This is a genomic window from Halomicrobium sp. HArcel3 (assembly GCF_058933135.1).
The window spans coordinates 56840-170955 of sequence record NZ_JBZYDN010000003.1 but is presented as its reverse complement, the minus strand read 5'-3'; the positions used below and the strand labels follow the sequence as shown (position 1 = coordinate 170955).

General features: G+C 67.2%; 99 protein-coding genes and 1 pseudogene (2 of these 100 running past the window's edge). 59 read left to right on the top strand and 41 right to left on the bottom strand.

The features are described 5' to 3' along the window. The 4 genes from AC5FRV_RS10415 to AC5FRV_RS10400 all read left to right on the top strand — a co-directional run. Positions 1–1108 carry the 3' portion of an ABC transporter ATP-binding protein gene (locus tag AC5FRV_RS10415; protein WP_493561029.1) on the top strand. It extends 29 nt beyond the left edge of the window, so the window shows 1108 of its 1137 coding nt (coding positions 30–1137); its start codon lies off the left edge, out of view; it ends in the stop codon at positions 1106–1108. A 338-nt stretch (positions 1109–1446) separates the two neighbouring features. Next, positions 1447–3396 (top strand): glycoside hydrolase family 127 protein, encoded by a 1950-nt coding sequence (locus tag AC5FRV_RS10410; protein WP_493561028.1) that lies wholly within the window; start codon positions 1447–1449, stop codon positions 3394–3396. Between the two features lie 88 nt (positions 3397–3484). After that, entirely contained in the window at positions 3485–4036 is a 552-nt protein-coding gene (locus tag AC5FRV_RS10405) for a gluconate 2-dehydrogenase subunit 3 family protein (protein WP_493561027.1), read from the top strand. Further along, positions 4033–5661, top strand: coding sequence for a GMC family oxidoreductase (locus AC5FRV_RS10400; RefSeq protein ID WP_493561026.1), 1629 nt, complete (start codon positions 4033–4035; stop codon positions 5659–5661). The genes AC5FRV_RS10405 and AC5FRV_RS10400 overlap by 4 nt, the downstream gene beginning before the upstream one ends. 38 nt (positions 5662–5699) lie before the next feature. Here the strand turns inward: AC5FRV_RS10400 and AC5FRV_RS10395 are convergent, their stop codons facing one another. Beyond that, positions 5700–6473, bottom strand: coding sequence for an SDR family NAD(P)-dependent oxidoreductase (locus tag AC5FRV_RS10395; protein ID WP_493561025.1), 774 nt, complete (start codon positions 6471–6473; stop codon positions 5700–5702). 101 nt (positions 6474–6574) lie between these two features. On the opposite strand from AC5FRV_RS10395, the gene AC5FRV_RS10390 reads away from it, so the two are divergent. Together AC5FRV_RS10390 and gfo6 are read left to right on the top strand one after the other, a co-directional pair. Next, positions 6575–7618 (top strand): zinc-dependent alcohol dehydrogenase, encoded by a 1044-nt coding sequence (locus AC5FRV_RS10390; protein ID WP_493561024.1) that lies wholly within the window; start codon positions 6575–6577, stop codon positions 7616–7618. Between the two features lie 87 nt (positions 7619–7705). Then, positions 7706–8776, top strand: a complete 1071-nt coding sequence (gene gfo6, locus AC5FRV_RS10385) for a D-xylose 1-dehydrogenase Gfo6 (RefSeq protein ID WP_493561023.1) — start codon at positions 7706–7708, stop codon at positions 8774–8776. Positions 8777–8816: 40 nt separating this feature from the next. On the opposite strand, the gene AC5FRV_RS10380 is transcribed toward gfo6, so the two are convergent. The 4 genes and pseudogenes from AC5FRV_RS10380 to AC5FRV_RS10365 form a co-directional block, all read right to left on the bottom strand. Beyond that, positions 8817–9578, bottom strand: a complete 762-nt coding sequence (locus AC5FRV_RS10380) for an IclR family transcriptional regulator (protein WP_493561022.1) — start codon at positions 9576–9578, stop codon at positions 8817–8819. A 725-nt stretch (positions 9579–10303) separates the two neighbouring features. Next, a pseudogene (locus AC5FRV_RS10375) lies at positions 10304–10507 on the bottom strand (hypothetical protein); the annotation flags it as partial. 7 nt (positions 10508–10514) lie between these two features. Next, the gene (locus AC5FRV_RS10370) at positions 10515–11384 is read right to left on the bottom strand and encodes an amidohydrolase family protein (protein WP_493561271.1); all 870 of its coding nucleotides are present in this window, start codon (positions 11382–11384) and stop codon (positions 10515–10517) included. A gap of 76 nt (positions 11385–11460) precedes the next feature. Then, entirely contained in the window at positions 11461–12303 is an 843-nt protein-coding gene (locus AC5FRV_RS10365; RefSeq protein WP_493561021.1) for a fumarylacetoacetate hydrolase family protein, read from the bottom strand. Between the two features lie 106 nt (positions 12304–12409). On the opposite strand from AC5FRV_RS10365, the gene fba reads away from it, so the two are divergent. From fba to AC5FRV_RS10350, 3 genes are read left to right on the top strand one after another with little or no spacing between them, the layout of a single operon-like run. Beyond that, a complete protein-coding gene (fba, locus tag AC5FRV_RS10360) occupies positions 12410–13423 on the top strand; it encodes a class II fructose-bisphosphate aldolase (protein ID WP_493561020.1) in 1014 nt (337 codons plus the stop codon). Continuing rightward, positions 13420–14994: an FGGY-family carbohydrate kinase gene (locus AC5FRV_RS10355; RefSeq protein ID WP_493561019.1), complete on the top strand. Its 1575-nt coding sequence runs from the start codon at positions 13420–13422 to the stop codon at positions 14992–14994. Before fba ends, AC5FRV_RS10355 begins: the two co-directional genes overlap by 4 nt. Positions 14995–15018: 24 nt before the next feature. Further along, positions 15019–16065, top strand: coding sequence for an NAD(P)-dependent oxidoreductase (locus tag AC5FRV_RS10350; RefSeq protein ID WP_493561018.1), 1047 nt, complete (start codon positions 15019–15021; stop codon positions 16063–16065). 69 nt (positions 16066–16134) lie between these two features. On the opposite strand, the gene AC5FRV_RS10345 is transcribed toward AC5FRV_RS10350, so the two are convergent. The 5 genes from AC5FRV_RS10345 to AC5FRV_RS10325 all read right to left on the bottom strand — a co-directional run bounded on the left by AC5FRV_RS10345 (position 16135) and on the right by AC5FRV_RS10325 (position 24131). Next, positions 16135–16893, bottom strand: coding sequence for an IclR family transcriptional regulator (locus tag AC5FRV_RS10345; RefSeq protein WP_493561017.1), 759 nt, complete (start codon positions 16891–16893; stop codon positions 16135–16137). Positions 16894–16993: 100 nt separating this feature from the next. Then, entirely contained in the window at positions 16994–18031 is a 1038-nt protein-coding gene (locus AC5FRV_RS10340) for an LLM class flavin-dependent oxidoreductase (RefSeq protein ID WP_493561016.1), read from the bottom strand. Positions 18032–18033: 2 nt separating this feature from the next. Then, positions 18034–19239 (bottom strand): L-rhamnonate dehydratase, encoded by a 1206-nt coding sequence (rhcD, locus tag AC5FRV_RS10335; RefSeq protein ID WP_493561015.1) that lies wholly within the window; start codon positions 19237–19239, stop codon positions 18034–18036. Between the two features lie 107 nt (positions 19240–19346). Then, entirely contained in the window at positions 19347–20381 is a 1035-nt protein-coding gene (locus tag AC5FRV_RS10330) for a zinc-dependent alcohol dehydrogenase (RefSeq protein WP_493561014.1), read from the bottom strand. 480 nt (positions 20382–20861) lie between these two features. Then, positions 20862–24131 (bottom strand): family 78 glycoside hydrolase catalytic domain, encoded by a 3270-nt coding sequence (locus AC5FRV_RS10325; protein ID WP_493561013.1) that lies wholly within the window; start codon positions 24129–24131, stop codon positions 20862–20864. Positions 24132–24340: 209 nt separating this feature from the next. On the opposite strand from AC5FRV_RS10325, the gene AC5FRV_RS10320 reads away from it, so the two are divergent. Next, positions 24341–25759, top strand: coding sequence for a family 4 glycosyl hydrolase (locus tag AC5FRV_RS10320; RefSeq protein WP_493561012.1), 1419 nt, complete (start codon positions 24341–24343; stop codon positions 25757–25759). An 80-nt stretch (positions 25760–25839) separates the two neighbouring features. Continuing rightward, positions 25840–26613 carry an IclR family transcriptional regulator gene (locus tag AC5FRV_RS10315; protein ID WP_493561011.1) on the top strand — a complete coding sequence of 258 codons (774 nt, stop codon included), beginning with the start codon at positions 25840–25842 and terminating at the stop codon, positions 26611–26613. A gap of 91 nt (positions 26614–26704) precedes the next feature. On the opposite strand, the gene AC5FRV_RS10310 is transcribed toward AC5FRV_RS10315, so the two are convergent. Then, positions 26705–28522, bottom strand: coding sequence for an ABC transporter substrate-binding protein (locus AC5FRV_RS10310; protein ID WP_493561010.1), 1818 nt, complete (start codon positions 28520–28522; stop codon positions 26705–26707). Between the two features lie 583 nt (positions 28523–29105). Here AC5FRV_RS10310 and AC5FRV_RS10305 point away from each other — a divergent pair. Together AC5FRV_RS10305 and AC5FRV_RS10300 are read left to right on the top strand one after the other, a co-directional pair. Next, positions 29106–30887, top strand: a complete 1782-nt coding sequence (locus tag AC5FRV_RS10305; RefSeq protein ID WP_493561009.1) for an RICIN domain-containing protein — start codon at positions 29106–29108, stop codon at positions 30885–30887. Continuing rightward, a complete protein-coding gene (locus AC5FRV_RS10300; RefSeq protein ID WP_493561008.1) occupies positions 30888–32549 on the top strand; it encodes a family 43 glycosylhydrolase in 1662 nt (553 codons plus the stop codon). Between the two features lie 6 nt (positions 32550–32555). Here the strand turns inward: AC5FRV_RS10300 and AC5FRV_RS10295 are convergent, their stop codons facing one another. Beyond that, on the bottom strand, positions 32556–33494 hold the full coding sequence (locus tag AC5FRV_RS10295; RefSeq protein ID WP_493561007.1) for a dihydrodipicolinate synthase family protein: 939 nt from the start codon (positions 33492–33494) through the stop codon (positions 32556–32558). A 600-nt stretch (positions 33495–34094) separates the two neighbouring features. Between AC5FRV_RS10295 and AC5FRV_RS10290 the strand changes: the two genes are divergently transcribed. The 4 genes from AC5FRV_RS10290 to AC5FRV_RS10275 all read left to right on the top strand — a co-directional run bounded on the left by AC5FRV_RS10290 (position 34095) and on the right by AC5FRV_RS10275 (position 40169). Continuing rightward, positions 34095–35228 (top strand): mandelate racemase/muconate lactonizing enzyme family protein, encoded by a 1134-nt coding sequence (locus AC5FRV_RS10290; protein WP_493561006.1) that lies wholly within the window; start codon positions 34095–34097, stop codon positions 35226–35228. A gap of 93 nt (positions 35229–35321) precedes the next feature. Beyond that, positions 35322–36161, top strand: coding sequence for an NAD-dependent epimerase/dehydratase family protein (locus AC5FRV_RS10285; protein ID WP_493561005.1), 840 nt, complete (start codon positions 35322–35324; stop codon positions 36159–36161). Positions 36162–36306: 145 nt separating this feature from the next. After that, entirely contained in the window at positions 36307–38640 is a 2334-nt protein-coding gene (locus AC5FRV_RS10280; RefSeq protein WP_493561004.1) for a glycoside hydrolase family 3 N-terminal domain-containing protein, read from the top strand. 545 nt (positions 38641–39185) lie between these two features. After that, complete coding sequence (locus AC5FRV_RS10275) at positions 39186–40169, top strand: Gfo/Idh/MocA family protein (RefSeq protein WP_493561003.1); 984 nt, start codon at positions 39186–39188, stop codon at positions 40167–40169. 113 nt (positions 40170–40282) lie between these two features. Here the strand turns inward: AC5FRV_RS10275 and AC5FRV_RS10270 are convergent, their stop codons facing one another. Further along, positions 40283–41230: an alpha/beta fold hydrolase gene (locus AC5FRV_RS10270; RefSeq protein ID WP_493561002.1), complete on the bottom strand. Its 948-nt coding sequence runs from the start codon at positions 41228–41230 to the stop codon at positions 40283–40285. Positions 41231–41574: 344 nt separating this feature from the next. Here AC5FRV_RS10270 and AC5FRV_RS10265 point away from each other — a divergent pair, with 344 nt between their 5' ends. The 8 genes from AC5FRV_RS10265 to AC5FRV_RS10230 all read left to right on the top strand — a co-directional run bounded on the left by AC5FRV_RS10265 (position 41575) and on the right by AC5FRV_RS10230 (position 49829). Then, a complete protein-coding gene (locus tag AC5FRV_RS10265; protein WP_493561001.1) occupies positions 41575–43806 on the top strand; it encodes a type II/IV secretion system ATPase subunit in 2232 nt (743 codons plus the stop codon). After that, a complete protein-coding gene (locus AC5FRV_RS10260; RefSeq protein WP_493561000.1) occupies positions 43772–45688 on the top strand; it encodes a type II secretion system F family protein in 1917 nt (638 codons plus the stop codon). Before AC5FRV_RS10265 ends, AC5FRV_RS10260 begins: the two co-directional genes overlap by 35 nt. Next, on the top strand, positions 45685–46458 hold the full coding sequence (locus AC5FRV_RS10255) for a DUF7289 family protein (protein WP_493560999.1): 774 nt from the start codon (positions 45685–45687) through the stop codon (positions 46456–46458). Before AC5FRV_RS10260 ends, AC5FRV_RS10255 begins: the two co-directional genes overlap by 4 nt. After that, the gene (locus AC5FRV_RS10250; RefSeq protein WP_493560998.1) at positions 46451–46897 is read left to right on the top strand and encodes a DUF7266 family protein; all 447 of its coding nucleotides are present in this window, start codon (positions 46451–46453) and stop codon (positions 46895–46897) included. Before AC5FRV_RS10255 ends, AC5FRV_RS10250 begins: the two co-directional genes overlap by 8 nt. Further along, a complete protein-coding gene (locus tag AC5FRV_RS10245; RefSeq protein ID WP_493560997.1) occupies positions 46894–47568 on the top strand; it encodes a DUF7263 family protein in 675 nt (224 codons plus the stop codon). Before AC5FRV_RS10250 ends, AC5FRV_RS10245 begins: the two co-directional genes overlap by 4 nt. Then, positions 47561–47965 carry a DUF7262 family protein gene (locus AC5FRV_RS10240; protein WP_493560996.1) on the top strand — a complete coding sequence of 135 codons (405 nt, stop codon included), beginning with the start codon at positions 47561–47563 and terminating at the stop codon, positions 47963–47965. The genes AC5FRV_RS10245 and AC5FRV_RS10240 overlap by 8 nt, the downstream gene beginning before the upstream one ends. Beyond that, a complete protein-coding gene (locus AC5FRV_RS10235; protein ID WP_493560995.1) occupies positions 47962–48492 on the top strand; it encodes a DUF7261 family protein in 531 nt (176 codons plus the stop codon). The genes AC5FRV_RS10240 and AC5FRV_RS10235 overlap by 4 nt, the downstream gene beginning before the upstream one ends. A gap of 95 nt (positions 48493–48587) precedes the next feature. After that, entirely contained in the window at positions 48588–49829 is a 1242-nt protein-coding gene (locus AC5FRV_RS10230) for an OFA family MFS transporter (protein ID WP_493560994.1), read from the top strand. Positions 49830–49865: 36 nt separating this feature from the next. On the opposite strand, the gene AC5FRV_RS10225 is transcribed toward AC5FRV_RS10230, so the two are convergent. Genes AC5FRV_RS10225 through AC5FRV_RS10215 form a run of 3 tightly spaced genes read right to left on the bottom strand, consistent with a single transcriptional unit; the run spans position 49866 to position 54978 of the window. Then, positions 49866–50372 (bottom strand): hypothetical protein, encoded by a 507-nt coding sequence (locus AC5FRV_RS10225; RefSeq protein WP_493560993.1) that lies wholly within the window; start codon positions 50370–50372, stop codon positions 49866–49868. 44 nt (positions 50373–50416) lie between these two features. Then, on the bottom strand, positions 50417–50845 hold the full coding sequence (locus AC5FRV_RS10220) for a hypothetical protein (protein ID WP_493560992.1): 429 nt from the start codon (positions 50843–50845) through the stop codon (positions 50417–50419). Continuing rightward, positions 50842–54978, bottom strand: a complete 4137-nt coding sequence (locus AC5FRV_RS10215) for a hypothetical protein (RefSeq protein ID WP_493560991.1) — start codon at positions 54976–54978, stop codon at positions 50842–50844. The genes AC5FRV_RS10220 and AC5FRV_RS10215 overlap by 4 nt, the downstream gene beginning before the upstream one ends. 488 nt (positions 54979–55466) lie before the next feature. Here AC5FRV_RS10215 and AC5FRV_RS10210 point away from each other — a divergent pair, with 488 nt between their 5' ends. The 4 genes from AC5FRV_RS10210 to AC5FRV_RS10195 all read left to right on the top strand — a co-directional run bounded on the left by AC5FRV_RS10210 (position 55467) and on the right by AC5FRV_RS10195 (position 58591). Further along, positions 55467–55619: a hypothetical protein gene (locus AC5FRV_RS10210; RefSeq protein WP_493560990.1), complete on the top strand. Its 153-nt coding sequence runs from the start codon at positions 55467–55469 to the stop codon at positions 55617–55619. 460 nt (positions 55620–56079) lie between these two features. Further along, a complete protein-coding gene (locus tag AC5FRV_RS10205) occupies positions 56080–56457 on the top strand; it encodes an ArsR/SmtB family transcription factor (RefSeq protein WP_493560989.1) in 378 nt (125 codons plus the stop codon). Continuing rightward, positions 56450–57328 (top strand): arsenite methyltransferase, encoded by an 879-nt coding sequence (gene arsM / locus AC5FRV_RS10200; protein ID WP_493560988.1) that lies wholly within the window; start codon positions 56450–56452, stop codon positions 57326–57328. Before AC5FRV_RS10205 ends, arsM begins: the two co-directional genes overlap by 8 nt. A 12-nt stretch (positions 57329–57340) precedes the next feature. Further along, entirely contained in the window at positions 57341–58591 is a 1251-nt protein-coding gene (locus AC5FRV_RS10195; protein ID WP_493560987.1) for an MFS transporter, read from the top strand. Positions 58592–58719: 128 nt separating this feature from the next. On the opposite strand, the gene AC5FRV_RS10190 is transcribed toward AC5FRV_RS10195, so the two are convergent. Further along, positions 58720–59736, bottom strand: a complete 1017-nt coding sequence (locus AC5FRV_RS10190) for a PhoU domain-containing protein (protein ID WP_493560986.1) — start codon at positions 59734–59736, stop codon at positions 58720–58722. A gap of 194 nt (positions 59737–59930) precedes the next feature. On the opposite strand from AC5FRV_RS10190, the gene AC5FRV_RS10185 reads away from it, so the two are divergent. Further along, positions 59931–60845, top strand: coding sequence for a winged helix-turn-helix transcriptional regulator (locus AC5FRV_RS10185; RefSeq protein WP_493560985.1), 915 nt, complete (start codon positions 59931–59933; stop codon positions 60843–60845). Positions 60846–60912: 67 nt separating this feature from the next. Here the strand turns inward: AC5FRV_RS10185 and AC5FRV_RS10180 are convergent, their stop codons facing one another. Genes AC5FRV_RS10180 through AC5FRV_RS10165 form a run of 4 tightly spaced genes read right to left on the bottom strand, consistent with a single transcriptional unit; the run spans position 60913 to position 64465 of the window. Continuing rightward, the gene (locus AC5FRV_RS10180; protein WP_493560984.1) at positions 60913–61608 is read right to left on the bottom strand and encodes a DapH/DapD/GlmU-related protein; all 696 of its coding nucleotides are present in this window, start codon (positions 61606–61608) and stop codon (positions 60913–60915) included. Positions 61609–61612: 4 nt separating this feature from the next. Continuing rightward, a complete protein-coding gene (gene phnE / locus AC5FRV_RS10175; protein ID WP_493560983.1) occupies positions 61613–62608 on the bottom strand; it encodes a phosphonate ABC transporter, permease protein PhnE in 996 nt (331 codons plus the stop codon). Continuing rightward, on the bottom strand, positions 62605–63414 hold the full coding sequence (locus AC5FRV_RS10170) for a phosphonate ABC transporter ATP-binding protein (RefSeq protein ID WP_493560982.1): 810 nt from the start codon (positions 63412–63414) through the stop codon (positions 62605–62607). Before AC5FRV_RS10170 ends, phnE begins: the two co-directional genes overlap by 4 nt. Positions 63415–63442: 28 nt before the next feature. Beyond that, positions 63443–64465, bottom strand: a complete 1023-nt coding sequence (locus AC5FRV_RS10165; protein ID WP_493560981.1) for a PhnD/SsuA/transferrin family substrate-binding protein — start codon at positions 64463–64465, stop codon at positions 63443–63445. A gap of 226 nt (positions 64466–64691) precedes the next feature. Here AC5FRV_RS10165 and phnG point away from each other — a divergent pair, with 226 nt between their 5' ends. From phnG to AC5FRV_RS10120, 9 genes are all read left to right on the top strand, one after another. After that, positions 64692–65135 carry a phosphonate C-P lyase system protein PhnG gene (gene phnG / locus AC5FRV_RS10160; RefSeq protein WP_493560980.1) on the top strand — a complete coding sequence of 148 codons (444 nt, stop codon included), beginning with the start codon at positions 64692–64694 and terminating at the stop codon, positions 65133–65135. Further along, positions 65132–65683, top strand: a complete 552-nt coding sequence (gene phnH, locus AC5FRV_RS10155) for a phosphonate C-P lyase system protein PhnH (protein WP_493560979.1) — start codon at positions 65132–65134, stop codon at positions 65681–65683. The genes phnG and phnH overlap by 4 nt, the downstream gene beginning before the upstream one ends. Next, positions 65684–66829, top strand: coding sequence for a carbon-phosphorus lyase complex subunit PhnI (locus AC5FRV_RS10150; RefSeq protein ID WP_493560978.1), 1146 nt, complete (start codon positions 65684–65686; stop codon positions 66827–66829). Next, positions 66822–67904, top strand: a complete 1083-nt coding sequence (locus tag AC5FRV_RS10145) for an alpha-D-ribose 1-methylphosphonate 5-phosphate C-P-lyase PhnJ (protein ID WP_493560977.1) — start codon at positions 66822–66824, stop codon at positions 67902–67904. Before AC5FRV_RS10150 ends, AC5FRV_RS10145 begins: the two co-directional genes overlap by 8 nt. Further along, on the top strand, positions 67901–68731 hold the full coding sequence (locus AC5FRV_RS10140) for an ATP-binding cassette domain-containing protein (RefSeq protein ID WP_493560976.1): 831 nt from the start codon (positions 67901–67903) through the stop codon (positions 68729–68731). Before AC5FRV_RS10145 ends, AC5FRV_RS10140 begins: the two co-directional genes overlap by 4 nt. After that, the gene (locus AC5FRV_RS10135; RefSeq protein ID WP_493560975.1) at positions 68728–69471 is read left to right on the top strand and encodes a phosphonate C-P lyase system protein PhnL; all 744 of its coding nucleotides are present in this window, start codon (positions 68728–68730) and stop codon (positions 69469–69471) included. Before AC5FRV_RS10140 ends, AC5FRV_RS10135 begins: the two co-directional genes overlap by 4 nt. Beyond that, positions 69468–70649, top strand: coding sequence for an alpha-D-ribose 1-methylphosphonate 5-triphosphate diphosphatase (locus AC5FRV_RS10130; protein WP_493560974.1), 1182 nt, complete (start codon positions 69468–69470; stop codon positions 70647–70649). The genes AC5FRV_RS10135 and AC5FRV_RS10130 overlap by 4 nt, the downstream gene beginning before the upstream one ends. Then, a complete protein-coding gene (locus tag AC5FRV_RS10125; protein ID WP_493560973.1) occupies positions 70646–71449 on the top strand; it encodes a sugar phosphate isomerase/epimerase family protein in 804 nt (267 codons plus the stop codon). Before AC5FRV_RS10130 ends, AC5FRV_RS10125 begins: the two co-directional genes overlap by 4 nt. Positions 71450–71679: 230 nt before the next feature. Next, entirely contained in the window at positions 71680–72570 is an 891-nt protein-coding gene (locus AC5FRV_RS10120; protein WP_493560972.1) for a glycerophosphodiester phosphodiesterase, read from the top strand. Between the two features lie 36 nt (positions 72571–72606). On the opposite strand, the gene AC5FRV_RS10115 is transcribed toward AC5FRV_RS10120, so the two are convergent. Both AC5FRV_RS10115 and AC5FRV_RS10110 read right to left on the bottom strand, forming a co-directional pair. Next, entirely contained in the window at positions 72607–73389 is a 783-nt protein-coding gene (locus AC5FRV_RS10115; protein ID WP_493560971.1) for a DUF7260 family protein, read from the bottom strand. A 508-nt stretch (positions 73390–73897) separates the two neighbouring features. Then, positions 73898–74995: an outer membrane protein assembly factor BamB family protein gene (locus tag AC5FRV_RS10110; RefSeq protein WP_493560970.1), complete on the bottom strand. Its 1098-nt coding sequence runs from the start codon at positions 74993–74995 to the stop codon at positions 73898–73900. A 486-nt stretch (positions 74996–75481) separates the two neighbouring features. Here AC5FRV_RS10110 and AC5FRV_RS10105 point away from each other — a divergent pair, with 486 nt between their 5' ends. Together AC5FRV_RS10105 and AC5FRV_RS10100 are read left to right on the top strand one after the other, a co-directional pair. After that, positions 75482–76759: a DUF6498-containing protein gene (locus AC5FRV_RS10105; protein WP_493560969.1), complete on the top strand. Its 1278-nt coding sequence runs from the start codon at positions 75482–75484 to the stop codon at positions 76757–76759. A 179-nt stretch (positions 76760–76938) separates the two neighbouring features. After that, positions 76939–77715 carry a class I SAM-dependent methyltransferase gene (locus AC5FRV_RS10100; protein ID WP_493560968.1) on the top strand — a complete coding sequence of 259 codons (777 nt, stop codon included), beginning with the start codon at positions 76939–76941 and terminating at the stop codon, positions 77713–77715. Between the two features lie 331 nt (positions 77716–78046). Here AC5FRV_RS10100 and AC5FRV_RS10095 read toward each other — a convergent pair whose 3' ends face one another. Further along, entirely contained in the window at positions 78047–79087 is a 1041-nt protein-coding gene (locus AC5FRV_RS10095) for a zinc-dependent alcohol dehydrogenase family protein (RefSeq protein ID WP_493560967.1), read from the bottom strand. A 166-nt stretch (positions 79088–79253) separates the two neighbouring features. Between AC5FRV_RS10095 and AC5FRV_RS10090 the strand changes: the two genes are divergently transcribed. Then, positions 79254–80624, top strand: coding sequence for an MATE family efflux transporter (locus AC5FRV_RS10090; RefSeq protein WP_493560966.1), 1371 nt, complete (start codon positions 79254–79256; stop codon positions 80622–80624). Positions 80625–80700: 76 nt separating this feature from the next. Here the strand turns inward: AC5FRV_RS10090 and AC5FRV_RS10085 are convergent, their stop codons facing one another. Beyond that, complete coding sequence (locus tag AC5FRV_RS10085; protein ID WP_493560965.1) at positions 80701–80823, bottom strand: hypothetical protein; 123 nt, start codon at positions 80821–80823, stop codon at positions 80701–80703. Positions 80824–80857: 34 nt separating this feature from the next. Here AC5FRV_RS10085 and AC5FRV_RS10080 point away from each other — a divergent pair, with 34 nt between their 5' ends. Further along, positions 80858–82129 carry an outer membrane protein assembly factor BamB family protein gene (locus AC5FRV_RS10080; protein ID WP_493560964.1) on the top strand — a complete coding sequence of 424 codons (1272 nt, stop codon included), beginning with the start codon at positions 80858–80860 and terminating at the stop codon, positions 82127–82129. A gap of 12 nt (positions 82130–82141) precedes the next feature. Here the strand turns inward: AC5FRV_RS10080 and AC5FRV_RS10075 are convergent, their stop codons facing one another. Then, positions 82142–83266 carry a Gfo/Idh/MocA family protein gene (locus tag AC5FRV_RS10075; RefSeq protein ID WP_493560963.1) on the bottom strand — a complete coding sequence of 375 codons (1125 nt, stop codon included), beginning with the start codon at positions 83264–83266 and terminating at the stop codon, positions 82142–82144. Positions 83267–83433: 167 nt separating this feature from the next. On the opposite strand from AC5FRV_RS10075, the gene AC5FRV_RS10070 reads away from it, so the two are divergent. The 3 genes from AC5FRV_RS10070 (at position 83434) to AC5FRV_RS10060 (ending at position 88664) form a co-directional block, all read left to right on the top strand. Then, positions 83434–87078, top strand: coding sequence for a PAS domain-containing sensor histidine kinase (locus tag AC5FRV_RS10070; RefSeq protein ID WP_493560962.1), 3645 nt, complete (start codon positions 83434–83436; stop codon positions 87076–87078). Continuing rightward, a complete protein-coding gene (locus tag AC5FRV_RS10065) occupies positions 87071–87526 on the top strand; it encodes a response regulator (protein ID WP_493560961.1) in 456 nt (151 codons plus the stop codon). The genes AC5FRV_RS10070 and AC5FRV_RS10065 overlap by 8 nt, the downstream gene beginning before the upstream one ends. Before the next feature lie 112 nt (positions 87527–87638). Continuing rightward, positions 87639–88664, top strand: coding sequence for an LLM class flavin-dependent oxidoreductase (locus AC5FRV_RS10060; protein WP_493560960.1), 1026 nt, complete (start codon positions 87639–87641; stop codon positions 88662–88664). Between the two features lie 72 nt (positions 88665–88736). Here AC5FRV_RS10060 and AC5FRV_RS10055 read toward each other — a convergent pair whose 3' ends face one another. After that, complete coding sequence (locus AC5FRV_RS10055; protein WP_493560959.1) at positions 88737–89096, bottom strand: hypothetical protein; 360 nt, start codon at positions 89094–89096, stop codon at positions 88737–88739. A 437-nt stretch (positions 89097–89533) separates the two neighbouring features. On the opposite strand from AC5FRV_RS10055, the gene AC5FRV_RS10050 reads away from it, so the two are divergent. Both AC5FRV_RS10050 and AC5FRV_RS10045 read left to right on the top strand, forming a co-directional pair. Further along, positions 89534–90277, top strand: a complete 744-nt coding sequence (locus tag AC5FRV_RS10050) for an ABC transporter ATP-binding protein (protein ID WP_493560958.1) — start codon at positions 89534–89536, stop codon at positions 90275–90277. Then, entirely contained in the window at positions 90270–91718 is a 1449-nt protein-coding gene (locus tag AC5FRV_RS10045) for a hypothetical protein (RefSeq protein ID WP_493560957.1), read from the top strand. Before AC5FRV_RS10050 ends, AC5FRV_RS10045 begins: the two co-directional genes overlap by 8 nt. Positions 91719–91730: 12 nt before the next feature. Here AC5FRV_RS10045 and AC5FRV_RS10040 read toward each other — a convergent pair whose 3' ends face one another. Together AC5FRV_RS10040 and AC5FRV_RS10035 are read right to left on the bottom strand one after the other, a co-directional pair. Continuing rightward, a complete protein-coding gene (locus AC5FRV_RS10040; RefSeq protein WP_493560956.1) occupies positions 91731–92300 on the bottom strand; it encodes a YqaA family protein in 570 nt (189 codons plus the stop codon). A gap of 277 nt (positions 92301–92577) precedes the next feature. Then, positions 92578–93177, bottom strand: coding sequence for a TetR/AcrR family transcriptional regulator (locus tag AC5FRV_RS10035; RefSeq protein WP_493560955.1), 600 nt, complete (start codon positions 93175–93177; stop codon positions 92578–92580). 343 nt (positions 93178–93520) lie between these two features. Here AC5FRV_RS10035 and AC5FRV_RS10030 point away from each other — a divergent pair, with 343 nt between their 5' ends. From AC5FRV_RS10030 to AC5FRV_RS10020, 3 genes are all read left to right on the top strand, one after another. Then, positions 93521–94957 (top strand): MATE family efflux transporter, encoded by a 1437-nt coding sequence (locus AC5FRV_RS10030; protein WP_493560954.1) that lies wholly within the window; start codon positions 93521–93523, stop codon positions 94955–94957. 250 nt (positions 94958–95207) lie between these two features. Further along, positions 95208–96260, top strand: coding sequence for a phytoene/squalene synthase family protein (locus AC5FRV_RS10025; RefSeq protein ID WP_493560953.1), 1053 nt, complete (start codon positions 95208–95210; stop codon positions 96258–96260). A 62-nt stretch (positions 96261–96322) separates the two neighbouring features. Continuing rightward, on the top strand, positions 96323–97249 hold the full coding sequence (locus tag AC5FRV_RS10020; protein ID WP_493560952.1) for a DMT family transporter: 927 nt from the start codon (positions 96323–96325) through the stop codon (positions 97247–97249). Between the two features lie 39 nt (positions 97250–97288). Here the strand turns inward: AC5FRV_RS10020 and AC5FRV_RS10015 are convergent, their stop codons facing one another. Both AC5FRV_RS10015 and AC5FRV_RS10010 read right to left on the bottom strand, forming a co-directional pair. Beyond that, a complete protein-coding gene (locus AC5FRV_RS10015; protein WP_493560951.1) occupies positions 97289–97957 on the bottom strand; it encodes a YIP1 family protein in 669 nt (222 codons plus the stop codon). Between the two features lie 39 nt (positions 97958–97996). After that, positions 97997–98626, bottom strand: coding sequence for a YIP1 family protein (locus AC5FRV_RS10010; protein WP_493560950.1), 630 nt, complete (start codon positions 98624–98626; stop codon positions 97997–97999). A 270-nt stretch (positions 98627–98896) separates the two neighbouring features. Here AC5FRV_RS10010 and AC5FRV_RS10005 point away from each other — a divergent pair, with 270 nt between their 5' ends. Both AC5FRV_RS10005 and AC5FRV_RS10000 read left to right on the top strand, forming a co-directional pair. Then, on the top strand, positions 98897–99190 hold the full coding sequence (locus tag AC5FRV_RS10005; RefSeq protein ID WP_493560949.1) for a DUF433 domain-containing protein: 294 nt from the start codon (positions 98897–98899) through the stop codon (positions 99188–99190). Between the two features lies 1 nt (position 99191). Beyond that, complete coding sequence (locus AC5FRV_RS10000; RefSeq protein ID WP_493560948.1) at positions 99192–99536, top strand: DUF5615 family PIN-like protein; 345 nt, start codon at positions 99192–99194, stop codon at positions 99534–99536. Positions 99537–99640: 104 nt separating this feature from the next. On the opposite strand, the gene AC5FRV_RS09995 is transcribed toward AC5FRV_RS10000, so the two are convergent. The 3 genes from AC5FRV_RS09995 to AC5FRV_RS09985 are packed head-to-tail and all read right to left on the bottom strand — an operon-like array spanning position 99641 to position 102630. Continuing rightward, the gene (locus tag AC5FRV_RS09995) at positions 99641–100780 is read right to left on the bottom strand and encodes an ABC transporter permease (RefSeq protein WP_493560947.1); all 1140 of its coding nucleotides are present in this window, start codon (positions 100778–100780) and stop codon (positions 99641–99643) included. Next, positions 100777–101445 carry an ABC transporter ATP-binding protein gene (locus AC5FRV_RS09990; protein ID WP_493560946.1) on the bottom strand — a complete coding sequence of 223 codons (669 nt, stop codon included), beginning with the start codon at positions 101443–101445 and terminating at the stop codon, positions 100777–100779. Before AC5FRV_RS09990 ends, AC5FRV_RS09995 begins: the two co-directional genes overlap by 4 nt. A 9-nt stretch (positions 101446–101454) precedes the next feature. Then, positions 101455–102630, bottom strand: coding sequence for a COG1361 family protein (locus tag AC5FRV_RS09985; protein WP_493560945.1), 1176 nt, complete (start codon positions 102628–102630; stop codon positions 101455–101457). Positions 102631–102865: 235 nt separating this feature from the next. Here AC5FRV_RS09985 and AC5FRV_RS09980 point away from each other — a divergent pair, with 235 nt between their 5' ends. Genes AC5FRV_RS09980 through AC5FRV_RS09970 form a run of 3 tightly spaced genes read left to right on the top strand, consistent with a single transcriptional unit; the run spans position 102866 to position 103894 of the window. Next, the gene (locus AC5FRV_RS09980) at positions 102866–103213 is read left to right on the top strand and encodes an ArsR/SmtB family transcription factor (RefSeq protein WP_493560944.1); all 348 of its coding nucleotides are present in this window, start codon (positions 102866–102868) and stop codon (positions 103211–103213) included. Then, positions 103210–103530, top strand: coding sequence for a hypothetical protein (locus tag AC5FRV_RS09975; RefSeq protein ID WP_493560943.1), 321 nt, complete (start codon positions 103210–103212; stop codon positions 103528–103530). The genes AC5FRV_RS09980 and AC5FRV_RS09975 overlap by 4 nt, the downstream gene beginning before the upstream one ends. Before the next feature lie 55 nt (positions 103531–103585). Further along, positions 103586–103894 (top strand): DUF7521 family protein, encoded by a 309-nt coding sequence (locus tag AC5FRV_RS09970; RefSeq protein ID WP_493560942.1) that lies wholly within the window; start codon positions 103586–103588, stop codon positions 103892–103894. A 92-nt stretch (positions 103895–103986) separates the two neighbouring features. On the opposite strand, the gene AC5FRV_RS09965 is transcribed toward AC5FRV_RS09970, so the two are convergent. The 3 genes from AC5FRV_RS09965 to AC5FRV_RS09955 form a co-directional block, all read right to left on the bottom strand. Then, positions 103987–104913, bottom strand: a complete 927-nt coding sequence (locus tag AC5FRV_RS09965; protein WP_493560941.1) for a cation diffusion facilitator family transporter — start codon at positions 104911–104913, stop codon at positions 103987–103989. Between the two features lie 86 nt (positions 104914–104999). Continuing rightward, complete coding sequence (locus tag AC5FRV_RS09960) at positions 105000–105857, bottom strand: ubiquinol-cytochrome c reductase iron-sulfur subunit (protein ID WP_493560940.1); 858 nt, start codon at positions 105855–105857, stop codon at positions 105000–105002. 95 nt (positions 105858–105952) lie between these two features. Continuing rightward, the gene (locus AC5FRV_RS09955) at positions 105953–106492 is read right to left on the bottom strand and encodes an HIT family protein (RefSeq protein ID WP_493560939.1); all 540 of its coding nucleotides are present in this window, start codon (positions 106490–106492) and stop codon (positions 105953–105955) included. A gap of 243 nt (positions 106493–106735) precedes the next feature. Between AC5FRV_RS09955 and AC5FRV_RS09950 the strand changes: the two genes are divergently transcribed. Further along, on the top strand, positions 106736–106933 hold the full coding sequence (locus AC5FRV_RS09950) for a DUF7835 family putative zinc beta-ribbon protein (protein WP_493560938.1): 198 nt from the start codon (positions 106736–106738) through the stop codon (positions 106931–106933). Between the two features lie 263 nt (positions 106934–107196). Here the strand turns inward: AC5FRV_RS09950 and AC5FRV_RS09945 are convergent, their stop codons facing one another. Together AC5FRV_RS09945 and AC5FRV_RS09940 are read right to left on the bottom strand one after the other, a co-directional pair. Next, the gene (locus AC5FRV_RS09945; protein ID WP_493560937.1) at positions 107197–108273 is read right to left on the bottom strand and encodes an archaeosine biosynthesis radical SAM protein RaSEA; all 1077 of its coding nucleotides are present in this window, start codon (positions 108271–108273) and stop codon (positions 107197–107199) included. Between the two features lie 65 nt (positions 108274–108338). Next, positions 108339–109745, bottom strand: coding sequence for an outer membrane protein assembly factor BamB family protein (locus tag AC5FRV_RS09940; protein ID WP_493560936.1), 1407 nt, complete (start codon positions 109743–109745; stop codon positions 108339–108341). Between the two features lie 373 nt (positions 109746–110118). Here AC5FRV_RS09940 and AC5FRV_RS09935 point away from each other — a divergent pair, with 373 nt between their 5' ends. Next, positions 110119–111075, top strand: a complete 957-nt coding sequence (locus AC5FRV_RS09935) for a PKD domain-containing protein (protein ID WP_493560935.1) — start codon at positions 110119–110121, stop codon at positions 111073–111075. A gap of 104 nt (positions 111076–111179) precedes the next feature. On the opposite strand, the gene aglM is transcribed toward AC5FRV_RS09935, so the two are convergent. Next, a complete protein-coding gene (gene aglM, locus AC5FRV_RS09930; RefSeq protein ID WP_493560934.1) occupies positions 111180–112475 on the bottom strand; it encodes a UDP-glucose 6-dehydrogenase AglM in 1296 nt (431 codons plus the stop codon). Between the two features lie 147 nt (positions 112476–112622). On the opposite strand from aglM, the gene aglF reads away from it, so the two are divergent. After that, entirely contained in the window at positions 112623–113378 is a 756-nt protein-coding gene (aglF, locus tag AC5FRV_RS09925) for a UTP--glucose-1-phosphate uridylyltransferase AglF (protein ID WP_493560933.1), read from the top strand. A gap of 39 nt (positions 113379–113417) precedes the next feature. Here aglF and arcS read toward each other — a convergent pair whose 3' ends face one another. Next, on the bottom strand, positions 113418–114116 hold the end of the coding sequence (gene arcS / locus AC5FRV_RS09920) for an archaeosine synthase subunit alpha (protein ID WP_493560932.1). It continues 1062 nt past the right edge of the window; 699 of the gene's 1761 nt are visible here — the last part of the coding sequence; its start codon lies beyond the right edge, outside the window — the gene reads right to left on this strand; the stop codon is at positions 113418–113420.

Sequence of the window (114116 nt, the reverse complement as noted above, 5' to 3'; positions counted from 1 at the left end):
GAAGGTGTACGACGACGGCGGCAACGATATCCTCGCTGTCGACGACATCGACCTCGACATCAAGGACGGCGAGTTCATGACCATCGTCGGTCCTTCGGGGTCGGGGAAGTCGACCCTGTTGCGGATGATCGCTGGGCTAGAGAGTATCTCCGACGGGACGATCAGCATCGGCGACCGCGTGGTCAACGACGTCAGCCCACAGGACCGTGGGACGGCGATGGTGTTCCAGAACTACGCGCTGTACCCGCACATGACCGCGCGGAAGAACATGGCGTACGGACTGAAGCTGACGACGGACCTGGGCAAGGAGGAGATCAACGACCGCGTCGAGGAGGCCGCCGACATGATGGGTATCTCACAGCAGCTCGACAAGAAGCCCGGCAGCCTCTCCGGCGGCCAGCAACAGCGCGTCGCCACCGGGCGCGCCATCGTCCGGGACCCCGAAGTGTTCCTGATGGACGAGCCCCTCTCCAACCTCGACGCGAAGCTTCGCATGCACATGCGGACGGAGATCCAGCGCATCCACGAGGACCTGGGGACGACGATCATCTACGTCACTCACGACCAGGAGGAGGCGATGACCATGTCCGACCGCGTCGCCATCTTCGACATGGGCGAGATCCAGCAGGTCGGGACGCCCGACGAGATATACAACCACCCCGCCAACCTCTTCGTCGCGGACTTCATCGGCAGCCCGTCGATGAACACCTTCGACGTCACGTTCGACGGGTCGCGCCTCGTCGGCCCGGACTTCGAGTACGAACTCTCCGCCGAGACCGTCGACCACGTCACCCAGTACGCCGGCGAGGGCGACGAACTCGTCCTCGGCATCCGCCCAGAGGACATCTACCTCGCCGACGGCAGCGGTCGAAACGACGTCAGCGCGTACCTCGACGTCCTCGAACCCGTCGGCTCCGACAACTACCTCTACTTCCAGGTCGGCGACGACGAGTGCCGCGTCCGCGTCCCCGGCGACGTCAAGCCCGAGGAGAACAAGGAGGTGTTCATCGCCTTCGACGAGGAGAACGTCCACCTCTTCCACCCCGAGGACGGAACGAACATCCTCGCCGAGAGCCAGCGCACCGCCCAGCCGGTCGCCGACGACTGAGGACGACCTTCGACGACAGTTCTCATTCTTCCGCCGCCGGTTCCGATTCCGTGACCCGATCGAAAAAGAGCGAGTAGTCGTGGGTCACTCCGTCCGCGTCCAGACCTGCATCTGGCCGAGCTCGGGGTTTGTCCCAGGCGAAGGAGGGAACCATCGGCAGCCGTCCCAACGCCGTCCCGTCTCGCCGTCGGCCACTCCGACGGAATACTGCGGGCCGGTCATAGACGGTTCAGAACACGCTCGACAGCGTAACAAACCTCTGGAATGGGGCCGATTCAGGCGTCTCCAACGGCGTCACTGGGACAGCTATTAGTTGGTCGCCGACCTGGTTTCAGGGGATGCCAGCCGGACCAGAAGCGACTGCCGAGTCACTGCCGCTCGGCGACGTCGCCATCGACGACGCGTTCTGGAATCGCCGTCTCGAGACCAACCGGGACGTGACCATCGCACACCAGTACGACCAGCTCGCCGAGCACGGCTGCCTGGAGAACTTCCGCCGGGTCGCCGACGAGAAGGAAGGCGGCTTCCAGGGACCGATGTTCGTCGACTCGGACGCCTACAAATGGCTCGAGGCGGCGAGCTACGTCCTCGCGAGGAGCGACGACCCGGACCTGAAAGCCCGGGTCGACGAGGTCATCGACCTCCTCGCGGCCGCACAGGCCGACGACGGTTACCTGAACACGTACTTCATGCTCGAGGAGCCCGAGGCCCGGTGGGAGAACCTGGCCGTAATGCACGAACTGTACTGTGCCGGCCACCTCATCGAGGCCGCCGTCGCCCACTACCGGGCGACCGAGGACACCGCGTTACTCGACGTCGCGACGGCGTTCGCCGACCACGTCGACCGGCGATTCGGCCCCGAGGGCGACGACGGCGTGCCCGGCCACGAGGAGATCGAACTCGCCCTCGTCGAACTGTACCGGGTCACCGACGAGGAGCGCTACCTCGACCTGGCCCAGCACTTCGTCGACGTCCGGGGCCAGGATCCGTCGCCGCTGGCCGACGAACTCGCGAACATCGACGACATCGCCGGCGCCGAGTTCGTCCACCACGGCGAGCGCTCCGCCGACGTCGCGCGGGAGCACTTCCTGGTGGACGGCGAGTACGACGGGAGCTACGCGCAAGACCACCTGCCGATACGCGACCAGACCACGGTCGAAGGCCACTCGGTCCGGGCGATGTACTACTACACCGCCGCGACGTCACTGCTCCAGGAGCGCGAGGACGCGGACCTGTTCGACGCCGTCCAGCGGCTGTGGCGGAACATGACGGAGAAGCGGAGCTACGTCACCGGCGGCATCGGGTCCGAACACGAACACGAGGGGTTCACCGAAGACTACGACCTTCCGAACGACACCGCCTACGCGGAGACGTGTGCGGCCATCGGAAGCATCTTCTGGAACCGTCGGCTCCACGAGCTCACCGGTGACTCCACCTACGCCGACCTGATCGAACGCACGCTCTACAACGGCTTCCTCTCGGGCATCGGCGAGAGCGGCGACCGCTTTTTCTACGTCAATCCGCTGGAGAGCGACGGCGACCACCACCGGAAGGAGTGGTTCTACGTGGCCTGCTGTCCGCCCAACGCTGCACGACTGCTCGCCTCACTCGGCCGCTACCTCTACGCCCGGTCCGAGCGGGACCGCGCCATCTACGTGAACCAGTTCGTGGGCAGCGACGTGACGACGACGCTCGACGGCGACGACGTGTCGTTCACCCAGTCCACCGACTACCCCTGGGAGAGCGAGACGGCGGTCGAGTTCACCCACGACGAGCCCGTCGAGTTCGAACTGCGCGTCCGAGTGCCGGCCTGGGCGGAAGACGTCGAGGGCACGGTCGACGGCGAGACGGTCGCGTCGTCTGCCGAGGACGGCTACGTCGCCGTCGACCGCGAGTGGGCGGCCGGCGACCGGTTCGAACTCTCGTTCTCGCAACCGGTCGAGACGCTGTCCGCCCACCCGAAAGTCCGCGAGAACGCGGGTCGCGTCGCGCTCCGGCGCGGCCCGCTCGTCTACTGCCTCGAGGAAGCGGACCACGACGTCCCGGTGGAGGCCATCGCGCTGCCCGACGACGCCGACGTGACGGCCTCGTTCGACCCCGATCTGCTCGGCGGGGTCGTCGCGCTCGACGCGGCGGGCCTGGCCAGCGACGTTGAGGCCTGGGACGGGGCGCTCTATCGGCCAACCGACGACGTCGAGACCGAGGACGTGCCAGTCAGAGCGGTTCCCTACTACGCGTGGGACAATCGCGACCCCGGCGCGATGACGGTCTGGATCGAGTCGGCGTGACCGGTCGACAGGCTGCCCCGTTGCCACCTGGCCGCCGGGACCGCCCCAATGCGTACTTATTACTGTGACTCCGTCGAACGGCTCTGCTATGGAGCTGACACGGCGAGACGCCATCGCAGCGCTGGCTGCGGCGGGCGTGGCAGGTGGCGGCGCGGTCCTGGTCGCGAGTGACCGCGACCGGGGGTCAGAATCGAACGACGACGAGGGTGCAACGAACGACGCACACGAGGACATCGTCGAGACGGCGACCGCACTCGCCCCGGTACTGTACCCGTCCGAGGTGGACGACGCGGCCGAGTTCGTCCGGACGTACGTCACTGGCCGGATCGAGAACGACGACGACCATCGGACCGGGATGGCGGACGCCGTCGCCGTGCTGGACGACCACGCGAGCGAGGAGTTCGAGTCGAACTTCCGCGAGCTGTCGCCCGAGCAGGGCGACCGGCTGCTCACCGACGTCGGCCTGGACCGGGTCAGACCCGATCCAGCGGGGTCGGACCTGGAGCGGATCCGGTTCTACCTCGTCAACGAACTGCTGTACGCGCTGTTCAGTTCGCCGACGGGCGGGGAGCTCGTCGGCACCGAGAACCCGCCGGGCCACCCGGGCGGGCTCGAGTCGTACCAGGGGGCACAGCGATGAGCGCGACCGACCAGGGGTCCGAGACCAACGGGTCCGCAAACCGCGAGCCCTCGGACCTGGCCGACGTCTGCGTCGTCGGCGCCGGGCCCGCGGGCGGTATCGTCGCCCACTCGCTGGCCGAGCGTGGCCACGACGTCGTCGTCCTGGAGGCGGGCCCGCGCTTCTCCTTCGAGGAGCGGATCCGTCGAATGGAGCGCCACCAGCGACCGGCGTTCGACCAGTCGGACGTCTGGGAGATGGGCGGGGAGCGCGACGCCTTCCGCTCCAGCGGCGACCTGAACTACCCGCTCAACGACGTCCGGGTGAAGGGCGTCGGCGGGACGACGCTCCACTGGATCGGCTACACGCCGCGGTTCCACGAGAAGGACTTCGAGATGGACTCGCGGTACGGCCTCGCCGACGACTGGCCCATCGCCTACGAGGACGTCCGCCCCTACTACGCCGCGGCCGAGCGCGAGATGGGCGTCGCCGGGGGCGAGGACAACCCCTTCGCCCCGCCGCGGGAGGAGTCGTTCCCGATGACGGCGTTCCCGCCGAGCCACTCCGACACGATGCTGTCGGCGGCCTGCGAGGAACTGGGGATCGAGACCCACTCCATCCCGCAGGCCCGGAACAGCGAGGCCTACGACGACCGGAGCCAGTGCGTCGGCTACGGCACCTGCCACCCGGTCTGTCCGTCGGGGGCGAAGTACAGCGGCGACGTCCACGTCAGGAAGGCCGAGGAAGCGGGCGCCCGGGTTCTGGATCGGGTCCCCGTCCAGCGCCTCGAACACGACGACGCGGGCGAGCGCGTGGAGGTGGCCGTCTACGCGACGCCGGACGGGACCGAGCACCGCCAGGAAGCGCGCCAGTTCGTCCTCGCGGGGGGCGCCGTCGAGACGCCGCGGCTCCTGTTGCTCTCCGAGTCGGAGCAGCACCCCGACGGCCTGGCAAACAGCTCCGGCGCGGTCGGCCGGTACTTCATGGACCACCTGCTGCACATGACGATGGGCGTCGTCTCCGAGGAGACCCGACAGCACCAGGTCGGCTTCTCGACGGCGGCGACCCACCAGTTCTACGACCACGAAGAGTCGACGCCGGGCAGTTTCTTCGTCGCGTTCCTCAACTACGCCGGCCCCTCGCCCGTCGAACTGGCCCTCGAGAACGGCGCATGGGGCGACGAGGTCGTCGATGCCGTCTCGCGGGAGTACGGGACGCACGTCGGTACCGAGGCCCTCGTCGAACAGCTCCCAGACGCGGAGAGCCGCATCACCCTGGACACCTCGCGGACCGACGACCACGGGAACCCAGTGCCGGACGTCGCGTGGTCGATCGGCGACCACGGCGTCCGGACCGGCGAGCGAGCGCTCGAGGTCCAGCGGGATATCATGGACGAGGCCGGCGCCCGCATCACCTGGTCGACGAGCCCGCGACGGCCGCTGTCCGGCAGTCACCCGATGGGCACGACGCGGATGGGGGCCGACCCCGAGACGAGCGTCGTCGACGAACGCCTGCGGACCCACGACCTGGACAACCTCTCCATCGCCTCCAGCAGCGTGTTCACCACCGGCGGGGCGATGAACCCCACCCTCACGATCGCCGCGCTGTCGCTGAAAGCGGCCGACCACGTCGACGAGGACCTCTGAAAACCGTTCTCTCTCCGCCGAGCCGCGGCGTTCGAGGCTCAGAACGCGCTGTCGCCGAACCCGCCGTCGACGGTGAGCACCTCGCCCGTCACGTAGGAGGCGGCGTCGCTACCGAGGTAAATCGCCGCCCCGACGACCTCTTCGCGGTCAGCCACCCGGCCGAGCGGCGCGCGCTCGTCGATCTCGGCCCGTTTCTCGGTCCCCTCGGCGTAGGTGTCGGCGTTCTGCGGCGTGATGATGAAGCCGGGCGCGATGGCGTTGACCCTGATCTCGGGGGCCAGTTCTTTCGCCGACGCGCGGGTGAACGCTTCGACGCCGCCTTTCGCCGCGGAGTAGGCCGGCAGGTTCGCCATCGAGAGCCGCGCGGCCATCGAGGAGATGTTGACGATGGAGCCGCCCTCGTCCATCGCGGGCGCCATCGCCTGGGTCACCTTCCGGACGCCGTCCAGCGCCACGTCGGTGACGAAGTCCCACTCCTCGTCCTCGATGCCCAGCACCGAGGCCCGCGAGATGGCCCCCTGGGAGGCGACGACGACGTCGATGCCGCCGAAGGCGTCGACGGCCGTCTCACGGACCTCGTCCAGCGACGCCCGGTCGGTGACGTCGCAGGTGACGCGGGCCGTGTTCGCCCCGAGGTCCTCGATCGCGTCGGCGGTCTCCTCGACGGCGTCCTCGGTCCGACTGGTGGCGACGACGTCGGCGCCCTCCGAGGCGAATCCCAGTGCGATGGCCTGCCCGATACCGCTCGTTCCGCCGACGACGACGGCTCGTTTGCCCTCGACGGATACCGGCGTGTGCTCGTAGGCTACCATGCGTTCACGATGACAGCTTCGCCGTATTACGCTTCCGGATGCGGACGGCGGGCGGGGGATCGACCCAACACTTTATTACGAACCACACTCGAAATTCCGCTATGCGAGGGCTTGCGAAAACCAGCCGGAGCCGTGGTGGAATGGAACTCGTCGATCGGGACCGACCGAAACCCGGGCCGGACGAGGCGCTCGTCGAGGTCGACTACGCCGGGCTCTGCGGGAGCGACGCCGGAATCTACGAGTTCGAGTCCGCCTTCGAGCGGATGAACCTCCCGACCGTCATCGGCCACGAGTACTCCGGGCGCGTCGTCGAAGTCGGCGATGGCGTCACGAAGTTCGGCGTCGGCGACCGCGTCGTCGAGCGGCCGATCCGTGGCTGTGGCGACTGCTACCAGTGTGAGATCGGCGAATCGAACGTCTGCCAGAACGCCGTCATCACCGGCGTCGACCACGACGGCGCCTACGAGCCGTATCTCGTCGTCCCCGAGGACGCCCTCCACGCCATCCCCGACGGCGTCGAGCAGCAACACGCCGCCATGGTCGAGCCGACGAGTATCGGCGCCCGCGCCGTCATCGAGAACTCGCGGGTCCGCGCCGGCGACCGCGCTCTCGTCGAGGGCCCAGGTCCGATCGGCCTGCTCACCGCCCAAATCGCCCGGGCCCAGGGCGCCGAGGTCGTCGTCTCCGGCGTCGGCCAGGACGCCGACTACCGCCTCCCGCTCGCCGAGGAACTCGGCTTCGAGACGATCAACGTCGCCACGGACGACATGGAGGCCTACCGCGAGGACCTGACCGACGGCGTCGGCTACGACGTCGTCTTCGACACGACGGGCCACCCCTCCGGGCTCCCCTCGGCCGTCGAGGAGGTCCGGAAAGGGGGCCAGATCGTCCTCGTCGGCCAGACCGGCGAGACCACGATGGAGTACTCCCCGCTCGTCCGCGCCGAGATCGACCTCCAGTGTTCCTACGCGTCGATGTACCAGGACTTCGAGAACGCCCTCCGGCTGATCGACACCGGCGACGTCGACGCAGAGACGTTCATCGACGACCGGTTCTCGCTGCTCGACGCCGACGAGGCCTTCGAGACGTTCGTCGGCGGCGGGACCTGCAAGCCCGTCTTCGACGTCTCCGAACTGCGTTCCTGATCCGCCGAGCGGACCGACCACCCTTCTGACACGCGACGACCGCCGACACCCGAGGCTTTTACTCCCCGCTCGCAGTATCGTGAGTCAATGCTCGACTGGATCGACAGCTACGAGGAACGCGCGTGGCAGACGACGACCGACGGCACGGTCAGGTACGCCCTGCTCGGCCTGGGCTGGTGGACGGTGGACGTCGCCCTCCCGGCCATCGAATCGTCGGACCTGGGTGAAGTGACGACGTTCGTCAGCAGTTCGACGGAGAAGGCCGAACGCCTCGCCGACGAGAACGACGTGGCAAACGGCATCAGCTACGACGAGTTCCACGACGGCGAAGCGAGCGACGAGTTCGACGCCGTCTACGTGGGAACGCCCAACGCCTACCACCTGGAGTACGTGGAGACGGCCGCCGACCTCGACAAGGCAGTCATCTGCGAGAAGCCGATGGAGTCGACCGTCGATCGGGCCGAGCGGCTGGTCGAGGCCTGCGAGGACGCGGACGTCCCGCTGATGGTCGCCTACCGGATGCACACCGACCCCGCCGTCCAGCGGGCGAAGGAACTCATCGACGAGGGCTTCCTCGGCGACCCGGTGTCCGTCCACGGCAACAACAGCCAGCCGCTGCTGAAGATGATCCCCGACCCCGACCAGTGGCGCCTCGACCCCGACCTCTCGGGCTACGGCACCTCGGTAATGGATCTGGGCATCTACTCGATCAACACCGCTCGCTACCTGCTGGACCGGGACCCCGTCGCGGTACAGTCCCAGATGAGTTCCCACCACGAGGCGTTCCAGGACGTCCCGGACGAGCGGTCGGCCGCCATCCTCGTGCTGGAGGACGACGTGAAGATGGTGACGACGGACAGCCAGCACGCCCAGGAGGACACCGAACTGAAGATCACCGGCACGGAGGGCCAGATCGAGTTCCAGCCCGCCTTCCACGGCGAGGTGACGCTTCGGCTCTCCAGGGGCGACGTCACGGTCACGATCGACCACGACACCTTCGACGCCGAGCGCGAGATGGAAGAGGAGTTCGACTACTTCGCCGACCGCGTCCTCACCGGCGGGGAGATCCACGCGGACGGACGCCACGGACTACAGGACATGCGCGTCATCGAGGCGATCCACGAGTCGGCCGAGAGCGGCGACGTCGTCGAACTGTAACGGTCGGCGGGTCGGTTCCGGCAGTGCGGATTTCCGGGCGCTACGAATAGGTGAGGTTGACCTCGATGACGTTGGCGCTCCGGAGCACCATGTCCGGGAACTCGTCGGTGAAGGAGTCACCGAGCATGCGGCTCTTCGGACCGGAGACGCTCACGGCGGCGATGGCCCGGTCGTCGGCGTCGGTGATGGGCGCGGCGACACAGCGGATGCCGTCGACCCGCTCCTCGTCGTCGAAGGCGTAGCCGCGTTCGCGGACCTGGTCGAGGACGTCGAACAGCTCCGCCCTGTCGGTGATGGTGTTGTCAGTGACGTCGGGGAGGCCGTGCCGGTCGAGGATGGCCTCGACCTCCTCGCGCGGCCGGTGGGCGAGGATGGACTTCCCCATCGCCGTCGTCTGGAGCGGGACGCGCTTGCCCGCGTGGGTGTCGAGCTGGACGGCTTCGGACCCGCGGACCTTGTAGAGGAACACGCCGAGGCCGTGCTCTTCGATCATCATGTTGGCGTGCTCGCCGGTCTCCTCGGCGAGACTCTCGACCTCCGGCCGGGCGACCTTGAACACCTTCATCCGGTTGCGGGCCTGTTCACCCAGCTCCAGAAACCGGGCACCGACCCGGTAGGTCCCGTCGTCGTTGATGAGGTACTCCTCGTTCTCCAGGGTCCGCAGGTGGTCGTGGATGGTGCTGGTCGGCATGCCGAGCCGCTCGGCGAGCTCCGAGACGCCAGCCCCGTCGAGCTCGCGGAGCGTGTCGATTATCTCGAACGTCGTCTTCGCAGCCTGGACCGGAGAACCCGTAGTCGTCATGCTACGAGGGTACACGGTGCTCGGGAATAATCCTTCCGGTGTGTCCGGATCGGAGTCCGGTCTTAGGGCGTCCCTTCCACCAGAATCACGATTCGAATCGCCGATCGACCGCGAATTTTCCGGTGTTGCCGGACAGTCGGCGCGGGTTTGATAACAATATTAATACTGTTATTCTTATCGGGGCACGACCCGCCACAAGAGACGAATCGATCGGAGGGAGGTCCAGTCGCTCGTTAGATCCGGGTAACGAAGTGAAAGAAACCCTGAGAGAGGATAGATGACGTTCACCGGGGGAGTCGTATTCGTTTCCGGCATCACCGGAGATGTAGCCGGACGGACGAGTTAGGAGCATGTTACCAATCGTCACGCTTCGGCACTGGACGGACGTGGGTCACGAGCGCCGGGAAGCGGCCCGGAAGCAGGGACACTCCACGACAGCTACCCCATTGGAACACGAAGGCGCGACCACCAGACGTCGGAACGGCAGGTGGCCACACCGTCCGCTGAGACGGTGAACGAAGCGAAGAGTGGGATCACTGTCTGCAGGTCGGACGACTGGAGAGACGGGGCCGACGGGACCACCGTGACGCGGAGTACCGGTCGACGTCGAATGGCGAGTCCAGTCGACCGACCCTCCGCGACAGGTCACCCGAGTCCGGTTTCGCCCGTCCGACATCGTCGGTTCGGAGACGACGACGGTCGGTACGCCGCCGGGCCGACGGGGCCGAGAGCAACTGCACCGGATGCCTCGTGGGACGGTCGAGCAGGTCGTCCAGTTGCTCCAGACACGACGTCCCGCTCGCGACGACGGCCCTGTCGCGCGCGTTGTCCGCCCGAAACTGCTCACGCAGTTCGTCCCCGACGGCGACGCTCACGTCGTCGTACGTCTCCTTGTAGCCGAAGCCCCCGGCCATCCCGCAGCACTCGACTACCAGCTCAGTCGAGACCGACGTGCTCGCGGAAGGACCGCCCGGTGAGCCACTCGCGGTCCCGGGCGGACAGCCCGTCGACATGCCGGAGCCAGTTGCGCGAGGCGGCATAGTCGGTGACGTCGCTGACGTTCGGGTAGTCCGAGCCCCAGATCACTCGTTCGGGACCGAACGTCTCGACGAACCACCGGACGTGGTCGTGCACGTCCGCGTAGGGGAAGCCCCTCTCCGACAGATGGGCGATCTCGGAAACCTTGACCGCGACGCCGTCGTACGCCGCCAGGTCGGCGAACCGGGCGAACGTGCCCTCGTCGGTCGGCGTGTCCGGGCCAGCGTGGGCGAAGTGGTCGAACAGGGAGGTCAACTCGGGATACGTCTCCACGAGTTCCAGCGCCTGGTCGAGCTGCGAGTGGTCACAGAGAATCTGGACGGCGGCGTCCGTCTCGACGGCCGCCTCCCAGAACGCGGTCTCCTCGATGGCGTCACGGAGCCAGGTGACGCCGGGGTCGAACGTCTCCCACATCCGGTCGTACGGACAGGCGGCACCGAGCCGGACGCCCACCACGCCGTCGACGGCCATGCACTCCCGGAGGTGGTCGGCGGCGTCGTCGGCGAACGGGTCGACCATGACGATGCCGTAGAGCCGGTCGTACTCGGCGGCCACACGGCGCGTGTAGTGGTTGTCCGTCCACTCGCAGATGGGGTAGCCCACGACCACCGCCTCGTCGACGCCGGCCCGGTCCATGTCCGCCAGCAGCCGGTCGGCGGTGTAGACCGTGTGGACGTCGAACGCGTCGATTCGGTCGAGGAGCGGCCCGTTGACCCAGGGATGGTCCCGGCTCGCCGGCCCCCAGGCGTGCGTATGTGAATCGAGCACCATACGCACACACTCGGAAACGACCCGCGTAAATCTTTCCGAAGGGACGGGCCGCGCGCCGCGGGGCGAACGCGGCCTATTCGTCGACTTCCTCGACGGTGTTGACGAGCGTGCCGATCTCCTCGACCTCGACCTCGACGGTCTCGCCCGGGTGGAGCCGGATATCCTGGAACGCGCCGACGCCCTCCGGGGTCCCGGTCGCGACGACATCGCCGGGTTCGAGGCGGACGCGCGAGGAGACGAAGGCGACCAGTTCGGCGACCGAACGGATCATCATCCCGGTGTCGTCGTCCTGCATCGTCTCGCCGTCGACCCGCGAAGCGATGTGCAGATCCTGGGGGTCGTCGACCTCGTCGACGGCGACGTACGGACCGACCGGCGTCGTGCGCTGCATCGCCTTGCCGGAGAACCAGTCGATCAGGTCGTCGCCATCGACCTGCAGGCCGAGCTGGAGGTCCCGGGCGGACGTGTCGTTGATGAGTGTGTACCCCGCGACGTAGTCGAGGGCCTCGTCAGGGTCGACGTGCCGAGCGGGCTCGCCGACGACGGCGGCCAGTTCAGCCTCGTAGTCGATCTCCTCGGTCACGCGGGTGTGATACGAGATCGGTTCCCGGTGGCCGACGAGCGTCCGCGGCAGTTTCGTGAAGATCAGCGGCCACTCCGGGACCTCGATGTCTGACTCATCGGCGTGGGCCTCGTAGTTCAGCGCCGCACAGAAGACCGTGTTGCGCTCTGTGGTCGGCGGGAGGTGCGTGACCGCCTCGCGGTCGAACGTCTCGCCGTCGACGCCTTCGGCGTCGTGGGGTCGGGTCAGCGCGTCCCGGAAGTCCTCGAACTCGCTGGAGACGTCGTGGACGACGTCGTCTTCGAAGCGACCGATACGCGACTCTCCGTCCGCCTGGAACCGTCCAATTCGCATGTGCGAGAGGTACCCACACAGGGCCTTTACTGTTTCCACTGCGATTCCTGTCGCCAATCCTACGCTCGTCGCCAACCCTTTTGCCCCGTTAGGTGTACACAGAGGTATGACACACCATCGCGCGCGGACGCTCAGGGAGGTCTACGCCGACGCGAGACGGGAGGCCTACGGCTTCGTCGCGAGCAACATCACGACCCTCGACATCATGCAGGGACTGCTCGACGGCGCCGCGGCCGCCGACTCGGACGTGGTGCTCCAGATCAAGCGCGACACCGCGGCGTACCTCGGGAACGGCGACGTGTCAGCCGGGCTGTCGATCGTCGACGCCCACCTCGGAGCGCTGGCCGACGACCGCGGCGTGTCGGCCTTTCTCAACGTCGACCACGTCGACGCCGACGACGCGGAGATGCTCGACGCCGCGCTCGCGTCGGATGCGCCCGACTCGATCATGGTCGACGCCTCGGCGGCACCGTTCGAGGAGAACGTCGCGCGGACGGCCGACGTGGTCGACCGCGCGGCTGCCCTCGACCGTGACGTGCTGGTCGAGGCGGAGCTGGGCACGATCCGCGGGACGGAGAGCGGCGAGACGACCGAGGAGGCGTTCTACACCGACCCCGAGAAAGCCGTGGAGTTCGTCGACCGCACGGGCTGTGACCTGCTCGCGGTCTCGATAGGGACCGAACACGGCGTCTCGGCCGGCGTCGACCTCGACCTGCGCGTCGACCTGGCCGACGACATCGACGCGGCCCTGCGCGACCACGGCTTCGACGTGCCGCTGGTCGTCCACGGCTCCTCGGGATTGACGCCCGAGCAGGTGTCGGCGCTGATGGAGACCGGCGTCTGCAAACTCAACACGAACACGCGCTACCAGTACGAGGCCGCCCGCACCGCCTGCGAGTTCTACCTGGCGAACGCCGACGCCATCGTCCCGCCCGAGGGCGTCGCGGACGACCGGGCGACCTTCTTCGCCGACACCGACTGGTCGCCCGAGAAGTCGACGTTCGACCCGCGCGTCGTCGGCCAGGACGTGCGCGACCGCATCGCCGCGGTGTACGCCGAACTGGCGGACGTCGCCGGCAGCTCCGGACAGCGGGGCGGGGCGGCGGGGAGCGAGTCGTGACCCACCTGCTGCTCGGAGTCGACGCCGGCCTCACGACGACCACAGCGGTGGTGTTCGGGGCAGACGGTGAGACAGTCGCCACGGCGAGTCGAGCGACGCCGACCGACCGGCCCGAAACGGGTCACCGCGAGGTTGCGCTCGACGACCTCTGGGAGACCGTCGCCGACGCCATCGGCGCGGTGATGGCCGCCGACGGAGTGGACCCCGAACGCGTCGCGGCCGTCGGCCTCTCCGGGCACGGCCACGGGCTCTACCTGCTCGACGCCGACGGCCGGCAGGTCCGGCCGGCGATCAAGTCCACCGACAGCAGGGCGGCGGGACTCGTCGACGAGTGGGAAGCGGACGGCACGGCGGACCGAATGGGCGAGCGACTCGGGTACGCGCCCTTCGGCGCCGACCCGCTCAGTCTGCTGGGATGGCTCGACCGCCACGAACCCGACGCCCTCGACCGGACCGACACCGTGCTGTTCTGCAAGGACTACCTCGGCTACCGACTGACCGGGCGGCGCTGCACCGACGCGATGGAGGCCAGCGTCTTCTCCCGCGCCGGCGAGGACGAGTACGACCGCGACGTCTTCGACGCGCTCGGCCTGTCGGTCTCGCCGGACGTGCTCCCCGAAGTAGTCCCGAGCGGCGCGGCGCGCGGCCAGGTGACCGAGGCGGCCGCCGCCGAGACGGGACTGCCCGCCGGTACGCCGGTCGCCGGTGGCCTGCACGACGTCGGCGCGACCGCCCTGGGGACCGGCGCTCACGAGGCGGGACAAGCCGTCCTCATCGTCGGGACATGGGGCCAGAGCATCGTCGTCCTCGACGACCCCGGGATGGGGACGGGAGCGGGAGCAAGCGCGGGAGCGCGATCTGACGAAGGCGAAGACGACGCGCCGCCGGGTCTGACGCGGCGGTACCTCGACGGCTACCTCCGGTACAAGGGCCTCCGGTCGGCGGCCGTCTGTCTGGACTGGTTCACGAGCGAAGTCGGCGACGAGTGGCGACGCCGCGCCGCCGAGGAGGACTGCAGCGAGTACGACGTGTACGACCGCGTGGCCGACGACGTGCCGGCCGGCGCCGACGGCCTCCTCTTTCACCCCTACCTCGACGGGTCGACCGACGATCCGACCGACAGAGGCGGGTTCTACGGGCTGACGACCGACCACACGAAGGCCCACATGCTCCGGGCGGTCTACGAGGGGGTCGCGCTCTCACAGAGCGCGGCGCTGTCGGACCTGACCCCGGACGGCGCGGTCGGCGACGTGCGTCTGGGCGGGGGTGGCGCGCGCAGCGCAGTCTGGAGCGACGTGTTCGCGGCCGCCGTGGACGAACCCCTGCGCGTCCCGGCGGGCGAGGAAGCGGGCGCGCTCGGCGCGGCTATCTGCGGAGCACTCGCCGCGGGCGTCCACCCGGACGTCGCCAGCGCCGTCGACGCGATGGTCGCCATCGAGCGCCGCCACGACCCGGACCCCGACGCGGCCGCCCTGTACCGCGAGCGCCGCTCGACGTTCGAGGAGGCGCTCGCAGCGATCAGGCCGACGTGGGCGCGACTGGACGCGAGCAAGGAGACGAACGTTTATTGAGCGAGGGGACGGTTGTTCGGACGAATGACCGACTCAGACCGGCGCTGTCTGCTGTGTGGCGACCCCCAGCAACCGAGCGAGGCGATGGCCGAGTCCGCCAGCCGCCTCACCGACCACGGCGTCACGCTCGAACGGATGGACTGGCGGGGCGACGCCACCGGGGCCGAGTTCCGCGACGTCACGATGGACATGGAGTCGCGCGGTCCGAACGACTACGACGCGAGCGCCATCGCCGAGCGCCTCGACGGCGTCGAGTTCCTCGTCGTCCACAAGGCCCCGGTCTCCCGGGCGGTGTTCGAACGCGGCGACGACCTCGAGGTCGTCGCGGCCGCGCGGGGCGGCGTCGAGAACGTCGACCTCGAGGCCGCGCACGACCACGGCGTGACGGTGCTGCACGCGCCGGGGCGCAACGCCGACGCCGTCGCCGACTACGCCGTCGCGTTCGCGCTCGCGGCCCACCGGCGGATCCCCCACTTCGTCGAGACGACCGGACGAGGCGAGTGGGACCTCGCGTTCGACCCCGCCGGCCTCCCGCGGGACGTGACGAACCTCACCGTCGGCATCGTCGGCTTCGGTAACGTCGGGCGCAACGTCGGACGGCGCTGGGCCGGCTTCGACCCCGACCTGCTCGCCTACGACCCGTTCGTCGACGACGAGACGGTCCGGGACCACGGGTGCGAGCCGGCGACGCTCGAGGAGTTGCTCGCGAACGCCGACGTGGTCACCCTCCACGCTCGACTCAGCGAGGACACCCATCACCTGCTCGACGCCGACGCGTTCGACGCGATGGGCGAGGACGCACTCCTGGTCAACACCGCCCGCGGCGGCCTGGTCGACACCGACGCGCTGGTCGCGGCGCTGGAGGCAGATTCCATCGGCGGCGCGGCCCTGGACGTCTTCGAGGCGGAACCGATCCCCGACGGTCATCCCCTGCTGGCACTCGACGACGTGTTGCTCTCGCCGCACACGGCGGGGTCGACGCGCGACGCCGTCTACAACGGCGCCCGGATCGTCGCCGACGACCTCGTGGCGATCGTCGAGGGCCAGGACCCCGATCATCGGGTCGACTGACGACTGGTCCGAACCGTCTCCCTCGAACGGGCGATAGCGGAGAGCAGGTACGCGCGAGTCGAGTACGACCTACGCGTGCGTGAGGTTGACCTCGATGACGTTGGCGACCCGGAGGATCCGCTCCGGGAGGTCCTCCTCGAACTCTCCGCCCCGGAGCCGGCTCTTGGGTCCCGAGACGCTGACCGCCGCGACGGCCTGCTCCTGCTCGTTCAGGATGGGGGCGGCGACACAGCGCATCCCCCTGACGCGCTCCTCGTCGTCGAACGCGTAGCCGCGCTCGGCGATCTGGTCCAGTTCGTCGAACAGCTCCGACTCGTCGGTGATGGTGTGTTCGGTGATCTGGGGAAGGCCGTACCGGTCGATGATGGTCTCGACCTCGCTCCGGGGCATGTGTGCCAGGATCGTCTTGCCCATCGCCGTCGTCTGGAGCGGGACCCGCATGCCGTCGTAGGTGTCGAGCTGGACCGCCTCCGAGCCGCGCGTCTTGTAGAGGAAGATGCCCTTCCCGTGTTCCTCGATCATGAGGTTCGTGTGCTCGCCGGTCTGTTCGGCCAGTTTGTCGAGTTCCTGCCGGGCGATGGAGTACACCCGGTGCCGGGACCGGGCCTGCTCGCCGATACCGAGAAATCGCGTGCCGACGTAGTACTTTCCCTCTTTCTTGACGACGTAGGCCTCCTTCTCGAGGGTCCGCAGGTGGTCGTAAATCGTGCTCGTCGGTTTGTCGAGCCGCTCGGCGAGCGTCGAGACCCCGGCCCCCTCCAGTTCGCGGAGCGTGTTGATGATCCTGAAGGAGGTCTGTGCCGCCTTTATCGGGACGTCTTCCGCCATGGTCGTAACTCGTGGGGTGGACTATTATGCGTTGTGCCCGCACGGGTGACGGACGTTGACCGGACGACGGGTCGAAGATCGAGCGGCCCCGGCCGGTCTCTCACCGGAACTGCGGCATCACCTCGTCGGCGAACAGCTCCATCCCGCTCGTGTCCGGGAAGTCGATAAACCAGCCCTGGAACTTGGTGACGCCGGCCTCGATGCGTCGTTCGATGGCCTCGGCACACTCCTCGGGCGTCCCCATGACGAAGAACTCCCTCGCGTCTTCCTCCGTCTCGATGGGCGCCTGGTCCTGGTACTCCTCTTCGAACTGGATCGGCGTCATCAGGTCCAGGAGTCGGTCGAACTTTGCCTCGTCGCGCGTGCAGATGACGTGGCCGTCCCAGGAGTACTCGATCTCGTCGGGGTCGCGGCCGACGGTCTCGCAGTGGTCCTCGATGACGCCGATCTTGTGTTCCAGCGTCTCGACGTCGCCGTTGAACACGTCCGTGTTCCACACGTCGGCGTGTTTGGCGACGAGTTTGAGCGTCACCTCCTCGCCCTGGCCTCCCACGAGAATCGGCGGGTGCGGGTCCTGGACGGGACCGGGCTGGCAGTACGCGCCGTCGATCTGGTAGCGGTCGCCGTCGAAGCTCACGCCGTCACCCGTGCCGTCGTCGGCCCACATTTTCTTCATCAGTCGGATGGACTCGTCCAGCCGCATCAGGCGCTCGAAGCCGTCGCGGTACTCCCAGCCGTAGGCGTCGTACTCGGGCTCGTGCCAGCCGGCGCCGAGACCGAGTTCGAGCCGGCCGTCAGATATCACGTCCAGCGTCGCGGCCATCTTGGCGACCAGGGCCGGATTCCGGTAGTCGTTACAGAGGACGAGCGAGCCGAGGTTCATCTCGTCGGTGAACCCCGCCATCGCCGAGAGCAGCGTCCAGCACTCGTACTCCGCGTGGTCCCGGCCGAGCATCAGGTGGTCGGGCGCCCACGCCGCGTCGAAGCCGAGTTCCTCCGCTTTCATGATCCCCTCCTTCGTCGTCTCCCAGTCGAGCGCCTCGTACTGCGGTGTGTCCCGGTGGACCGGCTCGTCGTCGCCCTCGTCGGGCGCGCCGGCGAACACGGGCACGTTGTACTCGAAGCTGACGTCCGTCATGGTCACTCCACCGCGAAGTGCTCCAGGGACTCGCGGTTCAGCTGGGTGCTGACGCCGGGTTCGTCGGGCAGCGGGATCGACCCGTCCTCGGGCGAGGGCGGGTTCTCGAAGATGGCGTCGGCGTAGGTCGACTCCTGGGCCGCCTGGCGCTCCTCGAACCACTCGGGGGTCGGGAAGTACTCCGCCATCGGCATGTTCGTGTGACCCGCGATGGCGTGGAGCGTCGGGTTCGTGCCGGCGTGGGGGATCACTGGCACGTCGTGGACCTCGGCCACGTCCGCGACCTTCTGGAGCTCCGTGATACCGCCGACGCGACCCACGTCGGGCTGGAGGATGTCGACGGCGCCCGCCTCGAGGAGGTCCTCGTGGCCCCAGCGGGTGAACTCGTGTTCGCCGCCGGAGATGGGCATCGGCGCGGCCTCGCGGACCTCGGCGTAGCCGGAGATATCGTCGGCGATGACCGGCTCCTCGACCCACGCCATGTCGTACTTCGCGAGGCGCTGAGTCATCTTCTTGGCGTACTTCACCGACCAGCCCATGTAGGCGTCGCCAGCGACGTCGATGTCGTCACCGACGGCGTCGCGGACCGTCGCGACGATCTCCTCGTTCTTCTGCATGCCCGAGCGACCGTCCTCGGGGCCGTGGAGGAAGCGGAGCTTCATCGCGTCGAAGCCGGCCTCGGCGTACTGGATCGCCTCGCGCTCTAACTTCTCCATGTCGACGGGGTGGAGGTTCGAGGCGTACGCGGGGATCTCGTCTTTCGTGGGACCGCCGAGCAGTTCGTACACCGGCTTGCCGGCCTCCTTGCCGGCGATGTCCCACAGCGCCTGGTCGACCGCGCTGATCGCCATGACGGCGACGCCCTTCCGGCCGAAGGGGAGCGTCGCGCGGTACATCTGCTCCCAGAGCAGCTCGCGCCGGGTGGGGTCTTCTCCGGTCACGATCTTCGAGAGGGTCTCCTCGACGACGGTGGCAATGGCGCCAGTGCCCCAGTTGGCGACGCCGACGCCGGTGATGCCCGCGTCCGTCTCGACCTCGACGACGACGTCGCCCACCGGCCCCATCCACTTGCGGCGGGCCTGCGGGTTCTCGCCGTCGACGTTGCGGTACTCGTCGTACCGCGACATGATCGTGACGAGGGGGAACTCGACGAACTCGCCCCACGATTCGTTGCTGATCTTCGTCGCTGAAACGCCTGTGATTTCCATGGTAGTCTCTGGGTGTGGACCCGTATACGCTAACAGGCGGCGAACAGGGCCTTAAGTTTTTGTGAGTCGTCCTCGCGCGCTATCGGATAGAGAGACGATCACCGCTCTCACTCGTCTGCGAAGGTGAACACGGGCTTGCACGTCTCGGAGGCGAGGAAGGCCCGGAACGCGTCTTCGGGGTCGTCGACGTCGTAGGACCGGTCGACGATGGCGCCGATGTCCACCGCGCCCCGTTCCATCAACCGGAGGGCCTGCTCGAAGTTCCGCCACTTCGACCCGTACGAACTGTCGACGTCGATCTCCCCCCTGACGACCGGTGCCATGAACAGGTCGCTCGACTCGTTCGGGATACCGACCATGAGGACCTGGCCGCCCTTCCGGACGTGTTCGATGCCCTCCTCGACGCCGCTCCGGTGGCCCGTCGCGTCGAAGACGACGTCGAACCCGACGCCGTCGGTGACCGCGTCAGTGACGTCCGCCAGGTCACGGTCCTGGACGTTCACGGTGTCGATACCCTGGTCTTCGAGGAGCGGCAGGCGATAGGCCGTGTCCTTCTCGAGGCCGGAGACGACAACGTTGGCCCCCAGGGAGTCGGCGACGACGGCGGTGAGCACGCCGATGGGCCCCGGTCCCTCGACGAGGACGCTGTCGCCCGGCGTCGTGGTGGACCGGTCGAGCACGGCGCGCGCGGCGATGCTCGTCGGTTCCGTTATCGCGGCGTCCGTGAGCGGCACGTCCTCGGGGACGGCGTGGAGGTGGCGCTGGTCCACGATCGTGTAGTCGGTGTAGGCGCCGTCTTTGTGCATCCCGGTGATCGAGAAGTTCTGGCAGACGTTCTCCTGGCCGTTGTTGCACTGGAAACACTCCCCGCAGTGGTGGATCGGTTCCTCGACGACCTTCTGCCCGACGGCGTACTGGTCGACGCCGTCGCCGACCGCGACGACGCGCCCCGAGTACTCGTGGCCCATGATCCGGGGAAGCGGTATCCACTCGTACCCACCGTCGTACTTGTACGCGTGCGCGTCGCTACCACAGAGCCCGGCCGTGTGGACCTCCACGAGCACCTCGTTCTCCCCAGGGGTCGGTTGCTCCCGCTCCTGTACCTCGATTTCCTCGGGTCCCGTCTGGACTATTGCCTTCATCTCTAGCGAAGCCTCAAACTATCTGAGTCAGTGAATGCTTGTTTACATCCTCTCATAAGTCTTTGGCCGGATATCGGGAGAAGACGGGGTGATGGGGCCGCGGTCGCGGCGTCTGCGACGATGGCGGACAGTAGTTGGTATCGGCGTATCGGGGTCAACGACGCGAGAGGGGTCGGAGAGAGTGCCTCGGGGCGCTTCCAGCCGGAATAACAGGCATAGATCTGTTAGATCCAGTTTCCGACATCGTCGGATTTTCGGACCGAGTGGCGTCGGCGATGGCGGTTCCCCGTTGGAGCGGCGCCGGTCGCGACTGGGTCGACTTCGCCACCGCCGGGAGGACTGGCCCACGAGCGGCTTCACCAGGAAACGCGCCTCCGGGCTGGTCCCGATACCCGAGACAAACGCCAGGGTCAGCGCGGCGAAAAAAGGACGGAACAGGGGCGGAATCGGTGCGCCTCCTCGACTGCGAGACCGATCCGCCTATTCGACGGCGAAGCCGTATTCGCCGGACCCGACGTCGACGACGAGTTCGTCGCCGTCGCGTTCCACCGAGCGGACGCCGTCAGGGGCGCCCTCCGTCAGCGGAACGCCGCCCTCGGAGACCGACGCATCAGCGCCGGCCGGGAGTCGGACCGTCGCCCGACCGTTCCACGGGACCGTGACGGAGAGTTCGTACCCGCCGTCGCCCCCGCGCTCCCACTCGACGGCCAGTTCGCCGTTCCGGGTGTCGAGGGTCGCCGAGACCCACTCGAGGTCGTCGACGAGCGAGGGCGCGACCGTCACGTGGTCGGTCACCGGTCGGTTGCCGATGCGGATGCCGGCGAGCACCTCGTAGAAGAACTCGGAGACGTGAGTGAACGGCGAGTGGTTGAACGAGTTCATGCCGTCCCCGACGCGGCCGTCCGAATCCCAGCGTTCCCACATCGTCGTCGCGCCGTTGCGAACCATGTACACCCAGCCAGGCTGTTCCGGCTGGCTGACGACCTCGTAGGCCAGGTCGGCGTAGCCGTGGTCGGCAAGCGTGTGGATCAGGGGTCGCGTCCCGAGGAAGCCCGTCTTCAGCTTCCCGCCGTCGGCGCGGACCTTCTCGGCGAGGTTCGCGGCGACGTCGTCGACGTGCTCGTCGGGCACCAGCCCGAGGAACAGCGGGACGGAGTACGAGGACTGGGTCCCGGGACCGTAGGAGGCCTCCTCGGCGTCGAAGTAGCGCTCGTTGAACGCCTCAGCGACGTGCTCGGCGCGTTCGCGGTAGGCGGCCGCGTCCGTCTCGTTGTCGAGGACGCCCGCGATCTTCGCGAAGGTGTCGACGACCTGGTAGAGAAACGCGGTGTTGAACAGGTGGTGGGGCAGCCCGCGGCGCCCGTCCGCGTTCTCGAAGGTCAGCCAGTCACCGAACTTGCCGTAGTCGTCCGGGAGGATGCCGTCCTCGGCGTTCTCGTACCAGTAGTCGACGTACGCGCGCATCCCCTCGTACTGCTCGCGCAGGATCCCTTCGTCGCCGTCGTGGCGGTAGAGGTACCAGGGAACCACGACGCGCGTGATGGACCAGGTGGGGTCGGCGGGGTCCTCGGTGGCCTTGTTCGGGATGACGTCGGGGACGTACCCCATGTCCGAGGCGACGTCGTCGTGGTCCCGGGCCCACTTCTCGTCGAAGCGGACGCCGTCGTAGTTGAACAGCAGCGACCGGGTGGAGATGTGGCCGTCGCCGGTCCAGCCGAACCGTTCGTCGCGCTGCGGGCAGTCCTCGGGGATGGAGTGGGTGTTGCCGCGCAGCCCCCAGACGGCGTTGTGCTGGAGCTGGTTGAGCTCCTCGTTCGAGCAGGCGAACTCCCCGCGACGGTCCATCGCCGTGTGGACGGCCTTGGCCGTCACGTCCGCCGGGTCGAGCTGGCCGGGGTAGCCCGTGACCTGCGCGTATCGGAAGCCGTGGTAGGTGAAGCGCGGTTCGTACGTCTCGCTGTCCGCGCCGCGGGCGACGTAGGTGTCGGTGGCGTCGGCCGACCGGAGGTCGATGGTGGAGAGGTCACCGTCCTCGGTGAGCGCCTCGGCGTGGCGTATCGTCACCTCGTCGCCGGCGTCCGGGTCGTCTATCGTCAGTTCGACCCAGCCGGTGAGGTTCTGGCCGAAGTCGAGGATCGGTCCGTCCTGGCGGTCGTGGACTTCCTCGACGTCGAAGCTGTCGACGACGCGCATCGGTTCGATGCGCTCGGGCCGGAGGGCCCCGCCGGGGGCGTCGACGACGGTCGCGGTCGCCCACGAGGTGGCGTCGAAGCCCGGCGAACTCCAGCCGTCTGCCTCCCGCCGCGCGTCGTAGGTCTCGCCGTCGTAGATGTCGTTCTCGAGCAGCGGGCTCTCCGTCGCCTGCCAGTCGGCGTTGGTCGCGATGCGGCGCGTCGTCCCGTCCTCGAACTCCACGGTAAGCATCGCACGTGCCCGCGGAGAGCCGTCGCTCACCCAGTAGGAACTGCTCTTGGCGAACCAGCCGCGACCGAGCCACAGCCCCACGGCGTTTTCCCCCTCCTCGAGTCGGTCGGTGAGGTCGTGACTCGTGTAGAGGACGCGCTTCTCGTAGTCCGTCCACGCCGGGTCGAGCTTCCGGTCGCCGACCCGGTCGCCGTTCACGTACAGTTCGCCGTAGCCGACGGCGGCGACGTGGAGCCGCGCCGACCGGACGGGCGCTTCGAGGTCGAACTCGGTCCGGAGCAGCGGCGAACTGGAACCGGCCTGGGACTCGGCGTGGCCGTTTACGAGCTGTTCGCGCCCCCAGGTGTCCGTCTTGTAGGACGAGGACGAGTCGATGGCACCGTCGGTCGCGAGTTCGGCGCCGGCCGGGTCCTCGACGGAGAGGGCGGCGAGCGCGAAGCACTGCCACGCGCTGGCGCGTGCGACGCGCCTGTCGTCACGACGACCGTAGGACGTGTCCCACGTCGACGGCGTGACCTGGAACAGGTCGGTCGCCGTGACCCGGACGTACCGGCCGCGGACGGCGACGTCGTCGTGCGTCTGGACCGGGACGTCGTCGTCCGTTGGGACGCCGTCCTGGGTCTCGTCGTCGTCCGCCTCGAACTCGACGTCGGCGACGACCGTCGCGTTCCCGAAGTCGGGGTCCTCGGCCACCTCGACGCGATAGGCCGCTGGGAAGCCGAACCCCTCGAGGGGGTTCTCGTCCCAGGAGATGGTGACGACGCTGTCGTCCGGCGTCCGGACGACGTCGACCGGTTCGGCGCCGTGGAGCGTGACGGTCGAGACGTCCCGGGTCTCGCCCAGGTCCACCTGGACCCACTCCTCGGCGTCCTCTTCGGGCCGGCGCCACTGGCTCCGCCAGCCGTTCGTGTCCCCCTCGCCGGGCTGGTTGGCGATCCAGTCGCCCCGCCAGCTCTCGGGGTCCAGCGCCGTCGCGAACCGGGCCGGCGCCGCCCAGTCGGTCTCCTCGTCACCGTTCCAGACCTTCACCGACCAGTAGTAGGTCTCGTCGGCCCCCAGGGACGGCCCGTCGTAGTCGACGTTCGTCGAGCGGGTCGCGTCGACGCGACCGGAGTCCCACATGGTTCCGTCGCCGTCGGCGACCGCGTCCCGGTCGCGACCGACGACGAGTCGATAGGCGGTCTGTTCGGCCCCGCGCTCCCCGGCCTCGACACGCCAGGAGAACCGGGGCGACCCAGTCGGGTCGACGTTCTCGGGCGCGTCTTCGTACTCGACGCGGAGATCTGTCGGTCGGCGGTGGGGCTCCTCCCCGGATGATGCAGCCATGGATCCGAACTCAGCAGGCGGCGAAGTAAACCTTTGGTCGCCGAACGTGACCCGCCGCTCGGCCCGTCCCGGCCGATGGCGAACGCGCCTGCACACGCACGAGAGAACCTACCCGGTGGCAGCCACCAGGGGCTGCGCTCGACCGGGACGCTCGCTCCGGACGTCCGGATGGCGTAATTTTATAACAGGATTGTTCGTTAGGGGGACGTATGCACGATCTGACGGGAGCGACGGGTAGTACGGACGGCGTCGTCATCGGCTTCGTCGGGGGCGGGAGCCGCGACTGGGCCGAGAAGCTGATGCACGCACTGGCGCTCACCGACGAGTTCGCCGGCAGCGTTCGGCTGTACGACCTGGACGAGGAGAGCGCGCGAGCGAACGCCGAACTCGGCCGCGAGATACAGCGCCGGGACGCCGCCGTCGGCGACTGGACCTACGAGGCCGTCGAGTCGCTGGAAGCGGCCCTCGACGGGGCGGACTTCGTCGTCTGCTCGACCCAGGATCCCCCGGCCGAGACGTTCAAACACGACCTCGACATCCCGACGGAGTACGGCCTCTTCCAGACGGTCGGCGACACGGTCGGCCCCGGTGGAACCTTCCGCGCGCTCCGGGCGATCCCGCAGTACCGCGAGATCGCCGCCGCCGTCCGCGAGCACTGCCCCGACGCCTGGGTGTTCAACTTCACCAACCCGATGACCGTCTGCACCCGGACGCTGTACGAGGAGTTCCCCGACATCAACGCCGTCGGCATCTGCCACGAGGTGTACCACGTCCAGGCGTGGCTCGCCGAACTCGCCGCCGACCACCTGGGTATCGAGGACGCGACCTACGAGGAGGTCGACGTGACGGTGAAGGGGATCAACCACTTCACCTGGATCGACGAGGCGACGCTGCGCGGTGCGGACCTCTTCGAAGCGGTCGACGCCGAACTCGCCACGCGGGACCCGCCGTCGTTCGAACCCGGCGACCTCCCGGAGATGAGCGTCTACGGCAACCACCACGAGATTACGCTCGACCTCTACCGGCGGTACGGCATCCTCCCCGCCGCCGGCGACCGGCACCTCGCCGAGTTCGTCCCCTGGTACCTCGACCCCGTCGAGGCCCCCGAGGAGATCCATCGCTGGGGGATCAAACTCACGCCCAGCGAGCATCGGGTGGATTCGTGGCCCGAGGCCGAGCGGGAGCGCCAGGCGCAACTGGCCGGCGAGGAACCGATCGACGTCGCGGAACCCAACGAGGAGATGGTCGACCTGATGAGCGCGCTACTGGGCCACGGCGCGGTCAAAACGAACGTCAACGTACCCAATCGGGGACAGGTCCCCGACCTCCGCGAGGGCGCCGTCGTCGAGACGAACGCGCTGTTCACCCGTGACTCGGTGACGCCGCTCGTCGGCGGCGACCTTCCGGACCCCGTCGCGAGCCTCGTCGAGACGCACGTGACGAACCAGGAGACGCTGATCGAGGCCGGTTTCGCGGGCGACCTCGACCTGGCGTTCAGGGCCTTCCGGAACGAACCACTCGTGACGCTCGACCCCGCCGACGCCGAGTCGCTGTTCGCCGACATGGTCGACGCCGAGCGCGAGTACCTCACGGACTACGACCTCGCGGGCGCGGACGTGCTCTCCTGAGCCACGACGGGTCGTTCCGGGCACCGGCAGCGTTCCCCAGCGCCGAACGGTTTAAGGTCGCGCTCCTTCATTGCCCTCCCATGACAGACGGCGTGGTGGACGACCGCGGACGCACGATCCAGTCGGTAGAGATAGCGTTCGCCGTCATCGACGCGCTACAGGAGACCGGCAGCGCCGGCGTGACGGAGCTCGCTGAGTTACTCGACCACTCGAAGAGCACGGTCCACAGCCACCTGCGAACGCTCGAAGCCCAGCGGATCGTCGTCCGGGACGGCGACGGCTACCGGCTCAGCCTTCGCATCCTCGACATGGCGACCCACGTCAGAGACCAGGTGGGGAACTACGACGTGATCCGTGAGGAGGTGGACGCACTCGCCGCCGAGACCGGCGAAGTCGCCCAGTTCGGGATCGAAGAGCACGGGCAGCTGTCGTACCTCTACAAGCAGGCCGGCGAGCGCGCCGTCGAGACGGCCTCACGCGTGGGAACCCAGCAGCCGATGTACGCGACGGCGCTCGGGAAGACGATTCTCGCGTTCCTTCCCGACGACCGGGCCTGCGATATCCTCCAGTCCCAGCGTTACGAGGCCCAGACGCCGACGACGATAACGAGCGCCGAAGCACTCGCCGCCGAACTGGACACCATCCGTGAGCGGGGGTACGGCATCGACGACGAGGAGAACATCGAGGGGCTGCGGTGCGTCGCCGCGCCCGTCACGAGCGACGAGACGGTACTGGGCGCAGTCAGCGTCACCGGCCCGGCCAGTCGGGTCACCCACGACCGCATCCACGACGAACTCGCCGACGAGGCCAGGCGGGCGGCGAACGTCATCGAACTCAACACGATGTTCGCGTAGCTGGGCGGGAGCGGACGGAGAAAGTAGTGGATCGGCAGCCGCAGTTACCGCGCTTCCGCCGTGGTCGACGGCGGGAGGTGAGGTGTGGTTCCTACTCCTGGGCCTCCATCTTGCCTTCTCGGGGCAGCCAGAAGGGCGGCCACTTGATGCTGCGGTCGACGTCGCCTTCCTCGGCGAGGGTCCACTCGTCGTTCGTGACCCAGGACTGCTCGAACTTGGAGACCAGCGAGAGCATCGGCAGGTCGACGTTGTTGTGCCAGGCCGCTTCCTGGACGATCGGCATCGCCTCCTCGTTGGTCGGGACGGTCCCGATCTCGTCGACCTTGTCGAGCGGGACGAGCGTCGTCTCGCCGTCGCCGTTCATCGCGGGGATGGTCTGCTCTTCCTCGGCCGGGTAGTTGTGCCCGCCGCTGATGGCGTCGTTCACCAGCTGGTGGCGCAGCGGGTAGTACGGGAACGCAGACCGGGCCTGGCCCGGCAGCCAGTAGAACGTCCCGATTTTGAAGTTGCTGTCGATCAGCGAGCCCTGCCAGTCGCTCGTCGGCTGGCTCGCGACGGTCAGGTCGATACCGAAGTCGCTGAGCCGGTCGACGATGGTGTTGGTCATCGTCGTGAAGTCCGACCAGCCCGCAGGGGTGAGGTACTCGGCGCTGATGGCCTCGCCGTCGGGGGTCTGCCAGGTGCCGCCGGACTTCGAGTAGCCCGCGTCCTCGAGGACCTGCGTCGCCGACTCGGTGTCGCTCTCGCCGACGCCGTAGTCGTTGAAGTTGCTCTTCTGGTCACCGAGCCACTGGTCGATGTTCTTCGGCGCGATCCCACAGGGGACACTCGCCGGGAACTTCGTTCGCGGGCCCGCGTTGGAGACGAGTTCCTCGCGGTTGATGACGTAGGCGATTGCCTGTCGGACCGCGCGGTCGCCGAAGACCGGGTCGTCGTGGTTGAACACCATCCCGTAGCCCCACTTGGCGGGGATGGACCGCACCTCGACGACGTGGTCCTGGAACCCATCGACCGTCTCCGGCGGGGCGAACATGCTCCAGTTGCTGTCGAAGCGGCTTCCCGCAGTGAAGTCCTGCTGGGGGACGCTCGCTTCCTGGTAGGCGTCGAACTTGTAGTTCGAGAAGTTGATGTTGTCAGCCTTGCGGAACTCCTCGTTGCGCTCGAAGTTCCACTCCTGCTGGTTCCGGTCGACGTACTTCCAGCCCGCGCTCGTGAGGACGTCCTCGTCGCTGTCCTCCCAGAACCACGTCTGGACCTCGGAGGCGTCCTGGTCGAGGAACTGCTCGAACACGGCAGCGGGCGTGTCCACCCACATGTTCGCGAGCTGGTGTTTCACCATCACCGGGTTCGTCTCGCCGGCCAGGTTCAGCTGGTAGGTCAGGTCGTCGACGACCTCGGTGCTCTCGACGAACCCCCAGATCGCGTCGCCCGTCATCTTCCGTATCTTGAACTGGACGTCGATGTCGTCTGTCGTGACCTGACTCCCGTCGGACCAGGTGAGGTCGTCACGGAACGTCAGCGTGACCGTCTGGCCGTCGAAGTTCCACTCCTCGAGCGCAGACATGATGAACTCCTCTGACTCGAAGGAGTACGCCGCGTACCGGTCGAACACGAGCTGTGTTGCCGGTTCGGAGGCGTTCTGCGTGTGATGCGGGTTTACCGTTCGGTCGTTCGGGTTGGCCTGCAGTGCGCTGGCGTGCGTCTTGTCGATGACGCCACCGTCACCGCCGTCGCCACCGTCACCGGAGCCATCCGAACCGTCACCAGACCCGTCAGATCCGTCTGACCCGTCTGACCCGTCCCCATCACCACTGCAACCTGCGAGTGCGGCGACGCCAGACGCCCCCGTAACCGCGAGGAATTTCCGCCTGTCGACGACGTCCGCGTACCGCCTGTCGTGTTTGGACATACCATCCAGTGGTATATATGAAAAGATAATAAATATTCCGGTGTCATCGAACGAGAGACGAATCCTCGACCAGGACCGCGATCTGCCGTCGAGAGCGCTCGATGCAGCGTTTCGTCACTGAACAGTCGTCACCTGGTTGCGACTGGGATGGCCAGCCCGGAGTGCTCGGGTACGGTTCCCGCAGTCCGAACCGTTACAGTACTAGTTATGTGACGTTTTACCCCTGCGACACCATTATTCACCACGAACGATTCACTCGGTCGAAAATAATTCTTCGCGATTCGCGGGTTTACGGCCTCGAACAACCGACGTAGCTCCGTTCGGCAGGCGCGAACGCACTCGGCGATCGAAACGGACGGACGCTTCGAACTGACGACAGTGGATCAGCCAGTCGTTCGGTGGAATATCGGGATAGAGAAGCGATGTACCCGAGTGTTTTGATTTCAACGACTCGAGCACTGCCCAGTACTACGGCCACCGAACGTTCCCGCCTCGGGAACATTAGCCACTGTTTTCTCCGGTGATCGGGGACATACCACATACATAGTAATTGACACCACCGGTGTAGGATAGCCCGCAATCCATGTCGAACCAGCGTCACAGGAGCGACGGTGCCACGGGTGGAACCGACGAGAGAGCGAAGACGGACGAGCGGAGGCCGAGCGGTGACAGTACGCACCTCACCCGGCGACGGGCCATTGCCCTGGCCGGCGCAGGCCTGGCGACGAGTGCGATCGGGGCGGCCCAGGCGGACAGTCACGACGCTCTCGTCTCGAACAGCGGGGGACAGTTCGTCGCCGAGAACGGCGGCTCCGAGGTGTACGCCGGCGGGGACTTCGTCGACGCGATGCAGGCGGCAGTCGACAGCCTGACCCCTGGCCGCACGGCGAAGGAGACGGTCCGCGTCGAGGCGACCGGGTCGACGGGGAGCGCGGGCAGTCTGCGCGCCGTCGACCTGCCGAGTTACACCGTCTTCGACGTCCCGGGATCCATCGACGTGACCGACTCGGGCGAACCGTGGGTCGTCCCGGTCCGCGCCCAGAACGCCGAGGCCATCGAGATTCCGCGCCTGACCGTCACCGGGAATCCCCGGTACGGGATCCGGATCTCCCACTGCAGCGACGTGTTCATCGGCGACGTCACGATGGATCTCTCCGCCGGCCTGGGCATCCGCATCGACGGGCGCGACGGTCCGCGGACGCGGAACGTCACGCTCGACTCCGCGACCATCAGCGGTTCGAGCACCCACGCCGTCGAGACCTACGGCGTCGACAACATCGACGTCGGGACCGTGACGGCGACGGACGTCGACACCGGCTGCGGGCTGCTCCTCAACGACACGAGCGGCGCCACCGTCGACCACGTCGACGCGACACGGTGCGACGAGGGCGGAGGGTACGCGGGCTTTCGCTGTGCGAACGACGCCGGCCCGGACATCTCGGTCGGTCGGGTCGACGCCGTCGACTGCGGCCGCGGGGTGTTCACCGTCTCGGGCAGCCGCGGCATCACCATCGACGAGGTCTCCCTCGAGAGCTGCGGGTCGGGTGCGCTCGTACAGGACACCCGCGACACCGCCATCCGCGGCGGGTCGATCACCGGGAACGACGGAGAGGGCGTCCGCATCGACTCTCGGGACTCGAACGACCATCCCTACACGCGCAACGTCACGGTCGAGAACCTGACCATCCACGACAACGGCTCCTACGGCGTCTACGAGACCGGCCCGGACACGGAGGCGAACACCATCCGGAACAACGACTTCTGTGGCAACGGCAGCGGTGCCATCGAGACCTACGCTGGAAACACGACCGTCAGCGGCAACACCAACTGCGCAGGTGGGACCGGTGGCAGCGGTGGCGGCGACGGTGGTGGAAGCGACGGCGGGAGCGGCGACAGCGGTGGCGACGGCGGGAGTGGCGGCACGGGCGGTGCGCAGATCAGCGACGGCCGGTACCGGATCACGAGCGCCAACAGCGGGAAGTTCCTGGAGGTGGCCAGCGCCGACACGAGCGACGGCGCCAACGTCCAGCAGTGGGGCGACACCGGCCACGCCTGCCAGGAGTGGGACGTGACCGACAACGGCGACGGGACGTACACCCTCACCAACGCTCACAGCGGGAAACTGCTGGAAGTGGCGAACGCCGACACCAGCGACGGCGCCAACGTCCGCCAGTGGGCCGACACCGGCCACGCCTGCCAGCACTGGCGGTTCGTCGACAATGGTGACGGGACTTACCGGCTGGAGAACGCCCACAGCGGCAAGGTCGCTGACGTCGAGGGAGCTTCCACGGCGGACGGCGCAAACGTCCTCCAGTGGCCCTGGACGGGTGGCGACAACCAGCGCTGGACGTTCGAGGGGGTCTGAATGGGGGACGAACCCGGGCCGGACGCCAATCTGGGCCGGCGGAGCGTGCTGAAGTCTCTCGGGGCCGGGACGCTCGCGGCCGGCGCCCTCGGGCTGAGCGGCGCGGCGACGGCCGACCAGAGCCCCGACCACTACCACAATCCCGTCGGTCCGGTCGGCTTCGGCGACGTCACCGCCGTCCAGGCCGACGACGGGACCTACTACGTCTACGGGACGGAGACGCCCAACGACGTCGTCCCCATCGCCACGTCCGAGGACCTGGTGAACTGGTCCTACGTCGGCGCCGCGCTGCAGAGCCAGCCCGACTGGCGGAACGACCCCGACGCCGGCGTCTGGGCGCCCGACGTCACCTACTACGACGGCCAGTACCACCTCTACTACTCCTACTCGACGTGGGGGAGCCAGGACAATCCTGGCATCGGGCTGGCGACGTCGCCGACGCCGGAGGGCCCGTTCACGGACCAGGGGCCGGTGTTCCGGGCCGAAGACTTGGGGATGACCAACTGCATCGACTCGGAGTTCCGCGTCGTCGACGGGACGCCGTACATGGTGTGGGGGAGCTGGTACGGCATCCACGGCGTCGAACTCACGCCCGACGGCCGCGACTACGTCCCCGGCACCACGTTCCACCTCGCCGGCGACATGCGGGAAGGCGGGATGATCGTCGAAGAGAACGGCTACTACTACCTGTTCTACTCGACCGGCCACTGCTGCGAGGGCGCCGACAGCACCTACGGTGTCGAGGTCGGTCGGTCAGAGTCCTTCACCGGCCCGTACTACAACCAGAACGGGACCGATCTCAGAGAGCTGAACGAACACCACAGCGGCGTCTCGGTGCTCGAAGGGACCGACCGGTTCGTCGGCCCCGGTCACAACACCGCGATTCAGGACGACGCCGGTGACTGGTGGATGCTCTACCACGTCGAAGCGACCACCGACCTGGAGGAGCGCCAGCTGATGGTCGACCGGATCCAGTGGGACGCGAACGACTGGCCGGTGGTCGCCTGCGACGGCACCCCGAGCAGCCAGAGCCCGATGTCGGCGAGCGGCCAGTACCCGTGTAGCGTCGGGAGCGGGAGTGGTGGTACCGGTGGTAGTTCCGGCAGCGGTGGCGGTTCCGGAAGCGATGGTGACTCCGGAAGCGATGATGGCTCCGGCGGTGGTGGCGACTCCGGCAGCGACGGGAGCGGAGGCTCCGACGGAAGCACCGGCGACACGCCGACCGACGGACCGATCGAGGCCGGGACCTACCGCATCACCAACGGCAACAGCGGGAAACTGCTGGAAGTCGCCTTCGCCGGCACGGCCGACGGTGACAACGTCCGCCAGTACGGTGACACCGGCCACGCCTGTCAGCAGTGGGAGGTCACCGAGAACGGGGACGGGACGTACACCGTCGTGAACGACCACAGCGGGAAGCTACTGGAGGTCGCGAACGCCGACACCAGCGACGGCGCCAACGTTCGCCAGTGGGCCGACACGGGCCACGCCTGCCAGCGCTGGTCCATCGAGGCGACGGCCGACGGGCAGTACCGGTTCGTCAACGCCCACAGCGGGCAGGTCGCCGAAGTCGCGAGCGCCGGGACGGCCGACGGGGACGACGTCCAGCAGTGGCCCGACAACGGCGGCGACCACCAGCGCTGGACCCTCCAGTCCGTCTGAGCCGCGTCAGTCGACCAGCCGGTCGAGGTCGTCGTCGAGTTGGGCGTACAGTTCGCGGGCGCGCTCGCGCTGCTCGGGCGTGAGCGGCCGGATCGGTTCCCGGACCGCCCCGCCGTGGAGGCCGGCGAGTTCGAGGCCCTCCTTGACCGCTGGGACGCTCGCCGCACCAGGAATCGTGTTGTCCGCGCCGGTGTCGTCGCGGAAGCGCTGGTAGGGCAGGCAGGCGTTCCGAAGTTCGCGCGCCCGCTCCCACTCGTCCGCTTCGAGGGCGTCGAACAGCGCCAGGCCGACCTCGGGCCGGAAGTTGCTCACGCCGGCGGAGAACCCCTCTGCGCCCTCGGCCCAGAACGAGACGGCGTAGGGTTCGGCGAGGCCGTCGACCCAGACGACGTCGTCCGCACCGGCCGCTACCCCAGCGCCCAGTTTGACGGCGTCGGCCAGCGCGTACTTGATCCCGACGACGCCGTCGACACGGGTGAGGTCGGCGAGGTAGTCGACGGAGGGGTCGAACCCGCGGACGTAGGGGACGAGCGGGCGGTCCGTGGCGGCGTCGAGTTCGCGGTAGTAGTCGAGCAGTCCCTGCTCGTGGAGGTAGGTGTGGTCGGGCGGCATCACCATCATCGCGTCGACGCCGCAGCGCTCGTACGCGCCGACGAGGTCCGTCGCCGCGGCGGTGCTGCCGCCGACGCCGGCCAGGACGCACGCGTCCTCGGGGAGGACCTCGACGGCCGTCTCAGTGACGGCGATGCGTTCGTCGCGGGAGAGGGAGTGGTACTCGCTGATGTTCGCCGCGGCGAGGAAGGTCTGGATGCCCTCCTCCGAGAGGGCCCGCGCGTTGGCCTGGATCTTCTCGTGTTCGATGTCGCCCGCGTCGTCGAACGGCGTGAGGAGGCCGACCGCGACGCCCCGCAGGTGCTCGCGCACCCCATCGGCTGACAGAGGCATTGGCGAAAGCTCCGGGCCCGCTCGCATAAACCCATCGTCTACCTGGGTTCTGCGGTGGTTTCACCCACTCCGTTGAAATCGGCAGCAATCGATACATTCTGACCCAGTTGTGGGCAATACAGGTGTCTCGTTGAACGCTTCCGGGAGCTGTGTTGAGTACGTAGGTACCTGATTAGTCACTCGCATGTGTCTTGGTGACGCCCAAAAGGAGCGTTAGGATGGCTGCGATCATGGCGATAAAACCGCCATAGAAGGCGATTTGGCCGGACAAGCTTTTAATACCCGTTGTATAGGACAACGTGTCTGCGACCGTCATACCCGTAGCTCCGAGGAGAATCACACAGACCAATATCCAGCAACGGATTGACCGGAGGAGCGCATCAGACTCTGAACCCATACCTGTAATCCGCCAAGAGACTCGGATACTTCTGTCGATTCTACTGGTGGCGTCCTCGACAAACCATTGGTCAACTCACAGACGCACTGCCCTGCTGGTGCACGCGCTGGTATTCCGAAGCAAAGGATTTCAACAGACCCGTTTCAACGACGAGCGCCCCGTCCCTCGCAAGCTATATGCACCGCCCGCCACCGGTCTGAGACATGGAGATTACCGATCTGACCGTCCACGGACTCTCGCACACCCTCCCGGACGGCGAGGGGCTCGGGGACGCGCGCAGCTTCGGCCACGACCGCGCGACGACGCTCCTGCGACTGGAGGCCGACGACGGCACCATCGGCTGGGGGGAGGCGTTCGCGCCCGGTCCCATCGTCGAGGCCACCGTCGACGAACTGTTCCGCGAGGACGTCGTCGGGATGGACCCCTTCGACGTCGAGTCGCTCGCGACGCGCTCGTACACGAACCCCTACCACTTCGGCGGCAGCGTCTTCGTCCAGAGCGTCGTCAGCGCCGTCGACGTCGCCTGCTGGGACATCCGCGGCAAGGCCGTCGGCCGGCCCGTCCACCGCCTGCTCGGCGGTACCGAGTGCGAGGAACTGCTGCCCTACGCGTCGACGATGTACTACACCGAGCGCGACCGCCCGATCGAAGAGCCGATCGAGGCCGCCGTCGACGCGGGGTTCGAGGCCGCCAAGATCAAGATCGGCGCGGACCCGGACACCGACGTCGAGCGCGTCCGGACCGCGCGGCAAATCCTCGGCGACGACGCCCGCCTGATGGTCGACGTCAACGGGAACCTCCGGCCCGACCAGGCCCTGCAGCTGGCACGGGATATCGAGCAGTTCGACATCACCTGGATGGAAGAGCCCGTCCCGCCGGAGAACGAGTCGGGCTACCGCGAACTCAAGCAAAAAGTCGACGTGCCGCTTGCCGCCGGCGAGGCCCACTACGGCCGGTTCGCGTTCAAACGACTCATCGACGACCGCCTGGTCGACGTCGTCCAGCCCAATTTGGCGCGCTGTGGCGGCCTCTCCGAGGCCCGCCGCATCGCCGACCTGGCCTCGACGGAGAACGTCGCGGTCCGCCCGCACATCTGGAACAGCGCCGTAGGCCTCGCTGCGGCCGTCCAGTTCGCCGCCAGCGTCGCCGACTACCCCCACACCCGCAACGTCCCCGACCCGATGATGGTGGAGTTCGACCGGAGCGAGAACCCGCTCCGGGACGACATCCTGGAGACGCCGTTCGACCCGAGCGGTGGGACTCTCGCCGTTCCACAGGAACCCGGGCTGGGAATCACCGTCGACGAGGACGCCCTCGAGCGCTACAGCGACGCGTAGCCGAGCACGTCCGGTATCGACGTCCGGGCCAGCCGTCCCGTTCGGCGTTCCCGAAACCGGCATTTTAATGCCCGCAAGTCGACCGGATCCGGTATGGACGTCCTCGTCACGGGAGCCTACGGTCGCTGCGGGACGGCGTTGATCGACCACCTGCACGACGACGACGCGTACGACTTTACCTACTACAACCGCTCCGACAGGCCCGACGACCACCCCTACGGTGGTTACGACACCGTCGTCGGGGACGTCGCCGACGAGGAGAAACTCCGGGCCGCCTCCGAGGGCCGGGACGCGATGGTCCACATGGCCGCCTTCCCGCAACCCGAGGGCGACTGGTCGGACGTGTTCGAGCCCAACGTCGTCGGGACGTACAACGCGCTGGAGGCGGCCCGGCGGGAGGAGATCGAGACGGTCGTCTTCCTCTCGTCGAACCACGTCGTCGGGAACTACGAGCGGGAGTTCGCCCCGGAACTCTACCACGGTGAGTACGACTTCGTCCTCGACCACACCGACCCGGTGCGCCCGGATTCGTTCTACGGCGCCACCAAGAGCTTCGGCGAGGACCTGGGCCGCTACTACGTCGAGGCGTACGACTACCCGAAGCGGTTCTACGCGCTCCGGACAGGGACGGTCAACATGCCCGCGTACGACCACCCCTACGGCAACGCCGAGTCCGGCGTCGACGACGGCGAGTGGGAGCGCGACAGCGAGGCGTACGAACGCGAAGTCGCCCGGATGAAGTGCACCTGGCAGTCCCGGCGGGACTTCGCCCACCAGGTCGAGTGCTGTCTCGCCGACGACGGCGTCGAGTACGGCATCTTCTTCGGCGTTAGCGACAATCAGAACCGGTGGTTCGACCTCGAACACGCCCGCGCCGCCATCGGCTACGACCCCCAGGACGCCGGCCACGAGTGGGACGGCCCGCCGGGGTGAGTCCCGCCACTGGCCCCCAACAGTTGTGCTCTGGCTCCGTCAGGACCGGCCGAAACCCGCCAGACGACGGGCAGGACAGTTGATTCGTATCAATTGATCGTTTCGAACCAGATCGCTTTTCGGGTCGGCCGTTGCGCTGGTATCCATGGCAGATGCAGACAGCCCTCGCTACCGTGACCCGTCGGTATCGGTCGACGGACGGGTCGACGACCTCCTCGACCGGCTGACGCTTGCGGAGAAGGTCGCACAGCTCGGCGGGCTGGCCCCGTCGGTGCTGTTCGACGGCGACGAGTTCGACCCCGACCACGCCGGAGGCCACCTCGAAGACGGCATCGGCGAGTTCACCCGGCTCTGCGGGGAGGGCGACCTCCTTCCCAAGGACGCCGCCGCGACCGTCAACGGGGCCCAGGACGTCCTCGCCGACACCCGACTCGGGATTCCGGCGCTCCCCCACGAGGAGTGCCTCAGCGGCTACATGGGCCCCGGTGGGACCACGTTCCCCCAGGCCATCGGGCTCGCGAGCACGTGGGACCCCGACCTCGTCGCCGAGTGCACGACGGAGATCCGCCGGCAGTTGCAGGCCCTGGGCGTGCGTCACGCGCTCTCACCCGTCCTCGACCTGGCCCGGGACCTGCGATGGGGCCGCACAGAGGAGACCTTCGGCGAAGACCCCTACCTGGTCGCCCGCATGGGCTGTCGCTACGTCGACGGGCTGCAGGGCGACGGCCCCACGGACGGCGTCGCCGCCACGGTCAAGCACTTCGTCGGTCACGGCGCGCCCCAGGGCGGGAAGAACCGCGGGACCGTCTCGCTCGGACCGCGAAAGCTGCAGGAACACTTGTTTCCCTTCGAGGCCGCCGTCCGCGAGGCCGACGTCGAGTCGGTGATGAACGCCTACCACGACGTCGACGGCGTCCCGTGTGCGGCCGACCGCTGGCTGCTCACCGACCTCCTCCGCGGGGAGTGGGGCTTCGACGGCCTCGTCGTCTCGGACTACGGCGCCGTGAAGAATCTGCGCGTCGAACACGGCGTCGCGGCCGACGACCGCGAGGCCGCCGTCGCGGCGCTCTCGGCCGGCATCGACGTGGAACTGGCGAATATAGAGGCCTACGACGAACTCGTCGGTGCCGTCGAGGACGGGGACCTGGACGAGTCGGTCGTGGACCGAGCCGTCCGCCGCGTGCTCCGGACGAAGGTCCGGAAGGGGCTGTTCGAGGCCGACCCCGTCGACCCCGACGCGGTCGACGAGGTGTTCGAAACGACCGCGCAGCGCGACCTGGCCCGCCGAGCGGCCAGGGAGTCGGTGACGCTCCTGGAAGACGAGAGTGGCTTGCTCCCCCTCTCCGAGGGCGACTCTATCGCCGCCATCGGCCCGAAGGCCGACGCCACAGAGGGACTCCTGGGCGACTACGCCTACCTCGCGCACTTTCCGGAACTCGAAGACGAGGCCGCAGGCATCGACATCGTCTCGCCACTCGACGGACTGGAGAACAGGCTCGGCGAGGACGCGGTCACCCACGAGCCCGGCTGTACGCTCACGGGCCCTTCGATGGCCGACGTCGCGGACGCCGCCGACGCCGCGGCCGAGGCCGACGTCGCCGTGGCCTTCGTCGGCGGCAACTCGACGGTCGACCACAGCGACACCGACGAGGCGGCGAGCCAGCGTCCGTCGGTGTCGACCAGCGGTGAGGGCCGCGACGTCACCGACCTCACGCTCCCCGGCGTCCAGCAGACGCTCCTCGACGTCGTCGCGACGACGGACACGCCGCTCGTGGCCGTCGTCCTGAGCGGGAAGGCCCACGCGCTCGAATCGGTGACCGAGGTCGCCGACGCCGTACTGCACGCCTGGCTACCCGGTGAAGAAGGTGGCAACGGCGTCGCCGACGTACTGGTGGGCGACCACAACCCGAGCGGGCGCCTCCCCGTCTCACTGCCCCACTCGGCCAGCCAGTTGCCGGTCCACTACGGCCGTAAGCCTAACGACGTCCGCAACGACTACGTCTACACGCCAGGGGACGCCCTGTTCCCCTTCGGCCACGGCGAGAGCTACACGACGTTCACGTACGGCGACTTGGCACTCTCCGCCGGGGAAATTCGGCCGGACGGGACGATTCGGGCGAGCGTCACCGTCGCAAACGCTGGCGACGTCCCCGGTCACGAGGTCGTCCAGCTGTACGCCCACGACCGGCACCCGCCGCTGGTCCGCCCCGTCCAGCAGTTGCGGGGGTTCGAGCGCGTCTCCCTCGACCCCGGCGAGCGCGTGCGAGTCACCTTCGAACTCGACGCGACCCAGTTCGCGTTCCTGGACGAGGCCGAGCGCCTGTCGGTCCACTCCGGCGCCTACGAACTCCGCGTCGGGCGGTCGGCCGAAGACATCCGATCGACCGCCGAGTTCGAGATCACTGGGGAGAAACGCCACGTCCCGACGGAGGATCGGGCGCTGTTCACCGACGTCGCCGTCGAGTCGGTCAGCGAGTGAGCAGACGGAGCGGAGGGTACCCGACTGGTCGTCCGCCCGCGACCGTGCCTCACAAAAAGTATCCGAAAATCTGATTGGTGATCGAATTTATATTATTCCCGTCATTTAGACCATGCGTTTCGCAGCGCAAGCGGTGACGACCTCGTTCGCGGACCGGCGAACCGGTCACTCGCGGGTTCCCACGACGTCGACCTGAAATTTCCGTGGCCCAGTGTTCGTCCCAACCACCCACCGACCCGGTCGGGCCGCCCGGTCAGACAGCAAACGGACGACGCGGTACAGTCCGGGCGAGGCCCTCCAACGACGGCCAATCTGCACGTTCCGGCTGTCCATTCGAACGAACGGGCGACAACGATTCGACAATATCACCCAATTTCAGTAGTAGTGTGTAAGACTGACATTTCAGGCTCGAGAATCGAGCGTTCGAAGGCCTGGCCCCAGCGGCACGACAGCGCCCGACGTCGGCGAGCGACGCGACGTCACCCGTTCACAACAGGTGTTGTCGATACCCATGGGTTTAGGTTGCAGTCCGAATATACCTAGGTATGCGATTCGGAGTACTCAGCACGGCCGATATCGGCGTTGCGTCGGTGATTCCCGCGATCGTCGCGAGCGACCACGAGGTCGGGGCCATCGCCTCGCGCGAGGAATCCGCCGCGCAGGCGGTCGCCGACGAGTTCGGGATTCCGGAGGCCTACGGGAGCTACGACGCGCTCCTCGAGGAGGCCGACGTCGACGCGGTGTACATCCCGCTGCCCAACGGCCTCCACGCCGAGTGGATCCGGGCCGCCGCCGACGCCGGGCTCCACGTCCTTTGCGAGAAGCCAGTCACCGGCGACCCGAGCGAGACCGCCGCCGTCTTCGACTACTGCGAGGAGCGCGGCGTCACGCTGATGGAGGCGTTCATGTATCGCTTCCACCCGCTCACGGAGCGCGCCGCCGAGATCGTCGAGTCGGAACTCGGCGAAGTACGCGCCGTCACGTCGACGTTCACGTTCCGGATGCCCGACGGCGCCGAGGACATCCGACTCGACCCCGACCTGGAGGGCGGGTCGATTCTCGACGTCGGCACCTACGCCGTCAACGCGGCGCGCCTGTTCCTCGGCGAACCCGACCGCGTGTACGCGACCACCCACGACGGTCGGGACTGCGGCGTCGACACCGAGATGGCCGGCGTCCTCGAGTACGACTCCGGCGCCGTCGCGCGGGTCCAGTGCGGCTTCGAGACGCCGCTGACCCAGTACTACCGCGTCGAGACGACCGACGGCTGGCTCCGCGCCGAGCCCACCTTCGATGTCGGCGTCGAGAACGAGACGTCCCTCACCTACGCCGTCGACGGCCGGGAAGTGACCGAGCGCTTCGAGGCGACCGACCACTATCGGCTGGAGGTCGAACACTTCGCCGACTGCGTCGAACGCGGCGTCTCGCCGCGGCTCGACCGCGAGGAGAGCGTCGCCCATGCCGACACGCTGGCGGCGATCTTCGAATCAGCGGCGTCGGGCGAGCGGGTGGCCGTCGGCGAGGAGTAGCGAGTCACTCGACTCGGACGTGGCTTGGTGGGGTCGTGACTACTTCGCGGAATTGCGGCCTGCGATTACACCGGCTTTCGGTCCAGCAGAAGCCAAACGTGGCTCCAATCGTACTATTCAGCGTCTTCGGATTCCCGGACTGCATCCAGGAAGTGCCTCCGAAGCAAGTCCGCCGCCAGCGCGCCTGTCACGTGCCCCTTCTCGAGCACCGCGACGGGAAACCCTTCGTAACACGACCGCTGGACGTCGTACTCGACGATCCGGTCGTATCTCCCGAGCAACGGCGCGCAGTCGTCGGCCTCGACGGCGCGGAACTCGTCGGCGAAGTCGAGCACCTCGCGCAGGCGGTCCGGCCGACGCAGGGCCGAGTCGGCCACCAGATGCCGGTAGACCGACGAGACGAACAGCTCGCCGAACGCCGCGCCGGCGAGCAACGGGACGTACCGGTCCGCCGTCCCGAAGCAGGCCCGGTGGAGGTTCGCCGCGAACCCGCCGAGGCTCGTCCCGGCGAGGACCACCGGCGCGTCGCTCCTGTCGGCCAGGTCGGCCCGGATTGCCTCGAAGAGCGCGGCCGACGACGCGACCATGCCGACGAAGTTCCGGAGGTCACCCAGAGCCCGTGCGTACTCGGTCGAAGACCGGTCGTGAAACGGGGCCCGCAGGCCGACGATGTTGACGGGCAACTCGTCCTCGTGGCCGACGAAGAGGCCGTGGAACGAACTCGACGCGAAGCGCCCGAACTCGAAGGGGTGCTCGCCGCTCCCGTGGTGGTAGACGACGGTGGGATACGCCGGCCCGCGCCACTGCCAGGGCAGGTACGCCGCCTGGAACGTGCCGAGTGGGGTCTCGACGTCGACGGCGTGCTGGCCTGCGGCCGTGGCGTTCTCGACTGTGACCTCCGCGTCGGGCGCGACGTCGACGAGCGCCGGCGCGTCGACCGAGCGCTCGAAGAGTTTCTGGTCGCGGGTGAGGAGTCCACTGAGTCGGATCGCGACGACGTCGACGAGTTCGTGGTGGTTCATCGGTCGCTGGACGGTCGGGTCGATTGCTGGGTGGGCCAACCCTGGACAGGCTCACGAAGGCAAGTCTGCGTTCTCGGACTGCCTTCGCCCCGTTCGTCGTCGGACTGGTCGAGGACTGCCGCGAAACCGTCGTCGGGAACCATCGGTATTCCTCGCTACGTATGCGTCCGGTATCAGCGTTAGTGCGGAGACCGATTTCGTCACGTGCTTGCGGCGGTCGCAAACCGACCGAACGGTTTGATCACGCGGACCATTTCCACAGGAGGACCGAGTACGTCACAGACTGGGCGCAAGTGGCGAGTCTCTTCGGAACTGATCGGCCCGCCAATTTCACAGATCCCTCATGCTAAAATTTAAGTAGCAACTGGTAGCCACCAACTGCCATGGCCGTCACGCGCGGGACCGAACAGCCGGCGTCGCCAACCGTTCCAGCACCGGTGCCTCCCGGGGACCCGGACGCCTGGTACGCACCGGACGTGCGTTCCCAGAACGAAATCTATCCCGGGGTAGTAGTGACAGTCCTGGACAGCCGCCAGGAGTTCGTCTACGACGTCCGCGAACCGGGACTCACGGAGCACGGAAAGGAGGCACGCGACCGGGTCGAGGAGTACTTCGCAAGCGCACACGTCGAACGACCGCGAACGCGGGAAGGGGCCGTCGAACGGATGGAATCGGGATTCGACTCGAAACACCGGACGGTCATCGACCGCCTCGTCGACTGTTCGCCCGCAGCGCGCCGCCGCCTGGACTACCACGCACTCTGTTCGCTGACCTGCCTCGGCGAGATGACGCCTTACGCGCTCGACGACCGGATCGACGTCGCCGACGTGACGGCGGAGTCGGTGCTCGTCCACACCGACGACTTCGCCCCGGCGCGGACCGATCTGGATCCGGATACGGAGTTCCTCGAACGGTTCGCCAGCGAGCGGATCGAACAACACAGCGTCACGTTCCACGAGTTCGACGTCCCCGTGATAGTCTACCGGGAGAACCTGCTCGGGGAGGACCCCTTCACGACCAAGTACGCCGTCAGGGAACCGGACCTGCTCCCCGGCGACGAGGACCTGATCGAGGACTGCAAGACGCGTGTCTGGGAGGCGAGTATCGACGGCGTCCTCGAAGACGAGGTCGGGTTCGTCCGCGACCGGGCGAGAACGTTGCTCTCCCGTCAGCTGACGATCCAGAATACGCGTGCCTGGCTGGACGCCCTGTCCTACCGCGTTCGGACCGCGCTGGCGGAGTACGACCTGACCGTCCCACCCGTCGACCACCGCTTCGCCGACGACCGACTCGAAGACCTCCTGTACTACGTCCTGCGGGACCTGGTCGGCTACGGGAAGCTCACGATTCCGGTGAGGGACCCCACTCTCGAAGACATCGAGGCGAACCGGGTCGGCGAACGGATCAAGGTCGTCCCGCGGGCGGACGTGGGCCACAACAGCAGAGTGCCGACGAACCTCGTCTTCGAGGAAGAGCGCTCCTTCGTCAACGTCGTCACAAAACTGGCGGCCGACGACGGGACGGAACTGAACGCCTCGACGCCGAGTGCGAAGGTGAACCTCTCGCCCGAAGGCGTCGAGGAGACGATACGGTGTGCCGTAGCGCTCCCGACCATCTCGGAGGACGGCCCACACATCTCGATCCGTAAACAGTCCACCGACCCGATGACGCCGGTCGACCTGGTCGACGCCGGCTCGATGTCGACCGAACTCGTCGCACTGCTCTGGTTACTGTACGAACACCACAGCGTCGTTCTCTTCTGTGGCCCGACGGGAGTCGGGAAGACGACCCTGATGAACGCCCACATGCCATTTATCCCCTATCGCGACCGGCCCATCAGCATCGACGAGGGGTCGCGCGAGGTACACATTCCCCACGAGACGGGCGTCTCGCTTTCGACCCGCGACCACGAGCGCGACCACCGCCGTGTGACGATGGCCGACCTGATGACGGAGTGTAACTACCTCAACCCGGACGTCGAGGTCATCGCGGAAGTGAACACGCCGGCCAGTTTCCAGACGTTCGCGGAGACGCTCAACACCGGCCACGGCCTCATCGGGACGACCCACGCCGACGACGTAGAGACGCTCGTAAACAGGATCATCGAACAGGGGTTGCCGGCGTATCTGTTGCAGGAGATCGACCTGCTCGTCTTCCCGAAACGGGTCGGCGACGACCGCTACGTCGGCGAGGTCATCGAGCTCGTCGACGAAACGACCTACAGGAGTCTCGACCGGGACGACGACAGGCGCGGCACGATCCGCAGGGACGGGACGACGGTGTACTGGACGTCAGTCGCCTGGCGAGACCACGACGGTGACTACCAGTTCGCCTACGACCATCCGTCGCTCGACGGTGGAGGCGATGGCGACGGGACCATCGCGACATTCGATCGACTGGCGGAAGAGATCAACAAACCGGTGGACCAAGTCGAAGCGATGTTCCACCGACGCCATCGATACGTCAGGTACCTCGTCAAGGAGGGGATAGCGGACGTGGACGAGCTATTCACAGTCCTCGCCGACCTGGAAACGAACGAGGCGGCTACCGTCGAGCGGTTACGACGCGAGCTCGTGCTCGATGGACGAACGGAGGGCTCGGATGGGGACGAGTAAACCGCCGCGACAGCTCAACCTGATCGACCGGGGACTCTACGCGCTGTTCGCCCAGCACGCCGACGGAGACCAGCACGACCGGGACCGCGAACGGTACCGGGCGACCGACCTCGATACGGGATTCGACCTCTATCTGGCGCGAGTCTACGGTCTCGCCTGGGTGAGCAGTCTCGCCCTGGGATTCGTCGTCTTCAGTACGTTCACACTCCTTCCGGACGCTGTCCTGGGTGGGGGCGTCGCGTTTCTGCAAGACGGCATCCCCGTGATCAATCGCATCACCTGGCCCGCAGTCCCTCAGGCCACGCTCGCGTTCGGTTCGGGCGTCGTCGTCGCCGTCCTCACCCGATGGGCCCTGATCCGAGCCGGCGGGACCTATCTCGGCTGGGCAGCGTCTGCTCGTCGCGCCGACATCGAAGCGACGCTCCCGGGGGCCGTCCGGTACCTCCGCGTACTCGCCTCCGGCGAACACGACCAGCGAGCGATGTTGCGACGGGTCGCCGACCAGGACGCCTACGGGGAGACGGCCGTCGCGTTTCGGCGGGCCCTCAACCGCGCTGCATTGACAGGGAGTCTCGACGACGGTCTCGAGCGCGTGGCCAGCGAAACGCCGTCACGCGACCTGCTCGCCCCGTTCCTGCTGAAGTTTCGGGAACACGCGAACCAGAGTTCGAACGCGCTCGAAGGCTACCTGGAGATGGAGAGTCGATTGCTCTCTCACCAGCAGTCACGGCGCCAGGAACGGGCGACAGGCTATCTCGAACTCGTGGCCGAACTGTTCGTCGTCCTGCTCGTCCTGCCGGCGTTACTGGTCCTCATCGTCACGGTCATGGGCGTCCTCTCTCCTGGGCTCTCGAATCCGGTCGTCACGCCGCTTGGAACGACGACTGTGCGTGGACTGCTCGTCCTCGGGAGCGCCGTTTTCGTCGTCTCTGCCGGCGCGACGGCATCGTTCGTCGTGACGACGCTCCGTCCACGAAACGCGAGCCCACCATCGTACGAACGACCCGACGAGTTGCTTCCGCTGCTCGAGAGCGTCCCACTGAATCCGGCGAGTGCGACGGTCGTGATGGTACCTATCGGGCTCTGCGTGGCCGTCGGGCTCTGGCTACTCGACTACAGGCTCGAAAACGTCTTTCTCCTCTCGTACGCGGCGTTCGGTCTCCCCATCGGAGTCGTCTCCGTCAGGCGAGCGAGGCTCGACGACGCCAAGGACCGCGAAATCCAGGACTTCGTCCACGCCGTCTCGGGTCACGTCAGCCTGGGGCGGCCGTTCAGCGACGCCGTCGAACGCGTCGCGCGCGAGGTGGAACTCGGTGCGCTCCAGAGCGACGTCGACGATCTCGCCTTTACCTTGGGACTGACGTCGAGCCCGGCCGGGGATTCGACCGACGGCCGCGCCGCTGCCCTCGACCGGTTCGTCGAGTCCGTGGGCACGCCGATGGCCGACCAGACTATCGGGCTCGTCGTCGGTGCACTGGACGCCGGGAGCGATGCGGAGGACGTCTTCGAGACGCTACAGACCGAAATCGGGACGCTCTACCACGAACGAAAGGCGCTCCGGTCGTCGCTCCTCGTCTACGTCGCGGTGGGATGGACCACCGCGCTGCTCGTCATCGGCATCGTCGTCGCCGTCAACACCTACGTGCTCGACGGGTTCGCACAGCTCTCGACCGTCTCCGGCGGGCAAGGGCTGACGATCGATCCGAACGCCATCGACCCGGCGCGGGACCGCCACCGGTTCTACGTCGTGACGCAAGCCACGATGCTCGCCTGCGGCTGGTTCGCCGGGACGGCGAGCCGGGGCTTCTACGAGGCGCTGTTACACTCTGCGTCACTGGTCACCATCGCCTACGTCGTCTTCGCGGGGGCCGGGATGATATGACGCGTCGACGGAGCCGTCGACGGCCAGATGCTCCGCCCCAACGGCCCCAACCGCTCCGAACCGGAGCCCGCGGGCAGTCACACGTCGTGGGCGTCGTCCTCCTCCTCGGCCTGACTGCCATCGCGCTGGGCGGGCTGACCGCGAGCATTGGGGCCATCATCCAGGACCAGACGGCTCACGCCGACGCGGCGAGCGTCGCTTCCGACTTCGACTCGTCACTCCGTCCGGTCGAGACGACCGGTTCGAGACGGGGACGGGTGACGTTCACCGAAGGAACGCTCTCGACGGTCACCCGCGAGATACGCGTTCTCGACGAGACCGGGGTGAGACAGACGATAGACGCCGACGCTCTCGTGTACGAGTCGGCAGACCGGCGAGTGGCGTTCCTCGGTGGGGCGATCATCAGAGGCCAGGAGGGGAACGCCTGGCTGGAACGCGAGCCGCCCGTGACGAGCGGGTCGGACGTACTGATCGTCGGCGTGCCACGGCTCAATGGAACCGGCGGCGTCAGCGGCACCGGTGGTGTCACGACGCCCATCGAGACGAACGTCTCACACACTCGCCACTCGCTCGGGGAGGGCAACTACCGGATCGCCATCGAAACGGAGACGCCCAGTGCCTTCGAGGGGTACGCCGCCGAACAGAACGCCACCACGACGGTGCGCGACGTCGATGGCGACGGCGTCTCGAGCGTCGTCGTCGATTTCGGCGGCGACCGGACCGGCTATCTGGTCGTCCACGACATGCGACTGGAGGTCGGCCATGGATAGTCGCGCGGTCACGCCCGTCGTCGAGAAGACGATTACGATGGGTATCGTCGTGCTTTTCGTCGGCGGTATGACGACAGCGATGTTCGGCACGGCCGTCCCGACGTACCGGGACGCGGTCGGCACGGAGATGAGCGAACGCGTACTCGCGATGGCGAGCGAGGAGATAGAACGGACGGTTCCGCCGAACACGACGACCGCTCAATCCGAACGGACCGTCGACCTGCCCGCCACGATTCGGGGTTCAGCCTACAGGATCAGGGTCGACGGCTGGTCGCTCGTCCTCGTACATCCAGACATTCCGACACGGCGGAGTCGACCGGCAGTTCCACCGACGGTGACCGGTTTCAGTGGCGAGTGGCAGAGCGGAGCGAATACCGTCGTCACCGTTCGTAGCGTCCCCGGCGGCCTCGCCGTCGAACTTCGGGAGGGATCCTCGTGAACCGAGCCCAGACTGGGCTGCCGGCCCTCGCGATCGCACTCCTGGTCCTGACCGTCCTCACCGGTCTCGGGCTCGCTATCGCCGACGGAGCGCTCGCGAGCGCCGACCGGAACGCCGACGAGCGGCGCGTCGCCTCGTCACTGGCCGAACGTCTCGTGGCGGCCGAGTCGCCGCTCACCGAACGCGCGAACGTTCTCAACGCGACGCGGCTGCGTCGACTCGACGCAAGCGGGGTAGAGCGTTCGTTTCCGGTCGCGGACGGTCGCAGTTTCCGCCTCCGGGCGAACGGCACGACCGCCGCCACGACGGGCGACGTCGGAGACGGGACGACCTTTCGGCGGCTCGTTGTCGTCGAGCGTCAACAGACGAGAACCCTGCGGCCCGATCTCGGCCCGAACCGGGCGATTACGCTCCCCCGTCGAACGACGAAGGCGACGGTCGACCTCTCGCCGCCGGCGAATACGACGCTCACGACCGTCAGGGCCAACGACCGGGTACTGCTGCGGAACACGAGCGGACTGTCCGGACGGTTCGAGGTCGCGCTTTCGCGGTTCGAGACCACGCGACTCCGGTTCGAAGGGGCCGGAAACCTGCCCGAGGGGAGCGTGACGATAACGTACCGCGCACCGGAGACGGCGAAGACGACGCTGGTGGTGACAGTCGATGGATAGAGCCCAGCTCCCGCTCTCGCTGCTGGAAGTGGCCATCGGGATAGTGTTCGTCCTCGGTGTGATACTCGGGTTCGCCCTCGGCGTGCCTTCACCGGATACGCGAGAACCCCAGCTCGACGCCTATGCCCACGACACCGCAACGATCCTCTCGAACGAACAGCCACGCCACGGTGGCGCGACCAGGCTCGCGGAGGTCGTCGAGTCCGACACGGCGTTCCAGCGCGAACGCGACGCGTTGCGCGAGCGCGTCGACCGCATCCTCACCGACAACCTGTTGTTTCGGGTCGAGACGCCCCACGGCGCCGTCGGCTACCACACGCCTCGCGGTGTCGCGACTGGGCGTTCGACCGTCACGACCCGCGCCGGCCCGGTAACGATACGAGTGTGGTACGTATGAGACGGCGCGGACAGCTCGTGCTCGTCGCGGCGGTGATCATCGCCGTCGCGATGATTCCCATGGTGCTCGCGTACCTGCAACTGGGGTACCACGCCGACGTTCGCGCCAGCGGCGCACACGACGACCCGTCGACCGAAGCCCGATCGGTGCTCGTCCGGAGCCTCCACAGTGCGAGCGTGGACGTCCCCGGGACGTTCCGATGGAGCAGTCGCGACGCTGCCGTGAACGCGGTGCGATCTGACCTCGACCCCAGGTTATCGACTGTCGAAACCGCACGCGTCGACGAGGGAATTCACCGCAACGTCACGTACAACCAGACGCTGGCCGTCCGGTGGTCGAGTGCTAACTGTCCGACCGGCCCAGACCGACAATTCGGCTCCTGTGAAGCCATCGACGGCGTCGTCGTCCAGGAACGAGCAGGCTGGACCCACGTTCTCGCCGTCGCGTTCGACCTCCGGACGACGACGGAGCGCGAACGGACCGAACTGTCGACCGTGGTCCGGCCCGTGGGCGACCGCGAGCCCTGACTGCTGCGCCCTGCCCGACAGCGTGCGAGCAATCGGGGATGCACCCCGCCCCGAGATAGCATCGTTCAAGTAGCGGACCGAGAGACAGAGGGCAGATGCTGGATCGATCGGTCCGGACCAGGTGGCTGCTCGTCCTCGTCGCGGCGGCCGGGATGGGTGCCGCCGGGTCCTACCAGTTCGTCTGGTCGTCGCTCAGACCAGCGCTCGGCATGCGACTCGGGGCGAGCGAGGCGGCGCTGGGGACGGTCTATACGATTTACCTCGTCGCCCAGACGCTCTCTCAGTTCCCGGCGGGCTGGTTCCGCGACCGCTACGGGCCGCGCCTGCCGGTGGCCGTCGGCGCGGTGCTCCTCGCCGTGGGCTACCTGGGAACCGGGGTCGCGACGGCGACGTGGCAGGTCACGCTCTGGTACGCCGTCGGCGGCGTCGGCGCGGGCACGCTCTACACCATCGCGGTGAACACGCCAGTCAAGTGGTTCACCCAGCGCCGCGGGCTGGCGACGGGGATCGTGACGATGGCCTACGGCGGCCTGAGCGTGCTGTTCATCCCGTTCGTTCGTGACGGGCTTGCGACGGACTTCTTCGGGACGGTTGCGACGCTCGGACTCGTCACCGGCGCCATCGCGTTCGCCGGCGCGCTCGTGCTCCGGGACCCCTCCTCGAGTTCCGACGACGGGGACGAGAGCGAAGGGGACGAGAGTCCCGACGCCGTGAGTGACCAGACCACGACAGCGGACGAGACCTACACCTGGCGCGAGGCGGCCCGGACCTGGCAGTTCTGGCTCCTGTACGCGATGCTGGTCGTCGTCAACGCCGTCGGGCTGATGCTCATCGGCAAGGCGGTAGCCTTCGCCGACCAGTTCGGGCTCCCTGCGGCGGTGCTGACGGCGGCGGCGTCGGTCGTCGCGCTCGCGGACAGTGCCGGCCTGCTGGCCATCGGCGGGCTCTCGGACCGCCTCGGCCGCGAGCGGACCGCTGCGGCGACGGTGACGCTCTCCGGCGTCGCCATCGCCCTGGCGGTGTGGACCGGCGCTACCCAGCGGGCGCTGCCGTTCGTCGTCCTGCTCGGCGCGGCGGCGTTTTTCCGGAGCCCGGTGTTCTCCATCGTCCCGTCGCTGGTCGGCGAGTACTACGGTCAGGCCCGGTCCTCGGAGAACTACGCCGTCCTCTACACCGCGAAGGCCTGGGGTGGCATCGGCGGCGGCGTCGTCGCGAGCCTGCTGATCACCCGCGTCGGCTGGTCCATGGCGTTCCTCCTGGGCGCCGCGGCGCTGAGTGCCGTCGGGCTGTCGCTGACCCAACTTCGGCCCGTGGAGTCCGATACCTCTCACGGCTGAAGCCGTGGGCTTCCGGGGGTAGGTGATTGCAACTGCTCAGCTCGGCGGCTCACAGCCCGTCTCGGTCATTCGACTGGTGTCGAACGGGAGGTCTTCCGAGGTACCATCCCTGTAGGCGTGGCGGTCGGGAAGGTAAGTTAGTATCTCGTTGTCGAATCCGCTGATCTGGGTGAAGCGAGGGTGGTGGACGTAAACGTAGTGGGGAATCTGTTCCGCCTCGACAGTAACGTTCGCCACCGTCGAGGGAGTCGTGAACGTACCGAGGTCCTGGGAGGCGATGACGCTCTCGTTCCGGTCGTACAGGCACAAGGAGACGTGCGCGAACGTGTCGTTTTCGACGACGGTTCCGTCGAGGGAGAAATACACCTGTTCGACCGGCTTGTATGGCGGCTCGTCGGAGAGGGGACCGGACGGTGAGAGTTCGTTATTTCCCACACCCGAGCTGCTCGTCACGTCGTCCCCGAGTCCGAAGACGGTACAGCCGCTGACGAGAACCGCCAGTCCGAGGAGTGCGAACGCGGCGACAGTTCGGTAGTGAGGCATGGGCTGATTCTCCTATGAGAGGTATTCGACATAAGAACCCGTGCTCACGGATGTGCTGGTAGTTCGCTCTTCGACGAAACTGTGCTTGGGCTGTAAATTCCATCGGCATCGTCGACTAATTCGTAGTACACGACCGAGATTTTTCTCACGTCCCAGAACTCCGGCGAGTGAATGACGATATACTCGGGTATCTCCTCCGTTCGAACCGAAACGTTCGCTTTCCGAACGAGCGTTCCGGCACTTACTGCACGAATCAGTGTGCGATTCTCCGAATAGAGATATACTCCAACGTCGTCGAATTCCGTGGGAGTCCCCCTCACCCCGTTAGTGATCTGGCCTTCCATTCGGAATCCAGTGTCCGATATCTCTTTTTCACCGCTGTAATCTATCGAGTCGCCAGGTCCGAACAGCGTACACCCGCTACTAGCGACCAGGATGACGACGAGTAGACCACGGAGTGCGCTCTGTATCATTTGGTGGGATTGTCTACGGTATACAGTTCTTCGATACTGAAGGCGTAATAACTGGTGTCTCTATACCTGAGGAGCGATTTATCCGACCATCCACCCCTCATAATACTCCATATTACTTCGCGGTCGCCCCTAATATCTACCCGTTCAGGCGTTTCGTCGCCACTGCTACCACTATACACTTCGCCCACCGGTAGTGGCGCCACACCGTCATCCGCCCTCCCGATATAGAACGAGTGGGCGAGTTCGTGCATTTCCACGGAGGCTGCTACTAACTCAGTCTTCGTGTCGTAGGGGGATCGATCTACATCCCTATCCGAAACTAATCCATACGGGTCCGTTGCCGATTCCGAAATCGGTTCCGCATAGACCATATGTCCGTTCGCTGGGAGTGCGATCGGGAAGCTAGCGGTAGTCGCGTGCAGGTTGAATCCCCACGGGTCACCGAGCGGGCGCTCTGTCGTGACGAAGAGATACAGTTCGGCGTTTTCGTCGTTCGTCTGACCCATTGCGGATGTGAGGGAGGTCACTGTATCGTCCCGAATTATATTCACGTCGATACCGTAGAGTGCGAAGTTGTCCTCGATGCCCTCTTCCCAGACACTATTGTTCAAACGTGCTTCCGGTAATCCCGCCACGAAATCAGCTTCTACTCGCACACCGACAGACGGCGTACTCCCTCCGGTTGGATCTGTTCCCCACTGAAGTTCACCGACGTGGATGTTCGAGTGTTCGTCTACGTCGTCGCCATCGATATCCGCACCAACGGCGGAGGGTGCTTCCGTTACAGGATGCACACCAGTCTGTTCGGAGACGATCTCGTCGCCTTCGATACCGTCGCCACTCTGTAGATGCTCCCTGTACAGGACGACGTTGTCCGTCCGACCGACATCGTAGACACCGATCCAGCCGTCCCAGTAGCCGTCATCGTCCGTGTCGGGATTTCTCGGACTGGTGTTGAAGCTGAGTTGGTCGTCCTGTCCAACGATCCACTCCGAGTCACCGCCAGGGACTGTATTATACACGTAGAGTTCGGCACGCGTCAGCCCGTGGACTTCTTGGCCGTCGGTGAGGCCGTCGTCGTCACTGTCAGCGTCCCAGGGGTCGGTCTCGTGCTTCCACTCTTCGCGACTATCGAGCCACCGGTCGGTCCGTTCGGCCCCGTCGAGAGCAGTAAACACCGCACGATCCCGGGGACTGGACCCATTCGTCAGAACGAAATCGAAGTCGTCCGAGCCGTCGTCGAGTTGGACGCTGGAGAGGGACTCGTCGTCGTCGATGACGTGGAGCTTCCTGGCGAGTCGGACGTTACCGTTCGCCTCGATCTGGTCGAGGAACTGTTGGTGATCGCTCGTGATCTGGTACGTCTGCTCGTCGTCCGGATCCGTGTGCGTCACCTCCCGCTCGACGTTGTCAGACAGCCCGTCTCCGTCGGTGTCGGGGTCGAGCGGATCCGACGTCACGTCGAGCGAACCGTTGTTCGGAACTGTCCCGTCGGCCCACTGGTAGGCGGACCCGGACGAGCTGTTCATTGTCTGAATCGTCCACCCCTTCCGTTCGCGCTCGTCCACTATCCCGTCTCCGTCGGTATCGTTCGATTTGGGATCGCTCGACCACGCGTACCCGGGGAAGTGGAGGACGTCGTCGTCGGAGAGGTCCTGGTCGGCGAGGAAGGTGTCCATGTCGACCTCTTCACCGTCCTCCAAGCCGTCGCCGTCCGTGTCGGGGTCGTTCGGATCGAGCTTGACGGTCCGGGTCGTGTTCGCCAGTGGGACGCCGCCCTCCTCCCAGGCGTCGCTGATGCCGTCGCCGTCGGAGTCGGTGGCTGCGCCGCCAGTCGACTCGACGGCGAAGTCGTCGACCCGGATCCAGGCGTTGGTGTCCTGTCGATCGTACGTCCACCGGCCGTCGGCACGGAACGAGATGGTCACCTCCTGGCCGGAGAACTCGGAGACGTCGACGCGCGGATTCGCGGTGACGGTGTGCGACGACCCGCCGTAATCCTGCTCCATCCGGAAGACGTCGAATTCCTCGCCGTTCTCGTCCTCCAGTACGAGTGTGACCGCCGAGTTCGACCACGCGGACTCGACGTGTGCTGTCAGGTCAGCCTCGACGAAGACGCCTTCGTCGGCACCCGCTTCGGGGAGCGTGAGCGTGTGTTCGAGGTACCGCATCCGGTTGGTCTCCTCGGAGACGAAGGCGTCACCGTCGCCGATTTCACAGGTACCGCTCACGGGCGTGTCGCTGTATTGACCGCCCCGGGGGTCGTTCCGACAGGTCCACGTCGCGCCGTTGACCGTCGCCGATTCGCCGGAATCGATCGTGACCTTGTCGTCGGCCTCGAAGTCGAACCTCGTGGTCTCGCTCGGACCAGAGGACCGCGCCGCAGCGGCCTCCTCCATCCGCTCACGGATGAGTTTCGACGCAGCGCCCGCGTCGAAAACGATCACAGTCGAGAAGTGTGAAGTCGTGGCAGTGACTGTGTCGTTGGCCGCGTCCACGGTCGAGGGGAGTCGATGGTACGCGCCGGTAGTCTCGTTGAATCGGTACACCGCAACGGACGACTCGTTCGTCTGGACCGCCGACTTGTCGTATTCGATGGTGACCGACGCGTTCGTGATGTTCCCGTCGACGCCGACGTGGACCGGGTCGCTGAGCGAGACGTCCGATGAAGCGCGGTTGGCGGAGAACCGGGCATGCTGTGCGCGCTCGACGGTCGTTTTACGCGCGACGTTCCCCGGTCCCGTGAGCGAGACGGTCGTTCCCAGGGAGGCGTTGCCAGTCGTCGTCGTGTAGGACTCGTTCCCGTCTCGGACGCCGTCGCCGTCCGTGTCTTCGTCCGTCGGATCCGTGTTGAACGGCGCATCCAGCTCCTCCCCGTCGAGAAGTCCGTCGCCGTCCGTGTCGGCCAGGAGCGGATCAGTCCCTAACTCGAGTTCTTGAGGATCGGTTAGACCGTCTCCGTCGACGTCTGCGTAGAGCGGGTCGGTGCCGTTTTCGATTTCGGCGAGGTTCGTCAGGCCGTCGCCGTCCGGGTCCTCGGCCCCGTCGAGGGTGCCGTCACCGTCAGTGTCCGCGTCGAGTGGGCTGGTCTGGGTGAGTGCGTACTCGTCACCGTCGTCGAGTCCATCTCCATCGGTGTCACTGGCCATCGGATCCGTCCCGGACTGTCGCTCTGCGAGGGTACGGAGACCGTCACCGTCGAAGTCCTCGTTCCCATCGATCACGCCGTTATCGGCCTCGTCTGCCCCAGTCGACGAACTATCGCTGTCGTAGTCCAGCGGATCGGTCCCGGTGACCGTCCGCTCGTATTCTCCCGGCAACCCGTCGCCGTCGAGGGCGAGCGATGCGTTCGTCGCCGATCCGTCAGCGAGCCCGACCTCGATATCGTTCACGCGTTGGGTAAGGTTGACAGTCGCCTGGTAGGGCACCGGCTGGCCGGGGCCAACGTTGCGGGCAGTCGTGTGGGCTGTCACCGTCCGCTCGCCGTTGATAGTCACGGTAACGTTCTCGATGGACGATGGTTGGACGGCAGTCACGTTGCCAGTGACCGTGTACTGGAGGGTCCCGTTTCCGCCTCGGACGGGGTCGGCCCGCTGGTCGATGGTGACCGTCGGCTCGACGTCGCGCCCGACGAACCTGAGCACCATGTTCGCGTGGCGGTGTGCAGTTCGAAGCTGGGTGATCGCCTGTGCTCGCGTTCCGAAGTACCGTCGTCCGTCGCCGCCGCGCTCCGCAGCGCGGTCGGCCCGGTCCAGTGCCCGCTCCGCAGTGTCCAGGTGTGCTTCCGCCGAGCGACGCAGACCCTGATTCTCCATGTCGTCGCCGTGACGATCGAGGACGCGGCGGGCGTCCGCGACGGCGACGCGGGCCGATTCGTCGTCGGCTTCGTACACCAGCTGGGCGGCCCGTTCGGCCTCGTCGCTCTGGTTCGTGTTGTGCAGGTGAGCAAGCGCGCGCACGCCGACCGCATCGTCGGTGAACTGGGCGCTGTCGTTCACGCGCGTTCCGTCCTGGTAGTACGGGAGCGTCCTGTTGATCCGGCCGTGGGCCCTGTCGATGTGGCTACTGTGACCGTGATGGCCGCCAGCGTCGAGGTCCGCGATCGCCTCGGCGGCGTAGTACTTCTTGACCACCGGTGGAGCGTTTGTGAGATTTTCAGGAGCATCGCGAGAATCGTTCACGTTGGTCGATGGCCCGACCGGTGTCGCAGTCGCCGTCTCGTTTGGTGGAGCCTCGGTTGGCGTTTCGGTCTCACTCGGCGTCTCGCCTGGTTCAGTCGTCAACGGGCCCTCGGTCGGCGTGGCGGTCGGCTGATTCCCCGCCCGCGTTTCCGTCGGGAGATTTCCGGACGCGTCCGTCTGTGCGCCGGCCACAGCGGCGTACGGCGTGATAGTCGAGACAACGATTAGTACTGCTATCAGGACTGTGAACCCCTTCCCACCCCAAGTCATAGTTCCACCACATACTATTATAATTTAAGTTTTTCGTGCGGATTCGCTATAATTTCCTTAACGTGAATATCGATTCATCTATCGCAGGTCGGTACTCTACGAGACTTGCGCCGACCGTAACAGGCGAACTGTGGTGAAGAGGGAATCGCAAAACGCTGCTTGGCTACCTCGTGCTGTACCCGGCGAAGGTGTGGGGCGCCATCGGCGGCGTCGTCGCGAGCCTGCTGATCACCCGCGTCGGCTGGTCGACGGCGTTCCTCCTGGGCGCCGCAGCGCTGAGCGCCGTCGGGCTGTCGCTGACCCAACTTCGGCCAGTGGAATAAGTATCGTCATTCCCGGGGTCTGACTATCTCGTGTTTCAGCGGTTCAGGATGCGCACCCACACTTCCCCGATTCGTTCGTCCGTGGGAACTGAAATCTAATGGAGCGCCGGATGGTCAGCAAGGTGAACACCGGGCGCCGTAGAACTGCCGTGTTACCCAGTTTTCTCTGTCCAACTCCCCGAATTCTGGTGCCCGAATCGGTCCGGTGTTTTCAGCGTGAAGTACCGTTCCGTCCACGTCGTCAACCATAGCGTGACGTCCTCGAACGGCGTGCCGTCGGGGTCGTCTGGAGTGACGTAGTCAGCGCGAACCCGCCCGTCGACAGTGGCGAGTGCAGCGGTCGTCGTTGTCCGTGAGCGTACGAACGCCGTACACGACGACCGTGCCAGGTGAGAGAGATTTCGTCTCCCTCCGGTCGAAACAGCTATATTAGCATGCACTCATATTACCATTCACTGAAATGGCTCCGAACGCTACCGAAACGGAATCCCAGTCCTGTCGACCCGACGACTCGGCCGAAAACGCGTGTTGTACAGCCATTCCCGAGGTCGAGGAGGATGCGCTGGTCGCGGACGTCCAGTTGCTCTCGGCGCTCGGCAACGACACCCGGTACGAACTGGTACGCCGTATCGGCGCCGCGGAGGGCAGCGTCTGCGTCTGCGACCTCGAAGCGGTCGTCGGCATCAGCCAGAGCGGCGTCAGCCAGGCTCTGTCGCGGCTCTACTCGGCGGGGCTGGTCACGCGACGGAAAGAGGGGTCCTGGCGGTACTACGGACTGACCGACGACGCCGAACGGCTTCTGGACACGCTCGACGCGCTGGGGAACGACGATGAGTGACACACCACCAGAGCAGTCGTCGCTCGACCGTGACGCCGATGAACAGCGCCGTCTCGTCAGGGAACGCTACGCCGACATTGCCACCGGCGACGGCGCGGATTCCTGCTGTGATGACGGGACGGGCAATGGGGAGAGCCGTCGTGAGGACGGGACTGGCGGCGGGGAGGGCTGTTGCGACGACGGCACAGGCACGGACAGCGAACGACTCGGCTACTCAAAGGACGACATCGAAGCGGTCGCGAACGGCGCAGACCTGGGCCTCGGTTGCGGGAACCCCAAGGCAATGGCCGACCTCGAACCGGGCGAGACGGTCCTCGACCTGGGCTCCGGTGCCGGCTTCGACTGCTTCCTCGCCGCGAACGAGGTCGGTGACAGAGGACAGGTCATCGGCGTCGATATGACGCCCGAGATGGTCGAGAAGGCCCGCGAGAACGTCGCAGTGAACGACGCGCGAAACGTCGAGTTCCGCCTCGGCGAGATCGAGCACCTTCCCGTGGCCGACGCCAGCGTCGACGTCGTCATCTCGAACTGCGTCATCAACCTCTCGCCGGCGAAAGGCCAGGTGTTCGCGGAGGCGTTCCGCGTCCTCGTCCCGGACGGTCGACTCGCCGTCTCGGACGTCGTGTTGACCGCGCCGCTTCCCGAGTCCCTCGAAACTGACCCGGACTCGGTGGCGGCCTGCGTCGCCGGTGCGTCGCCCGTCGCGGAGATCGAACGGCTGCTCATCGACGCCGGGTTCGTCGACGTCCGGATCGATCCGAAAGACGACAGTTCGGAGTTCATCAACGAGTGGGACGACCGGCTCGACCCGAGCGAGTACGTCGTCGCGGCGACGATCGAGGCGCGGAAACCGACGGCGCCGCGGAACTGACCGTCGGGACCGATGTCGGCGCACGCGGATCGGTCCAGCGACGGGTGGATCGACCGACCGAACGTCCGGATGCTGGCGGTCGTCAGCGCGACGCTGTTGCTGTCGGCGTTGCTCTGGTTCAACTACTCGGCGGTACTGCCGACCGTCTCCGATCGCTGGGGTCTCAGTGGCCTCCAGGCCGGCGTCGTCTACGGCGCCTTCCAGGCGGGGTACCTCCTCGGGGTCGTCCCGTTCGGGGCGCTCGTCGACCGGTACACGCCGCGGCCGGTCATCGCAGTGGGCGCGACGGTCGCGGCGATCGGTAACCTCGCGTTCGGCGCGGTGGCGGACGGGTTTCTCGTCGGGACCGCGTTCCGCTTTCTCAGCGGCGTCGGGATGGCGGCCGTCTACGTCCCGGGGATGCGATTCGTCAGCGAATGGTTCGACCCCAGCGACCGCGGGATGGCGATGGGGGTCTACGTCGGGACCTTCTCGATCAGCAGCGGGCTGTCGTTCGTGTTGACCTCGTCGATTGCCACGAGCGCTGGCTGGCGGACGGGCATCGTCGTGACGAGCCTACTCGCACTCTGTGCCGGACCGCTCGTGTACCCGCTGGGGCGGGACAATCCTGACCGGGTGTCGAACGACGGCGGCTTCGATCGATCGCTTCTGACCGACTGGTCGTTTCTCGCCGGCGTCGGCGTCTACGGCGCACACAACTGGGAACTGTACGGGATTCGTAACTGGCTCCCGGCTTTTCTCGTCTCGACGGCGGCCGTCGGAGCGACCGCCGCGCCGGTCGCCACCGCCGAGCTGCTGGCCGGTCTCGTCACGGTCGTCGGCGGCGCGGGAAACCTCGCTGGCGGCTGGCTGAGCGATCGAATCGGCCACTTTCGAGTGATAGCGGTCGCGCTCGCGTGTAGCGGCGTGGGAACGATCGTGCTCGCTGGGCTCACGTGGGAGTCGCTCGCGGTACTCGCTGCGGTCGTGCTCGGGTACGGGTTCGTGCTGACGATGGACAGCGCGCCGACCTCGACGACGATTACGCTGGTCGTCGACGACGACCAGCTCGGAACCGCGCTGTCGGTACAGGCCTTCCTGGGGACGCTCCCTGGCATCGTCTCGCCCGTCCTGTTCGGTGCGGCGCTCGACGCCGGCGGCTACGCGCTCGCGATGCCGACCCTCGGCGCGGGCGCGCTGCTCGGTGTCGGCGGCGTCTACCTCTTCTGGGCTGCGACCGGGACCCGGGCACGGGCCGAGACCAACGTCGACGTCGCGGATTGACCACCGCCACGGTCAGAAACACTCCCGACACCGACGGCAGGAGGTTTCGGACGAGCCGGTAGCGACGGCGGTTCCGGTCCCTGTTCAGGAACGGGCTCGCAGTGAGACCAGCCGACGCTCGCGACGCCTCACCGGTCGTCGATCTCGCTCCGAGAGACCTGCTGAATACTGATGTTCGCCACGTTCGCCCCGTACTCGGCGGTTCGGCGAAGACTGTCGAGGAGGAGACCGGCGGTGTGGGCTTCGCCGGGGACGCCGTGGTCGTAGAGGTCGCGGTCCAGCGCCTCGATCTCGGTGACGAGTTCGTCACGGTGTTCTAACGCCAGGTGAGCGGCCTCGATACCGGCGTCCGCGAGGATGACGTCCGCTGCGTGGTCGACGATCTGGCGCGCGTCCTTGCCGAGCGAGACGATCCGGTCACCGAAGTCGGCCGGCAAGCCCGCGTCGGGATCGAGAGCGAAGCGGGCTATCTTCTCCGCGTGGTCGGCGATGCGCTCGAACTGCCGGCACGCGTAGTAGTACTCGAAGAGGTCGTCGCGGCCGTGGTCGAGTTTCTCCACCTCGTGGAGGTCGGTGAGCGCCCGTCGGAAGTGCCTGGTCACCATGGCGAACAGCTTGTCCGCCTCGGCGTCCCGGTCGACGACGCGTTCGGCCAGCCTCTCGTCGTCGTTCACGACGGCAGTAACGGCGTCGCGATGCATCGCGAGCGTCACGAGACGCAAGCGGAGCGCGCTCTTTCGAACCTCGACGTTCTCCGCGTCGATGAGGTTCGTCAGCCGGATGCGGGTGTCCGTGACTTCGAGCAACTCGAAGCCCGAGAGTTCCTCGACGGTCTGTTCGACGGTTTTCCGTCTGTCCACGTCGTGTCCGCTCTGGTCGACGAGCGCCACCTCGTCGAATCCGACCGCGTGGAGGGCGTGGACGCGCTGTTCGACGGCGTTCTCTCCGCTGGTCGAGACGTCGACCGTCGCCGTACGGCGCTTTCTCGATCGGTCTGCCGACGCCTCGACGAGGAGCGATCCGTCACCGTTCGGGTGCAGTGACAGGACGGATCCGGCGTCGATCCCGTTCTCGGTCGCCCACGACTTCGGCAACGAGACTGTGTACGTCGTTCCCCCAGAGAGCTGTACTTTGCGAGTCTCCATACGGCACTACCTCGCGGAGACCCTACTGATGGTTTATATGAGAGGCACGTTCCAGTTCCATCCGATATATATCCGTACCGTCGGTACGGAGGGACCGATCGAACCCTCGGCGGAGGTCGTGACGATGGATTCTATATAGCCGTCCAGACAGTCTGTGGGATAGCCCTATAGCGAGCACACGTGCCCGGAAAAGTATGTCCCGCAGAACGTGGCATCGGCCGAGAGACGCGACCAGACACGGCCGTGATGCGACACTCTCGCAGGTGATCGAGGCCATCGACCGGACGGCGCCGCCGACGAAGGCGGACTTGGCCGAGGCAGTCGGTATCTCCGAACAGTACGTCTCCGAACTGCTCCAGGAACTGAAACGGGACGGCGTCGTCAGGAAGGCCTACGTCGTCGACGACGCGGCCGTGTTCGACACCGCGGACAACGTCTCGAAGTTCTTCGAGTCGACCGCGGACGCCGCCGGCGAGAACGGCCATCGCGCGCCCGGCAACGACAGAGGGACGACCGTCCTCGAACTGCTCGAACGACTCGACGACGTGACCTCGACCCAGTACGAGGCGGCGCGACTCGCCTTCGTGGACGAGACGCCCGACCACCCGGCCGACGGGCTCGAATCGCTCACCAACGAGCGATACTTCGCAGTGCTCGGCGAACTGAAGTCCTATACACTGACGACCGACTGGCCTGGAAACCGCGTCGCGTCCGACCTGGCGACGATCGCGACCAACCTCGAAATCGTCGGCGACCGGTCGTGTTTCATCGCCGACGTCGTCGACCGCCAGGATACCCAGACGACTGGCGTCATCGAGGAACGCATCCTCGACGTCTTCGAGGCGGGCAGCCGGATCAACGGCTACCTCGTGGACGTCCTCTTCGAGGGAGATCTGGACGCCTACGACGCGTTACACGCCGAAGAGGAGACCGTCCACCGCGACCTCGACGAGCTGTTCGAACTCGTCACCGCCTACGACCCGGAGCTGTACGGCTACCTCGTGACGGTGACGCGGGCGCTCGAACGCGCGATCTACTACTGGGTGGACGCCGCCGAGATCGCCGTGCGGCTTCACTCGGGGATCGAGCCCGACCACGCGATGATCTGATCGACGCACCGCCGCCGCTCCGTCACGATACGGGCAAGCGATTCACGCAAAAGGAGCGCCTGGTCACTCAGTCGGACGCTTCCGCACCGGCCGTCTCGGGTGCGTACTGATCCAGGAACGCGTCGAGGTCCCGGAACGCCGCCAGTCGGTCGGCCAGCGTCTCGTGGTCCCAGTCCCACCACTCGGTCGCCTCGATGAGGTCGGCGACGTCTTCGGGGAACCGCCGCCGGATCGGTTCGGCGGGGACGCCCGCGACCACGGTGTAGGGATCGACGTCGCGTGCGACGACGGCACCGGCTCCGACGACCGCGCCGTTGCCGATTTCGACGCCCGGGAGCACGATTGCACCGTGACCGATCCAGACGTCGTGGCCGACGGTGACCGGCTGGTCGGCGCGCCACTCGAAGATGGACTCGTCGTCCTCGCCCAGGTCGTACATCTCGGCGCGGTAGGTGAAGTGGTGGGCCGACGGCCGGTCGATGGGGTGGTTCGTCGGGCCGAGGCGGGCGTCCGAAGCGACGTTGCCGAACTTCCCGATCGTACTGTGGTCGAGCTGGACACGCTCCATAAGGTACGTGTAGTCGCCGACGGCGGACTCGTTGACCCGTGCCCCGGCGCGCACCTCTGTCCACTCCCCGAGCGTGCTCTTCGTGATCTGGACCGGCTCGTGGAGCGTCGGTTCGGGCGAGAGGCCACCCACACGGTCCGCGCCGTGGGAGTCGACGTAGTAGCCATCGTCGGTCGCTTCGAAGGGCGTCGTCATCGGGTCACCGCCTCCCCCCAGCCGACTCGACGATCTTGCGCGGGGCGGTGACGAACGCCTCCAGCACGCCGGTCTTCTCGACGTCGTCCTCGTCGCGCAGGTACGAACGCACGCGCTGGCTCGCCAGTTCGACGGAGCCGGCGAGGACGACGACCAGGATGATGCAGGCCATCATCTCGGTGTAGTTGAACGTCTGCTTCTGGATGTTGAGTTCGAGACCGAGGCCACCGGCGCCGATGAGGCCGAGGGTGATGGCGACGCGGACGTTGTGTTCGAGGTCGAAGGCGATCCAGGCGATGAACTGGCGGAACACCTGGCTGAGCATGCCAAAGGAGATGACCTGGCGCGACCCCGCGCCGGTGCTCTCGACGCCCTCGATGGGACCGTCCGCTATCTCTTCGAGTTCGTCGGTGAACAGCCGTCCCAGGTAGCCCGTGGTGTCGACCATGATGGCCAGCACGCCGGTGAAGGGCGAGACGCCGCCGAGTGGGATGAAGATGAGCGCCCAGACCAGCGCCGGGATGGCGCGGATCAGGCTCATCGTCCCCCTGAAGAGGAAGTTGAACGGGTACGGAACGACACGCTCGCTGGCGAGGATGCCGAACAGCAGCGCCCCCGGGAGGCCGAGGACGGTCCCGGCGAACGCGATGGCCATCGTCACCTGCGAGGCCTGGAACAGGTCCGCCTCGACCATGAAGTTCCAGTACTGGCCGACGTCGACGAACGGGATGCCGAAATAGGTGGTCGGCGGGAAGTACTCCGTGAGCGCGTCGACGAAGAAGGGAAACTGGGTCGTCAGCTGTGCGAGCGTGAACTCCGCCGTCTGGAGGCTCAGCAGGAACAGCCATCCCCCGACGACGACGCCGAGGGCCGTCCAGAGCCGCCGGACCGTCTTCCGCCGTTTGAGTTCCGTGAGCTTCCGGTCGACGTCGGAGGTGCCGGTCTCGGCGAACCCGAAGTAGGCGCGGAGCCCGCCGCCCGGCGGCGACTCCGAACTCACGCCTCGACCCTCCAGTCGTCGCCGTCGGCCGGGGGCGACTCGCCGTTCGTGTCCGCCTCGACTGCGACGGGATCGTCCGCCAGTCCGACCGTCTCGACGTCGCCGTAGAGGTCGTCGATGAGTGCGGGGGTGAGTTCGTCGCTCCCGACGTCGAACAGCAACTGGCCGTCGCGCAGGCCGATGAAGCGCTCGCCGAAGTGTGCCGCGATGTTCACCTGGTGGAGGCTCACGAGCGCCGTCACCTGGTGGACGGACGCGGCCTTCTTGAGGTAGCCCATCACCGTCTCGGCGCTGGACGGGTCGAGACTGGCGACGGGTTCGTCGGCCAGGAGGAGCGACGGGTCCTGGACCAGGGCGCGGGCGATGCCGACGCGCTGTTGCTGGCCGCCGCTCATCTGCGTGACACGCTGGTGTGCTTCGTCGAGGAGGCCGACGGTGTCGAGCGCTTCGAGGGCCCGTCGCTTGTCCGCACGGTCCTGCCACTGGAACAGGCTCTCGACGAACCCGGCCCGTTCGAGCGAGCCGGTGAGTGCGTTCAGGTACGCCGAGACGCCCTCGACGAGGTTGTGCTGCTGGAAGATCATCCCGACCGACGGCTGGGAGCCTTCGAGGGGCTCGCCGTCGAGGTAGACGCCGCCGCTGGTCGGCTCCGTCAACCCGTTCACGCAACGCAGCAGCGTCGACTTCCCGGCGCCGGACTCGCCCAGCAGGACGACGAACTCGTCTTCGATCTCGAAGGAGACGTCCTCGACCGCCGTGACGTCGCCGTACTCCTTCGTCAGGTTCTCTACGGTGAGTGTACTCATGATTGGAAAGTGTGCGTTGGCGACGGCCCTAGCCGAGTTCGATGCCGAGGTCGTTGAGGCGTTTGATCACGGGTTCGTAGTTGTCCATGGTGGTCTCCTCGAGCGTCGTGAACGGCAGGTCGTTCTCGTTGTAGTCGTCGGGCAGGTACTCCTGGATCAACGCCTCGTCGGACGCAAGCAGCTGCTCGCGGATCTTCTCTTTCATCGGCGAGTCCCACGACTGGCGCGCGTATATCGGCTGTTTGGGGATCGGGAAGGACCACCAGAACGGCCGGAGCGCCGTGCCCTCCTCGCCGCGATTGCCGGTGAACGAGTCCTCTTCTGCGACGCGGTCGGGGAGTTCCTGGTCCTCGGCGAGGTAGGCCATGCCGTTCCCGGACCAGGTGGTGCATGCGTCGGCCTCGTCGTTCAGCACGCGCTGGACGGCGTCACCGTGGTTGGACCACGTCCCCTCGAAGTCGACCGGGTCACCGTCCGGGGCGTCGCCGACGTCCAGGCCGGCCTCCTTGAGCGCGTAGACGGCGAAGATAGACCCGCTCGTCGAGAGCCGATCGGCGAATGCCATGTTTTTCCCCTCGATATCCGTCCGCTCGTCGATGTCCGAGTCGGGCTTCGTGAGCATCATCGAGAAGTAAAAGGCCGTCCCGCCGGTGACGGCTGTCCCGAACAGGTCCATGATGTCCGGTTTCGAGATGAGCGTCACGTCGTCCATCCCGATCTCGGCCTGTTCGCTCTCGAGGGCCGTCCGCACTGCCGAGTAGTCCTGGGGGACCTCCATCTCCAGGTCGAGGCCGTCGATTTCCCCTTCGAGCATGTCGTGAACGGGAGCGTACTGCGGCCGTACGTCCGACGGTGTGTCGGGAGTCAGCAGCATCGTTATCGGCTCACTTCCGCCGCCACCGAGCACGCCCGAACACCCCGCGAGCCCGGTCAGCGCAGCGGTCCCGGCTGCGCCACCGACCAGGAACCCGCGGCGACTCACCCGTCCCGTGTCCATCCCGTCCGTCCGTTCCCGTACACCCGATCCGTCGGTGCTGGTCTCGTCCAACATCACCTGAACGGCCCGGAGTGGGTAGAATAACCGTTTGCTGCGTAAAGTCCGGAGGGACTTGTTCGGTAAGCGCCGTTGCAGTCTCGATCACCAGTTCCGCAGTGGCGGTCCATACTAGTCCGGACCGCTCGATCCGGGGGGTGGATCGAACCGGTTCACGCTGGCGACGATGGAGAGTACGCAGTGAAGGCTTATCGGGCCGTTTCGGGTGGATTCGCTCGATCACATGGACGATCCACACGACCGGTCGGATAGATTCGAGTTGATCGCCGCTTGCGACGGCGACGCTCTCGAATCAGTCGCCGACCAGGTACTGGCCAGCGATCCGACGCTTGACGTACTCCAGGAACCGCGGCCACAGCTCGTGATGCAGCGCGTCGTCGAACCCGTCGAACGCCGGCCGTTCAACCTCGGCGAGGTCGTCGTCACGCCCGCGGAGGTCTCCCTCGACGGCGAGCGCGGGTTCGCGATGGTTCCAGGGAAGGCCGAGCGGGCCGCTCTCTCCGGCGCGATCGTCGACGCCGCCGTCGCCGACCGCCACCCGATCGCCGACGAGGCCGTCGCCGTCCTGGAACAGGCAGGCGAGGCGTACGAACGCGAGCGCGAACAGACGTGGGCGGAGAGTCGCCACACGACCGTCGAGTTCGAGACGATGGAGGACGACCTGTGAGAGCGCTCGGCATCGACCCCGTGCACGACACGCAGACCGCGTTTCGCGCCCTGTGCGACGCGACGAGTCGGCCGGGGACCGTCGCCGACGTCGGCTCTTCGCCCGCCGATCACGCGATTCTCGCCACGCTCGTCGACCACGAAGTGCGCACGTGGACCGACGACGGAGAGCTCCGTTCAGCACTGGAGAGCCAGGGTCGCTTCGACCCGAGCGAACCGGCCGAGGCCGACCTGCTCCACACGCACGGCCAGCCTGACTGGGACGTCCGCGAGTGCAGCCACGGGTCGCTGGTCGAACCGAGCGAGGGCGCGACCGTCGTCTATCGCGTCGACGGCCTCGAAACGGGCGCGGACAGCGCGCTCACGACCGTCGAACTAAGCGGGCCCGGCGTCGACGGGACGCGCCGCCTCAGTGCCGACCTCCCGGCCAGCGAACTCGAACGGCTCGCCGAGGCCCAGTCGACCTATCCGCGGGGCGTCGACGCCTACCTGACGAGCGGCGAGTACGTGGCGGCCATCCCGCGGTCGAACGACCTGGAGGTGGTGTAGATGGGCTACGTCGCCGTCACGGCCGGCGAGGAGATCATCGAACGCGCCGAGGACCTCTTCGAGAAGCAGCGCCTCGACGCGGACGAACCGTCGCTCACCGTCGACCAGGTCGACGGCCAGCTCTCGCGGCTGACCGCCCAGGCGATGAGCGAAGGCGGGCTGTACGCGCCGCGACTCGCCGCACTCGCCGTCATCCAGGCCCAGGGTGACACCGTCGAGGCGTCGTTCCTCCTGCAGGCCTACCGTTCGACGCTGGAGCGGTGGGACGAGACCGACCCGGTCGATCCCTCCGAGATGTTCGCGACGCGTCGCGTGTCGCCGGCGTACAAGGACGTCCCCGGCGGCCAGATTCTCGGCCCGACCAAGGACTACACCCAGCGCCTCCTCGACTTCGACATCGGTGAGGACGAGACGGACCCGACCGCGGACTGGGACCTCCCGGACGCCGAGCCGACCACCGTCCGGAACGTCATGGAGGTGCTCCGCGAGGAGGGGCTGGTCCACGAACCGGCGGCCGACGCCGACGACTACGGCGACCCGGTCGACACGACCCGCGAACCAGTCACGCATCCGGCAGGCCGAGACGAGGTGCTCCAGGAACTCGCCCGTGGCGAGACCGGCGCCGTCACCGCGCTGGGATACTCGGCCATGCGCGGCTACGGCCAGGTCCACCCGACGCTCGCCGAGGTCCGGGTCGGGAAGCTTCCGGTCCGGATCACCCACCCCTACACCGGCGACGACGTCCGGGTCACCGACGTCGAGGTGAGCGAGTCCGAGGCCGTCGTGCCCGTGTACGCCAAGCGCGACGACCCGCAGTTCGCCTTCGGCTACGGCCTCACTTTCGGCCGGAACGAGCGCAAGACCATCGCGATGACCATCCTCGACGCGTCGATTCAGCTCGACAGCGAGAAAGAGCCCGCCGAGAACGCCGAGTTCGTCCTCGACGCCGTCGACGGGCTGGATTCGTTCGGCTTCATCGAGCACCTCAAACTCCCCCACTACGTCACCTTCCAGAGCATCCTCGACCGCATCCGCGCCGTTCGGGAGGGCCGGGGGCTCGACGCGGGGGCGGAGACGGCGGCCTCGTCGGCTGCAGACGGTGGCGACGCGCCGGCCCAGGCCCCGGAGGTGAGCGACGATGACTGACGCCGAACCCGGATCGCTCGAAGAGAGTGGGGCAGCGACCGACGAGAGCGGGACAGAAATCTCGGCGGTGTCCGTCGCGGACGCCGTCGGCGACCTCTCCGGCGAAGGGCTCTCGGGGTACAACTACGCGTATCTCGACGAGCACACCAAGCGCGAGGTCCGGCGGGCCATCCTGAAGGGGATCGCCATCCCGGGCCACCAGGTGCCGTTCGCGTCCCGGCCGATGCCGCTGGCCCGCGGCTGGGGCACGGGCGGCATCCAGGCGTCGCTCTCGCTGCTCGGCCCCGACGACGCGTTCAAGGTCATCGACCAGGGGAGCGACGAGAGCGTCAACGCGGCCAACGTCCGGCGACTGGCCGAGACGACCGCCGAGGTCGAGACGACCACCGATACGACCGAGGCCGACGTGATCCAGACCCGCCACCGAATCCCCGAGGAGGTCCTGGACGAGGACCAGATCCTCGTCCTCCAGGTACCCATCACCGACGCGCTCCGGAAGGTCGACTCCTCCGACGCGGCGAATCGCCGGCGCCACGCCCACGCGAACTACGGGAAGATGTGGGTCCACCTCTACGAGAACGTCGTCGAGTGGGGCGAGATACAGATCGCGGCCCGTTACCCGGCGATGGTCGCCGGCCGCTACCTGATGGACCCCTCGCCCATCCCGCGCTGGGACGTGCCGAAACTCGACGACGCGGACAACCTGTTCGTCTTCGCGGCCGGTCGCGAGGCCCGCATCTACGCGGTCCCGCCCCACACCGACGTCGAACCGCTCGCCTTCGAGGACAAATCGTTCCAGGTCGAGCGGTTCCCCGACCAGTCCTGCCGATCCTGTGGCGCGACGGACACCTACCTCACCGAGATAGAGACCGACGACGAGGACCGGCTGTACGTCTGCAACGACACCAGCTTCTGCCTCAAACGGCAGGACGAACCGGACCTTCCCAAGGACCACCACCTCGACCGCGACGGTGTGGACTGGGGTCCCGGAACGCCGGGCGGGCCGACGGTAGAGGCGGCGGCCGGCGAACCGGTAGACGACGCGGCCTCGCCAGACGGAGGTGACGACGCGTGACGCTCCTGGACGCCAGCGACCTGCGGAAAGTGTACGGCGACTCCTGTGGTGACTGCGTCGACCACACCGGCGACGCCGCGGGGACGAACCAGTGTCCCCAGTGTGGGGCCGTGGTGGCGTGTGCCGACGTCTCGCTCGATGTCGAACCCGGCGAAGTGCTTGGCATCGTCGGCGAGTCCGGGTCGGGGAAGTCCAGCGTCGCCGAGTTGCTCGCACTCGAACGGGCGACCGACGGAGAGGCGAGCGGCGACGTTCGACTCGACGGCCGCGACGGCAACCTCCTCGACGCCGACTACGAGACCCGACACCGCCTCCGGAACGGCGCGGTCGGCCTCGTCCACCAGCACGTCCGCGACGGGCTCAACCTGGAGTTTACCGGGGGCGGCAACGTCGCCGAGAAGCTGCTGGCCGCCGGCTGGCGCAACTACGGCGACGTCCGCGACCGCGTCCGCGACCTCTTCGCGGAGACGGAGGTCCCAGTCGAGCGGATGGACGACCCGACGGAGACGTACAGCGGCGGGATGCAACGACGGGTCCAGATCGCTCGCGCGCTGGCCACCGACCCGGACGTGGTGATCCTCGACGAACCGACGACGGGGCTCGACGTCAGCGTCCAGGCCCGCGTGCTGGACATGTTCCGGCGCATCCAGCGCGAGGAGGACGTGGCCGCCGTCGTCGTGAGCCACGACCTGGGCGTCGTCAGGCTGCTTGCCGACCGGACGCTGGTAATGCGCCACGGACGCGTCGTCGAGACCGGCCTGACGGACCGCGTCATGGAGGACCCGCACCACGAGTACACGCAGACCCTCATCAACTCAGTCATATGACCGACGTTCTCACCGTCGAAAGACTCACCAAGACCTTCGACATGCACGCGCTCGGCGACAAACAGGTCGTCGGGCTCGACGACGTATCGTTCACCGTCCGCTGCGGCGAGTTCCTCGCTATCGTGGGCGAGTCCGGCAGTGGCAAGTCCTCGCTGCTGAAGTGTCTCTACCGGACGTACGAACCGACGGCCGGGTCGACGGTCTACCACCCCGCAGACGCCGACCTGGCGACCTGTGACGACCGCACGGTGATGGCCATCCGGGACTCGACGCTCGGCTACGCGTCGCAGTTCCTCGACGAGATTCCGCGCGTCCCGGCCATCGACGTCGTCGCCCGGCCGCTTATGGAGCGCGGGACGCCGGCGGCGCAGGCTCGCGACCGTGCCCGCGAGCTCCTGGACGCGCTCGGGCTGCCAGAAGAACTGTGGGAGGCCTACCCGGCGACGTTCTCGGGCGGCGAGCGCCAGCGGGTTAACCTCGCGCAGGCGCTCGCGCCGGAGCCGGAGCTCCTCCTGCTCGACGAACCCACGAGCGCGCTCGACCCCGAGACGCGGACGGCGGCCATCGAGTTGCTCTCAGAGTCGACCGACGCGGAGACGACGGTCGTCGGCGTCTTCCACGACCGCGACGTCGTCGAACGGGTCGCCGACCGCGTGGCCGTGCTCGACGGGGGCGAACTGCAACGAGTCGTCCCGGTCGCGGAGTTCGCTGCCGAGAAGGAAGAAGAGGTGGTCGCATGAGCCAGCGACCGCGGTCCACCGGTGAAACGGTAACTGACGCGACGTCGTCTTTCGCCGTGACGAACGCCGCCGTCGTCACGCCCGACGCGGTCGTCGAGGGCGGCGTTCGGATCGAGGGCGACCGCATCGTCGCCGTCGGTGACGTCGACGACGCCGACGCAGTGACCGTCGACGCCGACGGCCAGTACGTCCTGCCGGGCCTGGTCGACCTCCACGGCGACGACATCGAGTCCCACCTGCACCCGCGCGCCGGAGCGCGCATGGACACGCACATGGCGCTCGCGGCGGCGGACCGGGCGAACCTCGCGGCGGGCATCACGACGAAGTTCCACGCCATCTCCTTCGAGATCGACCCCGACGCCGACAGGTCTCCCGAACTCGGGGCCGAGCTGACGGACGCCATCGAGTCGACGGACGACCTGCTGGCCGACCACCGCCTCCACGCGCGCTGTGAAGTCACACAGGAGGAATGCGTCGACGCCGTCGTCGACGTGACCGAGGCCGGCAACGCCGACCTCGTGTCCGTGATGAGCCACGTCCCCGGCAAAGGACAGTTTCGGGACGAGGAGGCGTTCCTCCAGTACTACCGGGACTCCCACGACCACACCGTCGAGGAAGCCGAAGAGATGATCGCCGAGCGCGGGGACGTCTCGATGGCGACCATCCGCGAGCGCATCGAGCGCGTCGTCGACTGTGCCCACGCGAACGGTGCCGTCACGGCGTCCCACGACGACGAGGACCCCGCAGAGGTCGAGCGTCTCGCCGAAGCGGGCGTCGACATCTCGGAGTACCCGATCACGATGGCGACGGCCGAACGGGCCCACGAGCTCGGGATGACCGTGACGATGGGCGCACCGAACCTCGTCCGCGGGGAGAGCCAGTGGGGGAACCTCGCCACCGCGGACGCCATCGATGCCGGGGTCGTCGACGCGCTGGTCGCCGACTACCACCCGCTCTCGCTCCTGGCCGGGACGTTCGTCGATACCGGCGAGCCGCTCCCCGAGCGAGTCGCGAGAGTGACGGCGAACCCGGCGGCCGCTGTCGGCCTGACCGACCGCGGACGGATCGAACCGGGTGCGCGGGCCGACCTCGTCCTCGTCGACCGCGAGCCGACGCCGACGGTGTCGCGGGCGTTCGTCGCCGGCGACCCGGTATACCGGGCGGAGGGGTCGCGATGACGTCAGTCGGTGCTGCGATGGACGTCCGCTTCGGCGTCTCTGTCGAACAGTTCATCGAGTACGTCACCGATCTCGGGCTCTCCCACGTCGAACTGAAGCGCGAGTACCTCCACGGTCATCCCGACGCGCCCTCGCCGGCGGAACTCGGCACCATTGCCGACCGGTACGGCGTGTCTATCACGTACCACGCACCGTTCCGCGACTGGAACATGGGAAGTTTCAACGACGCTGTGCGGGAAGCGTCCGTTTCACAGGTGAAGCAGACGCTCGACGACGCGGCGGCGGCCGGCGCGGGCGCCGTCGTCGTTCACGGCGGTGCGGTCCCCCATCGCTACCCCTCGTGGGTCAGGGAGAAGGCCGCCGAAAACGCCCGCCAGTCGCTGCGTGAGTGCGCCGAATACGCCCAGTTCGTCGGCGTCCCGCTCTGCCTGGAGAACCAGCCCGTCAGCGACGAGAAGCAACGCTGCACGACGACGCCAGACGACCTGGAATCGGCGCTCGGAGCGGCGGACGTCCTGCCCGAATATCTCGGCGTCACGCTCGACGTGGGGCATGCGAAGGTCAATGGCTACCACTGGCGCGACTTCCTCGACCGCTTCGGCGACCGAATTCGGGTGTGTCACCTCCACGACAACGACGGGACGGCCGATGATCACGAGCCGCTCACTGACTATCGTCAGATAGTCGACGCCGTCCCGGCCGACTACTTCGTCTTCGAGACGAAGTCGGTCGCCGACGTCGCCCGGTGTCTGGGCGTCGACGAAGACGACATCGAAACCCCGCCGAACAGGCTGGAGTGATCACCGTTCGAGACGCGACGCCGGGAGTCGACTGCCTCGAACGCTGACGACGCTTCTACCCGTCCGTTCGCTTCCGACCGAGAATACTCGCGACGGCGTGGCGACGACTCTCCGTTGTCCTTCCGTAGCCTCGATACGAATGCTACCGGTAGTTACCAGTTACGAGCAAAAATAGTACCCAATAGATGTCATATAAACGGTGATTAGTCCACTCGTCGCTGGTTCAGGCGATGTCACGGGATACTGAGGGACGGACGAAGCACGTATCGCGACGAGGCGTTCTCAAGACCACTGGAGCGATGCTGGGCACTGCGGCGCTCAGCGGGACGGCATCGGCGTCCAGAAACTGGGGGCGGGGCCGAGGCCGAAACGACGACCTCGCCATCACGGCCCACCGCGGATTCAGGGACGTCTACCCGCAGAACACGGTCGCCGCCATCGTGGGGTCGTGTCGTCTCGGTGCCGACCGGATCGAGATCGACGTCGAAGCGACGGCGGACGGCGAGATCGTCGTCTTCCACGACGCGGCGCTCGACGATCTCACGGACGAGGAGGGACTCGTCGCCGAAACGCCCTCCGAGACGGTGCTGGAAGCAGAAATCCTGGAGTCGGGCGAGACGATTCCGACGCTCGCCGAGACGCTCGACGCGGCCTGGCCCATGGTGACGATGAACATCGAGTTCAAGGATTCGGGCCCGCTCTCTTGGACGGAGTTCGCCGAGCGAACGCTCCAGATCGCGTCGCAGTACCGGGGCGAGTACTACGCATCCTCGTTCGACCCGGACGCGCTCAGGGCGGTCCGGAACGTCGATCCGGACGTCGCGGTGGCCCCGATATTCGGGCAGAACAAAGAGGAGAATCTGGCGATTGCCCGGGAGCTCGACGCGGAGGCGGTCAACCCATCGACAGGGGTTCTCGACCAGGACCTCGTCGAAGCCGCACACGAGGAAGACCGGGACGTGAACGTCTGGACGATCGATAGCTGGCGAGAGGCGAGTACGCCCGTCGAACTCGGCGTCGACGGGCTGATCGCCGACTACCCTCACATGGCCACCTTCGCCACTCGTGAGAGTCGCGACGGCCGGCGAGGCTGGGGCAACCGCGGACGCGCAGGGAACTAGCTTCGCGCCACGCTCCACGCAGATTCCCCACTTCTACTATTTGGCTCCGCTCATTCGCCGTTCGACGGTCCGGCGGCGGTCCGTGATGCACTCACCTAGATCGGCGATTACGGAGAGAACGGGATACGTCTCGTCGAGCCCCTGGTACACGTACGCGGGGACGTCCGGCGCAGACCGGGGAACCCAGAGCTTCCGGTGCTGCCGACGGATGGCAGCCTGTCTATCTGCAGCCACTTCGTCACATTCCGTTTGCAGGTTTTGCAGCGTCGACCGGCGCCCCTCGAGCGCGCTAAACGACAGATTCTCGTCCTCGCCGTCGACCGTTCCTTCCACCCGGTCCAAGATGCCGTGGATCCGTTCCTCGGTGTCGACCAGCGACTCCCGCTCGGCGTCGAGCGTCGACAGAAATCGCTCCCGCTCGTCCAGCGCCTGTTCTGTCTTCGCGAGCACCGACTGCTTGCAGTACTCGCCGAAGTGCCCCTGAACGAGCGCCGCTGCGACGTCCGCACCGAACTCGGCCTCGAGGCTCTCTACGTAACTGTCGCCGTACTCCTCGTCGTAGTGGGGGACGCTCATCACCGTCCCCACGTACGCGTCGCGGACGGTGGCCAGACCCGTCGTCTGGGGTGTCTGGAGCTGTCGTTTTGGGCCCTGCATGGGCGTCGGCTCGACGACGTCCACGTCCCGGACCCGGTCGAGGAAGGACGAGAGGGCGTCGCGCTCGTCAGTTGTTCGCTGTGTTTCGACGGCCAGGGCGCGCCGTGCGGCCTCAAGGGGGTCGTCCGGCGTTCGGTCCGCGCGGACCGGGTCGGCTGTCATTAGCCGAAACTCGTCGAACCCGTCCATAAGGCGTTATAATACTGCTACCGAGCGCTCAGGTCGGATCAGAACGGTACGTAGTTAGCCGCAGTCGAGTGGTGACTCTGAGTGGTACGTACTGTCGAAATAGAACGACTAGAGGATTCCTTGTACCCACTCCAGCTGGGGCCGGTCGAGAGCGCCACCAGCGACGAGTCGACACACATCTTTGAGGAGATCCAGAAACGGACATCCTCGTACGCCATTCGTATCACTGCTTCGAAGGGATCGATTCACCAATTTCTGCACAGGGCGGCGACGGTGAGCCTCTCCGGCGTCGCCATCGCCTTCCGCTCGACGCGTCACATGCACTGCCCTGATTCATCGTGTCTGGGATAGCCGAACGCCTCGCCGAGCCCGCTCGTGACTGGCGTCTGTGGTCGACGGAGTCGTCTTTCGCTAGTTTCCCGTACTCGATATCGCAACTGGGCACCCGAGTCAGCGGATTTCAACTGGCAACTGATTTTGATTATCGGTCGTCGCCCGTTACGTCGATGGCGACCAGTTCACCCATCACTCCAGCGTAGAGTTGTCCATCCGATACGAGTATACACGAGGTGGGGTATTCGGTCTCCACGTACCACCGCTCGGTGCCGTCGTGTGAGAACGCATAGACCCCGTGGTCGGTCCCGGCATACACCCCGCTCGCGTCGGCAAGCGGGCTCGCGAAATCGGAATCCCTGACAGTGTAATCCCAGCGCATCTCACCGCTATCCTGGTCGTATGCAACGAGGCGGCCGTCGTCATTCTCGTCTGGGTACGTTCCGACGTATACCTGTTCGTCTCCCGTGGTTATTCCGGAGGGGCTGATAGCCGGTGTCTCGGCGGTCCAGTTGACGGATCCGGTCGAGCGATCGAGAGCCACCAGACGGCCAATTTCTTGGTCGCGGCCAGTTGCTGCATACACAGTGTCGGCGGCGACGACCGGTGGACGACCCTCCCACTCGAGGTCGTGTTGCCAGCGCGACGTTCCATCAGCGTCCATGCAGTGGACCACGCCAGCAGCCTCGTTACAGGCGACGACGCCGTCGTCAGTCGGAGCGAGGGACAGTTCCTCTCGGGCACCGATCGCTGTCAGCCACTCTTCCGTCTCGGAACTCCGGGAGACAGAAATGAGATCTGACCCCCCAGCGTAGACGTGGCTTCCCGTGGCCACCACGGATGACATCGCAGCCGAGCCTGCGGTCCACAGATCGGACCCGTCTTGCAGGGAAAGAGCGCGCACGCCGTCGCAGCTGGGTACGTATATGCGCTGGCTGTCTGCGGCAACTGCCTTCCGCAAACAAGTGGTTTCGTCAGAGTGGAGATTCGGTTCGTCCTCGACGTGTCGAGACCATCTCTCCTCGCCGGTCCCCGTCTCGATCGAGTACAGGTCTGTGCCCGTGGAGAAGTACAGCGCGTCGTCAACGATTGCGATATCGTAGGAAACAGGCGAGCGATGCCAGATGATTCGGTCGTGGGACAGCGTCGCCTGTGGACCGCTCGAATACGAACACCCTGCCAGCAACGATCCGAAGGTGGCGCCTGTAGCTGTGAGTAGTTTCCGCCGTTCAAACGAGCTAGCCATCGCTTCGGTATGTGATATCGGTGTGAAAAGTAATTTCGTTTATCCCGGATCTGAAAAAACAAGACTCTTCGAATGGAAATTTGCTAGAACGGAACCGGAAATTAGAACCGGGTTCGACAGGCCCCCAACGGTCTTCGCGTCACGTGCACCGGCTGGACTCATTGTGTCGTGGGTACCCAGAGCCCCTGTCGAGGCGGTCGGCAGGGTCCCACTCGGGTGAATAGCGACCTTCGTCGTTCCACGCGTAGTATCGGACGTGTGTCTCTCCATAGCTGGGGAACCGCGGATGGTCAGCGACGATGTAGGTGGGCCTGGTTTCACTACTGAGGGTCACAGTAGCTTCGTCTTTCGGGGTTTCGAAGTTGCCCACGTGCGTCGAATCGAGGACCGTTCCGTTGGCGTCGTAGAGGCGCACATCACTGGCCGGTTTGGCTCGCCACCGGAAGTCAGCCAAATTTTTACTGCCACTACCAGCACGTTCGGTACGTGGTCTCCCGCAGCCAGGCACGGAACTATCGCCCGCTGCCGAAACTCCTCGCGGTCGTCGTGGCGAACGCCCTCCCGCTCGTCGGCGTCGGTCTGCTCGGCTGGAACCTCGCCGCGCTCGTCACGCTCTACTGGCTCGAACTCGGTGTCCTCTCCCTGTGGGCGCTGGCCCGGGCCCTGTTCGCCGGTCGCCCCTCGGAATTCGACGGAGACCCGCTGATCGCTGGGGCACTCGCCGCCAAGCCCGTCGGGATACCCGTCCCGTGGACCGGGCTGTGCATCCATCTCTCGTCGCTCCTGGTGCTCCCAGTCGGCGTCGGTCTCCTCGCACTCGTCTGGTTCTTCGCCGGCGCCATGACCGTCGGCGTGCTCGGCCCCGTCGCACTCGGTCCGGACGTGCTGACGTCGGTGGTGGTCGCCGGGTTCGGCATCGTCCTCAGCGAGGGCGCCTCGACGGTCCACGACTACTTCTATCGCGGCGGCTACCGCGAGCACAGCGCCCAGACGGCGATACAGGGCGTCTTCGTTCGCGGCGCGGTAATCGGTCTCGGGGGGATGGTCACGGCGATGGTCGTGGGCCTCGGTGTGGGCTCGGTGTCGATGGACGACCATATCAGTGCCGTCGACCCCTCAATCGTCGGGGTACCGCTGTTGGTGGGGATCGTCCTCGTCAAGTTCGGCTTCGATCTCGCGAGCCTGTACCGGGACCGCCTGACCGAATTCGACGAGGCGACCTTCATCCAGTTCGGGTGGGCGTACGACCCGCCCACTAGCGACGGGGTCGAGCCACTCCGGGCGGACTCGATCACCCGAGTACGGCCGACCGTTCTCGGCCGGTTGCTCGGTGGCGTCTCGATTGCACACGCCCGACGCCATCCCGGTGGGTGGGTCGTCGGCGCGTTTCTCATCGTCGTCGCAGGACTCTTCGCGACCGGGCAGGCCTGGGACGTCGTCCTCGTCTTCGCCGTTGGTGGGCTCGTCGTCCCGCTCGGGGTCGGTGCACTCGACTACTGGCTACGGTACGGCGGCGTCGAGTATCGCGTCGCCGAGGACCGAATCGTCGCCTACGACAGATTGTTCCGGACGCGACTGTGGCGCGTCGAACGGTGGGACGAGACCGGCGTGCGCGTCGAACGCGACCGACTGGACGCGTGGCTCGACACGTCGACGGTCGTCATCGAGTGTCCCGACGAGGACCATCGGCTACCGCGTCTCCGGGAGCCAGCGCCGGTTCACGACGTCTTCGACCGGCGAACTGGCGAGGCGTGGGCCGGCTGAGGAGTGAGGGACAAGCCACCGAAGCCGAGTGCGGAAGCCGACAGCGACGGTGGTGACGTCATCACGAGCGGGGCGCCGTGCATCGAGAGACCGCCGATCGTGTCGATCGCGGCGTCGGCCGGGACAGGCAGTACCACACCAGCCCAACACTCAAGCACCCTCTCGCTGACACGAACGGTATGAACGATCCGGACGGGGAGAACCGGAAACTGTGGGACGAGTGGAGCGACGAGTTCCAGGCGCTCTGGAACGCGGACACCGACGAGGGCGGGCTCCCCCCGGTGTACTCCCCGCTGCCGGACCCCGAGGACCTGGCGAAGTGGCAGGCCGAGCGACTCCCCGACCGCGAGGAGCTAGATTTCGTGGAACTGGGCTGTGGCGGCGGACAGGGAACGGTCGGGACAGCCAGCGAGGGCGTGGGAACCGCCGTCGGCGTCGACTTCTCGTTCCAGCAACTCCGCCACGCGACCCACCTCAGAAACGTCTACGGCGTCGACGCCGAGTTCGTCACCGGCGACGTGGCGGACCTGCCGCTGGCCGACGGCGCGTTCGACCTGGCCTACTCGGGGTACGTGTATTTCATGGTCGAAGACGTCGACGCGGCGCTGGCCGAAGCGAAGCGCGTGCTCCGGGACGGCGGCCTCCTCACGTTCCAGGTTCCCCATCCCTTTCACGAGCAGTTCGACCCGGCGACCGTGGAACTGGCCCGGAGCTATCACGACACCGGCCCGCGACGCGACAAGAACGACGATATCCTCCACGACGACATCGTCGTCTTCGACCGGACGATCGGCGACCTCCACGGCGCCCTCGTCGACGCCGGATTCACGGTCCGGGAGCTGTTCGAAACCCCGCGGAGCGACGACCCGGACGACTACGACGAGGACGACAGCACGTCGCCGGAACTGCTGGCGATGGTGCCGCGGACGCTCGGCTTCTGGGCGATCGCCGAGTAGCGCGCGGTCCGGCGGCTGGTCGGAGCCACCCCAGACCTGACAGCACAAAGATACTCAGATCTGTGTCAACAAGTAATTTAACAACACCAGTTGTTGTCCAAGTTGGTTCCGCACACCAGTATTGACCATGCGTGTGTGTTGCGGAACCCCAGGCTGCCCTTCACGCCCGAATCGTCACGCGACGTGCTCAATCCGGGCGTGAAGCACTCCCACCCACCGTTTCTGTGATGCGCGCTACGACGTCGTCTGACCGCCGTTGCCGATCCCGCCCGCGGCGCCCAAGACGAAAGGCATCTCGTCATCGAAGTCGAACTTCTCGCTCGTGGATACCTCAGGCTTCGACACGTACCATCACCTTGATCGCCTCCCGCTGGTCCATCGCCCGGTAGCCTTCCGGGACGCCGTCGAGGTCGACGGTCTTCGTGAATATCGGTGACGGGTCGAGGGTCCCCTGGAGCACGTCGGCCATGAGTTCCTCGGCGTACTGTCGTACCGGCGCGGGACCACCGGTGAACGAAGCGTTCCTGAAGAACAGCTGTTCGACGAACTCGGCACTCTCGACGTGGGGGACACCGACATACCCGACGTGTCCACCGGGGCGGACCACCTTCGCGGCAGTCTCCAGCGCCGCTTCGGCACCGACGCACTCGAGGACGTGATTCGCGCCGCCGTACGTGAGTTCCCGGGCCTCCTCGACGGCCTCCTCGCCGCGGGCGGAGACGACCTCTGTCGCGCCGAACTCCCGGGCGAGTTCGAGGCGGTCCTCGTGGTGGCCCATCGCTACGATACGCTCGGCGCCGAGGCGTTTTGCGGCGAGCACGCCGCAGAGGCCGACCGCGCCGTCGCCGACCACGACGGCCGTGTCGCCGGCCTCGACGTTCGCACAGACCGCGGCGTGGTGGCCAGTTCCCATGACGTCCGTCAGCGGGAGCAGGGATTCGAGGGCGTCCTCGTCGTCGGCGTACCGGTCGGGAACGCGGACGAGCGTGCCGTTGGCGTGGGGCGAGCGGACGTACTCGCCCTGTGCGCCGCCGTTGTCCTCGTTCCAGGAGGCGCCGTTGACACAGGCGGTGTGGAGTCCCTTGCGGCAGAACTCACACTCGCCGCAGCTGATCGCGAACGGAGCGAACACGCGGTCGCCCGGTTCGACGTGGCGGACCTCGTCGCCCACCTCCTCGACGACCCCCATCGGTTCGTGGCCGACGGGTGCGCCATCGGCCCTGTCCTCCTCACCGCGGTAGAACCAGAGGTCAGACCCGCAGATCGCCGTGTGGGTGATGCGAACGATGGCGTCCGTCGGGTCCTCGATTTCGGGCCTGTCTCGCTCTTCGATACTGATGTCGCCTGGGCCGCGATACACTGCTGCCTTCATCGTTCACCTCAGAATGCGTGACCGACTGGCAAGTGTCCGACGCTATACGGGCGGCGTGTTCAAATGGCACTCCGAGTCGAGCGCGGCCGACACGATCTAGCGTTCGGACCGGCCGACCCCGAAAGTTCGAAACGCTGATTCGCCCGTTTCCCGTCTCCCGAGGTGGATGGTCGACTACGACCGGCTGTTCGGGCTCTGGCGGCGGACCGTCTCGCTGTCCTGGCCGATTAGCGTCCAGCAGGCGCTGACGACGCTGATGCGGACGGTCGACGTCGTCGTCGCGGGGCTGTTCGCGCCGGCGTACGTCACCGCCATCGGGCTCGCCGACCTGTACGCCCAGGTCCCGTTGCGGATCGGACTCGGGCTGGGAACGGGCGCCATCGCCCTGTCGAGCCAGGACACCGGCCGGGCGGCCACGGCGACCCGTGACCGGGCGATCACCCAGGCGTTCCTGATCGGCGCACTGGCGGGTCTGCCGCTCATCGTCCTCGGACTACTGTTCTCGGACGTCTTCATCGCCATCCTCGGCGCCGAGGCCGAGGTCGTCAGGCTCGGTGCGCAGTACCTCACGCTCGTGTTCGCCGCCGCGCCGATGCGCATCGTCGGCCTGGTCGGCGCCCGGTCGCTCCAGGGCACCGGCGACACGGTCACGCCGATGGTCGTCAACGGCGGCGCCAACCTCTGCAACGCGGTCGCGACGGTCGTGCTCGCGCTCGGGCTCGGACCGGTCCCGGCGTTCGGCATCGTCGGCATCGGGCTGGCGACGCTGCTGGCGCGGACCGTCGAGGCCCTGGCGATAACGGGGGCCATCGCGAGCGCCCGGACCGACCTCTCGTTCGCCCGGCCGCGGTCGCTCACTATCACCCGCCAGATCGTCGGCGTCAGCCTCCCGAACCTGGCCGAGGGGATGAGTGCGTCGCTCGCGAACTTCCCGTTCAACGCGCTGTTGCTCGTGTTCGGGACGGAGGTCAACGCCGCCTACCACATCGGTCGCCGGATCTACCAGCAGCTCGCGGGGCCGATCTACCGGGCCGTCAACACCGCCGCGAGCATCACCGTCGGGCAGTCGCTGGGCGAGGGTGACCCCGCAGGCGCGCGCTACGCCGGGTTCGCCATCGCGGCACTGAGTATCCTCACGATGGGTGCCGCGGGCGTCGTCCTGGTCGCCGGCGCCGGCCCCATCGCGTCGGTGTTCACCGACGACCCGGAGACACTCGCGTACGCGGCCGCGTTCACCCGGGTCTTCGGCGTCTCGATGCTGTTCTTCGGGGTCTTCTTCCCCTTCGCCGGCAGCCTGCGCGGCGCCGGCGACACCCGGACGCCCTTTTACGCGCGGGCCACCGGGACGTTCGTCTTCATGCTCGGTGGGTCGTACCTGCTCGCGATTCCGCTGGGCTGGGGCCTGTCCGGCGTCTACGTCGGCCTCGTCCTGAGCTACGTCTGCTGGGCGGTGATCGCCATCGCCGGCTTCGTCTGGGGCGACTGGGCCGACCGCGCGGCCGGGATGATGGCCGAACGGGCCGAGGTCTCCGATTGATAGTGCCGGTCGTAACGACGGTCGCCGTGCCTCACTCCAGCTTCGCGGCCCGCTCGTCCTCGCTCGCCCACTCAGCTTAGTCCAGCCGAACCGACGTCGCACGCTCGCTGGACTCGTAGACGACGTCGATGACGCGCTGGACGAGCAGGCCTCCACGACTGATCTGTGAAGTGGCCCGGAGCGGCTCCCATATCAACATGCATTTGTAATGAGTGTTACACCACCATCGCACGATGAAATCTGAAGGGGTGAGCCGGCGGCGGGTGCTGCGAGCGAGCGTCGGGTCCGTCGGCGTCGGAGCGGTCGGGTTTAGCTCTAGCCGTCCCACGCGTGCCCAGTCCGGCGAGGCGTGGTCCCAGTTCGGCTACGACGACGCGAACACGGGACATGCGCCCGAGAACACGGGCCCCGTCACAGACATCTCCCAGCAGTGGGCCGCCGAGACTGACAGCAGCATATACTCTTCGCCAGCAGTGGCTGACGGCACCGTCTACGTCGGGAGTGACGACCACAGCGTGTACGCACTGGACGCGGCCGACGGTTCTGAGCAGTGGGCCTTCGAGACTGGCGATAGTGTTACTTCGTCGCCAGCGGTTGTCGATGGCACTGTCTACGTCGGAAGCAACGGCTCCACAGTATACGCGCTGGACGCGGCCGATGGTTCCGAGCAGTGGACTTTCGAGACAGGTGACGAGGTGTGGTCGTCGCCGGCAGTTGTCGATGGCACTGTTTACGTCGGGAGTTACGACAACACGGTATACGCACTGGACGCGGCTGACGGTTCCGAGCAATGGACCTTTGAGACTGGTGGCCAGGTGGGCTCTTCGCCCGCAGTAGCCGACGGCACAGTCTACGTCGGAAGTGACGACTACAAGGTGTACGCGCTGGACGCAGCCGATGGCAAAGAGCAGTGGGCATTCGGCACGGGCAGTCCATTGTACTACTCGTCGCCGACAGTAGCCGATGGAACTGTCTACGTCGGAAGTAGTAACAAGCTATACGCGCTGGACGCGGCCAACGGCACCGAGCAATGGACTATCGAGAGATTCGACGACGTGGGCCCGTCGCCGGCAGTGGCCGACGGCACCGTCTACGTTGGTAGTGCTGACTACAGCGTTTACGCGCTCAATGCGGCCGACGGTACCGAGCAGTGGGCTTTCGAGACGGAGTACAAGATGTACTCGGCGCCGGCAGTGGCCGACGGAGTCGTCTACGTCGGAAGCGGCGACAACAACGTATACGCGCTGAACGCGGCCGACGGCACCAAGCAGTGGGTCTTCGAGACCGGCGATATTGTGAGCTCGTCGCCGGCAGTGGTCGACGGGACCGTCTACGTCGTAAGTGCCGACAACTCAGTGTATGCAGTCCAGGGCTCCCCGGGGACACCGAAGAGCCAACCCACGGACGACTCCGGTCCGGGGTTCGGAGTACTCAGCGCAGCGGCCGGCGCAGGGTTGGCCGGCCTCTCTAGGGCAGTCGCGACCGAGCAGGATACGGACGAGTGAACGGAGTGCTACTCACTCCAGCTTTGCGGCCCGCTCGTCCTCGCTCGCCCGCTCTGCTTCGTCCAGCCGAACAGAGGTCCCCCGCTCGCTGGACTCGTAGACGGCGTCGATGACGCGCTGGACCAGCAGGCCCTCCTCGACGTGGTTCATCGCGGGGCGCTCGCCCGATCGCACGCCGTCGAGGAAGGCGGCGGCCTCCTCCACGTACCGGTCCCGGTCCGGGTCGCCCGAGAGCGTCGTGTCCCGGTGGTGGTCCAGGGCGCGGTCGTCGGAGCCGAGGACTTCGAGTTCGTCGCCGCCGATGGCGAGGCGGGCGCCGCCCTCGGTGCCGCGGACGTGGAACTCGTGGTCGGGTTCGCGGTTCGTCGCCCACGCGACCTCCAGGGAGATGGTGGTGTCATCGGCACAGCGCAGCAAGAGGGTCGCCGAGTCCTCGACGTCGCGCTCGCCCTCGCTCGCGTCCCAGCCACCGGCGAAGTCGTCGGGGTCGACGTAGGACTCGCCGCTGATGAACGTATCACGGGTGACGCCGGAGACTTCGACGACGTCGGGGAAGCCAGCCAGGTAGAGCGCGTAGTCGATGGCGTGGACGCCGATGTCGATGAGCGCGCCGCCACCGGAGAGGTCCTCGTTCGTGAACCACGAGTCGAGGCCGGGGATGCCGCGGCGGCGGACGAACGCGCCCTCGACGGCCTCGACGTCGCCGAACTCGCCGTCGGCCTGGTAGGCCCTGAACAGCGACGGCGCGGCGGCGAAGCGGTTGCTGAACCCGACCATGCAGAAGGCGTCCGATGCCTCGTCGGCGGCGACGATCCGTTCGGCGGCGGGCAGCGAGTCGGCCAGTGGCTTCTCGCAGAGGACGTGGATATCGCGTTCGAGGGCGGCCGTCGCGGCCGGTTCGTGGAACGCGTTGGGCGTCGTGATGACGACGGCGTCCAGGTCGAGTTCGTCGTACATCGCCACGTGGTCGTCGAATGTAACCGCGTCGAAGGCGGCGGCGAACTCGTCGCGGGCCTCGGTGACGACGTCCGAGCCGCCGACCACGTCGGCGCCGAGCGCGGCGAGGTTGCTTGCGTGCTGAGTGCCCATCCCGCCGAGACCGACGATGCCGACGGCAGGGGAATCGGAAGTTGACATTACGTATCCGTCTCTCGTCCACCAACATGAATCCATCTTATATCGAGATTGAGAAAACGTGCCGACCAGCTCGACGCCAATCGGTTACGTCCCGCCGCGACGGGGCAGGTGCGTCGGGAACTGTCCTTTCGCCAGGCGTTTATTGGCGGATGCCCTCTCCTGGAACCATGGGACCATCGGGCTCGGCGCCGGACGTCACGCGGGAGGACGCCCTCGGCGTCTTTTCGGGACTGGCTGAGCCACACACGCCGCTCACGACCGGGGACGTCGCCAGCACGCTGGAGTGTAGCGAACAGGCCGCGGAACGACGGCTGCGGGCGCTCGCCGACGACGGCGCCGTTCGGACGCGACAGGTCGGCGACGGCCTGCGGGTGTGGTGGCAGCCGGCCGACGCGGACCTGACCACCAGTCACCGGTCGACGCTGGCGGAGTTCGGCGCGTTCGTGCGCGCTGTCGAGGAGTACGCCATCTTCACGCTCGGGGCGGACGGGACCGTCGCCAGCTGGAACGACGGCGCCGAACGGATCAAGGGGTACGCGGCCGCCGAAATCGTCGGCGAGCACTTCTCGACGTTCTACACGGACGAGGACGTCGCGGCGGGCGTCCCCGAGGCCAACCTCGAAACCGCGGCCGAGCGGGGACGGGTCGAGGACGAGGGGTGGCGCGTCCGTGCGGACGGGACGCGGTTCTGGGCGGACGTCGTCGTCACGGCCATCCGCGACGACGAGGGGGACCTCGTCGGCTTCACGAAGGTCACCCGTGACAAGACTGAACAGCGAGAGTACGAACAGCAACTGCGCCGGGAACGCGACCTGACCGAACAGATCCTGGAGACGGTCCCGCTGAGTATCTCCCTGGTGGAAGCCGACGGCCAGTTCGTCCGGGCCAACGAGCAGACGCTTGACCGGGTGGGACTCGACGAAGACGAGCTGATGGACGCGAACGTCAACGCGTGGGACCTGTACGACGCCGACGGCGACCCGATACCGGTCGCCGAGCGACCGTGGGAGCGGGCGCTCGCGGCCGGGGAACCGGTCACCGGGTTCGAGTGTCAGATCGACCTGTCGACGCTCGGACGGCGGTGGCTCTCGGTCAACGCCGCACCGCTCGGCGACGGGGAAGACGCGGGCGACGACCGGGTCGTGGTCACCGTCGAGGACGTGACCGACCAGAAGGAACGCGAACGACAGCTGCGGCGCGAGCGCGACCAGACCGCGCAGCTGTTGCGGACCGTCCCGGTCGGCATCGCCGTCCAGAACGCCGACCGCGAGACGCTACGAGCCAACGAACACGTCCAGGCGGAGATGGGGCTCTCGGAGCAGGAGTTCCGCGAACAGCCGGTCGACGAGGGAGAGTGGCAGATATACGACGTCGACGGCGACCCGCTCGGCCCCGAGGAGACGCCGTCGGCGCGTGCCATCGAACAGGAGGCGCCGGTGTTCGACGAGGAAATCGTCATGGAGTCGCCCGACGGCGAACGGACCCACTATCGGATAAACGCCGCGCCGCTGTTCGACGACGACGGGGCGGTCGAACGGGTCGTCCTCGCCGGCGAGGACATCACCGAGCTGAAACTGCAGCAGCGACAGCTCGAGCGCCAGAAGTCGGAGCTGGAGACCGAGCTCGGCGAAATCTTCGAGCGAATCTCGGACGCGTTCTACGCCCTCGACGACGAGTGGCGGTTCACGCACGTCAACGAGCGAGCCGCCGAGATCGTCGGCCACGCGCCCGACGAGTTGCTCGGGCAGGTCGCCTGGGACCAGATCCCGGGCGGCCGGGACGGCGCGTTGGGTGAGCGGTTCCGGACGGCGATGGACACCCAGGAGCCGATCACCTTCGAGGAGTACGTCCCCGTCTCCGACGTGTGGCTGGAGTTCAACGTCTATCCGTCGGAGTCGGGGCTCTCGACGTACTTCCGGGACGTCACCGAGCGCAAGGAGCGCGAACGGGAACTCGAACGGACCGAGCGCCGCTACCGCGCACTCGTCGAGAACTTTCCGAACGGGGCGGTCGCGCTCGTTGACGAGGACCTGTACTACCAGACCGTCGGCGGGAGCCCGACCGACGTCGCCGACCGGACCGTCGAGGAGGTGGAAGGAGGATACGTCGGCGACGTCCTGCCCGACGAACTGGCCGACGAACTCGTTCCGTACTACGAGGCCGCCATCCGCGGCGAACGCGGCGAGTTCGAGGCCGACGTCGGCGAGCGCATCTTCCAGTTCCGGGTCGTCCCCGTCCGCGACGCCGCGGGCGACATCTTCGCCGCGCTGGGCATGTCCCAGGACGTCACCGACCAGAAGCGACGGGAACGGGAACTGACGAAGTACGAAACCATCGTCGAGACGGTCAACGACGGTATCTACGTGAAAGACGACGACGGCTACTTCACGATGGTCAACGACGCCTACGCGGAGCTGACGGGGTACGACCGCGAGGAACTCGTCGGCGCCCACTCCTCGCTCGTGGTCGACGAGGCGGCCATCGAACAGTCACGCGCACTGGAAGCGGAGATGGAACGTGGTGACAACCCGACGATGGAGGCGACAATCCAGACGGCCGGCGACGAAGCGGTCCCGGCGGAGGCGACGTTCACCACGTTCGAGACGGGCGACGGCGAGCGGAATCACGTCGGCGTCGTCCGGGACATCTCCGAGCGCCTGGCACAGCGGCGCCGGCTCGAAGAGTCCGAACGCCGGCACCGCACCCTCGTGGAGAACTTCCCGGACGGCGCCGTGGGCCTGTTCGACGAAGACCTGGAGTACACCGCCGTCGGGGGCCAGTTGCTCGACGCGGCGGGAGTCGGCAAAGAAGACCGAGTCGGGAGCACTGTCTCGGACGTGTATCCGGACGACCTCGTCGAGACCATCGAACCGCACTTCGAGTCAGCCCTCGACGGCGAGTCGAACACCTTCGAGGCCGAGCTCCACGACCGTCACCTGCTGGCGCACACGCTCCCCGTCACGAACGCCGACGACGAGGTGTTCGCCGGGATGCTGGTAGTCCAGGACGTCACCGAACAGGTCGAGCGCGAGCAGCGCCTCGAAGAACTCGTCGACCGCCTGGAGGCGTCCAACGAACGGCTCGAACAGTTCGCCTACGCCGCCTCCCACGACCTCCAGGAACCCCTGCGGATGGTGTCGAGTTACCTCCGGCTGATCGAACAGCGCTACGCCGACGAACTCGACGACGACGGGCGGGAGTTCATCGACTACGCCGTCGACGGCGCCGACCGGATGCGCGACATGATCGAGGGGCTGCTCCAGTACTCCCGGGTCGACACGCGCGGCGACCCGTTCGGCCCGGTGGACCTGAACGCGGTCCTCGCCGACGTTCGCGACGACCTGCAGGTGCGCATCGACGAGACCGACGCCGACATCGACGCCGAGGACTTGCCCGTCGTCGAGGGCGACAGGGGACAGTTGCGCCAGGTGTTCCAGAACCTGCTGGACAACGCCATCGAGTACAGCGGCGACGACCCGCCCGAGATAACCGTGAGCGCCCAGCGGCGGGGCGACTGGTGGGAGATTTCGGTCACCGACCAGGGGATCGGCATCGACCCTGCCGACGCCGACCGGGTCTTCGAAGTGTTCCAGCGCCTCCACGCCCCCGACGACCACGCTGGGACGGGCATCGGGCTGGCGCTGGTCGAGCGAATCATCGAGCGCCACGGCGTCCACGCGCGCGAAGTGCGCGTGGGCTCGGCAGACGAGCAGAGCGAGTCCGTCGGTGGCGACATCTGGGTCGACTCCGAACCCGGGGAGGGGGCGACGTTCACGTTCACCCTCCCGGCCGCAGGTGAGCGCGATGAGTGACGGACGCGCGGCGAGCGGTCCGGCAGACATCCTGCTCGTCGAGGACAACCCCGGCGACGTTCGTCTCACGCAGGAGGCCCTCGACGCCGGTCGCTTCCACAACACGCTCCACGTCGTGACCGACGGCGTCGACGCGCTGGACTTTCTCAACCGGCGCGGCGACTACGCCGACGCGCCCCGGCCCGACGTCGTCCTCCTCGACCTGAACCTCCCGCGGATGGACGGCGACGAGGTGCTCGCGGCGATTCGCGACGACGAGGACCTCCGGTCACTCCCCGTCGTCGTCCTGACGAGTTCGCAGGCCGACGAGGACGTCCGGCGGTCCTACGAACTGCAGGCCAACGCCTACCTGAGCAAGCCGGTCGACCCCGACGAGTTCGTCGACGTGATGCGGTCGTTCCAGGAGTTCTGGCTCTCCGTGGTTCGGCTCCCCGGGAACGGGGACTAGCCCACGCGGCCGCCGAACGGCGGCACCTGGGACGACCGCCGAACGGCGGCGCGGTGGACGGGCGCCGAGCGGAGGGTTGATTCGACGTGACCCGTTTGTCTCTCGTAGCCAGATGGACCTCTCTATCGTCGACATCGCGCCCGTCCGAAGCGGAGAGACGGCGACGGACGCCTACGAGGACACCGTCGAACTCGCGCAGGCGGCCGAGCGCCTGGGTTACTCGCGGTTCTGGGTGGCCGAACACCACGGCGTCTCGGACGCGATCGCGAGCGCGACGCCCGAGGTACTGATCGCCCACCTCGCGGCGAAGACCGACGACATCCGCGTCGGGTCGGGGACGGTGCTCCTGAACCACTACAGTCCGTTCAAAGTGGCCGAGACGTTCGCCTCGCTCGACGCGCTCGCGCCCGGCCGGGTCGACCTCGGCCTGGGGCGGGCGACGGGGATGCCCGCCGTGGACCGAGCGCTGGCCGGAGGGCGGTCCCCTCGTACTGCCGGCGACGACCACGCCGAGAAGATCGAGGAGGCGGCGCGACACGTCTACGACGCCTACCCCGACGACCACCCCTACGCCGACATCCGGATCCCGCGGTCGGCCGACGACGTCCCCGAGGTGTGGGTGCTCGGCTCAAGCCCGTCGAGTGCGAAGATCGCCGCCGACCTCGGCCTCCCCTACGCCTTCGCCGCGTTCATCCGACCGACCGTCGCCGCGACGGCCCTCGACACCTACCGCGAGCGCTTCCAGCCCTCCGAGTTCGACGAGGGCCTGGACGAGCCCCACAGCATGCTCGCGGCCAACGTCGCCTGCGCCGAGACCGACCACGAGGCCGCGCGCCTCCGAGCCTCCTCCGAAGCGGCCTACCAGCGCATGGCCCGCGGCGCGTTCGGCCCGCCCCCGACCGTCGAGGAAGCCATCGACGAAATCGGTGGCGTCCCGGAGCCGACGCCGACGTCGCTGGCACCGAGCGAGTGGCCCCGCGCCGTCTCCGGCAGCCCTGAGACCGTCGGCACCCTGCTCGAGGAGATGACCGCCCAGGTCGGCGCCGACGAGGTGGTCGTCCAGAACCTGATCGAGGACCCCGAGGCCCGGATCCGCTCGCACGAACTCATCGCCGAGGGCGTCGGGCTGACCTCGTAGCGGTACGACCCAGCGACCGTCGACAGTCGACCTGGTTCGCGCCGCGCCGTCTCTGGAAGGGGTCCCAGCGGGCTAGTCCAGGTCCCGAAGGATTATTTCCGCAGTACTCCCGTCAACTTCGACCGAGACGACGTACGCCCCAGTCGTCGGGACCTCGAACGTCTCGTGTCCGCTACTGGCCGCTGTGGCCGCGATCTCCTCGTCCGTTTCGGCTCGATGAACGTATCCGGTGACAGTACCGATATCACCGTCCGATTTGTCGACTTCCAGTCGCAATCGGTTCCCCGCTTCCAGCTCGACCTCCCATTCCTTCGTCGGCGACGTCGCTGAAACCTGCGTCTGGTGTAGCACCGCGTCTCCCTGGAGACAGCCCGATAGCGCCGTCGCGGTCGTCGTCCCCACCATCGCCCCCAGATATGTACGTCTGTTCATACGAACGATGCTCTCTCACTGGCCAGATATAGTTCCTCCGCCGGTGCCGGCCGGTTCGTCGGCCGCCCGGACCGCCCACACCCCCTCGACGCGTTCGAAAAGAGAGGTTCTGGCGCGACCATCGCTGGCGGCGGGAACAGGCGCGCACCGAGGCCCACGGAGAGCGGGGAGGCCGGTGCGTCGACCAGTACAGACTAGAGGCCGTCACGTCGCCGGACGTCCGGACCAGTCCGTCGACGGAAAAGGCGACCGGGGGAACGACCGATCGCCTCTAACTAACTGGTCAATATGTCAGTCGTTATTGGCACCGATAGCGCCTGTAGCGGCCGATGGTGTCGATACGGTCCGAAATCGTACGCCGAAAACTTACTGCTCAATTAGCTGTCAACCAGCACCACCACTTATACCACCCGAGCAACGATGGTGGGTAGAATCCCGTGCCAGCGATCCAGATAGACGACCTCACCAGGGCGTACGGAGACGTGACCGCGGTCGAGGAGCTCTCGCTCACCGTCGCCGAGGGGGAACTGTTCGGCCTCCTCGGGCCGAACGGGGCGGGCAAGACCACGACGATGGAAGTGCTCACCGGCCAGATAGCGCCCGACAGCGGGCAGGTCGCGGTACTCGGCGTCGACCCGGTCGCGGAACCCACGGCGGTCCGCGAACTCGTCGGCGTCCTCCCCGAGAAGGAGTCGCCGCCGAGTTTCATGACGCCGCGGGAGTACTTCGACTTCGTCGGCGCCGTCCGTGGACTCGACGACGAGACGGTGGACGAGCGGACCGACACGTGGGCCGAGCGCCTGGGCTTCGCCGAGAAGCTCGACACCATGGCGACGGACCTCTCCCGGGGCCAGCAACAGAAGGTGATGATCGCCGGGGCGTTCTTCCACGAGCCCGCGGTCGTGTTCATCGACGAGCCGCTGGCCAACCTCGACCCCATCGTCCAGGAGCGGGTCAAGCGCTTCCTGCGAGAGTATCGCGAGGCCGGCAACACCGTCGTCATCACGACCCACGACGTGGACGTGGCCGCCGAACTGTGTTCCCGCGTGGGCGTCGTCCACGGCGGCGGCCTCGTCGCGGACGTGCGCCCGTCCGAACTGTCGGCCGAGGAGACGCTGCTGGACGTGTTCCTCGACCGCGTCGACGCGACCGTCGAGCGGGGTGTCGCCGCAGATGACTGACGGGCGGACCCGCCGGGTCTTCGTCGAGATGCTCCGCGAGGAGTGGCGCATGCACAGCCACCTCTTCCGCGGCGGTCACTTCGCGCTGTTTCCCGTCCTGATCGCCGCCCTCACCGCGGGCGCGGCGTGGCTGCTCGTCACCACCGGCACCGGCCCGGGGACCGTCTTCGCCGGCCTCCACGCGCTCGCGTTCGTCTTCGGCCTCCACACCGGCTCGATCGGCTTCGTCGGCCGCGACGCGCTCCGGAACCTGCTCGGCGACCTGACGCTGCTGGTCTTCACCGCCCGGACGCTCCCGCTCTCCCAGGACCGGCTGCTCGGTATCTTCGTCGTCAAGGACCTGGTCTACTACGCCGTCCTGTTCATGGCGCCGATGGCGCTCGGGACGGCCGCCGCGGTCGGCGTCGCCGGCGGGGGCGGAGTGGCCAGTGTGCTCCCCGCGGCCGGCACCGCGCTCGGGCTCTGGGCGACGCTCACGCTGACGTTCGTGCTCGGCATGGGCGCGACCATCGCCGCCCTGGGAATCACTCGCCGGGGGGTGCCGGGCTGGACGCTCCTGGCCGCGCTCGGCGCGGCGGTCGGCGTCGCCGTCGCCGGGAACCTCGACGTCGCGGCCTACACGCCCTACGGCGTCTTTCTCGACGCGACGCTGCCACGGGTCGGCGCGTCGCTCGCCCTCGTCGCGGCGGTCTTCGTGGTCGGCGCGCTCACCTTCGACGCGAGCGCACGCCCGGCGGCCCGCACCGTCGCCCCCGCGTTCCGCCGGTGGCGCGACCGCGTCGGCGACCCCGTCGCGACCAAGACGCTGCTGGACGTCCACCGCAGTTCCGGCGGGTTCGGCAAGGTGCTGTTCTCGGCCGCCGTGCTCCTCGGCGTCACCGCCAGCCTGATCGACCTCGCCGGCCAGATAACGGGCGTCTCGCCCTCGGTCGGAGTCTCCTTCGGCGCCATCCTCGGCCTCTCCGGGTTCACGACGTACAACTGGCTCACCCAGTCCGACGACGTCGACTCGTACCTCGTCCACCCGCTGTCGGTCGAGGACGTCTTCGCCGCGAAGTTCCGGGCCTTCCTCCTGCTCGGCCCGCTCGTCGGCCTCGCCTTCTACGCCGTCGCACTCGCCTGGCGCGGCGGCCCGATTCTCGAAGCACTGGTCGGCGCCGTCCTGCTCGTCGGCGTCGCCTGCTACATCTTCGGGACGACGGTGTACCTCACCGGGCTCTCGCCCAACGAGTTTCTCTTCGACACCGGGCTGTTCGCCGTGTTCGGACTCGCGATGGTCCTGCCGCTCGTTCCCATCCTCGTCGTCGGCTTCGCCCTCGCGCCAGTCTCCACGGGCCTGCTCGCCGCACTGGGCGCCGGCGGCCTCGTCCTCGCGCTCGCGGGTGTGGGTCTCTATCGCCGGTCGCTGGCGAAGTGGCCGGCTCGATACCGGGAGCGATGACCGCAGCTCGGGTCAGAATATCGTGACCGCGCCGCCGATCAGGCCGATGGTGACGACGAGCCGGCCGAGACTCCCGACGAACGTTGCGGCGGCGAAGCGAACGTAGTCCCGTTCGAGGACGGCGAAGGCGTATATCGAGATGGTGTCCGGGAAGAACGGGACACAGAGCGCGCCGGCGAGGCCGGCGTAGCCGTACCGCTGTGCGAGCTGGACGGACTGGTTCTCCGACCACTCCATGACGTCCCACCGCGACCGGCGAAGCCAGCGGACGACCGGGCCGGCCTGCTTGACCTCCTGACCGACGTGGAACGCGAGGACGCTGCCGGCGGCCTTGCCGGTCGCGCTGACGAGCATGATCACGCCGAGGCGGCCCGACTGCGACAGGCCGAGATCCAGGGGCGCCGCGAGCACGATCTCGCTGGGACCGGGCAGGACGAAGGCGATCAGGAACGAGTACGCGAAGACGATACCCACACCGGGCCAGCCGGTCGCCGACTCGACGAGCGCCTCGAACCCCCCGGCGAGCGTGGCGATGATCGTCTCGAGCGAGAGGGACAGGACCAGCGGCGCCGCCCCTGTCATCGTCCCACCGTCCGCCGTGGGGCGCGGTCGACGAGTGACTCGCTAGTGACGGTGTGTCGCGCCGACGGGGACGGCCACGCACTGGAGAACAGGGACGAGCGGACGGTCGTCATTTCGGTGGGGAACACTCCGCGGACCGGATAGATGAGTCCGGCGATATCGGCCACGGTCTGTCCCGTCGGCGTCGTCCGTCTCCGCCGGGTGAGGACAGTCCCAGCCCGTCGGCGTCGCCCCCGGGAGCGCACCGCGGACCGGCCCCCTGACGCCGGGCGTCCGGTCACGCGTCCTCCGCGAGGACGGCGTCCACGTATTCGTCGGCCGCGCGTCGCGCGGTCTCGAGCGCCGCCGCGTCGTCGAAGACGACGGTGCGGGTCCGGGCACCGTCGACGATAGTCATGAGCGCCGACGCCGCGTGCTCGGCGTCGACGTCGGCGAACACGCCCGCCCCGATCCCGTCGTCTATCACCGTCCGGAGCATGTACCGGACGTACTCGTCGTTCTGCCGGAACCGCTCGGCGAAGGCCGCCTCGTACGGCGCCTGGCTCCGCATCTCCAGGAGCGCGATCGACAGGTCGTAGTGGTCCTCCGGCGCGAGCAGGAGCTGGTCGAGCAGTAACTCCAGGCGCCGTTCCGGGTCGGTCGTCTCCACCTCGTGGATAGTCTGCACGAACTGGTCGAGGACGAAGTCGAGAAACGCCGCGAGCAGTTCCTCCTTCGTGTCGTAGTGGTAGTGCACCGCGGCGGTCGACTTCCCGTACTCGTCGGCGATCTGTTTGATCGTGAGGTCGGCGTAGCCGTGCTCGCGAAGCGCCCGGTAGGTCGCGCCCATGATCTCCTCGTCGGGATCCGAGGCGGACCGTTCCGGCGGGTCGGACATTGGTAGTACGTTCGTCCCCGTCGGGAAAACAGTTGTGACCCGCCCGTCAGGTACCCCCACTGCCTCTAGACTGTGTCGTACTCCCCCTGATCGCGGATTCAGTCAATCAGACCCCATCGCCGTCACCTTCCGAAGGGCTTTTGACTAACTAGTCAGTAAGTTTTCTATCGACCGACATGGACGACGCTTTCCCTGCCGATATTCCGGATGCGACGTGCCCTCCCCCGTCGAGTCGCGACGACGGCTCCCGTGCGCCCGATAGCGGAACGATGGCCGCGAACCGACCGACTACCGCGGTTTCCGCGTCGATGCACGGCACCGAACCGGCGGAGGGCGGTCGCTGATGGGAGTCCGCAGTCGCATCAGTGCCCTGTTCAGGGGACCCGAAGAGTTCGACCTCACGTCTGGGAGCATCGGCAAGCCGCTCTTCTTCCTGTCGATGCCCATCGTGGTCACGAACCTCTTCCAGACCGCCTACAACCTCGCAGACACGTTCTGGCTCGGCCAGTACAGTACGGACGCGCTGGCGGCCATCAGCTTCGCGTTCCCGATGGTGTTCCTGCTCATCTCGCTGGGGATGGGCATCTCCGTCGCCGGGAGCGTGCTGGTCGCCCAGTACACGGGCGCGGGCGAGGAACGCGAGGCCGAGTACGCCGCCTCGCAGACGATGACCTTCGCTGCCATCGCGTCGGTGCTCCTCGGGGTGACGGGCTACTTCCTCGTCGAGGAGTTCCTCGCGGTGATGGGCGCGTCCCAGGACGTCCTGCCGATGGCGACCGACTACATGGAGGTCATCTCGCTGGGGCTACTGTTCATGTTCGGGTTCGCCGTCTTCGTCGCGCTCATGCGCGGCTACGGCGACACCATCACGCCGATGCTCGTGATGTTCGGCTCCGTCGTGCTGAACATCGTCCTCGACCCGTTCCTCATCTTCGGCTGGTGGGTGTTCCCCGAACTCGGCATCGAGGGCGCCGCCTACGCGACGGTGTTCTCGCGCGCGCTCGCGCTCGTCGTCGGCCTCGCGATCATGTTCCGCGGGACACACGGCATCGAGATCCACCTCAGGGACATGGCGCCCGACACGACGTACCTGCGCCGCCTCGTCGGGATCGGTCTGCCCGCCTCCGTCGAAGGCACCGGCCGGGCGCTGTCGATGAACCTCCTGCTGTTCATCGTCGCCCTGTTCCCGGACACCGTCGTCGCGGCCTACGGCATCGGAACGCGCGTGTTCTCGGTGATCGTGTTGCCCGCGATCGCCGTCGCCCGCGGCGTCGAGACGATGACCGGCCAGAACATCGGGGCCGACAGACCGGACCGGGCCGCGCAGGCAGCGGGACTGGCCGCGAAGCTGCTCTTCGGCATCCTCACCGCGGCCGGCGTCGTCGTCTTCTTCCTCGCTGCCCCCATCGCCGCCGTGTTCACGACCGACCCCGCGGTGGTCGGCGTGGCCGCCCAGTTCCTGCGCTACGTCGCGCTGACGTTCGGGTTCATCGGGATCACGCGGGCGTACACCGGCAGCTTCCGCGGCGCCGGCAAGACGCTCACCGCGGCGGCCATCTCAGTGCTGATGCTCGGCGTCGTCAGGTTCCCCATCGCGTGGGTGGCGGCGGGCGATATCGGCGAGACCGGCATCTGGCTGTCGTTCGCCCTCTCCAACGTCGCCGGCGCGGCCATCGCCTACGCCTGGTATCGCCGCGGCACCTGGCGCGACGGCGACCTCACCGAACCGGCCGTCGACGTCGACGACCACGGCGTCGAGGCCGTGTCGACAGACGACTGACGACTGACGATGGCGACCAGAAACCGGCGAATCGGCCCGCGTACCGACCGCCAGTACCGGCTCCTCGATCCGGAACGCGGAAGCGTCAGCAGTCCCTGTACCATACCAGCAACCGATATGACACACCGATACGCGGACCGACGCTCCGGCGAGACCGGCCGGACAGTCCGCTTGCCCCCGTCCGTCGCGCCCGAGACCCGTCATCGACCACATTACCTTAGTAGCGAGGGGATCTAACGGTGACCAGAGGATGACGTCCGTATCACCCGTCGAACCAGATCTCGAGTGGTGTCACGACGCGGTCCAGGGCGTGTCGCGCACGTTCGCTCTGACCGTCGACGTCCTGGAAGAGCCGATGTCGTCGCACGTCTGCCTGGGGTATCTCCTCTGTCGCGTCGCCGACACCGTCGAGGACGCCGGGCACATCCCGCCGGACGCACAGGTTCGACTGCTACGGACGTACGACGCCGCGCTCGACCCGGACGACGACGTGACGATGACCGAGTTCCGGTCAGACGTCGACGAGTGGCTGCCCGCGCCCGAGGAGCGCAACGACGACTGGGCGGTCGTCGCCGAGTCACCCACCATCTGGGCGACCTTCGCCGACCAGCCCCAGCCGGTCCACGACGCCGTGATCCCGCCGGTCCGGGAGATGGTCGACGGGATGGCGATGTTCGTCGACCGCCACGCCGACGTCGGCGGACTCCGCATCGACGACCGCTCGGAACTCGAGGAGTACTGTTACTACGCCGCCGGCACCGTCGGCACCCTCATCACGAACCTGCTCACGCGCGGCGAGATCTCCAGGGAGCGCGCCCGGACGCTCCGGGAGACCGCCGAGGAGTTCGGCCTCCTCCTGCAACTGGTCAACGTCTCGAAGGACGTCTACGACGACTACACCGAGGAGAACAACGTCTACCTCCCCGCCGAGTGGCTCGAAGACGAGGGGATCGACCAGGACGCCGTCGTCGACCCGGACAACCGACAACCGGCCGCCCGCGTCGTCCACCGAACCGCCTCCCACGCCTCTACCTTCCTCGACGACGCCCAGGCCTACCTGGAGGCGATGCCGCTGGCCCACGGCAACACCGTCTCGGCGTGGTCGGTGCCGTACCTGCTCGGCGTCGGCACGCTCCGCGAACTCCGCTCGCGGCCCGAAGACGCGCTGACGGAGGCCGGCGTCTCGGTGTCCCGGCAGGAAGTGATGGCGCTGATGGGCGCCGCCAGCAAGACCGGTCGCGACTCGCTCGCGGATCTGCGCGAGACCGTCGCCCGCAAGCCGTACCACCACACGGTCGACTGACGATTCTTCTCCCTCGGCGCGGTATCGAGAAGGCTAACCGTCCCGCACTCTCGACCTGATCCGTGGACGAACGGTTCACGACCGTCGGGCTGTTCGCTGTTCTCGCTACCCTCTGGGGACTGTCCTTCCTGGCGATAGCCGTCGGTCTGGAGACGCTCGAGCCGGTGCTGTTCGCGGCCTACCGCTACGACGTCGCCGCCGTCCTCCTGCTCGGGTACGCCCTCGCCCGGACGACGGACTGGCGACCAGTGGGCGCGGCCAACGTCGGCGCCATCGTGGGCGGCGGCCTCTTCCTCGTCGCGGGGAACGCGTTCCTCTTCGTCGGCCAGCAGACCGTCCCCAGCGGCGTGGCGGCCATCATGCAGAGTCTCGTTCCCATCGTCACCTCGCTGTGGGCGCTCGGCCTCCTGCCCGAAGAACGCGTCTCCGCGACCGGCGCGGTCGGTATCCTGCTGGGCTTCGTCGGCGTCGGTCTCATCGTCAGACCGGACCCGGCGAACCTGCTCGGGAGCGACGTCGTCGGCCGGGTGCTCGTGTTCCTCCAGGTGGCGAGCGTCGCACTCGGGGGCGTGCTCGTCCAGCGCGCGAAGCCGACGCTTGGCAACGCCGCGCTCTCGGGATGGTCGATGCTCGTCGGCGCCCTCGTCCTCCACGCCACCAGCCTCGCCCTCGGCGAGCCGTTCGCGCTCCCGACGACGCCGAGCGCGGGCGCCGCGGTCGCCTACCTCGGCGTGTTCGCCACCGCCGTCGCCTTCTTCATCTACTTCACCCTGTTAGAAGTTCGGGGCGCCCTGGAGACGTCGCTGGTCGCGTATCTGGTTCCGGTGGTCGCCACCGTCGTCGGCGTCGTCGTCCTCGACGAGGAGATAACCGCATTGACCGTCGTCGGCTTCCTCGTCGTCTTCGCCGGCTTCCTCGTCCTCAAGCGGCGGGCCATCGCCGACCTGATCGACGAGGTACAGGGATCGGTCGGACAGGCCGGCGACTGACGGGGCTCGCGAGCGGACGACACCGGCTACCGACTCAGCTCAGAGAAGCACCGTCAGCACCGCGAGGACGACGACCACGGCGGCGACGACGTTCGCGCCCCGTGCTAGCCGCGGACCGTGAGCCGAGGGCACGGCCCGGGCCCATATCCGCGCGGATAGCGCGAGGCCGGCGACGAACAGCCAGGTCCGGACGTCGAGGGCGCCGCTACCGTCGAAGTACGCGGGCGGCCGGCCCTCGACGAACGACAGCGAGTGGCCGCCCAGCGCGGCGGCGAGCGTGGCGTCCGTCGTCGCCGCGATACCGGCCGCGATGACCACGCTGGCGCCGTAGACGAACAGCCAGGGGACGGCACACCAGGCGACCGCCGCCAGCGTCTGGCGCGGGGTGCCCGTCCCACCGGCCAGCCTGGCGCCCACGTGAGTAATCGTGGCCAGGACGAGCCACGGTGCGAACGCGACGCCGACGTTCACCGCGAGGTTGAGCGGTGCGGCGCTCTGGACCGACAGGGCACCGTCGCCGGTCGCGAATTGGAGCGAGTGGGCCGAGGTGTCCCCGAGCGCGACGGCCATCAACGGTACCGACTGGACGGCCACGACGACGCCGAGCGCGAAGACGACGAGCGCCGGCGCCAGCAGCGACGGCCGGTCGGGCACCTCCGCGAACGCGTCGGCCGGGCGGACGAACAGGGTTCGGAACCGAGTCGTCATCGGGCTGTCAGTCGACCGGCCCCGACTTAGTCGCCACGGTCACCCCAGCACGAACAGATAGAACGTCGTCAGTTCGATGGCGAGCGCCGGGAGGACGGCCAGCGTCGCCTGGCGGGTCGTGACGCGACGGCCGACCGCGGTGGCGATGACCCAGCACCCGAAGGCGACGATAGCGGCGACGGGGTAGAGCACGTCCACGGCGGCCATCGCCGGGCCGGACTGGACGGCCTCGATCCACGCCGCGTTCTCGGCGGGTGTCACTGGGGGCCCCGTTGTGGTCGCGTTGGTCACCAGCGCGCCGAGCCAGAACAACTGGACGACCAGCCCGGGGACCAGCCCCCAGGCGAACAGCGTGGCGTACCGGGTGAACGACCCCGTTCCGTCGAAGCGGGTCGTTATCCCGTAGGCGATGCCGGCGTACAGGAGCCAGAACAAAAACGGCGTCGCGAAGCCGAGAACCACGCTGGCCAGGGCGAGCGCCGGCGCCTCGACGACGCCGGTCCCAGTCGCCAGCGCGACGACCGGCTGGTCGCCCCGGGGCATCCGCGCGGCGAGCACCAGGTTCGCGACCAGCGGCGTGCAGGCGATGGCCGTGACGACCGCCAGCCCGCGCCAGCGCGGTCGCTGGCGTTCGGCCTCGAAGAACGCTCGAACGGGCCCGACGAGCATGGCTGTCAGGGGACACGTTCGGAAACGGACCGGATTACGGTGTCGATTCGGCACTCTCGTCGGTGCGGCTTTACGGCGATTGCCGGGATCGTTTTCGCACGCTTCGCAAGAATTTGCGTATCACCCAAGAGGGGGGACGGATATCGTTCGACGCTTCCGTACCCGACGAACAGGTGTTCCGGGACGCACCGATGGCGGACGGGCTCGATCATCTCGTGATGAGTCGAGCGTGGCCACACGTTTTTACGATAGCACGGGGAAATTCCGGGTATGGCCGAACGGGACTCCCGGCGGATCGCTCACGACCGGCTGAGTGAACCCCACATCAGGGACCGTCGGATCAGCGTCCGCCAGGTGTACGCGCTCGTTGAGGAGCGAGGCGAGGCGCCCGAAGCCGTCGCAGACCGGTTCGACCTCGACGTCGCGGACGTCTACCACGCACTGGCGTACTACCACGACCATCCGCGAGAGATGAGCGAGGTCCTGTCGGAACGCGACCGGAACGTCGAAGCGTTTCGGGAGACTGTCGACCGCCCGGACGGCGTCGACCCGGACGCGGCTTGAGATGAGTGGATGGCAGTTTCTGCTGGACGAGAACGTCGACCCGAAGACGGCATCGTATCTCCAGAAAGAGGGAATACCGGCAGAACACGTCCGCGACGCGCTCTGGCAGGGAGCGACCGACGAGGGCGACGTGTTGCCGTACGCCCGGGAGAACGAACTGGTGGTCGTGACCAGCGACGTCACTGACTTCGGTGACCTCCCGGCGGACGCTCACGCGGGCGTCGTGTTACTCCACGACGATACGATGCCCGCCTATCGAATCGCGTCGGCGCTCATCACGATGATCGACGCGTACCCCAGTCACGACGCGTTCGCAGGGCGCGAGATACTGGACGCCTGGCTCTGACGAGCGCGTGACGCCTCAGTGACTTCCGGCTATGGCAGTGACCGGTGAAAACCGACGCCGGAGTGGAACGAAGTGGAGGGGGAAACGTCAGCGTGGGACTGCCGTCAGTCCCGGAGCGCCTCGACGGGCCGGGCGTTGGCGGCCTTCCAGGCGGGGTAGAGCCCGCTGAGGAAGCTCGCAAGCGTCCCGAAGACGAATCCCATGGCCGCGTACTGGAGGGCCTCGGCGGTGAACGCAAGGGGATCCGCCAACAGTTCGGCGTTGATCGCCATCCCCAGGAGGATGCTGAGGACCACCCCGAGGAGGGCACCACCGAGCCCCAGCAAGACGGCCTCGGCGAGCATCAGTCGGAGGACGTCGAGGCGGTGGTAGCCGACCGCACGGAGGACGCCGATCTCCTCCCTGCGCTCGATGGCCGACATCAACATCACGTTGAAGATGCTGACCGAGGCGACCACGAGCGAGATGCCCCCGATAGCCAGGAGGAACGTGTTGATCGTGGCCATCTGCTGGTTGAACTGGTCGATCAGCTGTTCGGCGTCGTTGACCTCGTAGCGCTCGTCGCGTCCGGGGTTGAGCGACCCATCCAGATCCTCCGAGGTCTCGAAGGCCTCGTTCGGGCTGTCCGTCCGGACCATCAGGAGGTCGTAGGTCGACCGGTCGAACTGGGACGGTGGCAACAGGACGGCGTTGTCTGTCCGGACGAACGATGACTGCGGGGTGGGTTCGAGGACGGCGAGGATCCGGTGACGCTCGCCGTCGACGACGACGCTGTCGCCCGTCTGAACGTCGAGGCTGTCTGCCAGATCGGGCCCGACCAGCGCGCCGGAGCGCCAGTTGTCCGGAATCTTCCCGGTGTCCGCCGTCGCGAACTCGCCCGGGTGCGAGAACCCGTATATCGTCGCCCCGGTACTGGCCTTCTTCGCCTCGACGCCGGCGCTCTCCTGTTGCATCGTGTACACGGGATGGTCCACGTACTGCCGGACTTCCTCGAGGTGTCGCTCCTCGAAGGCCGCAAAGTCCGCGTCCTCGCCGGGCATCAGCCAGACGCTCTGGGTGACGGTATCGGCGCTCTGGAGGATCGACTGCTGGAAGGCGACGCCGCCCATGCCAAGCGACGCGATGGCGAGGACGCCGATGGTGATGCCCGCCATCGCCAGCGCCGTCCGGGCGCGCGCTCGCGAGAGGTTGCTCCGGGCGAACGCGAGCATCGGGAACCGGCGACCGAGCCAGCTGTCGATCACGACTCGATCCTCCCGTTGACGAGTTCGACGACCCGGTCGGCGTACTCGGTGACCTGGGGGTCGTGGGTGACCGTGGCGATGGCCACGTCGTCCTCGGCGGCGATGCGGCCGAACACGTCGAGCACCTGCTCGCTGGTGTCCTGGTCGAGATTCCCCGTCGGCTCGTCGGCCAGCAGGATCTCGGGCTCGTTGACGAGCGAGCGCGCGACGGCGACGCGCTGTTTCTGGCCGCCCGACAGCTCGTTGGGGTAGTGGTCCAGCCGGTCGGCCAGCCCGACGCGTTCGAGCAGGCTCTCCGCGCGGTCGATCAACTCGGAGCGGTCGCCGTGGACCAGCCCCGGGACGGCGACGTTCTCCCGCGCAGTCAGCGTCGGCACCAGGAAGAAGCTCTGGAAGACGAAGCCGACGGTGTCCCGGCGGAGGTTCGTCCGCTCCCGCTTCGACAGCTCGGAGAGTCGCTCGCCGGCCACCGTCACGGCCCCCTCGGTGGGGACATCGAGCATCCCCAGCAGGTTCAACAGCGTGGACTTGCCGCTCCCGCTGGGGCCGACGACGGCGACGAACTCGCCGGGGTCGACCGACACGTCGACGCCCTTGAGCGCGCGCAGCGTCTTCGACCCGGACTCGTACTCCTTGACCGCGTTCGCGGCGCTGATCACAGCCATCGTGACCACCTACCGGTACCGCCGCCAGCCGAGGCCACCGACGACGGCCACGACGACGAGGCCGCCGAGCGCGGGCACGAGCAGGCCGGAGTTGCGCTGGGTCGACTGGTCCGGCGTCGTCCGCGGCGTGTACTCGACGTCGATGGTCCGCGTGACCTGGTCGCCGTCGACGGTGTAGCTGAGCTGGAGCGGGATGGTGACGGTCTCGTTGGTCTCCTCGGTGAGGCGGCCGTGGACCTCGAAGGAGGAGTAGTCGCTCGCGGCGACCTCGCCGACGAAGAACGACGCCTGGTTCTGGGCCGGAGCGACGCGGTCGCCGTTCTGGACGGCCACCTTCACGCTGGAGGCGTTGGTCGACCCGACGTTGCTCGCGCTCCCGCGGACGACCACTTCCTGTCCCTCCTGGGTCACGCGCTTGCCGGTGACGTCGATCTCGGCCGGCTGGCCCTGGTCCTCGACGGTGGCCGACAGCGTCTGCGACACGCTCCGGGACTCGCCGTCGGCGGTCAGGTAGGTCAGCTCCGCCTCGACGGTCTTGGTCCCGGTCGAGACGTTCCGGACGGGAACGTCGACGACCGCCTCGTTCCCGGGCTGGAGTGAGGAGACGACGTGGCGGTCTTCCAGGAGCGTGACGTCGTCGCTCGCGAGTTCGACAGTGACGCCGCGGACCTCGTTCGGTAGGCCGTTCGCGACCGTCAGCGAGAGGTCGGTCTTCCCGGTGGCGCTGGCCTGGCCGGCCGACAGCGACGTCGCGGGATGGGACTGACCGACGGAGACGGTCACTGGCCGCACTATCTCGACGACGTCGCCAGTGCTGGAGACGAACCGGAGGTGGACGTAGCGGTCGAACTCGCCGGTCTGGTCGAACTCCTCGGTGAGGTTCACGGCGACGGCCTCGCCGCCCTGGACGAACTGCGAGGGGTTCTCGCTGTCCACCGCGTCGTCGCTGCCGTTCCTCGTCTCCTGGAGCTCCACCCGCTGGAGCTTGTAGGGCTGGCCGTCGTCGTGCATGCTCTCGACGGTGGTCGAGACGGTGACCTCGCTCCCCGGCGGGGCCGGGTCCGGCGTCGCCTCGACGTCGACGCTAATAAAGGCCGCACCCGCTGCGGCCGCGGGGCCCGCGCCGACCGTCACCGCACTCGCGAGAACGAGCGCGGCGAGTGCGAGGGTGGCGGCGCGCTTCATACGATCACCCCCGGCGGGCGCGTCCGGACCGGTGGGAGGGCGATACTACGGAGTGCTGGGGGTCGCGTCGTCATTGCGTCCTGACTGAAACACCCGTACAAGAAAACCAGCATCGCACAGTTTCCGACCCGGAAACCGTGACGCGCGCTTTTTTATACCCGGACCGAACAGTCGCAGGTGTACCGTGTCTCCAGACCGTCCATCGACTCGGGGCGACCGACGGTAACCACGAGCGATGAGCGAGGAAACCGAGCTGGCGACGGTCGTCGAACTGCTCGACGACGAGTACGCCCGGGCCATCCTCGCGGCCACGAGCATCGAGCCAATGTCGGCGTCAGAACTGGCCGAGCGGTGTGACGCCTCGCCGCCGACCGTCTACCGACGGCTCGACCGTCTCCGCGATGAGGACCTGGTCGAGGCCGCCCAGCAACTGGACCCGGAGGGCCACCACTACGAGGTGTTCAGCGCCCGCCTCGCTCGCCTGGAGGTCGAACTGGACGACGGGGACTACGAGGTAGCCATCGAGCGCCGCGAACGCGACGCGGCCGATCGCTTCACCGAACTGTTCGAGGGACTCAAATGACCGGGTTCGTGCTCCAGTCGACGGCCGGATCCGCCACGATGCTGAGCCTCCTGACGTTCCTGGGCATCCTCGTGTCCGTCGTTCTGTCGGTGGTTATCCTCGTGAAGGGAGTCCAGGGCTACAGACAGACGGGCGACGCCGCCCTGCCCGGGCTCGCCGCCGGCATCCTCCTCCTGAGCGGCGCGCCGTTGCTCCTGAACGTCCTCCTCACCTCGCTGACCGGGACCGGCCTCGGGACGGTGACCGTCCTGACCGACCTGACCCAGCTGCTCGGGCTCGCGCTGATCACCTACGTCATCTACGAGACTGGACCATGACTCGAACAACTCGCACCGATCGGACAGCCACAGTTACTACCGAAGGTGTCCCACTGTGACGGGACTCTCGCTCGGCACCCTCGCGCTCCAGGCGGTCGGCGTCGGCCTCTCGACGGTCACCGCGACGGTGACGGCGCTGGTCGGTGCGTTCGTCGCCTACCAGGGCTACCGGGGCTACCGCCGCAACGACAGCCGCCCGATGCTGTACCTCGCGGTGGGTATCCTGCTGCTCACGACTGTCACCTTCCTCGTCCAGCAGGTGGTCGGCCTCGCCACCGGTGGCGCCGTCACGGCACAGTTCGCGGCGCTGACCGTCAGCATCGCAGGACTGCTGGCCGTGCTGTACTCCTTCACCGGCGCCTAGTCTCTCGAGTCATAGTGGTGGTTGTAACTTTTTACCGACGTTCGATAGCACCGGCCACGTCGAACGTCGGTACGGGCTTACAACCACCACTATCAGTCCTCACTGTCTTCAGCAACCACGTACCGGTCCACCTCCTCGTCGCGCTTCCACTCGCCCAGCTCCTTCGGGTCGACGTGGACGAACGCGTCGTCGACCTCCGGCAGGTCCTCGATGGCCTGGACGACGGCCGACTCGATGTCGTGGGCCTCCCGCAGCGTCTTGTCGCCCTCGACCTCGACGTGGAGGCTGACGTCGATCTCCGGGCCGACGTAGTGGGCGATGGCGTCGTGAGCGCCCTCGACGTCGGGGTGGTCGAGCGCGCGCTGGATGATCTCGCCCCGGAGGTCCTCGGGCGGGGCGGCGCCGACGAGGTAGTCGACGTTGTCCCGGACCACCTCGTAGCCCGTGTAGACGATGCCAACGGCGACGACGATGGCGGCGATGGGGTCAAGGACCGGGTAGCCGGCCGAGGCGCCGAGGACGCCGACCAGCGCGGCCGCGGCCGTCAGGATGTCGTTGCGGTTGTCCTTGGCCGTCGCGACGACGGCCGGCGAGTTGCGTTCGGTCCCGATGGCGAGACAGTAGCGGTAGAGGGCGTACTTCAACGCGGCCGAGAACAGCAGGACCGCGACCGCGGCCGGCCCGCGCGAGACGGTGACGTCGCCGCTCAGCAACGACTGGCTGGCCTGCCAGACGATGGCGCCGCCTGCGGCGAAGATGCCGACGGCGACGAACAGCGAGACGAAGGGCTCGATGCGCTCGTGGCCGTGGGGGTGCTCGAAGTCCGGCGGCTGGGTCGTCAGGTAGATTCCCGCGACGATGACCAGGCTGTAGGTCGCGTCGGCGAGGCTGTTGACCGCCTCGGACCCGACGGCGAGGCTGCCGGTGGCCTGCCAGACGACGCCCTTGAGGACGACGAGCAGGACGTTGGCTGCCAGGATGACGAGGGCGACCCGGCGGAGCGCGGCCCGGCGCGACATGGGGCTGAGTGTTACGTGCCCCCCGACAAAGCCGCTTCGACAGCGCCGTTACGACAGGGACGCTGCGGCGCCGCCGCTTCGACGCGTCAGGGCTCGGGCCGGGGCCTGGCCGCGAACGTCAGCAGGCGCGGACTGAACGGGTCGTACACCGACTGGTGGCACTGACAGTACACCATGTCCTCGGCGCCGAACTTCCCGCTCCCGCTGGCCTTGAAGGACGGAACGCAACAGAAGTGGGTGCACTTGTCGAGCCAGGCCATAAAGCCCTCGGCCGTGGCGGCGTCGAGGAACGTCCGGACGGTCTCGGGGAGCCTGGCGTACTCGCCTTCGCCGGCGACCATCTTCGGCACCTCCGGGCTCCGCATCACGATGACCGGGATGTCCGTCAAGTCCTCACCCTCGGAGCGCCAGTAAGCCTTCGCGGGCTTTCCGAGTCCGGCCGTCCCGACGCCGTTGCCCCACTCCTCGTAGTCGGAGAAGTGCTCGACGCGGAGTACCTCGCGGGAGTCGAGCTCCCCCTGCCAGCTGTAGGTGCCACCCGCGCGGAGGAAGTCGTCCTGGTCGGCCGTCGGCTGGATCCCCTCGGCGCGCTCGACGCCGCAGAACTGGAACCACCTGACGGAGTAGGTGAGCCCGCCCAGTTCCTCCTCGGCGCTCTGGTAGGTGCTCCCGTCCTCCGTTTCCTTCTCGACGGTCTCGGGATACCGGCCCGTCAGTTGCCCGTCCACTATCTCGACGGGGATCAGGGGCATTCCGCGCGGGGCCGGCCCGGCGGTGTTGGCGATGCCGACGAACTGGGTCGACCCGGCGTCGATACCCGACTCGTTCGTGGTCACGTCCGCGACGACGCTGCCGCCCGTGGCGCCCGCGGAGGCGACGCCGCTGCCGACCATTCCCTTGACGAACCGCCGCCGACCTGACTGTGGAGGGTATTTGTCGCTCATTGGCACAGTGCTGACGACGGACAGGTGGACAAAAGATCCATCCAGTGATTTCCAGATCCTGGAAATCGTGGCGGTTCGAGCGCTCCGTCAGGCGATCAGTCGAACGCGACGGCCGTGTCCTGGTCCGCGACGGTGGCGCCGTCCTGCTCGGCGAATGCCCCGTGGAGGCGCTCGTAGGTGTCCGCGATGGCCTCGACGATGACCTGCGTGTCGCCGACGACGGGCATGAAGTTGGTGTCGCCCTCCCAGCGCGGGACGACGTGAGTGTGGAGGTGGTCGTCGATGGAGCCGCCCGCGGCCCCGCCGCCGAGGTTGAGCCCCGCGTTGAACGCGTCCGGACCGAGGGCCGCTTCCAGTGCGTCGAAGGTCCGCTGCTTCAGTCTTGCGTGGCCGAGCAGCGTGGCCTCGTCCAGGTCTCGATAGTCGCCAGTGTGGTCGAACGGGATGACCATCGCGTGGCCCGGGTTGTACGGATAGTTGTTCAACAGCACGTAGGCGTGGTCGTTGCGCGCGACGACGCGGTTCGCCCGGTCGTCCTCGCGTGTCGGCAGGTCACAGAAGACGCAGTCGACCTCGACGTTCGGGTCGTCGCGTTCGACCCACTCGATGCGCCACGGCGCGAACACCTGATCCATACACGGGGGTGCAGCGGGGGCCGTTAAATGGCTTCGGCGTCCGGCCAGCGACTTCCTATAAAAACCCACCGGCCGTTCACTGATTGTTCGGGCGATCTGGACGATTAGAACTGCCCCTGAACTGTCTCGGCATAGCTAAGCCCGTAGTTCACCACAACCCATCCCCGTCTTGCGATAAACCGTCTGAACGACCCATAACGGTTCCCCCTTTTTATGCTACTATCTGGCCTCTAATCGGACAGGATGGCAGCGACAAACAGCGCACGGGACATGACGGAGCCGTGTTCCAACTGTGAGCGGACGACGCCACACGACGTCTCCGTCGAGATACTGACCGAGAGTGCCCAACCCGAGAACGCGGAGTTCTCCCGCGAACCGTATCGGGTGAGCGAGTGCATGGTCTGCGGTACGACCACCAGCACCCGCATGAACAACGCGTAGGCCATCCCGCAGGCGATCTCACCGCCACATCCCCACACCCACACCCACACCCCTTACCGTGGCGTCGACGGCACCCTGCCGTCACGTGAGTCACCCTGTTTCTCGAAACAGCGAAACCAAACAGTCGAGAGTCGTACGTCCGAGACGGTCACTTCTGCCTGGAGACCGTGAAAGTACGGCGACCGCATCGTCTCCAGCGTCGCCGATCAATCCCGCTCGAAGCAACGAGTCCCTCACCAGTTCAGTTCCCGTTCGGCCCCCTTCTAGCGCGCCAGTGGCATCGAGTAGCCCGTCTCTCGATCCATCACGACCTCCCAGGTCCGCTCACACTCGCACTCGACCTGATCGAAGACGGTCGGGTCCTGGCGCAGGTCGAAGTCCTTGATCGCTCGCTGGGCGCGGTCGTCGCAGTCGCCGCAGTTGTGCGGGCCGCGGTCGCTGCCGTGGCCGACGGGGTCCGAGACGACGATGACGTCGGCGTCGGCCGTCGACTCCAGGACGTCACACACCGACCAGAGCCACGGCGGACGGTAGCCGCCGTCGTGGTAGAGCTCCGCGACCATCGTGTAGTTCTGGACGTTGCAGGGGTTCATCGAGACGGTGTGACACCCCTCCACGTCGGCACAGCGGCGGACGGACCGCTTCATGTCTTCGACGGCTTCGGACTCGCTGAGGAACGGCGGCTTCATCAGGAGGTAGGCCTTCACGCCGCCGCCGGCACGCTGGGCTGCCGCCGCCGCGTCCTCGAAGTCTTCGAACTCGAAGTACTTGTTCACGCAGTCCCGGCGAACCCTGTCGGTGGCCGTCTCAAGGCCCACGGCGACGTCGGTTTCGAGGCCGTTGTCCACGAAGTCGGCGACCTTCTCCTCGCTGACGAAGTCCGGGAGTGACTCGACGACGATCCGATCCCTGTCGGCGAACGTCTCGGCGATGGCCTTTCGCGTCTCTGCGGGGACTTCGCGCTCGTCGAGGAAGCTCCCGGAGGTGTAGATCTTGATCAGGCCGGCCTGCTCGTCGGAATTCTCCGCTTCGTGGTCGAGGCAGTGCTGGACCTGGGCCATGAGGTCCTCGTGGGCGACGCTGCCGCCGTCGACGCTCTCGGCGACGTAGCCACACATCGTACAGCCGCCGGCGCGGGCCCACCGGCAACCGCCGGTGTTGAGGATGATCGTCAGGCTCTGGTAGACGCCGTCGGGCGTGTTGTCCTCGTCCAGCCAGACGCGGGTGGGCTCGCGAGGGTCGTAGGACGCGTCGTTACGGGACCGGAACTCCCGCATCGCCTTGTTGTGGGCGTCCATGCCCTTGCCCTGCTCGTACACTTCGGGACTGGGCGTACTCATTGGCAGGTTCTGGGCACCGCACGCGTAAAACCGGCCCGGTCCGGCGGCTCGCTACTACTCGCGTGTCACCACTCGCCCGTTTCGAACGCCGCGAGCGTCCCGTCGCCGAAGCCGGTGTACACCGTTCCGTCGACCGCTTCGGAATCGAAGACGCTGTCCTCGGGGCGGTAGACTGCCTGCGGCTCGCCCGTGTCCGCAGAGACGGCGAACAGGCTCGTGAACTCGGCTTTATCGGGAGTGATTGCCTCGGCGACGACCGCGTCCGTCGTCGCGGCGACGGGCCAGGCGTCGTCCGAGGGCGCGTCGAAGCGGAACTGTCGGCCCCCTGCCGGCAGCTGGTACGCGTCGACGGCGTCGGCCCGGCGTCCCGCTCGCGTGTACAGGCGGTCGCCGCTCGGCGAGAACGTCGGCTCGTCCCCGTACGACCGACGCTTCCACGCGACGGTGCCGTCCGGATTCAGCGCCGTCACGGCGCGCCCGAACCCGTAGACGCGCCCGTCGTGGGCGAACAGCGAGCGGACGGGAAGCGACCGGGACCACCGTTCGGTTCCCTCCGGACCGAACCCACGGACAGTGGTGTCGCGACGCTCATCGCCCGTCGCGACTACCGTGAGGTCCTCGACGGTCGACAGTGCCTGGAACGCCTCGGAGAGCTTCCTGTGCCACCGCTCGGTCCCGTCGAGTCCGAGCGCCGTCACTGCGGCGTCCGTCGCCACGACCGCTTTCCGCTCGCCAACGGCGACGCTCTCGACGCCGTCGAAGGCGATCGCCCACCGCTCCTCGCCGGTGTCCGCGTCGATGCCGTACAGCACCGTCCGGAGCGGTTCCTCGGGCGTGTCGTGAGAGTGCTCCGGTTCGAAGAACTCCAGCCCGGTCGCCAGGACGGTGCCGTCACGGACGCCCTGGACTGACAGCTCCCGCTGTCGGCGGAACGACCATCGCTCGTTCCCCGACTCTGCGTCGAGCGCGTGGAGGGCCGTCCACTCGTAGGACTCCGCGCGGCCGTGGACGCTGTAGACGCTTCCGTCGGCGACCAGGACGCCCCACTGGTCGCGGTGGTCGTCCGGAGAACCAGGGTTCCCACCGCTGGCCTCGCCGTCGAAGGACTGCTGCCAGTCGACCGAGTCCTCGCCGCGCCGGACGGCGGCGACCCCGGACGGACCGTCTTCGTCGTTCAGCGTCAGGTACAGCCCGTCCGGGCCGGCGTCGACGCCGAGGACGTGCGAAAACTCCGTCTCCAGCGTCCACGCCGGTTCCCAGGCGGGGAGTTCCCCGGTCACGGTCGTTGTGTCCGTGTCGTCGTTCGTCTCGTTCGTTCCCCTGGTCGGACTGTCGCTCTCGACGGCCGACCCGTCGGTCGTCGTCGGCGTTCCTCGACTGGTACCCTCCCCAGCACTCCCGTCGTCGAGACAGCCCGCGATCGCCGAGAGTCCCCCCGCTGTGAGCGCGAGCAGCCGTCGTCGAGTGGTCATACTCGGGCTGCGGAGTCGCAAACAAAGGGTCTTATGGAGAGTGTAATCGGAATTGAGCCATCGGAACGGGTGGTAGTGGCCGGTCTCCGGTTCTTCGTTCGAAAGGACCGCAACCGCGGCGCTGGTCCCAGTTTCGTCTCCGTACAGCGCCAGGTTCTGTTGGTTGTCGGTTGGTCGTCTGGCCGGGCTCGTTGGTGCGGTCGGGCTATCACCGCGAAGTATCGTAAATTGTCGTTCGTTGTCGGAAGGGGGTTAATTCCGCGGTTATGCCGGTTCAGCCGAGCTGTCACCCGGAGGACTACAGGATACTATCATTCTAGCATTCTAAGGGTATTGCATAAGTTTAAGTCCTGTCTATATATAATCAAATCCGATGCCAGATAACAACCAGAAGACAGGTAGTGGCGCTGGATTCGGATCGAGTACGCGGCGGGACGCACTCGCGACGTTCGGAACGGCCGCTGGCGTGCTGCTCGGGACGACTGGTCTCGGCAGTGCGCAGTCTGACAGTGCGGCCACGGTATCCGTCGATCCCGACCCGCCGACAGTCGGCACGGAGACGACGTTCACCGGTAGCGGGGCTTCCGTCGCCAGGTGGCACTGGTTCATTACCGGGCCTGATGGAACGACCACCGGCCACCCCGGCCAGTCGACCGCCGTCACGTTCGAACAGACGGGTAGTTACAGGGCAATCCTCTACGTCAAGTTGCACGACGGGGACGTCCAGACGGTCATCGAGAACGGCACTGTCGAGGGAAGTGACGGCGCCGCGGTCGCCCGCATCGACCGTTCGCCGAAAGAACCGGTGTCCAATCTGATCACGTTCGACGGGAGTGGATCCAGCTCGTCCGACGAAGAGATTACCGAGTACGAGTGGTACCGCAAGGAGGGCAACCCGGACTCCGACGACCGATTCACCCTGGAGAATACCGGCGACACGTACGCGGACACCTTCGAACCCGGGACCACCTGGACGGTCAAACTGGAAGTGAGAGACACCGCCGGCGACACCGCTACTGACACGGTGACGTTCAGATACGCGGACTCGGACCCGGTCGCACGGATCGATTACTCGCCACAGGATGCGGGCTCCGGTCAGGTCGAGTTCGATGCGAGTGGCTCCAGCACGCCCGACGGAGAGATTGCCGGCTACGAGTGGTACCGCAAGGAGGGCGGACCGGACTCCGACGACCGGTTCACATTGCACGCTACCGGCGAGACGTACGCGGGAACCTTCGAACCCGGGACCACCTGGACGGTCAAACTGGAAGTGAGGAATTCGGTGGGGAACACCGACACGGAGACGGTTTCGTTCACGCCCGGGGAGTAAAGCCCGACGCGAGCGGCGCGTCTTCATCGTCGCGGACGCTCTAGAACGGCTGCGTTTCGAAGTCCGTCAGTTCAGGCCACGCTCGCTCGGTAACAGTTCGCTGCCTACCAGGTCAGCCCTTCGTAGGTAATTTCCTCGCGTCGCTCGACGATATGCCGACCGTCCACGACGACAGGGTCGGCCATCGCGTCGAACTCCGCGTCGAGCGCGGCGAACTCGTCCCAGTCGGTGGCGACGACGGCGCCGTGGGCGCCCTCCAGCGCCTCCGCGGCACTGTCGGCGGCCTCGAATTCGACGTCGGGGGCGTACTCGCGCAGGGACTCGACGGCGACGGGGTCGTAGGCGACGACGTCGGCGCCGCGTTCGCGCAGGCCCTCGATGACCGGGATCGCGCGCGTGCCGCGAACGTCGTCGGTCCCGGGTTTGAACGAGAGGCCGAGGACGGCAACTTTCTTCCCGGTCACGTCGACGTGGTCGTCGAGCAGGGAGAGGAGGCGTTCTGGCTGGGCGTCGTTGACCTCGACGGCGGCGTCGAGAACGGCGGGCTCGTAGCCCACGTCCCGCGCAGCGGCCCTGATGGCGTCGACGTCTTTTGGAAAGCAGCTTCCCCCCCAACCGAGCCCCGAGCGAAGGAATCGTTCGCCGATGCGGTCGTCGAGACCGATGGCGTCGGCCACCTCGTAGGCGTCGACGTCGTACTCCTTGCAGACGTTCCCCAGGTCGTTGACGAGGCTGACCTTCGAGGCGAGGAAGGCGTTGTTGGCGTACTTTATCATCTCCGCCTCCCGGATGCCGGTCCGGACGACGGGGGCGCCAGTCTGCTCGACGAGGGGCTCGTAGACGGCGTCGAGGGCGTCGTAGGCGCTCTCTTCGTCGGCGCCGAAGACGATCTTGTCGGGGTCCATGAAGTCCTCGACGGCGGTGCCCATCCGGAGGAACTCGGGGTTCATCGCGACTTCGAACTCCTCGCCGCGGGTGACGTCGCCGCCGGCCTCGATGGCCGGGACGACGCTCTCGTCGGTGCTGCCCGGGATCACCGTACTCTTGACGACGACGAGGTGCCCATCGCTGTCGGTGAGTACCTCTCCGAGCGATTCGGCGGCGGCTTCCATGATCGAGAGGTCGATGCTCCCGTCCTCGCGCGAGGGCGTGGGCAGCGCGAGGAAAGTGACGTCCGTCTCCCGGATGGCGTCGTAGTCCGTCGTCGCCCGGAGTCGGTCGCCGGCGTACTGGTCGATCAGGTCCGCGAGGCCCGGTTCGTGGATCGGCGCCTCGCCGTCGTTGATGGTCGCGACGATGTCCTCGTCGACGTCGACGTTGACGACCTCGTGCCCCAGGTCCGCGAGACAGGCCGCGAGCGTCGTGCCGACGTAGCCGCTCCCGACGATGCTGACGTTCATGGGCGGTGGTTGACAGGGACCGGACTTGATAATTCGGTTTGTACTGCTGGGTGCACCCGCGTCGCGCGAGTGGGGCCGGCCGTCGGCGATGCCGACGGGGTGGAGTATCGACAAGAGTTTTACGGGCTTGCGGTCCACTGTGGGAACATGCAAGCTGTAGTCCTCGCCGCGGGGGAAGGCACTCGCCTGCGCCCGCTCACGGAAGACAAGCCGAAAGGGATGGTCGAAGTCGACGGAAAGCCCATCCTAACCCACTGTTTCGAACAGCTCGTCGACCTGGGCGCCGAGGAACTGCTCGTCGTCGTCGGCTACAAGAAGGAGGTCATCATCAGCCACTACGACGACGAGTTCCAGGGCGTCCCGATCACCTACGCCCACCAGCGCGAGCAGAAGGGACTGGCCCACGCCCTGCTCACCGTCGAGGAACACATCGACGGCGACTTCATGCTGATGCTGGGCGACAACATCTTCGAGGCGAACCTCCAGGACGTCCTGAATCGCCAGCGCGAGGACCGCGCCGACGCCGCCTTCCTCGTCGAGGAAGTGCCGTGGGAGGAGGCCTCCCGCTACGGCGTCTGTGACACCAACAAGTACGGCGAAATCGTCGACGTCGTCGAGAAGCCCGAGGACCCGCCGTCGAACCTGGTGATGACCGGCTTTTACACGTTCACGCCCGCGATCCTCCACGCCTGCCACCTCGTCCAGCCCTCCAACCGCGGCGAGTACGAGATATCCGACGCCGTCGACCTGCTCATCAAGAGCGGGCGCACCATCGACGCCATCCGGATGGACGGCTGGCGCATGGACGTCGGGTATCCCGAGGACCGCGACCGGGCCGAGGAACTGCTCGGCGACGTCGAGGGGAGCGCGGACGAGGCCGCGACCGCGGACAGCGCGGAGTAACTGGCTCTTCGGTTTCGATTTCGAACCCTTCTCGGGCCGTTACCGCTCCTCGCCGTGGCGCACCTCGCAGGCGACGCCCCGTGTCGATTCGGCCATCTCCGGGCCGGACATCTCGGCGCGGCCGACGGCGAAGGCGGAGGGGCCTTCCACGACCACGTCGTCGCCGACGCGGATGTCGTCGCTGGCGTCGACGACGCCCGGCGCCAGCACGCTCCCGTGGGGGACGAAGTCGTCGATTTCGACGCGCTTGACCGGAACGTCCGAATCGACCCACCGGCGGGCACCCTCGATACCGAACGCGAGGACACCGTACTCCTGGGCGAGCGCGGCGAGTTGCGCGCCCTCGGCGTCGTGGGCCCGAAGCTGGGGATAGCGACCCTCGGTCGTCAGAACGTCTTCGGGAAAGAGCGCGTCGCCGGCACCCTCACCGAACTGGTAGTCGGCGACGGCGCGGATCGTGTTGTGCTCGCGCTCGCGTTTCATGTACTTCGGGTAGCCGTCCATGGCCTCGGCGAGGTTCGAGAGGGACTCGCTCGTCGTCGGGTGGTCGACGGCGGTGTAGGTGAACTCGGCGTCTAGGGAGTCCTCGACCCGCTCGCATATCTCGCGGTACCCCTCGCCGGGGACGTGGACGACGACCTCGGGGTAGTCGTTGCGTTCGAGGTACCGTTCGAGCACGTCGCTGACGAACTCGATCTCGTTGGCGGTCCAGCGGCCGGTGACCACGGAGTCGTAGTG

What these genes read in the sequence shown, in the direction of transcription:
- AC5FRV_RS10240 (WP_493560996.1), top strand. Translation starts at nt 47,561, where the DNA reads ATGGATAGAGCCCAGCTCCCGCTCTCGCTGCTGGAAGTGGCCATCGGG.
- AC5FRV_RS10125 (WP_493560973.1), top strand. Translation starts at nt 70,646, where the DNA reads ATGACGTCAGTCGGTGCTGCGATGGACGTCCGCTTCGGCGTCTCTGTC.
- AC5FRV_RS10310 (WP_493561010.1), bottom strand. Translation starts at nt 28,522, where the DNA reads ATGTCCAAACACGACAGGCGGTACGCGGACGTCGTCGACAGGCGGAAA.
- AC5FRV_RS10395 (WP_493561025.1), bottom strand. Translation starts at nt 6,473, where the DNA reads ATGGTAGCCTACGAGCACACGCCGGTATCCGTCGAGGGCAAACGAGCC.
- AC5FRV_RS10065 (WP_493560961.1), top strand. Translation starts at nt 87,071, where the DNA reads ATGAGTGACGGACGCGCGGCGAGCGGTCCGGCAGACATCCTGCTCGTC.
- fba (WP_493561020.1), top strand. Translation starts at nt 12,410, where the DNA reads ATGACACACCATCGCGCGCGGACGCTCAGGGAGGTCTACGCCGACGCG.
- AC5FRV_RS10080 (WP_493560964.1), top strand. Translation starts at nt 80,858, where the DNA reads ATGAAATCTGAAGGGGTGAGCCGGCGGCGGGTGCTGCGAGCGAGCGTC.
- AC5FRV_RS10180 (WP_493560984.1), bottom strand. Translation starts at nt 61,608, where the DNA reads ATGACGACGCCCTTCGAAGCGACCGACGATGGCTACTACGTCGACTCC.
- AC5FRV_RS09965 (WP_493560941.1), bottom strand. Translation starts at nt 104,913, where the DNA reads ATGTCGCGCCGGGCCGCGCTCCGCCGGGTCGCCCTCGTCATCCTGGCA.
- AC5FRV_RS10025 (WP_493560953.1), top strand. Translation starts at nt 95,208, where the DNA reads ATGACGTCCGTATCACCCGTCGAACCAGATCTCGAGTGGTGTCACGAC.
- AC5FRV_RS10060 (WP_493560960.1), top strand. Translation starts at nt 87,639, where the DNA reads ATGGACCTCTCTATCGTCGACATCGCGCCCGTCCGAAGCGGAGAGACG.
- AC5FRV_RS10315 (WP_493561011.1), top strand. Translation starts at nt 25,840, where the DNA reads ATGACAGACGGCGTGGTGGACGACCGCGGACGCACGATCCAGTCGGTA.
- AC5FRV_RS10145 (WP_493560977.1), top strand. Translation starts at nt 66,822, where the DNA reads ATGACTGACGCCGAACCCGGATCGCTCGAAGAGAGTGGGGCAGCGACC.
- AC5FRV_RS10110 (WP_493560970.1), bottom strand. Translation starts at nt 74,995, where the DNA reads ATGGCTAGCTCGTTTGAACGGCGGAAACTACTCACAGCTACAGGCGCC.
- AC5FRV_RS10100 (WP_493560968.1), top strand. Translation starts at nt 76,939, where the DNA reads ATGAACGATCCGGACGGGGAGAACCGGAAACTGTGGGACGAGTGGAGC.
- AC5FRV_RS10365 (WP_493561021.1), bottom strand. Translation starts at nt 12,303, where the DNA reads ATGCGAATTGGACGGTTCCAGGCGGACGGAGAGTCGCGTATCGGTCGC.
- AC5FRV_RS10305 (WP_493561009.1), top strand. Translation starts at nt 29,106, where the DNA reads ATGTCGAACCAGCGTCACAGGAGCGACGGTGCCACGGGTGGAACCGAC.
- gfo6 (WP_493561023.1), top strand. Translation starts at nt 7,706, where the DNA reads ATGCTCGACTGGATCGACAGCTACGAGGAACGCGCGTGGCAGACGACG.
- AC5FRV_RS10410 (WP_493561028.1), top strand. Translation starts at nt 1,447, where the DNA reads ATGCCAGCCGGACCAGAAGCGACTGCCGAGTCACTGCCGCTCGGCGAC.
- AC5FRV_RS09955 (WP_493560939.1), bottom strand. Translation starts at nt 106,492, where the DNA reads ATGGATCAGGTGTTCGCGCCGTGGCGCATCGAGTGGGTCGAACGCGAC.
- AC5FRV_RS10010 (WP_493560950.1), bottom strand. Translation starts at nt 98,626, where the DNA reads ATGCTCGTCGGGCCCGTTCGAGCGTTCTTCGAGGCCGAACGCCAGCGA.
- aglF (WP_493560933.1), top strand. Translation starts at nt 112,623, where the DNA reads ATGCAAGCTGTAGTCCTCGCCGCGGGGGAAGGCACTCGCCTGCGCCCG.
- AC5FRV_RS10130 (WP_493560974.1), top strand. Translation starts at nt 69,468, where the DNA reads ATGAGCCAGCGACCGCGGTCCACCGGTGAAACGGTAACTGACGCGACG.
- AC5FRV_RS10000 (WP_493560948.1), top strand. Translation starts at nt 99,192, where the DNA reads ATGAGTGGATGGCAGTTTCTGCTGGACGAGAACGTCGACCCGAAGACG.
- AC5FRV_RS10120 (WP_493560972.1), top strand. Translation starts at nt 71,680, where the DNA reads ATGTCACGGGATACTGAGGGACGGACGAAGCACGTATCGCGACGAGGC.
- AC5FRV_RS09940 (WP_493560936.1), bottom strand. Translation starts at nt 109,745, where the DNA reads ATGACCACTCGACGACGGCTGCTCGCGCTCACAGCGGGGGGACTCTCG.
- AC5FRV_RS10095 (WP_493560967.1), bottom strand. Translation starts at nt 79,087, where the DNA reads ATGAAGGCAGCAGTGTATCGCGGCCCAGGCGACATCAGTATCGAAGAG.
- AC5FRV_RS10040 (WP_493560956.1), bottom strand. Translation starts at nt 92,300, where the DNA reads ATGACAGGGGCGGCGCCGCTGGTCCTGTCCCTCTCGCTCGAGACGATC.
- AC5FRV_RS09975 (WP_493560943.1), top strand. Translation starts at nt 103,210, where the DNA reads ATGACCGGGTTCGTGCTCCAGTCGACGGCCGGATCCGCCACGATGCTG.
- AC5FRV_RS10235 (WP_493560995.1), top strand. Translation starts at nt 47,962, where the DNA reads ATGAGACGGCGCGGACAGCTCGTGCTCGTCGCGGCGGTGATCATCGCC.
- AC5FRV_RS10275 (WP_493561003.1), top strand. Translation starts at nt 39,186, where the DNA reads ATGCGATTCGGAGTACTCAGCACGGCCGATATCGGCGTTGCGTCGGTG.
- AC5FRV_RS10195 (WP_493560987.1), top strand. Translation starts at nt 57,341, where the DNA reads ATGTCGGCGCACGCGGATCGGTCCAGCGACGGGTGGATCGACCGACCG.
- AC5FRV_RS10015 (WP_493560951.1), bottom strand. Translation starts at nt 97,957, where the DNA reads ATGACGACTCGGTTCCGAACCCTGTTCGTCCGCCCGGCCGACGCGTTC.
- rhcD (WP_493561015.1), bottom strand. Translation starts at nt 19,239, where the DNA reads ATGGAAATCACAGGCGTTTCAGCGACGAAGATCAGCAACGAATCGTGG.
- AC5FRV_RS10350 (WP_493561018.1), top strand. Translation starts at nt 15,019, where the DNA reads ATGACCGACTCAGACCGGCGCTGTCTGCTGTGTGGCGACCCCCAGCAA.
- AC5FRV_RS10320 (WP_493561012.1), top strand. Translation starts at nt 24,341, where the DNA reads ATGCACGATCTGACGGGAGCGACGGGTAGTACGGACGGCGTCGTCATC.
- AC5FRV_RS09980 (WP_493560944.1), top strand. Translation starts at nt 102,866, where the DNA reads ATGAGCGAGGAAACCGAGCTGGCGACGGTCGTCGAACTGCTCGACGAC.
- AC5FRV_RS10135 (WP_493560975.1), top strand. Translation starts at nt 68,728, where the DNA reads ATGACCGACGTTCTCACCGTCGAAAGACTCACCAAGACCTTCGACATG.
- AC5FRV_RS09935 (WP_493560935.1), top strand. Translation starts at nt 110,119, where the DNA reads ATGCCAGATAACAACCAGAAGACAGGTAGTGGCGCTGGATTCGGATCG.
- AC5FRV_RS10300 (WP_493561008.1), top strand. Translation starts at nt 30,888, where the DNA reads ATGGGGGACGAACCCGGGCCGGACGCCAATCTGGGCCGGCGGAGCGTG.
- AC5FRV_RS10325 (WP_493561013.1), bottom strand. Translation starts at nt 24,131, where the DNA reads ATGGCTGCATCATCCGGGGAGGAGCCCCACCGCCGACCGACAGATCTC.
- aglM (WP_493560934.1), bottom strand. Translation starts at nt 112,475, where the DNA reads ATGAACGTCAGCATCGTCGGGAGCGGCTACGTCGGCACGACGCTCGCG.
- AC5FRV_RS10030 (WP_493560954.1), top strand. Translation starts at nt 93,521, where the DNA reads ATGGGAGTCCGCAGTCGCATCAGTGCCCTGTTCAGGGGACCCGAAGAG.
- AC5FRV_RS10265 (WP_493561001.1), top strand. Translation starts at nt 41,575, where the DNA reads ATGGCCGTCACGCGCGGGACCGAACAGCCGGCGTCGCCAACCGTTCCA.
- AC5FRV_RS10035 (WP_493560955.1), bottom strand. Translation starts at nt 93,177, where the DNA reads ATGTCCGACCCGCCGGAACGGTCCGCCTCGGATCCCGACGAGGAGATC.
- AC5FRV_RS10085 (WP_493560965.1), bottom strand. Translation starts at nt 80,823, where the DNA reads ATGTTGATATGGGAGCCGCTCCGGGCCACTTCACAGATCAGTCGTGGA.
- AC5FRV_RS10150 (WP_493560978.1), top strand. Translation starts at nt 65,684, where the DNA reads ATGGGCTACGTCGCCGTCACGGCCGGCGAGGAGATCATCGAACGCGCC.
- AC5FRV_RS10220 (WP_493560992.1), bottom strand. Translation starts at nt 50,845, where the DNA reads ATGATACAGAGCGCACTCCGTGGTCTACTCGTCGTCATCCTGGTCGCT.
- AC5FRV_RS10290 (WP_493561006.1), top strand. Translation starts at nt 34,095, where the DNA reads ATGGAGATTACCGATCTGACCGTCCACGGACTCTCGCACACCCTCCCG.
- AC5FRV_RS10045 (WP_493560957.1), top strand. Translation starts at nt 90,270, where the DNA reads ATGACTGACGGGCGGACCCGCCGGGTCTTCGTCGAGATGCTCCGCGAG.
- arsM (WP_493560988.1), top strand. Translation starts at nt 56,450, where the DNA reads ATGAGTGACACACCACCAGAGCAGTCGTCGCTCGACCGTGACGCCGAT.
- AC5FRV_RS10285 (WP_493561005.1), top strand. Translation starts at nt 35,322, where the DNA reads ATGGACGTCCTCGTCACGGGAGCCTACGGTCGCTGCGGGACGGCGTTG.
- AC5FRV_RS10070 (WP_493560962.1), top strand. Translation starts at nt 83,434, where the DNA reads ATGGGACCATCGGGCTCGGCGCCGGACGTCACGCGGGAGGACGCCCTC.
- AC5FRV_RS10005 (WP_493560949.1), top strand. Translation starts at nt 98,897, where the DNA reads ATGGCCGAACGGGACTCCCGGCGGATCGCTCACGACCGGCTGAGTGAA.
- AC5FRV_RS10255 (WP_493560999.1), top strand. Translation starts at nt 45,685, where the DNA reads ATGACGCGTCGACGGAGCCGTCGACGGCCAGATGCTCCGCCCCAACGG.
- AC5FRV_RS10400 (WP_493561026.1), top strand. Translation starts at nt 4,033, where the DNA reads ATGAGCGCGACCGACCAGGGGTCCGAGACCAACGGGTCCGCAAACCGC.
- AC5FRV_RS09985 (WP_493560945.1), bottom strand. Translation starts at nt 102,630, where the DNA reads ATGAAGCGCGCCGCCACCCTCGCACTCGCCGCGCTCGTTCTCGCGAGT.
- AC5FRV_RS10340 (WP_493561016.1), bottom strand. Translation starts at nt 18,031, where the DNA reads ATGACGGACGTCAGCTTCGAGTACAACGTGCCCGTGTTCGCCGGCGCG.
- AC5FRV_RS09950 (WP_493560938.1), top strand. Translation starts at nt 106,736, where the DNA reads ATGGCAGCGACAAACAGCGCACGGGACATGACGGAGCCGTGTTCCAAC.
- AC5FRV_RS10225 (WP_493560993.1), bottom strand. Translation starts at nt 50,372, where the DNA reads ATGCCTCACTACCGAACTGTCGCCGCGTTCGCACTCCTCGGACTGGCG.
- AC5FRV_RS10250 (WP_493560998.1), top strand. Translation starts at nt 46,451, where the DNA reads ATGGATAGTCGCGCGGTCACGCCCGTCGTCGAGAAGACGATTACGATG.
- AC5FRV_RS10405 (WP_493561027.1), top strand. Translation starts at nt 3,485, where the DNA reads ATGGAGCTGACACGGCGAGACGCCATCGCAGCGCTGGCTGCGGCGGGC.
- AC5FRV_RS09990 (WP_493560946.1), bottom strand. Translation starts at nt 101,445, where the DNA reads ATGGCTGTGATCAGCGCCGCGAACGCGGTCAAGGAGTACGAGTCCGGG.
- AC5FRV_RS10055 (WP_493560959.1), bottom strand. Translation starts at nt 89,096, where the DNA reads ATGAACAGACGTACATATCTGGGGGCGATGGTGGGGACGACGACCGCG.
- AC5FRV_RS10345 (WP_493561017.1), bottom strand. Translation starts at nt 16,893, where the DNA reads ATGGCGGAAGACGTCCCGATAAAGGCGGCACAGACCTCCTTCAGGATC.
- AC5FRV_RS10295 (WP_493561007.1), bottom strand. Translation starts at nt 33,494, where the DNA reads ATGCCTCTGTCAGCCGATGGGGTGCGCGAGCACCTGCGGGGCGTCGCG.
- AC5FRV_RS10165 (WP_493560981.1), bottom strand. Translation starts at nt 64,465, where the DNA reads ATGTTGGACGAGACCAGCACCGACGGATCGGGTGTACGGGAACGGACG.
- AC5FRV_RS09960 (WP_493560940.1), bottom strand. Translation starts at nt 105,857, where the DNA reads ATGAGCGACAAATACCCTCCACAGTCAGGTCGGCGGCGGTTCGTCAAG.
- AC5FRV_RS10380 (WP_493561022.1), bottom strand. Translation starts at nt 9,578, where the DNA reads ATGACGACTACGGGTTCTCCGGTCCAGGCTGCGAAGACGACGTTCGAG.
- AC5FRV_RS10190 (WP_493560986.1), bottom strand. Translation starts at nt 59,736, where the DNA reads ATGGAGACTCGCAAAGTACAGCTCTCTGGGGGAACGACGTACACAGTC.
- AC5FRV_RS10185 (WP_493560985.1), top strand. Translation starts at nt 59,931, where the DNA reads ATGTCCCGCAGAACGTGGCATCGGCCGAGAGACGCGACCAGACACGGC.
- AC5FRV_RS10390 (WP_493561024.1), top strand. Translation starts at nt 6,575, where the DNA reads ATGCGAGGGCTTGCGAAAACCAGCCGGAGCCGTGGTGGAATGGAACTC.
- AC5FRV_RS10115 (WP_493560971.1), bottom strand. Translation starts at nt 73,389, where the DNA reads ATGACAGCCGACCCGGTCCGCGCGGACCGAACGCCGGACGACCCCCTT.
- AC5FRV_RS10205 (WP_493560989.1), top strand. Translation starts at nt 56,080, where the DNA reads ATGGCTCCGAACGCTACCGAAACGGAATCCCAGTCCTGTCGACCCGAC.
- AC5FRV_RS10170 (WP_493560982.1), bottom strand. Translation starts at nt 63,414, where the DNA reads ATGAGTACACTCACCGTAGAGAACCTGACGAAGGAGTACGGCGACGTC.
- AC5FRV_RS10330 (WP_493561014.1), bottom strand. Translation starts at nt 20,381, where the DNA reads ATGAAGGCAATAGTCCAGACGGGACCCGAGGAAATCGAGGTACAGGAG.
- AC5FRV_RS10090 (WP_493560966.1), top strand. Translation starts at nt 79,254, where the DNA reads ATGGTCGACTACGACCGGCTGTTCGGGCTCTGGCGGCGGACCGTCTCG.
- AC5FRV_RS10075 (WP_493560963.1), bottom strand. Translation starts at nt 83,266, where the DNA reads ATGTCAACTTCCGATTCCCCTGCCGTCGGCATCGTCGGTCTCGGCGGG.
- AC5FRV_RS09945 (WP_493560937.1), bottom strand. Translation starts at nt 108,273, where the DNA reads ATGAGTACGCCCAGTCCCGAAGTGTACGAGCAGGGCAAGGGCATGGAC.
- AC5FRV_RS10230 (WP_493560994.1), top strand. Translation starts at nt 48,588, where the DNA reads ATGCTGGATCGATCGGTCCGGACCAGGTGGCTGCTCGTCCTCGTCGCG.
- AC5FRV_RS10260 (WP_493561000.1), top strand. Translation starts at nt 43,772, where the DNA reads ATGGACGAACGGAGGGCTCGGATGGGGACGAGTAAACCGCCGCGACAG.
- AC5FRV_RS10280 (WP_493561004.1), top strand. Translation starts at nt 36,307, where the DNA reads ATGGCAGATGCAGACAGCCCTCGCTACCGTGACCCGTCGGTATCGGTC.
- phnG (WP_493560980.1), top strand. Translation starts at nt 64,692, where the DNA reads ATGGACGATCCACACGACCGGTCGGATAGATTCGAGTTGATCGCCGCT.